General features: G+C 66.1%; 99 protein-coding genes, 1 tRNA gene and 1 pseudogene (1 of these 101 cut by a window edge). 58 read left to right on the plus strand and 43 right to left on the minus strand.

Features of this window, described 5'->3' with window-relative positions; genetic code table 11:
• Positions 1–850 carry the 3' portion of an LLM class flavin-dependent oxidoreductase gene (locus VHC04_RS15560; protein WP_325683072.1) on the plus strand. It extends 173 nt beyond the left edge of the window, so the window shows 850 of its 1,023 coding nt (coding positions 174–1,023); its start codon lies beyond the left edge, outside the window; it ends in the stop codon at positions 848–850.
• Positions 851–869: 19 nt separating this feature from the next.
• Here VHC04_RS15560 and ltnD read toward each other — a convergent pair whose 3' ends face one another.
• From ltnD to pip, 3 genes are all read right to left on the minus strand, one after another.
• Complete coding sequence (gene ltnD, locus VHC04_RS15565) at positions 870–1,808, minus strand: L-threonate dehydrogenase (RefSeq protein ID WP_325682873.1); 939 nt, start codon at positions 1,806–1,808, stop codon at positions 870–872.
• A 17-nt stretch (positions 1,809–1,825) separates the two neighbouring features.
• Positions 1,826–2,518: a Crp/Fnr family transcriptional regulator gene (locus VHC04_RS15570; RefSeq protein ID WP_325682875.1), complete on the minus strand. Its 693-nt coding sequence runs from the start codon at positions 2,516–2,518 to the stop codon at positions 1,826–1,828.
• A gap of 120 nt (positions 2,519–2,638) precedes the next feature.
• The gene (gene pip / locus VHC04_RS15575; protein WP_325683074.1) at positions 2,639–3,589 is read right to left on the minus strand and encodes a prolyl aminopeptidase; all 951 of its coding nucleotides are present in this window, start codon (positions 3,587–3,589) and stop codon (positions 2,639–2,641) included.
• Between the two features lie 105 nt (positions 3,590–3,694).
• On the opposite strand from pip, the gene VHC04_RS15580 reads away from it, so the two are divergent.
• From VHC04_RS15580 to VHC04_RS15600, 5 genes are all read left to right on the plus strand, one after another.
• Complete coding sequence (locus VHC04_RS15580) at positions 3,695–3,997, plus strand: DUF423 domain-containing protein (RefSeq protein ID WP_325682877.1); 303 nt, start codon at positions 3,695–3,697, stop codon at positions 3,995–3,997.
• Positions 3,988–4,896: an SAM-dependent methyltransferase gene (locus VHC04_RS15585; RefSeq protein ID WP_325683076.1), complete on the plus strand. Its 909-nt coding sequence runs from the start codon at positions 3,988–3,990 to the stop codon at positions 4,894–4,896. Before VHC04_RS15580 ends, VHC04_RS15585 begins: the two co-directional genes overlap by 10 nt.
• A 50-nt stretch (positions 4,897–4,946) precedes the next feature.
• The gene (locus VHC04_RS15590; protein ID WP_325682879.1) at positions 4,947–5,654 is read left to right on the plus strand and encodes a CoA transferase subunit A; all 708 of its coding nucleotides are present in this window, start codon (positions 4,947–4,949) and stop codon (positions 5,652–5,654) included.
• Positions 5,655–5,669: 15 nt separating this feature from the next.
• Complete coding sequence (locus VHC04_RS15595) at positions 5,670–6,332, plus strand: CoA transferase subunit B (protein ID WP_325682881.1); 663 nt, start codon at positions 5,670–5,672, stop codon at positions 6,330–6,332.
• A gap of 160 nt (positions 6,333–6,492) precedes the next feature.
• A complete protein-coding gene (locus VHC04_RS15600) occupies positions 6,493–8,175 on the plus strand; it encodes a tetratricopeptide repeat-containing glycosyltransferase family protein (RefSeq protein WP_325682883.1) in 1,683 nt (560 codons plus the stop codon).
• Here VHC04_RS15600 and VHC04_RS15605 read toward each other — a convergent pair.
• A tRNA-Leu gene (locus tag VHC04_RS15605) sits at positions 8,176–8,261 on the minus strand. It lies immediately after the preceding gene.
• A gap of 44 nt (positions 8,262–8,305) precedes the next feature.
• Here VHC04_RS15605 and lipB point away from each other — a divergent pair.
• The 5 genes from lipB to VHC04_RS15630 all read left to right on the plus strand — a co-directional run bounded on the left by lipB (position 8,306) and on the right by VHC04_RS15630 (position 15,308).
• Positions 8,306–9,013 carry a lipoyl(octanoyl) transferase LipB gene (lipB, locus tag VHC04_RS15610; RefSeq protein WP_408903823.1) on the plus strand — a complete coding sequence of 236 codons (708 nt, stop codon included), beginning with the start codon at positions 8,306–8,308 and terminating at the stop codon, positions 9,011–9,013.
• Between the two features lie 32 nt (positions 9,014–9,045).
• On the plus strand, positions 9,046–11,865 hold the full coding sequence (locus VHC04_RS15615; protein WP_325682887.1) for an ATP-dependent DNA helicase: 2,820 nt from the start codon (positions 9,046–9,048) through the stop codon (positions 11,863–11,865).
• Between the two features lie 105 nt (positions 11,866–11,970).
• A complete protein-coding gene (locus tag VHC04_RS15620) occupies positions 11,971–12,402 on the plus strand; it encodes a tellurite resistance TerB family protein (RefSeq protein ID WP_325682889.1) in 432 nt (143 codons plus the stop codon).
• 49 nt (positions 12,403–12,451) lie between these two features.
• A complete protein-coding gene (locus VHC04_RS15625) occupies positions 12,452–13,816 on the plus strand; it encodes an ATP-binding protein (RefSeq protein WP_325682891.1) in 1,365 nt (454 codons plus the stop codon).
• A gap of 16 nt (positions 13,817–13,832) precedes the next feature.
• Positions 13,833–15,308, plus strand: a complete 1,476-nt coding sequence (locus VHC04_RS15630; protein WP_325682893.1) for a hypothetical protein — start codon at positions 13,833–13,835, stop codon at positions 15,306–15,308.
• 21 nt (positions 15,309–15,329) lie between these two features.
• Here VHC04_RS15630 and VHC04_RS15635 read toward each other — a convergent pair whose 3' ends face one another.
• A complete protein-coding gene (locus VHC04_RS15635) occupies positions 15,330–17,627 on the minus strand; it encodes an NADP-dependent malic enzyme (RefSeq protein WP_325682895.1) in 2,298 nt (765 codons plus the stop codon).
• Positions 17,628–17,744: 117 nt separating this feature from the next.
• Here VHC04_RS15635 and mnmG point away from each other — a divergent pair, with 117 nt between their 5' ends.
• The 4 genes from mnmG (at position 17,745) to VHC04_RS15655 (ending at position 25,724) form a co-directional block, all read left to right on the plus strand.
• Positions 17,745–19,616 (plus strand): tRNA uridine-5-carboxymethylaminomethyl(34) synthesis enzyme MnmG, encoded by a 1,872-nt coding sequence (mnmG, locus tag VHC04_RS15640; protein ID WP_325682897.1) that lies wholly within the window; start codon positions 17,745–17,747, stop codon positions 19,614–19,616.
• Positions 19,617–19,620: 4 nt separating this feature from the next.
• Positions 19,621–22,266, plus strand: a complete 2,646-nt coding sequence (mutS, locus tag VHC04_RS15645; protein ID WP_325682899.1) for a DNA mismatch repair protein MutS — start codon at positions 19,621–19,623, stop codon at positions 22,264–22,266.
• Between the two features lie 60 nt (positions 22,267–22,326).
• Positions 22,327–25,095 carry a [protein-PII] uridylyltransferase gene (locus VHC04_RS15650; RefSeq protein WP_325682901.1) on the plus strand — a complete coding sequence of 923 codons (2,769 nt, stop codon included), beginning with the start codon at positions 22,327–22,329 and terminating at the stop codon, positions 25,093–25,095.
• A gap of 206 nt (positions 25,096–25,301) precedes the next feature.
• Positions 25,302–25,724, plus strand: coding sequence for a M23 family metallopeptidase (locus VHC04_RS15655; protein ID WP_325682903.1), 423 nt, complete (start codon positions 25,302–25,304; stop codon positions 25,722–25,724).
• A gap of 38 nt (positions 25,725–25,762) precedes the next feature.
• On the opposite strand, the gene VHC04_RS15660 is transcribed toward VHC04_RS15655, so the two are convergent.
• Positions 25,763–26,986, minus strand: a complete 1,224-nt coding sequence (locus VHC04_RS15660; RefSeq protein WP_325682905.1) for a nicotinate phosphoribosyltransferase — start codon at positions 26,984–26,986, stop codon at positions 25,763–25,765.
• A 14-nt stretch (positions 26,987–27,000) separates the two neighbouring features.
• Positions 27,001–28,431, minus strand: a complete 1,431-nt coding sequence (locus VHC04_RS15665; RefSeq protein WP_325682907.1) for a class II 3-deoxy-7-phosphoheptulonate synthase — start codon at positions 28,429–28,431, stop codon at positions 27,001–27,003.
• A gap of 383 nt (positions 28,432–28,814) precedes the next feature.
• Between VHC04_RS15665 and VHC04_RS15670 the strand changes: the two genes are divergently transcribed.
• The 8 genes from VHC04_RS15670 to VHC04_RS15705 all read left to right on the plus strand — a co-directional run bounded on the left by VHC04_RS15670 (position 28,815) and on the right by VHC04_RS15705 (position 36,690).
• A complete protein-coding gene (locus VHC04_RS15670; RefSeq protein WP_325682909.1) occupies positions 28,815–29,771 on the plus strand; it encodes a branched-chain amino acid ABC transporter permease in 957 nt (318 codons plus the stop codon).
• Positions 29,771–31,540, plus strand: coding sequence for a branched-chain amino acid ABC transporter ATP-binding protein/permease (locus VHC04_RS15675; RefSeq protein ID WP_325682911.1), 1,770 nt, complete (start codon positions 29,771–29,773; stop codon positions 31,538–31,540). The genes VHC04_RS15670 and VHC04_RS15675 overlap by 1 nt, the downstream gene beginning before the upstream one ends.
• A complete protein-coding gene (locus tag VHC04_RS15680) occupies positions 31,533–32,249 on the plus strand; it encodes an ABC transporter ATP-binding protein (RefSeq protein WP_325682913.1) in 717 nt (238 codons plus the stop codon). The genes VHC04_RS15675 and VHC04_RS15680 overlap by 8 nt, the downstream gene beginning before the upstream one ends.
• 221 nt (positions 32,250–32,470) lie before the next feature.
• Positions 32,471–33,694, plus strand: a complete 1,224-nt coding sequence (locus VHC04_RS15685) for an ABC transporter substrate-binding protein (RefSeq protein ID WP_325682915.1) — start codon at positions 32,471–32,473, stop codon at positions 33,692–33,694.
• A gap of 287 nt (positions 33,695–33,981) precedes the next feature.
• On the plus strand, positions 33,982–34,719 hold the full coding sequence (locus VHC04_RS15690; RefSeq protein ID WP_325682917.1) for an HAD family hydrolase: 738 nt from the start codon (positions 33,982–33,984) through the stop codon (positions 34,717–34,719).
• Positions 34,716–35,165, plus strand: coding sequence for a protoporphyrinogen oxidase HemJ (hemJ, locus tag VHC04_RS15695; protein WP_325682919.1), 450 nt, complete (start codon positions 34,716–34,718; stop codon positions 35,163–35,165). Before VHC04_RS15690 ends, hemJ begins: the two co-directional genes overlap by 4 nt.
• 131 nt (positions 35,166–35,296) lie before the next feature.
• Positions 35,297–35,863, plus strand: a complete 567-nt coding sequence (gene efp / locus VHC04_RS15700) for an elongation factor P (RefSeq protein ID WP_325682921.1) — start codon at positions 35,297–35,299, stop codon at positions 35,861–35,863.
• A complete protein-coding gene (locus VHC04_RS15705) occupies positions 35,863–36,690 on the plus strand; it encodes an inositol monophosphatase family protein (RefSeq protein ID WP_325682923.1) in 828 nt (275 codons plus the stop codon). Before efp ends, VHC04_RS15705 begins: the two co-directional genes overlap by 1 nt.
• Positions 36,691–36,712: 22 nt before the next feature.
• Here VHC04_RS15705 and VHC04_RS15710 read toward each other — a convergent pair whose 3' ends face one another.
• Both VHC04_RS15710 and VHC04_RS15715 read right to left on the minus strand, forming a co-directional pair.
• The gene (locus tag VHC04_RS15710) at positions 36,713–37,174 is read right to left on the minus strand and encodes a BLUF domain-containing protein (RefSeq protein ID WP_325682925.1); all 462 of its coding nucleotides are present in this window, start codon (positions 37,172–37,174) and stop codon (positions 36,713–36,715) included.
• Positions 37,171–38,934: a putative bifunctional diguanylate cyclase/phosphodiesterase gene (locus VHC04_RS15715; protein WP_325682927.1), complete on the minus strand. Its 1,764-nt coding sequence runs from the start codon at positions 38,932–38,934 to the stop codon at positions 37,171–37,173. The genes VHC04_RS15710 and VHC04_RS15715 overlap by 4 nt, the downstream gene beginning before the upstream one ends.
• 139 nt (positions 38,935–39,073) lie before the next feature.
• Here VHC04_RS15715 and argB point away from each other — a divergent pair, with 139 nt between their 5' ends.
• Positions 39,074–40,000, plus strand: a complete 927-nt coding sequence (gene argB, locus VHC04_RS15720; protein WP_325682929.1) for an acetylglutamate kinase — start codon at positions 39,074–39,076, stop codon at positions 39,998–40,000.
• 61 nt (positions 40,001–40,061) lie between these two features.
• On the opposite strand, the gene VHC04_RS15725 is transcribed toward argB, so the two are convergent.
• From VHC04_RS15725 to dut, 7 genes are all read right to left on the minus strand, one after another.
• Positions 40,062–41,120, minus strand: coding sequence for a branched-chain amino acid ABC transporter permease (locus VHC04_RS15725; RefSeq protein WP_325682931.1), 1,059 nt, complete (start codon positions 41,118–41,120; stop codon positions 40,062–40,064).
• Between the two features lie 4 nt (positions 41,121–41,124).
• Positions 41,125–41,994, minus strand: a complete 870-nt coding sequence (locus tag VHC04_RS15730; protein ID WP_325682933.1) for a branched-chain amino acid ABC transporter permease — start codon at positions 41,992–41,994, stop codon at positions 41,125–41,127.
• Between the two features lie 11 nt (positions 41,995–42,005).
• A complete protein-coding gene (locus VHC04_RS15735) occupies positions 42,006–42,830 on the minus strand; it encodes an ABC transporter ATP-binding protein (RefSeq protein WP_325682935.1) in 825 nt (274 codons plus the stop codon).
• 303 nt (positions 42,831–43,133) lie between these two features.
• The gene (locus tag VHC04_RS15740) at positions 43,134–44,015 is read right to left on the minus strand and encodes a protein-L-isoaspartate O-methyltransferase family protein (protein ID WP_325682937.1); all 882 of its coding nucleotides are present in this window, start codon (positions 44,013–44,015) and stop codon (positions 43,134–43,136) included.
• 104 nt (positions 44,016–44,119) lie between these two features.
• Positions 44,120–46,597 carry a hypothetical protein gene (locus VHC04_RS15745; protein WP_325682939.1) on the minus strand — a complete coding sequence of 826 codons (2,478 nt, stop codon included), beginning with the start codon at positions 46,595–46,597 and terminating at the stop codon, positions 44,120–44,122.
• Positions 46,594–47,487 carry an alpha/beta fold hydrolase gene (locus VHC04_RS15750; protein ID WP_325682941.1) on the minus strand — a complete coding sequence of 298 codons (894 nt, stop codon included), beginning with the start codon at positions 47,485–47,487 and terminating at the stop codon, positions 46,594–46,596. The genes VHC04_RS15745 and VHC04_RS15750 overlap by 4 nt, the downstream gene beginning before the upstream one ends.
• Before the next feature lie 74 nt (positions 47,488–47,561).
• On the minus strand, positions 47,562–48,011 hold the full coding sequence (gene dut, locus VHC04_RS15755) for a dUTP diphosphatase (RefSeq protein ID WP_325682943.1): 450 nt from the start codon (positions 48,009–48,011) through the stop codon (positions 47,562–47,564).
• 198 nt (positions 48,012–48,209) lie between these two features.
• Between dut and pstS the strand changes: the two genes are divergently transcribed.
• The 7 genes from pstS to VHC04_RS15790 all read left to right on the plus strand — a co-directional run bounded on the left by pstS (position 48,210) and on the right by VHC04_RS15790 (position 54,222).
• Positions 48,210–49,247, plus strand: coding sequence for a phosphate ABC transporter substrate-binding protein PstS (gene pstS / locus VHC04_RS15760; RefSeq protein ID WP_325682945.1), 1,038 nt, complete (start codon positions 48,210–48,212; stop codon positions 49,245–49,247).
• A gap of 120 nt (positions 49,248–49,367) precedes the next feature.
• On the plus strand, positions 49,368–50,330 hold the full coding sequence (gene pstC, locus VHC04_RS15765) for a phosphate ABC transporter permease subunit PstC (protein WP_325682947.1): 963 nt from the start codon (positions 49,368–49,370) through the stop codon (positions 50,328–50,330).
• 2 nt (positions 50,331–50,332) lie between these two features.
• On the plus strand, positions 50,333–51,229 hold the full coding sequence (gene pstA / locus VHC04_RS15770) for a phosphate ABC transporter permease PstA (protein WP_325682949.1): 897 nt from the start codon (positions 50,333–50,335) through the stop codon (positions 51,227–51,229).
• A gap of 40 nt (positions 51,230–51,269) precedes the next feature.
• Entirely contained in the window at positions 51,270–52,106 is an 837-nt protein-coding gene (pstB, locus tag VHC04_RS15775; RefSeq protein WP_325682951.1) for a phosphate ABC transporter ATP-binding protein PstB, read from the plus strand.
• A 31-nt stretch (positions 52,107–52,137) separates the two neighbouring features.
• Positions 52,138–52,860: a phosphate signaling complex protein PhoU gene (gene phoU, locus VHC04_RS15780; RefSeq protein ID WP_325682953.1), complete on the plus strand. Its 723-nt coding sequence runs from the start codon at positions 52,138–52,140 to the stop codon at positions 52,858–52,860.
• Positions 52,861–52,864: 4 nt separating this feature from the next.
• The gene (gene phoB / locus VHC04_RS15785) at positions 52,865–53,608 is read left to right on the plus strand and encodes a phosphate regulon transcriptional regulator PhoB (RefSeq protein WP_325682955.1); all 744 of its coding nucleotides are present in this window, start codon (positions 52,865–52,867) and stop codon (positions 53,606–53,608) included.
• Between the two features lie 110 nt (positions 53,609–53,718).
• A complete protein-coding gene (locus tag VHC04_RS15790; protein ID WP_325682957.1) occupies positions 53,719–54,222 on the plus strand; it encodes a flavin reductase family protein in 504 nt (167 codons plus the stop codon).
• On the opposite strand, the gene hpnK is transcribed toward VHC04_RS15790, so the two are convergent.
• The 5 genes from hpnK to VHC04_RS15815 are packed head-to-tail and all read right to left on the minus strand — an operon-like array spanning position 54,210 to position 60,668.
• The gene (gene hpnK, locus VHC04_RS15795) at positions 54,210–55,088 is read right to left on the minus strand and encodes a hopanoid biosynthesis-associated protein HpnK (protein WP_325682959.1); all 879 of its coding nucleotides are present in this window, start codon (positions 55,086–55,088) and stop codon (positions 54,210–54,212) included. The genes VHC04_RS15790 and hpnK overlap by 13 nt on opposite strands.
• The gene (gene hpnJ / locus VHC04_RS15800; protein WP_325682960.1) at positions 55,085–56,512 is read right to left on the minus strand and encodes a hopanoid biosynthesis associated radical SAM protein HpnJ; all 1,428 of its coding nucleotides are present in this window, start codon (positions 56,510–56,512) and stop codon (positions 55,085–55,087) included. The genes hpnK and hpnJ overlap by 4 nt, the downstream gene beginning before the upstream one ends.
• Before the next feature lie 24 nt (positions 56,513–56,536).
• Positions 56,537–57,760: a bacteriohopanetetrol glucosamine biosynthesis glycosyltransferase HpnI gene (gene hpnI / locus VHC04_RS15805; protein ID WP_325682961.1), complete on the minus strand. Its 1,224-nt coding sequence runs from the start codon at positions 57,758–57,760 to the stop codon at positions 56,537–56,539.
• Between the two features lie 52 nt (positions 57,761–57,812).
• Positions 57,813–59,789 (minus strand): 1-deoxy-D-xylulose-5-phosphate synthase, encoded by a 1,977-nt coding sequence (dxs, locus tag VHC04_RS15810; protein WP_325682963.1) that lies wholly within the window; start codon positions 59,787–59,789, stop codon positions 57,813–57,815.
• A gap of 12 nt (positions 59,790–59,801) precedes the next feature.
• Positions 59,802–60,668 carry a polyprenyl synthetase family protein gene (locus VHC04_RS15815; RefSeq protein ID WP_325683078.1) on the minus strand — a complete coding sequence of 289 codons (867 nt, stop codon included), beginning with the start codon at positions 60,666–60,668 and terminating at the stop codon, positions 59,802–59,804.
• 365 nt (positions 60,669–61,033) lie between these two features.
• Here VHC04_RS15815 and ispH point away from each other — a divergent pair, with 365 nt between their 5' ends.
• From ispH to VHC04_RS15830, 3 genes are all read left to right on the plus strand, one after another.
• Entirely contained in the window at positions 61,034–61,966 is a 933-nt protein-coding gene (gene ispH / locus VHC04_RS15820) for a 4-hydroxy-3-methylbut-2-enyl diphosphate reductase (protein WP_408903821.1), read from the plus strand.
• Between the two features lie 15 nt (positions 61,967–61,981).
• Positions 61,982–63,142 carry an adenosyl-hopene transferase HpnH gene (hpnH, locus tag VHC04_RS15825; protein WP_325682965.1) on the plus strand — a complete coding sequence of 387 codons (1,161 nt, stop codon included), beginning with the start codon at positions 61,982–61,984 and terminating at the stop codon, positions 63,140–63,142.
• A gap of 233 nt (positions 63,143–63,375) precedes the next feature.
• Positions 63,376–63,699 carry a hypothetical protein gene (locus VHC04_RS15830; RefSeq protein ID WP_325682967.1) on the plus strand — a complete coding sequence of 108 codons (324 nt, stop codon included), beginning with the start codon at positions 63,376–63,378 and terminating at the stop codon, positions 63,697–63,699.
• 220 nt (positions 63,700–63,919) lie between these two features.
• Here the strand turns inward: VHC04_RS15830 and VHC04_RS15835 are convergent.
• The 3 genes and pseudogenes from VHC04_RS15835 to VHC04_RS15845 form a co-directional block, all read right to left on the minus strand.
• Positions 63,920–64,195 (minus strand): annotated as a pseudogene (locus tag VHC04_RS15835) (BrnA antitoxin family protein); the annotation flags it as partial.
• A gap of 157 nt (positions 64,196–64,352) precedes the next feature.
• The gene (locus tag VHC04_RS15840; protein ID WP_325682971.1) at positions 64,353–65,894 is read right to left on the minus strand and encodes an acetolactate synthase large subunit; all 1,542 of its coding nucleotides are present in this window, start codon (positions 65,892–65,894) and stop codon (positions 64,353–64,355) included.
• Positions 65,895–66,095: 201 nt separating this feature from the next.
• Positions 66,096–66,509 (minus strand): nuclear transport factor 2 family protein, encoded by a 414-nt coding sequence (locus VHC04_RS15845; protein WP_325682973.1) that lies wholly within the window; start codon positions 66,507–66,509, stop codon positions 66,096–66,098.
• A gap of 189 nt (positions 66,510–66,698) precedes the next feature.
• Here VHC04_RS15845 and VHC04_RS15850 point away from each other — a divergent pair, with 189 nt between their 5' ends.
• The 5 genes from VHC04_RS15850 (at position 66,699) to VHC04_RS15870 (ending at position 71,071) form a co-directional block, all read left to right on the plus strand.
• Entirely contained in the window at positions 66,699–67,328 is a 630-nt protein-coding gene (locus VHC04_RS15850) for a pyridoxamine 5'-phosphate oxidase family protein (RefSeq protein WP_325682975.1), read from the plus strand.
• 9 nt (positions 67,329–67,337) lie between these two features.
• A complete protein-coding gene (locus VHC04_RS15855; RefSeq protein ID WP_325682977.1) occupies positions 67,338–68,309 on the plus strand; it encodes a 2-hydroxyacid dehydrogenase in 972 nt (323 codons plus the stop codon).
• A 2-nt stretch (positions 68,310–68,311) separates the two neighbouring features.
• Positions 68,312–69,274 carry a 2-hydroxyacid dehydrogenase gene (locus tag VHC04_RS15860; protein WP_413789121.1) on the plus strand — a complete coding sequence of 321 codons (963 nt, stop codon included), beginning with the start codon at positions 68,312–68,314 and terminating at the stop codon, positions 69,272–69,274.
• 2 nt (positions 69,275–69,276) lie between these two features.
• Positions 69,277–70,764: a M81 family metallopeptidase gene (locus VHC04_RS15865; protein ID WP_325682981.1), complete on the plus strand. Its 1,488-nt coding sequence runs from the start codon at positions 69,277–69,279 to the stop codon at positions 70,762–70,764.
• A gap of 118 nt (positions 70,765–70,882) precedes the next feature.
• Complete coding sequence (locus VHC04_RS15870; RefSeq protein ID WP_325682983.1) at positions 70,883–71,071, plus strand: hypothetical protein; 189 nt, start codon at positions 70,883–70,885, stop codon at positions 71,069–71,071.
• 123 nt (positions 71,072–71,194) lie between these two features.
• On the opposite strand, the gene VHC04_RS15875 is transcribed toward VHC04_RS15870, so the two are convergent.
• From VHC04_RS15875 to VHC04_RS15885, 3 genes are read right to left on the minus strand one after another with little or no spacing between them, the layout of a single operon-like run.
• Positions 71,195–72,502, minus strand: coding sequence for a heme biosynthesis HemY N-terminal domain-containing protein (locus tag VHC04_RS15875; protein WP_325682985.1), 1,308 nt, complete (start codon positions 72,500–72,502; stop codon positions 71,195–71,197).
• Positions 72,502–73,467 (minus strand): COG4223 family protein, encoded by a 966-nt coding sequence (locus VHC04_RS15880; RefSeq protein WP_325682987.1) that lies wholly within the window; start codon positions 73,465–73,467, stop codon positions 72,502–72,504. Before VHC04_RS15880 ends, VHC04_RS15875 begins: the two co-directional genes overlap by 1 nt.
• Positions 73,464–74,174, minus strand: coding sequence for a uroporphyrinogen-III synthase (locus VHC04_RS15885; protein ID WP_325682989.1), 711 nt, complete (start codon positions 74,172–74,174; stop codon positions 73,464–73,466). Before VHC04_RS15885 ends, VHC04_RS15880 begins: the two co-directional genes overlap by 4 nt.
• A gap of 117 nt (positions 74,175–74,291) precedes the next feature.
• Between VHC04_RS15885 and tsaD the strand changes: the two genes are divergently transcribed.
• From tsaD to trpS, 5 genes are read left to right on the plus strand one after another with little or no spacing between them, the layout of a single operon-like run.
• The gene (gene tsaD / locus VHC04_RS15890) at positions 74,292–75,371 is read left to right on the plus strand and encodes a tRNA (adenosine(37)-N6)-threonylcarbamoyltransferase complex transferase subunit TsaD (RefSeq protein WP_325682991.1); all 1,080 of its coding nucleotides are present in this window, start codon (positions 74,292–74,294) and stop codon (positions 75,369–75,371) included.
• On the plus strand, positions 75,368–76,189 hold the full coding sequence (locus tag VHC04_RS15895) for a 23S rRNA (adenine(2030)-N(6))-methyltransferase RlmJ (RefSeq protein WP_325682993.1): 822 nt from the start codon (positions 75,368–75,370) through the stop codon (positions 76,187–76,189). The genes tsaD and VHC04_RS15895 overlap by 4 nt, the downstream gene beginning before the upstream one ends.
• 23 nt (positions 76,190–76,212) lie before the next feature.
• On the plus strand, positions 76,213–77,208 hold the full coding sequence (locus VHC04_RS15900; RefSeq protein ID WP_325682995.1) for an NAD(P)H-dependent glycerol-3-phosphate dehydrogenase: 996 nt from the start codon (positions 76,213–76,215) through the stop codon (positions 77,206–77,208).
• A 6-nt stretch (positions 77,209–77,214) separates the two neighbouring features.
• A complete protein-coding gene (gene murJ / locus VHC04_RS15905; RefSeq protein ID WP_325682997.1) occupies positions 77,215–78,804 on the plus strand; it encodes a murein biosynthesis integral membrane protein MurJ in 1,590 nt (529 codons plus the stop codon).
• Positions 78,805–78,807: 3 nt separating this feature from the next.
• Positions 78,808–79,815: a tryptophan--tRNA ligase gene (gene trpS, locus VHC04_RS15910; protein ID WP_325682999.1), complete on the plus strand. Its 1,008-nt coding sequence runs from the start codon at positions 78,808–78,810 to the stop codon at positions 79,813–79,815.
• A 60-nt stretch (positions 79,816–79,875) separates the two neighbouring features.
• Here the strand turns inward: trpS and VHC04_RS15915 are convergent, their stop codons facing one another.
• Complete coding sequence (locus VHC04_RS15915) at positions 79,876–81,141, minus strand: penicillin-binding protein activator (RefSeq protein WP_325683001.1); 1,266 nt, start codon at positions 81,139–81,141, stop codon at positions 79,876–79,878.
• Between VHC04_RS15915 and rsmI the strand changes: the two genes are divergently transcribed.
• Positions 81,132–82,016, plus strand: coding sequence for a 16S rRNA (cytidine(1402)-2'-O)-methyltransferase (gene rsmI, locus VHC04_RS15920; protein WP_325683003.1), 885 nt, complete (start codon positions 81,132–81,134; stop codon positions 82,014–82,016). The two genes, VHC04_RS15915 and rsmI, sit on opposite strands and share 10 nt — an antisense overlap.
• A gap of 503 nt (positions 82,017–82,519) precedes the next feature.
• A complete protein-coding gene (locus VHC04_RS15925; protein ID WP_325683005.1) occupies positions 82,520–82,948 on the plus strand; it encodes a hypothetical protein in 429 nt (142 codons plus the stop codon).
• Positions 82,949–83,002: 54 nt separating this feature from the next.
• Here VHC04_RS15925 and VHC04_RS15930 read toward each other — a convergent pair whose 3' ends face one another.
• Both VHC04_RS15930 and VHC04_RS15935 read right to left on the minus strand, forming a co-directional pair.
• Positions 83,003–83,389 (minus strand): hypothetical protein, encoded by a 387-nt coding sequence (locus VHC04_RS15930; RefSeq protein ID WP_325683007.1) that lies wholly within the window; start codon positions 83,387–83,389, stop codon positions 83,003–83,005.
• 196 nt (positions 83,390–83,585) lie between these two features.
• Positions 83,586–84,806: an NADP-dependent isocitrate dehydrogenase gene (locus tag VHC04_RS15935; protein WP_325683008.1), complete on the minus strand. Its 1,221-nt coding sequence runs from the start codon at positions 84,804–84,806 to the stop codon at positions 83,586–83,588.
• A gap of 268 nt (positions 84,807–85,074) precedes the next feature.
• On the opposite strand from VHC04_RS15935, the gene VHC04_RS15940 reads away from it, so the two are divergent.
• The 5 genes from VHC04_RS15940 to VHC04_RS15960 all read left to right on the plus strand — a co-directional run bounded on the left by VHC04_RS15940 (position 85,075) and on the right by VHC04_RS15960 (position 93,760).
• On the plus strand, positions 85,075–88,230 hold the full coding sequence (locus VHC04_RS15940) for a PAS-domain containing protein (protein ID WP_325683010.1): 3,156 nt from the start codon (positions 85,075–85,077) through the stop codon (positions 88,228–88,230).
• A 377-nt stretch (positions 88,231–88,607) separates the two neighbouring features.
• A complete protein-coding gene (locus VHC04_RS15945) occupies positions 88,608–89,177 on the plus strand; it encodes an NUDIX hydrolase (protein WP_325683012.1) in 570 nt (189 codons plus the stop codon).
• 107 nt (positions 89,178–89,284) lie between these two features.
• Entirely contained in the window at positions 89,285–89,473 is a 189-nt protein-coding gene (locus tag VHC04_RS15950) for a hypothetical protein (protein ID WP_325683014.1), read from the plus strand.
• A 903-nt stretch (positions 89,474–90,376) separates the two neighbouring features.
• The gene (locus tag VHC04_RS15955) at positions 90,377–92,818 is read left to right on the plus strand and encodes an ATP-binding protein (protein WP_325683016.1); all 2,442 of its coding nucleotides are present in this window, start codon (positions 90,377–90,379) and stop codon (positions 92,816–92,818) included.
• Positions 92,819–92,908: 90 nt separating this feature from the next.
• Positions 92,909–93,760, plus strand: a complete 852-nt coding sequence (locus VHC04_RS15960; protein WP_325683018.1) for a universal stress protein — start codon at positions 92,909–92,911, stop codon at positions 93,758–93,760.
• 135 nt (positions 93,761–93,895) lie between these two features.
• On the opposite strand, the gene VHC04_RS15965 is transcribed toward VHC04_RS15960, so the two are convergent.
• From VHC04_RS15965 to VHC04_RS15975, 3 genes are all read right to left on the minus strand, one after another.
• Positions 93,896–94,762, minus strand: coding sequence for a TIGR01459 family HAD-type hydrolase (locus tag VHC04_RS15965; RefSeq protein ID WP_325683020.1), 867 nt, complete (start codon positions 94,760–94,762; stop codon positions 93,896–93,898).
• Positions 94,763–94,806: 44 nt separating this feature from the next.
• Positions 94,807–95,871, minus strand: a complete 1,065-nt coding sequence (locus tag VHC04_RS15970; RefSeq protein ID WP_325683022.1) for a quinone-dependent dihydroorotate dehydrogenase — start codon at positions 95,869–95,871, stop codon at positions 94,807–94,809.
• 176 nt (positions 95,872–96,047) lie between these two features.
• Positions 96,048–96,827: a hypothetical protein gene (locus VHC04_RS15975; protein ID WP_325683024.1), complete on the minus strand. Its 780-nt coding sequence runs from the start codon at positions 96,825–96,827 to the stop codon at positions 96,048–96,050.
• A 201-nt stretch (positions 96,828–97,028) separates the two neighbouring features.
• Here VHC04_RS15975 and VHC04_RS15980 point away from each other — a divergent pair, with 201 nt between their 5' ends.
• A complete protein-coding gene (locus tag VHC04_RS15980; protein WP_325683082.1) occupies positions 97,029–97,256 on the plus strand; it encodes a hypothetical protein in 228 nt (75 codons plus the stop codon).
• A gap of 208 nt (positions 97,257–97,464) precedes the next feature.
• Here the strand turns inward: VHC04_RS15980 and VHC04_RS15985 are convergent, their stop codons facing one another.
• Both VHC04_RS15985 and VHC04_RS15990 read right to left on the minus strand, forming a co-directional pair.
• Complete coding sequence (locus VHC04_RS15985) at positions 97,465–97,701, minus strand: hypothetical protein (protein WP_325683026.1); 237 nt, start codon at positions 97,699–97,701, stop codon at positions 97,465–97,467.
• Between the two features lie 160 nt (positions 97,702–97,861).
• Complete coding sequence (locus VHC04_RS15990) at positions 97,862–98,221, minus strand: hypothetical protein (protein ID WP_325683028.1); 360 nt, start codon at positions 98,219–98,221, stop codon at positions 97,862–97,864.
• A gap of 314 nt (positions 98,222–98,535) precedes the next feature.
• Between VHC04_RS15990 and VHC04_RS15995 the strand changes: the two genes are divergently transcribed.
• From VHC04_RS15995 to VHC04_RS16005, 3 genes are all read left to right on the plus strand, one after another.
• On the plus strand, positions 98,536–99,192 hold the full coding sequence (locus VHC04_RS15995) for a S24 family peptidase (protein ID WP_325683030.1): 657 nt from the start codon (positions 98,536–98,538) through the stop codon (positions 99,190–99,192).
• A 92-nt stretch (positions 99,193–99,284) separates the two neighbouring features.
• Positions 99,285–100,025 carry a DUF1194 domain-containing protein gene (locus VHC04_RS16000; protein WP_325683031.1) on the plus strand — a complete coding sequence of 247 codons (741 nt, stop codon included), beginning with the start codon at positions 99,285–99,287 and terminating at the stop codon, positions 100,023–100,025.
• Positions 100,026–100,169: 144 nt separating this feature from the next.
• Positions 100,170–101,093, plus strand: a complete 924-nt coding sequence (locus VHC04_RS16005; RefSeq protein ID WP_325683033.1) for a glutathione S-transferase family protein — start codon at positions 100,170–100,172, stop codon at positions 101,091–101,093.
• Between the two features lie 172 nt (positions 101,094–101,265).
• On the opposite strand, the gene VHC04_RS16010 is transcribed toward VHC04_RS16005, so the two are convergent.
• The 4 genes from VHC04_RS16010 to VHC04_RS16025 all read right to left on the minus strand — a co-directional run bounded on the left by VHC04_RS16010 (position 101,266) and on the right by VHC04_RS16025 (position 105,878).
• Complete coding sequence (locus VHC04_RS16010) at positions 101,266–102,459, minus strand: CaiB/BaiF CoA transferase family protein (protein WP_325683035.1); 1,194 nt, start codon at positions 102,457–102,459, stop codon at positions 101,266–101,268.
• 139 nt (positions 102,460–102,598) lie between these two features.
• Positions 102,599–103,924, minus strand: a complete 1,326-nt coding sequence (locus VHC04_RS16015) for an MFS transporter (RefSeq protein WP_325683037.1) — start codon at positions 103,922–103,924, stop codon at positions 102,599–102,601.
• Positions 103,925–103,980: 56 nt separating this feature from the next.
• A complete protein-coding gene (locus VHC04_RS16020) occupies positions 103,981–104,949 on the minus strand; it encodes a glycosyltransferase family 9 protein (RefSeq protein WP_325683039.1) in 969 nt (322 codons plus the stop codon).
• A gap of 23 nt (positions 104,950–104,972) precedes the next feature.
• Entirely contained in the window at positions 104,973–105,878 is a 906-nt protein-coding gene (locus VHC04_RS16025) for an allantoinase PuuE (RefSeq protein ID WP_325683041.1), read from the minus strand.
• A gap of 108 nt (positions 105,879–105,986) precedes the next feature.
• Here VHC04_RS16025 and VHC04_RS16030 point away from each other — a divergent pair, with 108 nt between their 5' ends.
• A complete protein-coding gene (locus tag VHC04_RS16030) occupies positions 105,987–106,937 on the plus strand; it encodes a mitochondrial fission ELM1 family protein (RefSeq protein ID WP_325683043.1) in 951 nt (316 codons plus the stop codon).
• Between the two features lie 12 nt (positions 106,938–106,949).
• Positions 106,950–108,821, plus strand: coding sequence for a hypothetical protein (locus VHC04_RS16035; RefSeq protein ID WP_325683045.1), 1,872 nt, complete (start codon positions 106,950–106,952; stop codon positions 108,819–108,821).
• Positions 108,822–108,979: 158 nt separating this feature from the next.
• Here VHC04_RS16035 and parC read toward each other — a convergent pair whose 3' ends face one another.
• Positions 108,980–111,202, minus strand: a complete 2,223-nt coding sequence (parC, locus tag VHC04_RS16040; protein ID WP_325683047.1) for a DNA topoisomerase IV subunit A — start codon at positions 111,200–111,202, stop codon at positions 108,980–108,982.
• Positions 111,195–111,956, minus strand: a complete 762-nt coding sequence (gene recO, locus VHC04_RS16045; protein ID WP_325683049.1) for a DNA repair protein RecO — start codon at positions 111,954–111,956, stop codon at positions 111,195–111,197. The genes parC and recO overlap by 8 nt, the downstream gene beginning before the upstream one ends.
• A gap of 194 nt (positions 111,957–112,150) precedes the next feature.
• Here recO and VHC04_RS16050 point away from each other — a divergent pair, with 194 nt between their 5' ends.
• Positions 112,151–113,242 (plus strand): potassium channel family protein, encoded by a 1,092-nt coding sequence (locus VHC04_RS16050; RefSeq protein WP_325683051.1) that lies wholly within the window; start codon positions 112,151–112,153, stop codon positions 113,240–113,242.
• Positions 113,243–113,389: 147 nt separating this feature from the next.
• Here VHC04_RS16050 and era read toward each other — a convergent pair whose 3' ends face one another.
• Positions 113,390–114,283 carry a GTPase Era gene (era, locus tag VHC04_RS16055; protein ID WP_325683053.1) on the minus strand — a complete coding sequence of 298 codons (894 nt, stop codon included), beginning with the start codon at positions 114,281–114,283 and terminating at the stop codon, positions 113,390–113,392.
• Positions 114,280–114,951, minus strand: a complete 672-nt coding sequence (rnc, locus tag VHC04_RS16060; protein WP_325683055.1) for a ribonuclease III — start codon at positions 114,949–114,951, stop codon at positions 114,280–114,282. Before rnc ends, era begins: the two co-directional genes overlap by 4 nt.
• Position 114,952: the final 1 nt, after the last annotated feature.

Consider the following 114,952-nt stretch of genomic DNA (forward strand, 5'->3'; position numbering starts at 1 on the left):
GGCGCTGGCGCATGCGGCGAACAGAACAGAAACAATTCGTATCGGCGCCGGCGGTGTCATGCTGCCTAATCACGCGCCATACCTTATAGCGGAGCAATTCGGCACTCTGGCGGCTCTTTATCCGGGCCGCGTCGATTTGGGTATCGGCCGAGCACCTGGATCAGATCAGGTCGCGGCCCGCGCGATGCGCCGGAACCTCGCAGGCGACGACAATTTTCCCCAGGATGTCGTCGAACTGATGTCGTATTTTCAGGAGCCAATCGCCGGTCAGCGCCTGCAGGCAGTTCCAGGTGCGGGGAACGAGGTTGAATTCTGGATCTTGGGATCGAGCACATACGGCGCACAACTCGCGGCGGCACTGGGTCTGCCTTACGCATTTGCCTCGCATTTCGCGCCGACCTACCTAGACGACGCTCTGGCCGTCTATCGATCCACATTCCGGGCGGTAAACAAATGGGAGAAGCCGCGGGTCATGATCGGCGTCAATGTCTATGCCGCCGAGACCGATCAGGACGCCCGGCTGCTATTTTCCTCGCATCAGCAGGCATTTCTCAATCTTCGCCGAGGACGTCCCGGTAAGCTTCCGCTACCGATCGCCGATCTAGATCATCACCTGGACCCGATGGCACGAGCCATGCTGGCGGATTCGCTCGCATTTGCCTGCGTCGGATCGCCCGCGACCGTCCGTCAGACGCTCGATGCCATCCTCAGGCGAACACAGGCCGATGAGGTCATTGTGACAGCCCAGATCCACGATCACGATGCGCGCAAGCGATCGTTCACGTTGTTGGCTGACATCGTTCGGGAGATGGGGGGTCTCAGGTCAGCAGCAGCGGCAAATGCCGGATGAGGAGCCAATCCACATCCTGTCAAGCAATCCCCAACGCCTTGCCACTCCCGTCCGATCCGTCGTCCTGTGATTTGCTCGGGAGATTGATGCCAGCCAGCGCCTGCCAGACCCGGATGACAAAGGCATCGTCTTTAAATCCTTGCCCGTTCGCGGCAGCCGCCAGGAATAACTGATGCGCCGCCGCCGCCATCGGCAACGGAAACGTCAATGCTCTGGCCTGATCCAGGACGATGCCCAGGTCCTTGACAAAGATATTGACGGCGGAATGCGGCGTATCGTCGCCCTCAAGGATGTGTGGAACGCGGTTTTGCCACATCCACGAACTGCCAGCGGATTCCGAAATCACCTTATAGAGTGTCTCCGGATCCGCACCCGCCCGGACCCCGAGCGCCAGTGCTTCCGCGGCGGTTGCGATATGAACACCGGCAAGCAGTTGGTTGACCATTTTGACGGTGCTCCCAACACCGATCTCGGTCCCCAGGCGCCAGACCTTGGTCGATATCGCCTCCAACACAGGGGCAGCCTTGGCGAAGGCCGTATCCGAACCGGACGCCATGACAGTCATCGTGCCGCCACGCGCACCGACGGACCCACCGGACACCGGAGAGTCGAGCATCAGGAACCCGCTCTCCTCGATCCGCTTCCCTAGTGATCTCGCGGCTTCCGGCGCCACTGTCGCGCAGCACAGGATTACGCCGCCCGGCCTGAGATGCCGCAGACAACCACGCTCCCCGAACAGCACGGCCTCGGTCTGGGCCGCGTTGATCACGAAGACGATCACTGCCTCGATATCCCCTGGCAGCTCGTCGGGGGCAGATACGACAGTGCCGCCTTCAGCCGCGAAAGCCTCCCGCGCTTCCGCCCGCACTTCACAGCCGGTAACGACATGCCCCTTCCTGAGAAGGTTCAGGGCAGTACCCATGCCCATGCTCCCCAGCCCGATAACGCCGACCTTCATGGCGCCCTATCCCCCGATCACATATGGACCAAGGCGCGCAACGCATCGACATCACGCACCGTCAACCGCGCCTGATCCGTGTCGTACACAACCATTCCAGCAGTACGCCACGCATTCAGAATGGTAATGATGCTGCGCGTCGTGGCGCCCAGCAGATCGGCAAGGTCGCCCTGCCGCAGCCGATGGCCCAGCCGATACCCCGCCTCCGTCTGACGCCCTTCTCGTTCTACCAGGTACAGAACCTGCCGCGCGAGCCTGACCTCCAGCGTCTCGAACGTCGCGTCCTGCAGAAGCTCAAAAGTCCGTCGAAGCCTTTGCGACAACCAGTTGGTCATCGCCGTGCCCAATTCCGGACTTTGGGCCATAGCGGAACGAAACGCAGCGGACCGTATCTTGTAGAGGCGCACCCGCCCTTCGGCGATGGCCGAGGCGGTTCTCGGACCGTTGTCGATGACCCCGATCTCACCAAAAATGTCGCCGACCCGGAACAGTTCGACCATCAGCGCCTTGCTGTTCCGGTCAACCGCCCCGATCCGCACATGGCCATCACCACCGATGACGGCGTAAACGGCATCAGCCGCCTCGCCTTGCTGGAACACCGCCGTACCATCCCGCGGCTCAATGACCATCCCGCCTGCTTGCAGCACCTCCAGGTGCGCCGGCGACATGCCCTGAAACATTGTGATGGCCGACAGCAGCACTTGGCTCACACCTCACCCCCGCGCATTCGCATACCATCCAGCCTGTCTGTCAATTGCCCGCGGCGGCTCCCACACTGGGAAAAGAGGTCGTTCAGTCGCGCCCCAACCAAGCTGCGCCGCCGCTCGGATTCAACGGACACCGCGGAAACGTTCGACGGCAGCGATCAGGGCACGCCGGATGCCCGGCTCCAAGGCCGAATGGCCTGCATCCGCAACCATTGTCAGCCGAGCATTCCGCCAGGCACAAGCCAGTTCGTAAGCGCTGGTCGCCGGACAGATCATGTCATAACGGCCCTGCACGATTTCGGCCGGTACCTGCGCGATGCGATCGACATGGCCCAGCAAGCCCTCGGATGGCAGGAACAACCCATTGGCAAAATAATGGGCTTCAATCCGGGCTAGACCCAGCGCCGTGCGGTCCTGGGAGAAGCCGGACACGGTCTCCGGACTGGGCAGCAAGGTGCTGCAGGTTCCCTCGAAGATCGACCACGCCCGCGCGGCTGCCAGATGAATGGCCGGGTCCGGATCGGTCAGGCGACGCAGATAGGCGCCCAGCAAGTCACCTCGTTCAGTCTCCGGCAAGAACCCGGCAAACGCGGCATGGGCTTCCGGGAACACCATGCGGATACCGTCCAGGAACCAGCCAACTTCCTGCTGCCGCCCTAGAAATACCCCACGCAACACGCAACCGGACACCCGATCGGGGTGAGCCTGGGCATAAGCGAGCGCCAGAGTGGATCCCCAGGAGCCGCCGAACAGCAGGAACTGGTCGACGGCGAGATGCCGGCGCAGTACCTCGATATCTCTGACCAGATCGGGGGTCGTGTTGTGCTCCAGACTGCCCAGAGGGCGTGAGCGACCGGCGCCGCGCTGATCGAAAATGACGATACGCCAATAGTGCGGATCGAAGAACCGCCGGTGCACCGCCCCTGCGCCGGCGCCCGGACCACCATGCAGGAACAGTACCGGCCGCCCGTTGGGATTGCCAGCTTGCTCCCAGTACATCACATGTCCGCCGGACAGCGGCAGGTAACCGGTCTCGTAGGGTCCGATCTCTGGGAACAGATCGCCGCGGGGCATGATCCGCGATGCTATATCCGCCGCCAGCGAGGGAAAACAGGGATTGCGCTCATGCAGCGAATTTGGATCGCGCTCGGCTGCCTGGCCGGGCTTGGCGCGGTAGCCATGGCCGCGGTCACGACCCATGCGCTCACGGATCCGGGCGCTCAGCATATCGCTTCCAACGGCGTGCAAATGCAAGGGTGGCACGCCCTGGCACTGGTCGGGCTAGGGCTGTGGTCGCCGCGGGGTGGCATGCTGACTCACGCGGCCGGCGTCGCATTCGCGGCCGGCATGGTGCTGTTCTGTGGCAGCGTCTACGCGCTGGCGATCGGCGGGATCAACCTGGGCCGCATTGCCCCCACCGGCGGTATCCTGCTCATGGCCGGTTGGGCGCTGTTTTGCGCTTCCGCGATTCGCTGCCGGTGATCCGCTCCGCCTATCTTGCGGCCGAAGGATTTGAAAAGCCCCTGGCGGAAGAGTTGTTCCGGCGGGGCGTCATCCCTGCGGGGTGGCACGGGCGTCTCGCCCTGTCATCCTCAGCGCCGATCGACGTCGCCTGGGCGGAGGATGTCTGGCTGGAGCCGAAAGACATTCCGGTCTCCTCGATCAAGACGGCGGCTGATGAGCTTCGCAGCATTCAGCGCAACTGGGGCGCCTATGCCGCTCGGCACCACCGGCGGATGGTACTGATCGCAGATCGGCTGCCGCCGATGCGGGCCCGTCCACTCGTGTTCCCGCAATCGCCGCCGGCCAGTCATCTCGGCGGCTGGACGCTGCTGGCGCCAGATCGGATGCTTGCCAGCGCCCGCAAATCATCGCCTTTCGTGAATGGCGCCTGTCAATTCGTCGAAGACCGCACCGGCCCGCCCAGCCGAGCATACCTGAAGCTATGGGAAGCATTGACCAGATTGGGAAAATGGCCCGTGCCCGGCCAGCGCTGCATCGACCTGGGCGCGTCCCCAGGTGGCTGGACCTGGGCACTCGCCTCGCTTGGCGCCGAAGTCACAGCTGTCGACAAGGCGCGGCTGGACCCACGAATTGCTGGCTTGCCCAACGTTCGGCAAAGGCCGGCCAGCGCCTTCGGCATCAAACCGGAGCCGGTCGACTGGCTTTGCAGTGACGTGATCGCCTACCCGAACCGCCTGTTCGACCTGGTCCGGCGCTGGATCGACGCCGGTGCCACGCGGCACATCATATGTACGGTGAAATTCCAGGGCGATACCGACCACGATGCCGCCGAGGCATTTGCAGCCATTCCCGGCGGGCGTGTGGTGCACCTGTTCCACAATAAGCACGAACTCACTTTTCTTTGGGCGGCTTGCTGACCGGCCTGCGCTTCGGCTAGATGCCTGTGCCTGCGGTTGGGGGTTTGTGGATGGCGGTCAACAAGATTTATGCGGATGCGAGGACAGCGCTTGCGGGGCTGTTGCACGACGGCATGACGATCATGTCCGGCGGCTTTGGCCTGTGCGGCATTCCGGACGCGCTGATCAATGCCATCCGCGATAGTGGTGTGAAGGATCTGACGATCATTTCCAACAACGCGGGTATCGACGATGCCGGCCTGGGCATCCTGCTGCAGACCAGGCAGGTAAAGAAGATGATCAGCTCGTATGTCGGAGAGAATGCCACCTTCGCCAAGCAATATCTCGCTGGGGAGTTGGAGATCGAATTCAACCCACAAGGCACGCTGGCGGAGCGTATCCGCGCGGGCGGCGCCGGCATCCCCGCCTTCTTCACCGCGACCGGAGCCGGGACGCAGATCGCCGACGGTAAGCCGCAACAAGTGTTCGATGGCCGCATGTATGTCATGGAGCGCGGATTACGCGCCGACCTGTCGGTCATCCATGCCTGGAAGGCGGACCATGAAGGCAATCTGGTCTACCGCAAGACGGCCCGGAACTTTAACCCCATCATGGCGACAGCCGGGGAACAGGTGGTGGTCCAGGTCGAGGAACTGGTGGAAAACGGGCAGATTGACCCGGATCACGTCATCACCCCAGGTATCTTCGTGAACCGGATCGTCAGGCTGGACCATGTCGAGAAGCGCATCGAACAGCGCACCGTGCGCAAACGCGCCTGAAGGAGGCTTCCTCTCATGCCCTGGACACGTGACCAGATGGCCGCTCGGGCGGCTCAGGAATTGAAGGACGGGTTCTATGTGAACCTCGGGATCGGCATCCCGACCCTCGTGGCCAATCACATCCCGGCTGGCATGTCGATCCAGCTTCAGTCCGAAAACGGCATGCTCGGCATGGGACCGTTCCCGTTCGAGGGTGAGGAAGACGCGGACCTGATCAACGCCGGCAAGCAGACCGTCACCGCCCTGCCGACGACCAGCTTCTTTGACAGCGCGGCGTCCTTCGCGATGGTCCGCGGCGGCCATATCGATATCTCCATCCTCGGCGCGATGCAGGTCGCCGAAAACGGGGATCTGGCCAACTGGATGATCCCCGGAAAAATGGTCAAGGGCATGGGCGGTGCCATGGATCTTGTTGCCGGGGTGAAGCGCGTCGTCGTGCTGATGGAGCATACGGCCGGCGGCAAGCCGAAACTGCTGCGGCGCTGCAACCTGCCGTTGACCGGCGCCGGCGTGGTCGACCTCGTGATCACCGATCTCGGCGTGTTCGAGATCACCTCGAAGGGGCACGACGACGGACTTGTGCTGATCGACCTCGCGCCCGATGTCACCCTGGCCGAGATCCACGAGAAGACCGAAGCCCCGTTCACGATCGCGAAGCACCTCAAGGCCGCGGCCTGACATCATTGATCGCCGCGGCCGCCGGACCGCAACCGCCCCGGGTCGCGTCCGGCAGTTCGTGACGACACCCCGTTTCGGCCATGGCGGATGGTGCCAGGCAGGTGTTGAATATACGGGTGCGGCAGGCGCATCCTGGCTGCTGCGATGACAAGTCGGCTTCATGGCACCCAACCGGTATAAGGTATCGCCCGAAACGACGCTCACTGCGGCTATGCAGTTGCATGAGCTTGGGCGACTGGCCGACGCGGAGCGTCTCTACCGGACGGTGTTGCAGCAGAACCCGCGCCATGCCGGCGCGCTTTACTTGCTGGGACTTGTTGCGATGGCCACGCAGCGGATGGAACGGGGCGCCGATCTGCTAGCCCGTTCGATCCGTCTGAACCCTGACTTCCCGCCGGCCCATTGCAATCTGGGGATCGCCCTCACCGCGCTGAACCGACCGCAAGAGGCGCTTGTCCGATACGATAAGGCCATCGCCATGCAACCCGAACTCGCGGATGCCTGGTATAATCGGGGGGTCCTCCTGAAGGATCTGGGCCGCGAGCAGGAGGCTCTGGAAAGCTTCGAAAGAACATTGGCGCTTCGTCCCGACGATATCGACGCACTCAATAATCGAGGACTGATCCTGACGGTGCAGCGCCGCTTTGATAAAGCGTTGATCGACTTCGAACGGATTCTCGCCATCCGGCCGTCTTTTGCTCCGGCCGAATGTAACCGGGGCATGGTGTTCACGCATCAACGCCGTCCGGAGCAGGCCTTGGCGGCGTTCGACCGCGCGATCGCCTTGCAACCGGATTTCGCTGCCGCATGGTGCAACCGCGGCGACGCATTACACGAGCTCGGCAGGATCGAAGACGCCATTGCCAGCTATAATCGCTCACTCGCTCTACAGCCGGATCTGGCCGAAGCGCATTTCGGCCTCTCGCTAAGCCTGCTCCTGAGCGGCCGCTATCCGGACGGATTTGCCGAGCAGGAGTGGCGACACCGGCGAGCAGGCGCACGCGCGCCTCGCTACGGAAAGGATAGGCTCTGGCTGGGTGGCTCGGCATTGGCCGGCCGCACCCTGCTGATCCACCCTGAACTCTATCTCGGCGACATGGTGCAGTTCAGCCGGTACGCGCTGCTGGCGGTGGAACAGGGTGCTAGGGTGTTGTTGGCGGCCCCAACACCGCTGTGCCCGCTGATGCGAACGCTGCACCCGGACATCAAGGTAATCGACGAGACGCAGGAAGTCCCCGAATTCGACCTGCATTGTCCGCTTCTGAGTCTGCCGCTTGCATTCGGCACGACCACGGCATCGGTCCCCGCCCCAATACCATACCTCCGGGCTGATCCCGGCCTTCAGGCAGAATGGAAGGCACGGCTGGGGCCAGATGGTGTGAAAATCGGAGTCTGCTGGCAGGGACATCCCGCGCGGGCCGAACTGGATCGTTCCTTCCCGGTAACCGCGTTTGCACTGCTTTCGGCCGTGCCCGGCATCCGGCTGATCAGCCTCCAAACTGGTGCCGGTTCGGAACAACTGAACGCCCTGCCACCGCCATTGACGATAGAGAACTTCGAGGACACGTCCGACAACGGCATGCGCCCCTTCACAACGCTGGCTGCGATGATCAGCAACCTGGACCTGGTTATCACCACTGATACGGTGGTCGCTCATGTGGCCGGCGCCATGGGCCGTCCCACATGGGTGGCCCTGAAGGCTGTGGCCGATTGGCGGTGGGGCCAGACAGCCGATACCACGCCGTGGTACCCAAGCACGCGGCTGTTTCGTCAGGATCGGCGCGGTGATTGGGAAGGCGTGTTCGCCCAAATCATGACTGCCCTATGGACCATCGGCGTATAGTGGTGCGGCCGAGAGGACTTGAACCTCCACGGGATTTCTCCCACAAGCACCTCAAGCTTGCGCGTCTACCATTCCGCCACGACCGCATCGGGCAGGCGCGGGGATATAGCGGATGAACGGCACCGGTTCAATGACCTCCATGACGGTCACCAGCAAACGCCAGGAGTGGCGGATCGAGGCCGGATTCCTCCCGTACCCCGATGCGATCAACCTGATGCGCACCCGCGTTGCCGCAATCCGGGACGGGACGGCGGATGAACTTGTCTGGCTGGTCCAGCATCCGCCAGTCTACACGGCCGGAACCTCCGCGCGCCCGGAGGAACTGGTCGATCCAGGTCGATTTCCGGTTTTCGACGCTGGCCGCGGCGGCCAATGGACCTATCACGGACCTGGCCAAAGGGTCGCCTATGTGATGCTGGACCTGAACCGGCCGCACGGGCGCGTTCCCGTCCACGATATCCGGTGCTACGTCAATGGCCTGGAAGAGTGGCTGATCCGGACCTTGCGCCACTTCAACGTACATGGGGAACGGCGTGAGGGCCGCGTCGGGATCTGGGTCGTGAACCCGGCGACGGGGCAGGATGAGAAGATCGCGGCGATCGGCGTCCGGGTAACCCGCTGGGTGAGCTGGCACGGCGTTGCCCTGAATGTTGATCCGAACCTGGCCCATTTCGGTGGCATCGTGCCATGCGGCCTTGGCCAATACGGGGTTACCAGCCTGACGGCTCTGGGGGTGTGTGCCTCGATGCAGGATGTCGACAACGTGCTACGCGCCGCTTGGCAGGATGTATTCGTCGATGAAGGACCAAGCTGCGCCGCGACTGGGTCAGGTCGCTGACTTCGGCGTCGATTCGCGCTAGTTGTGAGCGTGTGAACCCTTCGATCGCGCTGCCCGACGCTCCTTCGGTCGTCGCCGGCCACGGCAGAGCCGCCATCCTGACCCCGGATGGTGAGGTGCTGATCCTGCCAACCGACGAAGCCAGCGCTCGCCTGCGCCAGCTTCCTCCCCCCTTCGTCGTCCATGCGGCGGCGACGTTCCGCCGTCTGGGCATGCGGCCCGGGCCAGCATTCGATCTGCTTGAATTGTTCGCCTTCGCGTGTCCCGCCCGGACCGCAGCGCCTACCCCACGAGGGCTTGCATTGGCGCTTGATGACGCCCGGCCGCCGATCGGCCTGGAGGCCGAGGCGTCCTGCCTTCCCAATCTGGCGGAAATCCTTCTCTCGCGCCTGGCTCACGCACGGCACACGCTGCTGAACCGCGATGCCGCCGCGCTGGCGGTCCGCATGCAGAAGGCAGGGTGGGGCTGGGGCGGCTACGTCGCCCACGCGCTTGGCAACCCGGAAGCCGCCGGATCGAACGAACCCTTGAAGATCTGGAAGAATATCGCGGAATGGGAGGACACCGCGCCACGGCCGCCTGCCTCCAATCACGCGGTCTCGGAAACTGAGGCACGCGCGCGCCTGGCCTCGATGCTTGGCCATCACGCCGAACAGCGTCCGGGGCAGAGCGACTACGCCGGGGCGGCGACAGCCGCCTTCGCGCCCCGAGAGATCAGAGGCGACCCGCATATGGTGCTGGTTGAAGCCGGAACCGGGACGGGCAAGACCTTGGGTTATCTCGCACCTGCATCCGTCTGGGCCGAAAAGAATCATGGCTCGGTCTGGATCAGCACGTTCACCCGCCACCTCCAGCGCCAGATCGACAGTGAGTTGGAGCGTATCTTTCCGGACCCGACGCAACGGCGCCAGCGTGTCGTGGTCCGCAAGGGTCGGGAAAATTACCTGTGTCTGCTCAATCTGGAAGAAGCCATCGGCAACGCCACGAGCGGCTTCATGAATCAGCAGGTCGTGCCGTTGGGTCTGATCGCGCGTTGGGCAATGGTGACCGAAGATGGCGATCTGCAATCTGGCGACCTGCCGGGTTGGCTCCCCGAACTCCACGGTACCACGCTGGTGAATACCCTCGCTGACCGCCGCGGCGAATGCATTCACGGCGGATGCCCACACTGGCGCCGCTGCTTCGTGGAACACACCATCCGCCGCTCACGACATGCCGACCTTGTGGTGGCGAACCATGCGCTGGTCATGACACAAGCGGCCTGGGGCGGACTGGACGACGATTCAGTCCCCGGCCGTTATGTCTTTGATGAGGGTCATCACGTCTTCGACGCCGCGGACAGCGCCTTTTCCGCCGCTCTATCGGGCGTCGAAACCGCCGAATTGCGCCGCTGGCTCCGCGGATCGGAAGGCGGCCGGTCCCGGGCGCGCGGCTTGCGCAAGCGTGTCGAGGAACTGGTCGCCGACCGGCCATTGCTGATGGCTCCGCTGGATGCGGCACTGGCCGCCGCCGCGGCCCTGCCGGCCGCCGATTGGTCCAGCCGGCTTGGCAATGAGGATCCTGGCCTGGCAGGGATCGAGCCCGCCCGCCCCAATCCCACCGAGGTGTTCCTGCGTCTCATCCACCGGCAGATCCTGGCGCGAACCAGCGGCACTCCGACCCAGCCCGCCTCCAACGGGCTGGAGTGCGACGTCTTCCCGATCAATGCCGACCTGGCCGAAGCGGCCGATCGTCTGGCACGGGCCCTGGCCCGGATCACCGAACCGCTCGCCGTTCTTCGGGAACGCCTGCTGGCGAGACTGAGCGATGAAGCCGATGAATTGGATGAGGCAACTCGGAACCGGATCGAAGCCGTAGGTCGATCATTGCAGCGCAGGGCGCTTAATCCCCTGCAGGCCTGGCAGACCATGCTTTGGCACCTGACCGAGGGTCCTGGCGAAGTTGGCGAACGGCCAGGCCACGTCCTGTTTCTGCGGCTCGATCGCCGGGATGGCCTCCGTGATGTCGATGTCGGCCTGCATCGCCACTGGCTCGACCCGACCATACCGTTCGCAACCACGCTCGCCGCCCCGGCACAAGGCGTTCTTGTAACCTCCGCGACCCTGCGCGACGCCGGCGAACGGGATCACGAACTCGCATGGGAAGCAGCCGAAGCACGGGTCGGCGCACCCCACCTGCCTTCGCCGGCCTTGCGGGTCACGGTCGAATCGCCGTTCGACTACACGACCCAGACGCGCGCCTTCGTGGTCTCGGACGTGACCCCTGGCAATCTCGATCAACTCGCCGCCGCCTATCGGGAGCTGTTCCTTGCCGCCAGGGGTGGCGGCCTCGGCCTCTTCACCGCCATCAGCCGCTTGCGCGCCGTCCACCAAAGAATTGCGCCGCATCTCGCGCAGGCTGAGATCCCGCTTTATGCCCAGCATGTCGACGCAATGGGTAATACCACGCTCGTGGACATCTTCCGCACCGAGGAAGAAAGCTGCCTGCTCGGCACCGATGCCATGCGCGACGGTGTCGATGTCCCCGGCAATGCCCTTCGGCTGGTCGTGTTCGAACGAACGCCTTGGCCGCGGCCGGACATCCTTCACCGCGAACGCCGGATTCACCTGTCCGGTGGCGACCCCAGAGCCTATGACGACCGTATTGTCCGACTGCGCCTGCGCCAGGCTTTCGGACGCCTGATTCGCCGAACCTCCGATCGGGGCGTATTCGTTCTGCTGGATCCGAGAGTGCCCAGCCGGCTTCTATCGGCGTTTCCGACCGGCGTGTCCGTGCGCCGTCTCGGACTTGCCGACGCGGTCGCGGCAACGCGAGCATTCCTCCATCCTGATCCCTCGACAGGCAGCGCCTGAAGCTGTCATTGGGCGCTCGATCGGACGAATGCTATCTAGAACCTTCCACGCCCGCTTCCCTACGGCTGCGCTGCCGGTCGGGCGGCATATCCCTGGAGATATTCCATGAAGTCGCGCGACTCCTTGAATGCGCCTGAGGCCCTCGTTTTGACAATGGTACTGGTTTCCGCCGCCGACGGCGGCATCACGGACGGAGAGATCGGCGCCATGTCCGGCCAGGTCCAGACCTTGCCGGTTTTCCACGATTTCACGACGGCGCAGCTTCAGGACGTTACCGACGCAGCCGTCCAACTGCTTCGGGAAGCCGATGGCCTTGACCGGGCGGCTCGGCTCATTCGAGCGGCGCTGACCCCCAATCTTCGCGAAACGGCCTATGCACTCGCATGTGAGGTGATCGCAGGGGACCGCCGCACGAAAGACGAATCCCTGCGGATGCTCGATTTCGTGCGCGAAGAACTCGCGCTGGATCCGCTGATCGCCGCAGCAATCGAACGGGGCGTGCGGGCACGGCACCAGCAGGCCCCGACCCGCGCCTGACACTTGCGCGGGTAATGGAGGGCGTTCGGGGACAGGCGGATTTCAGGGCATGAGGCTTGTTGCTGTCATCGGATGCTTGACGGCTTTTCCGGTCATCGCGATGGCCGCACTATGGTTTGCGCAACTTCCCGATTGGGGAATTGCTCTGGCCGGAAGCGCGGCAGCCGTTTTGTCGACTGCCGCCCAAGCCAGTATTCTGCGTCGCGACCTCAGAGCCGTGGCGTCGGGAATCCGTCGCATCGGAAATGATGAGCATCCGCTTGAACCGCCGGAATCACGCCTGCTGGACCCTTTGCCGCACGAGATCGCCCGACTGTCCCGCCGGCTGGCGTCGCACACCGCCCTGATCGAACAGCAGCGACGCGCGGACACGCAGATCCTGGAGCGCCTGCCGGATCCCGTGATCCTACTGGCGCAGGATCGGGCGATCCGCCGCACGAACGCCGCCGCACGCGATGCATTCGCAACCGACACGGCATCGGTTCTGCGGCATCCGGAGGTCCGGACGGCCATCGACAAGGCGATGGCATCGGGGATGACCGGCACGGCCGATGTGACTTTGCCCGCCCCGGTGCAGCGGGATCTGCTCGTGACAGCCGTGCCCATCAATCCGCCGCTGGCGGATGGGGGCCAAATCCTGCTGGTCCTGTCGGACCGCACGCGAGAGCGACTTTTCGAACGCATGCGGGCTGATTTCGTCGCGAATGTCAGCCACGAGCTACGGACGCCCTTGGCTTCGCTGATCGGCTTCACCGAGACGCTGCGTGGCCCGGCAGCGGACGACAGACCGGCTCAGCAGCGTTTTCTCGCCATCATGGCGGAGCAAGGTGCCCGGATGAACCGGCTGATCGACGACCTGCTCAGCCTCTCCCGGATTGAACTCACCGAACATCAGCCACCTTCCGAGTCGATCGATCTCGGCGAGCTCGTGCGCCGGCTGGCCGCTGGTTTCGAGCCGCGTCTTGCCGGGCGCTCCGTCACATTGACGTTGCGGGTTGAGGAGCAACTGCCGAACGTGCCGGCGGACGGCGACCAGATCGCCCAAGTGCTGCAGAACCTGATGGACAACGCCCTGAAATATGGACGCGAGGGCGGACACATGATCGTGGACGTGCGACGGGCGCTCCCGGGTCCGCGCTGGCCCAGCCGCCCCGGCGTGCTGATCACGGTCAGCGACGATGGCGTCGGAATTCCCAGACAGCATCTGCCACGCCTGACCGAGCGGTTCTATCGCGTCGACGAAGGCCGTTCACGTGCCGTCGGGGGCACCGGGCTGGGCCTGGCCATCGTCAAGCACATCGTCAATCGGCACCGCGGGCAATTGGTGATTGACAGTGACGAGGGCCGAGGCACCACAGTCAATGTGTGGCTGCCAGCCACCCAGACTGCCGCCATACCCGCGGAAGCAATGTAGGGAACTGATAACGCCAATGAAATTGTCACGCTCAGCAGCCACCGCAGGCCTGCTGTTGGCATTGGGCGCATCGGCTGGACATGCCGAAGCGCCGGTAACCACGGAGGCGGCCACCTCCCAGCTATCCGCCGTGTTGTCGCTCCTCACTGCCGGTGCGTTGGGGACACGCGATAATCCGCCGCAGGTGACCCGCGATGGCGACATCTTCGTCGTGCAGGTACCTCTCCCCGCCCTCGATGGCCCCGCGCCGCGAACGCTCTCCGCGCGCGCCCAGCCGCTCGGCGGTGGAGTCTGGGAAATCTTGTCCGCTTCCATCCCGCCAACCGGAACCTTTACCTTGTCGACTCCAGGGGCGCCCCTCCCGAACAGCCAGGTCACCTATTCCATCGGGCACCAGACGATTACTGGCCGCATCGATCCGTCGCTGGCGCAGCCTTCTCCATTCAACATCGCGCTGAAGGATGTGACGATCACGACGCACACCAATAGCGATCAGGCGACGCAGACGATTGGGCAGCAGACCCTCAAGGGGGCTTTGACAGGCGAGCCAGACCACCGCGTGACCCTGCGCGCGCAGGGAACCGTGACGGACTGGCACGTGTCGTCACGAGACCATGCCGGCGGTACCAGCCTTACCCGGATTCAAAGCGCCGCCAGCAGCTTCGAGCTGGAGGGGCTGGACGACACGAAGGCAGAGAGGCTCCGCGCGGCCCTTCGCGCACTTGCCGAAACGGCCCACGCTGACAAAGGTGAAGCAGCAAAGCGGAAACAATGGACTGATCAGCAGCGCTCCTTGCTGAACGCCGCACTGGACGCACTTCAAGGCATGCTGAACCGCGTCAACATCCAGCAGACCGCCCAGGGTTTCCATCTTCAGGCAGCAAGCGGCACCGTCGGCGACATCGGTCTGGTGCGCTTCGGATTGAGCGGTGAAAGCCGAAACGATCGCCTGGGCGCCGAAGTCGATCTCGCACTTCACGACCTGACGTTGGACTCGATTCCGGCGGATCTCGCCGGCTACGTCCCCTCACTTCTTAAGGTTCGGCCCGTATTGGCGGGGGTGCGCACCAGCGCCCTGATCCGCCTTCTTCACCATGCCATCGAGGGCGCTGATCCGGCGTCTATGCAGGATGAGGCTCTGGCCATTCTGCGGGAGCCGGGGGTGCAGCTCGGATTTGAAGATGTTTCGATCATCGCAGGCCCTCTGCACATTCAGGGGACAGGCCATATGCTGCCTGCTCCCGCTGCCACGCCTGGGCTGGAAGCGCATCTGGAGGCGCAGGGCGTCGACGCGACACTCGCGCATATCCAGACAAATCCGGATACGCGGAAGGCACTCCCTCTGATCCTCCTGGCGAAAGGCATGGCAAGGACAGAGGGCGACCGGCTGGTCTGGGACGTTCGGTTTGAAAACGGAACAGTGACGGTCAACGACGTGCCGTTCGGACCCTCCGGTCCTCGTCCACCCGACGCGGGAAAGGCGCCGCGGTAGTCGCCTTTCCCGCACACAATTCTATACCGCGACCGTCGGTTGGGTGATCGCCTGGTAGGCTGCCAGGCAGGCGATATCGACGATCTGGCTGGACGAGGCATCCAGCGATACGATCTGGGCCGGCTTTTCCAGGCCCAGCAGCAACGGGCCGATCGTCGTGCCACCACCGAGATGGGCAATCAGGCGGGCAGCGATGTGCGCAGAATGAAGTCCCGGCACGATCAGGATATTGGCGTCCGCCGTCAGTCGGCAGAATGGGTACAACGCCCGGATCGACGGCTCTAGTGCCACATCCGGACTCATTTCTCCATCGTATTCGAAATCGACCTGCTTCTGGTCCAGGATCGCAATCGCATCCCGCATGGGAATTGCCCGCTCATGCGGCGGGTCGCCAAACGTGGAATGCGATAGCAGGGCAACACGAGGCTCGTGACCAAGATGTCTTGCCGCGCGCGCCGCGCCGATGGCGATGTCGGCGACCTCCTGCGCATTGGGGCGAAAATTCACCAGCGTATCCGCCAGGAAGATGGTCCGGCCGCGCATACCGACAAGCAATGTCAGGCCGAACGGTATGGCGCCCGGGGTCGGTCCGATCGCATGGCGGATGTCGTTCAGGCAGACAGCCGCCGATCGCGTGACACCGGTCACCATCGCATCTGCGTCGCCGGTCGCCACCATGCAGGCGGCAAAGACATTTCGATCCTGGTTGACCAGCCGCTGGATGTCGCGCTGGAGATGACCGCGTCGCTGCAGCCGCTGATACAGAAATTCGACATAGCGCTGGTTGTTGCCGGACAGACGCGCGTTGTGGATTTCGATACCATCCACATCGCCTAATCCAAGGCTGGATATGGTGGCCAGCACCCGATCCTCTCTCCCGATCAGGACAGGCCGGCCATAGCCGGCATTGCGAAATGCGATCGCGGCGCGCACGACCTTCTGCTCCTCACCTTCGGCGAAGACGACACGGCGAGGATTCTCCCGCACGCGATCCATTGTCGCTTCCAGCGCCCCGGCGGTGGGATCCAGGCGGCCCGACAGGCTGCGGGCATAGCGCCGCAGATCGTCCAACGGACGCTGCGCAACACCGGAATCGATGGCTGCCTTGGCCACGGCGGGCGGAACGCGCGCGATCAGGCGCGGATCGAAGGCGTTGGGAATGATGTAGTCGGGACCGAATGCCAGCCGGCGGCCGGCAGAGGCGGAATGAACTTCGTCCGGCACGTCTTCACGGGCAAGATTGGCCAATGCCTCCGCGGCCGCGATCTTCATCGTGTCATTGATCGAGCTGGCCCGTACATCGAGCGCACCGCGAAAGATATAAGGAAATCCCAGCACATTATTGACCTGGTTCGGATAGTCGCTGCGTCCGGTGGCGATGATCGCGCTGGGACTGACCTCACGCGCCTCCTCGGGGGTGATTTCCGGATCGGGATTCGCCATCGCGAAGATGATCGGCTTGTCCGCCATGGAACGAACCATGTCCCTGGTCAGTGCCCCCTTCACCGACAGGCCGAAGAACACATCAGTGCCTTCCATGGCTTCAGCCAGTGTCCGCGCCTTCGTTTGCGCCGCATGGGCGGACTTCCACTGGTTCATCCCCTCGGTTCGCCCCTGGTAGACAACACCTTTGGTGTCGCACAGGATGACGTGATCCGGCCGCATCCCCATCGCCTTCAACAGCTCGACGCAGGCGATCGCCGCCGCGCCGGCACCGTTCACCACCAATCTGGTCTCACGCAGATCGCGTCCGGTCAGGTGGCAGGCGTTGATCAGCCCCGCCGCCGCCACGATCGCCGTGCCGTGCTGATCGTCATGAAACACCGGGATGTCCATCAGTTCGCGCAGGCGCTGCTCGATGACGAAGCATTCCGGCGCCTTGATATCCTCCAGGTTGATGCCGCCGAAGCCGGGCCCGAGGAAACGCACGGCATTCACGAACTCATCGACATCCTCCGTCCCGACCTCGAGATCGATCCCATCGACGTCGGCAAAGCGCTTGAATAGCGCGACCTTTCCCTCCATCACCGGCTTCGAGGCAACGGCACCGAGATTGCCCAGCCCAAGGACCGCCGTGCCGTTGGAAATGACCGCCACCATATTTCCCTTGGTGGTGTAGTCGTAGGCCAGGGCCGGGTTGCGGGCGATGTGCAGGCAGGGTTCCGCGACGCCCGGTGAGTAGGCCAACGAGAGATCGCGGGCCGTGGTGATCGGCTTGCTGATGCGCGTTTCAAGTTTTCCGGGCCGGCCGGACGCATGCATCGCGAGCGCCTCCTCCGCGGAAATCCGAGCGGTGCGCGTGTCGCTTGCATCTGCCATGACGATTCCCCCAGCTTGTCGAGTTAACAATGATTACGCTGGTTTAGCGTGCCGCACAAAGTCGACCCGCAGCGGACACATGGCGACAGGCACCGATTCTGTGGCATGAGGTCGCGGATGACCACCCGATACGATGTGATAGTTGTCGGCGGCGGCCACGCCGGCTGCGAGGCAGCGGCGGCGGCCGCACGCATGGGGGCCCGAACTCTCTTGCTGACGCATGCGCTTGGCACGGTCGGAGAGATGTCGTGCAACCCGTCCATCGGCGGGATCGGCAAGGGCCATCTGGTGCGGGAGATCGACGCATTGGACGGCATCATGGGCCGAGCTGGCGATGCCGCGGGGATTCACTTCAAACTGCTGAACAGGAGCAAAGGACCAGCCGTACGGGGTCCGCGAGCCCAGGCCGACCGGGCATTGTACCGCCAAGCCATTCGCGACCTGCTGGCGGCCACGCCGAACCTGACACTGCAGGCAGGGTCGGTCGAGGATCTGGACATCGCCGCTGACGGCCGCGTCCGCGCGGTGGTAACCGCCGATGGTGTCCGCCATCCCTGTGGTGCCGTCGTGCTGACCACCGGGACTTTTCTGCGCGGCGTGATCCATGTCGGCGAGCACCAGACGCCAGCCGGTCGCGTCGGCGAGGCGCCGGCCATCGCCCTGGCGGAGACGCTGGGTCGGCTGGCCCTGCCTCTTGGTCGCCTGAAGACCGGCACGCCGCCGCGGCTGGACCGCCGCACGATCGATTGGGATGGCCTTCCCGCTGATCCGGGCGACACATGCCCGGAACCCTTCAGTACCCTGACCACCCGCCTGCCCAATCCGCGGATCGAATGCCGGTTGACCGCGACGACCGAAGCCACGCACGCGGTGATCCGGGAGAATATTCATCGGTCCGCCGTCTACTCCGGCCAGATTGCGGGCAAAGGGCCGCGCTATTGCCCCTCCATCGAGGACAAGGTGGTCCGCTTCGCATCGCGCGAGCGTCACAACATCTTCTTGGAACCGGAAGGCCTGGACGATCCAACCGTCTATCCCAACGGCATCTCCACCAGCCTGCCGGCCGATGTGCAGCAGGCGATCCTGCGCACCATTCCCGGCCTGGAACACGCACGAATCATTCGTCCAGGCTATGCCGTTGAATACGACTACGTGGATCCACGGGCTTTAACGCCCAGCCTTGAGTTGCGCGACGTGCCCGGCCTGTTCCTGGCCGGCCAGATCAACGGCACCACCGGCTATGAGGAAGCTGCCGCCCAGGGCCTGCTGGCCGGCATCAATGCAGCGCGGCTTGTCGCCGGCGCCGCGGCGGTCACGATAGGACGGACCGAAGCCTATCTGGGCGTTCTGGTCGACGACCTCACCACACAGGGCGTGAGCGAACCGTACCGGATGTTCACGTCGCGCGCCGAATTCCGGCTGACGCTGCGCGCCGACAACGCGGATCTGCGTCTTACGGAAAAGGGCATCGCCTGGGGCTGCGTCGGCGCTGCGCGGCAGACCGCCTTCAAGGCCCATCAGGCCGAAGTAGCCGGCGCGCTGGAACGCGCCCGGCAAGAGGGTATGCCAGCCGCTGCCGTCGCCGATCTGGGTGTCCGCCCCCCGGTCGACGGACGATGGCGCTCGGTGCTGGATCTTGCCGGCCACGATCTGGTGCAGTGGGACGCATTGTGCCGTGCTTTTCCCTGGCTGGCGGCGCTGTCTCCCAGGGCCGCCGACCAGCTTCGTACCGACGCGCGATACGCCGGCTACCTCCACCGCCAGCAAAGCGAACTGCGCCTGAGCCAGCGGGAGGACGGCGTCGTGATCAACGACATCCGATATGAGGATATCGGCGGACTCTCGAACGAAATCCGTGAAATCCTCAACCGGGCCAGGCCGCAATCCCTCGGCGCCGCATCACGCATCCAGGGCATGACGCCGGCGGCGCTCGCATCCATTGCCGCGCATATCCGCAAGCGTCAGCCTGTGATCCAGGCAGGTGCCTGACAGCATGACCGCCGGTCCGGCCCGCCTGGCGGCGCCTCCGTCTGCTGGCGCGACGCCCGCCATGGCGCAGTGGTTCGCCGCCAAGGCCGAGCATCAGGATGCGCTGCTGTTCTTCCGCATGGGCGACTTCTATGAGTTGTTCTTCGCAGACGCCGAGGCCGCGGCCGCCGCACTGGACATCGCGCTCAGCCACCGCGGCGAGCACAATGGTCATCCTATTCCAATGTGCGGGGTGCCGCATCACGCAGCGGAAATCTATCTGGCTCGCCTGATCCGCCGCGGCTTCCGTGTCGCCATCGTGGAGCAGATGGAGGATCCCAAGTCGCGCACCGGCAAGGCGCCGATCCGGCGCGAGGTGGTCAGGCTGATCACGCCGGGCACGGTTACCGAGGAAGCATTACTGGATGCCGGCCGCCCTAACCTTCTGCTGGCCCTGGCCCACGATTCCGGCGACTTGGGGGCGGCCTGGGTCGACGTGTCGACCGGCGTCTTCGAAACCACGGCGCTGGCGCCGAGCGAACTCGCAGCCCTGCTCGGACGCCTCGAGCCGGCGGAGATCCTGGCACCCGAGGATCTGGACCTCGGCGATTGGGCGGCCGCGTGCTCTCCCGCCCCGGTTGCTTCCCCGCCCCTGATTTCACGCCGTCGCCTCGCCGAAGCGTTTGGGGCCGTGTCCCTGGACGCATTCGGCACCTTCCGTGATGGAGAAGCCGTGGCGGCGGCAATGGTGCTCGATTATGTGCGCGCGACACAATCCGGCGCGCTTCCCAGGCTCGGCCGCCCCGAACCGCGCGGGGAAGCCGGCATCCTGCTGATGGATGCATCCACCCGCGCGAGCCTGGAGATCCAGCGGTCGCGTGACGGCGGCACCAAGCACACATTGCTGGCCGCGGTACAGCGTACCCAAACGGCCGCGGGTGCGCGGCTTTTGGCGACGTGGCTGTCCGCCCCGTTGACTGATCCCGAGGCGATTGGTGCGCGGCAGGACGCATGGTCCTGGTGCCTCGCCAACCCGGACCGGGTCACGCAGCTGCGGGGTATCCTGCGCACCGTCCCCGACGTCGCACGGGCCCTCGGGCGCCTTTCCATAAATCGTGGCAGTCCGCGCGACCTGGCGGCAATCCGGGACGGCCTGACGGCTGCGGCGGCCGCCGCCGCCGTTCTGGACGGGGCCATCCCACCAGCCCTGATCGACCTCCGAACCACCCTGGCTGCGGAAACCCCCTTGTCGGGCGAATTGGGCCGCGCCCTCGCCGACCCGGCACCCGCGCGCCTGGATGACGGCGGCGCGATCCGCGCGGGCTACGATGGCGAACTCGACGCCTACTGCACCCTCCGCGACGACAGCCGGCGCGTGCTGGCAACGCTGCAACTCGATTATGCTCAACGCTACGGCGTCGCCAGCCTGAAGATCCGGCACCACGCCCAGCTGGGTTATGTCATCGAGGTGCCGGCGGCAGCGGTCGAAGGCCTGCGGGCGTATCCTGAGCTATCGCTGCGGCAGGGAATGGCCAACGGTGCCCGCTTCACGGCGCCCGAACTCTCGGAGCTGGACCAGAAAATCCGGGAGGCCGGTGAGAAAGCCGCAGCGCGGGAGAAGAACGTCTTCGCACACCTGGTTCATCTTGTACTGCAACAGGCGGATGCGCTGGCGGCGCGTGCTGCGGCGCTGGCCTTCCTGGATATCGCCCAGTCCGCCGCCAGGCTGGCGGAAGGCGGCAACTGGACGCGGCCCGTGGTGACGCCGACCGACGCCTTCCAGATCAGGGGCGGACGGCACCCTGTCGTGGAAGCAGCGCTATCGGGCCAATCCGCCTTCGTGCCCAATGCCTGCGATCTGTCGCCAGATCGGCGTGTCATGTTGCTGACCGGCCCGAACATGGCCGGCAAGTCGACCTTCCTGCGCCAGAACGCGCTGTTCGTCGTGCTGGCCCAGTGCGGACTGCCCGTGCCGGCGGACCATGCCGAAATCGGGATCGTCGATCGCCTGTTCAGCCGGGTCGGCGCCGCCGATGATCTGGCGCGTGGCCGCTCCACCTTCATGGTGGAGATGACAGAGACGGCGACCATTCTGCACCAGGCCGGTCCGCGGTCGATGGTGGTCGTCGATGAGATCGGACGCGGCACATCGACCCTTGACGGGTTGGCGATTGCCTGGGCGGTGCTGGAAGCGCTGCATTCGGCGATCCGATGCCGCACGATTTTTGCCACACATTTCCACGAGCTTGCCGACCTTGCGGATCAATTGCCGCGGCTGCGGCCGCACACGATGCGGGTCAAGGAGTGGAAAGATACGGTGGTCTTTCTGCACGAAGTGGCCGAGGGGTCTGCCCGTCGGTCGTGGGGCGTACACGTTGCTGAGCTGGCCGGTGTCCCGTCACAAGTCGTACGCCGCGCCGCTGCGCTGATGGCGACGTTCGAGAAGCAGGGCGGGGCGATCGGCAAGTCGATGTCGACCCAGGCGTTGCCGCTGTTCGCCTCCGCCCCCGTCCCTGCCGCAGAGGAAGTCATTAACCAGCCAGAAGAAACCGACTTGTTGCGCAAGGCGCTGCAAGACACGGAGCCGGACAACCTCACCCCCAGGCAGGCGCTGGATCTGCTGTATCATCTGAAATCCCTCGGCGCGTCTTGCGCGCCGGAGACGAGGTAGTACGTTGGGCAAATGTTGACCCCCATCCCCCTTCCGCGGGCGCCCGAAGCCGCTGCCAGCATGTTGTCGGACGTCCTGAACGGCCTCGCCGAGGAAGGAGGCAATATCCCCCGTGATGCCGCGGTCGGCGCCTTTCGCCGGCACCTGGCTCGCATCCAGTCCTATGTTCAACACGCCTTCGAGCATGAGCAGATCACCGGCCTGCAGGCCGCGCGCCTGTTGGGCGCCCTGGTGGATGGTGTTGTTTCGGCGCTGTTCGAACATGCCTCCCGACAGACCGATCTCGGCCCGGCCGAGCATCTCAGCATTGCCGCAACCGGTGGTTATGGACGCGGCGTCCTGGCTCCCTTCAGCGACATAGACCTGCTGTTCCTCACCGGGAACCAGCCGACACCGGAAACCCTCCGCGTCGTCGAATACATGCTGTATTTTCTGTGGGACCTGGGACTGAAAGTCGGTCATGCGACCCGCTCGATCATGGATTGTCTGACCGAGGGCGCCAAGGACACCACCATTCGCACCGCCTTGCTGGATGCCCGCCATCTGACGGGGGACAAGGCGCTGTTCGGTGAATTTCATCACCGTTTTCGCACAGCCTGCAAGGAGGCTGGCGCCGCCGAATATATCGCTGCGAAGCAGGCCGAACGGGCCGTGCGTCACCGCCGCTATGGCGACAGCCCGTTCGTCGTCGAACCGAACGTCAAGGAAGGCCGCGGTGGCTTGCGGGATCTGCAGACGCTGTACTGGATCGCACGCTACGTGTTCGATACGCAGACGATGGGGGAACTGGCCGATCTAGGCGGCATCCTGACGCAGATGGAGGCCCGACACGGCCGTCGCGCGTGGGAGTTCCTCTGGACAGTACGCTTTCACCTTCACTACGTCGCCGGCAGAGCCGAGGAACGCCTGACATTCGACCTGCAACCCGTGGTGGGCGCCCGTATGGGCTATACGCGCCACGGCCGTCAGGACGGCGTCGAACGTTTCATGCGGCACTATTTCCTTACGGCCCGCGAGATCGCCCGCCTGACCCGCATCCTGGAGCCAGCGATCCTGCGTTCCGCGCTCGGACCGCCGGCACTGGAGGCCGAAACGGATGCGGCCCTGCTATCCGCGGGGTTCGTGCTCGCCGAAGGGAAGCTGATGCCGATCAGCGGCCGCGATTTCGACGTCGAGCCCATTCAGATGCTCCGCATCCTGCAGGTGGCCCGCGGCCGCAACCTCGAGCTTCACCCCCTCGCCCTACGATCGTTCATACAAAACGAGAGACGGGCCACCGTCCTGCGTGGCGACCCGAAAGCGGCGGCTTTGTTCATGGACCTGCTGTGCGGGAAGGAGCCCGATCACCACAAGGGGAGCCAGCATCCGGACGGGGCCAAGTGGCTCGCCATCCTGAACGAGACAGGGTTCGTCGGCCGCTACCTGCCCGACTGGGCTCGCATCGTCGGCAAGATGCAGTTCGACACCTACCACATCTTCACCGTGGACGAGCATACCATCGAAGCGATCAAGGTGCTCAACGCGCTGGAACGCGGTGAGTTGAGCGAGATCGCGCCAGTCGCCTCCGACCTGGTTGAACACGTGCAATCGCGCCGGTCGCTCTATCTGGCGATGCTGCTGCATGACATCGCCAAGGGCCGCGGCGGCGACCACTCCGTCATCGGTGCCGACATCGCCCTGCGCGTCGGTCCCACCCTCGGCCTGACGGATGAGGAGACCGAGACGGTATCCTGGCTCGTGCTGCACCACCTTCTGCTGAGCGCGACGGCCTTCAAGCGCGACATCGACGATCCCAAGACGATCCTGGACCTTGCCGACACCATCCAGTCGCCGGAACGGCTGCGGTTGCTGCTGGTGCTGACGGTCGCGGACATGCGGGCCGTCTCCAGCAAAGTGTGGAACGGCTGGAAAGCGACATTGCTACGGGAACTATACGGCCGCGTAGCGGAAGTGCTTGCCGGCGGCCTGGCCACGACAGAGCGCGATGTCCGGGTATCCCGTGCCAAACAGGCCGTCGCCGCGCTGCTGGACGACTGGACCGAGCAAGAGGTCGAGCATTTCACATCGCTGGGCTATGCCAGCTACTGGCTTGCTTTCGACCCAGAGACACATGCGCGACATGGCCGGCTGATCCGCGACGCCGAGGAACGCAAGGCGCCGCTGACCGTCGATACGCAGCCCCTGCCCGCCCGCGCGGTGACCGAGGTGACGGTCTACTGTGCCGACCACGCTGGCCTGTTCAGCAAGATTTCCGGGGCCTTGGCTATCGCTGGCGCCTCCATCGTGGATGCGCGCATCCACACCATGACCAACGGCATGGCGCTCGATACATTCTGGGTACAGGACGCCGCCGGAGGCGCTTTCGATGCACCGCACCGTCTCGCCCGCTTGTCCGTGCTCATCGATCAGGCCCTCACCGGCCGGCTGCCTCTGGCCAGCGAGATCCGGAGGGTTTCCAAGGTGCTGCTGGGCCGCCGGATGCAGGCCATCCATGCGCCGCCGCGCGTAGTAATCGACAACCATGCCTCCAACACGCACACGGTGCTGGAAGTGAACGGGCGCGATCGCCCCGGCCTGCTGCACGACCTGACCGCCGCCATCAGTGAGCAGGGATTGCAGATCGCATCCGCCCACGTCACCACCTATGGCGTGCGGGCTGTCGACGTCTTCTACGTAAAGGACATTTTTGGCCTGAAGATCGAGAATGAACGCAAGCTGGCGCAACTGCGAGAGGCCCTCATGCAGGCGCTGACCATGAATGATGAGCAGCCTCCCACGCACCAGGCGGTGCCGCGCAAGAGGCGCCGGCACCAGGCCGCCGTGGGATAACCATCCTGCCAGGTCCTCAGGTGCCGCTGGCCCCGCCGTTGCACTGCCGGGTACCGTGTCCATCCGCGACGGAGCCGCTGCACGCTGTGCCGTCGGCGCCTGGGATATCGAGACTGGCAGCCATCTTCACGATCCTCTGGCTGCTCGCGGTTTCGCCGGCGGTCAGTGCGTCGCCACCCCCCTCGGCGACGGGCGCAGATTTGGCATTGCAACTGCCGGTTTCGCCGACATGCGTTTCGTCCCCGTTCGGCACCCGCATCATGGCCGGTCGGCCGAAAGCCGGCACGTTCCATCCAGGCATCGACCTTTCCGCTCCGCTCGGGGCGCCCGTGCGCGCGGTCGCGCCGGGAACGATCATCCGCGTCCAACGCAAGGGACCTGGCGGAATGGAGATGCTGGTTCAACACCACGGTTTCATCGGGGTCTACAGCCATCTCGGCCTCATCGCCCCGGCCGTGCTCAACGGCAAGCGGACCGTCGCGACCGGTGATCAACTCGCTATCGTCGGGCGCAGCGGATTGACCTATGGCGCCCATCTCTACTTCGGTATGATCGTCAACGGACGCCCCGTCGATCCGGCAACATACTTGCGCGTCCAGCCATGCGGCCAAGCCGCGGCGCGGCGATAGATCGGGACGGCGGCGTCACCGACAGGTGTCAACGCCTCCTATCGGGGCGACATCGCATCCGCGGGCAGCCCCTGTGACGAAGCCGAAAGGCTCTCGATACCGCGCTTGCGCGCGCCATTCTTCCGCAGCAGGAACTCCCGTCCGATCTTTACCATCGGCACGCCGTCATATTCGACGATATCGGCGGTGGCATAGGTTTCGTGCCACTGATCCGGAATGAAACTGCCGGTCCCCACCACGTCGATAGGTGCCTTGGCATCGGCCATCACGCGGCATTTCTCGACACCAAAGCCGGAGGAGACGACGATCCGCACCTTCGGATAGCCGGCCTCGTTCAGCGCCTCGCGCATGTGCCAGATGGCGGCGACCGACACTCCAGTGCCAACCAAATAGCGCAATTCCGATTCACTGCGATAACGGCGAATGGCACCGGGTGCGTAGCGTTCCAGCACGGCGTAACTCTCGGCCGGATTCAGACCTTCCAGGAAGCGGCCGCCATGTGTATCCAGCCGGAACGAAAGCTGGCCCGCTGCCGCCAGATGGGGGAAGCGGTGGCATACCGCCAAGGCGTCCGACACCTCGCGGCCGAAGTAATCGACCAGCACGGTCATCGGCTCATCGGGAAAAGTCTCGCGGAACATCTCCGCCGCGCGCACCGTGGACCCGGCATAGCCGATCAGTGAGTGCGGCATCGTGCCGAAGCCCCGCTCCGCGCCGAACCAGTGCGCCGTCAGGTCGTTGGCACAGCCGATAAATCCCCTGGCTCCCTCGCGCCGCGCGGCCGCGCTGCCGACCGAGGCGGCATAGCCCATGATGTCCTGCATTTCGCCACCGGCGCAATGCCGAGCCTCCATGGCCAGGAAGGCTGCGTTCGGCAGCGCCATTGCCATCTGGTATGCATTGTGGGCGGCAACGCAGGCCGGCCCGATCTTCTGCAGCAGGATCGTTTCCAGGTCCGACAGGTGCATCATGCTGCCGGTCAGGTAGACGATGGGCTCACCGGCACCGACCCAGTCGCCTTCCTGATACATCAGGTCGACATCCACCGTGGTCCCGCGCTGCCGGGCCGCCTCCAAAAGCCAGTCCAGCATCAGCCGCGGCGCGCATACCACCGGCCGCCGCAGGAAAATGGCGTAGGTGACGAGCTTGTCACCGAACCGGGCAACGATGCGCTTGGTCCGGTTGAAGTAGCTGTCGGTCCGCGCCGCGATGTCGGTTTCGAGATTGGAGCCGGTTGAGCCGGCATCGTTTTTGTTCGCCACCTCCCTGACCCCGTTTACTGGGCGGCGAGCGGCGGTGCTGCCGCGGGTTCCCGCCGGGCCTTCAGTTCCTCGGCAACCAGGAACGCCAGTTCCAGCGACTGCTCCGCATTCAGGCGCGGGTCGCAGAACGTCTCATAGCGCTCCGTGAGGTCGGTTTCCGACAATTGGTGCGCGCCGCCGATGCACTCGGTGACATCGCTGCCGGTCATTTCCACATGCACCCCGCCCGCCCAGGTGCCTTCGGCCGCATGGACATCAAAGAAGCCGCGGACCTCGTTCAGGATCGCGTCGAAATTGCGGGTTTTCAGCTTGCTGCCGGTGGTAACGGTGTTGCCGTGCATCGGATCGCACAGCCACAGCACCTTGTGGCCGGCCCGCTCCACCGCACGCAGCAAAGGCGGCAGCCTGGCCCCCACCTTCTCGGCGCCCATGCGGCTGATCAGCGTGATGCGACCGGCCTCGTTCGCTGGATTCAGCAGGTCCAGAAGGCGCAGCAGGTCGTCCGGCTCCTGCGTCGGGCCGACCTTCATGCCCAGCGGATTCTTCAGGCCGCGCAGAAACTCCACATGCGCGCCATCCGCCTGCCGGGTGCGATCTCCGATCCAGAGGAAGTGGGCGGAGCAGCCGTACCAATCGCCGGTGGTGGAGTCCACACGGGCCAGCGCCTGCTCATAGGGCAGCAGCAGTGCCTCATGGCTGATGTAGAAATCGGTCTCCCGCAGGTCGCGGGTGGTGGCGCTGGTCATGCCGCAGGCAGCCATGAAGGCCAATGTCTCATCGATGCGCTGCGCCAGGATCTTGTACCGTTCCGACAGCGGGGAGCGTTCGACGAAGTCGAGGTTCCAGCGATGGACCTCATGCAGATCGGCATAGCCGCCCGAGGAGAAGGCACGCAGCAGATTCAACGTGCTGGCGGACTGGAAGTAGCCGAACTCCATCCGTTGAGGGTCGGGAATTCGCGCCTCTGCACTGAATTCCGGACCGTTGATGATGTCGCCGCGGTAGCTGGGCAGGGTGATCCCATCCACCGTTTCGGTGTCCGACGACCGGGGCTTGGCGAACTGGCCCGCCATGCGGCCCATCTTCACCACCGGCAGCGAGGCGCCGAAGGTCAGCACCACCGCCATCTGCAGCAGGACGCGGAAGGTGTCGCGGATGACGTTGGCGGTGAAGTCGGTGAAGCTTTCCGCACAGTCACCGCCCTGCAGGACGAAGGCCTTCCCTTCCGACGCCTGGGCCAGCGCCGCTTTCAGCCGCCGGGCCTCGCCGGCGAAGACCAACGGGGGAAACCGGCGCAGGCGCGCTTCCATGTCTTCCAGCTTCGTCAGGTCCGGATAGGCCGGCACCTGCCGGATCGGGCAGGCGCGCCAGGAATCGGGCGTCCAGGCGCGACTAGCCGGGGGACTGTGGGTCGCCGGGGGACTATGGGTCGTATGGGTCGGCATGACAGATCTCCTCGCGCGCCGTTATGTCGTGAAACTGTCCCATTGGCTACTGCCGCGCGCTTCTGGCAGCAGAGCGCTGGGCGCGGCGCCGCAGGCTGGCCGGACATGAACCCGACCTGTCCTGGAGATGAATTTCCATTGCCAACGCGGGCATCACCAACGCCGGCGCGCGGGCGATGAAGCGCCAAATATCGCATCTCGCACTGCAGCAACCTCATGACATGTGTCATTGTGTCGGCGAAGCCCGCGATCCGGTGCGTTTCGCCGATCGCAACGCGCTTGACCACCGGATCAATCCCGTGTCCAACGGTAACAATCGAGACGCCCCGGCCAGGCAACAACGCCACCGGGACAGGCGTCCAATCAAAGGAAGCGAACGCCAGGTGGATCTCGAAATCCTCATCGAGAACGTGCTGAACGCGCTGACCGCGGGCATCACGATCGGCTGCATCTACGGTTTGATGTGCATCGGCCTCGGGCTGATCTTCGGCGTCATGCGCGTGGTCAACTTCGCGCAGGGCGAACTGCTGATGCTGGGCATGTTCGCCAGCCTGTACCTGGTGACCGGCGGCGGTGTCCTGGCGTTCCTGGGCCCGAGCTACGGTCCTTTCATCGGCGCGATTCTGGCCGGGCCCGTTGTGTTCGTTGCCGGCACCCTGCTGCATCGCTTTCTGATCGCGCGGGTATCCGGCCTACGCACCGCAGGCACACTGGATGAAGGCCATTTCGGCCAGTTGGTCGTCACTCTGGGTATTTCACTGATTCTGCAAAACGGCGGGCTGATCGTATTCGGTTCCACACCCGTCACGGTGCGCACGCCGCTGGCCTCCAGCGCCTTCGACATCACCGGCTTCTATGGTGACGCCACCATCTTCCTCAACAAGGCCCGGCTGATCGCCTGCGTGGTGTCGATCGTCACCGCCATCGGCTTGTACCTGCTGCTGGAATATACGCGGCTAGGCAAGGCGCTACGCGCGGCGGCGGATAATCCGACGGCGGCGACCTATATGGGTATCGATGTCGAGCGGGCCTATCGCATCGCCTTCGGCCTGGGCAGTGGCATCACCGCGATCGCCGGCGGTCTGATGGCGACCTACCTGTCATTCGGTCCATTCATCGGCCTGGATTACGTCATCATCATGTATTCCGGCGTCGTGCTGGGCGGCATGGGCAGCATCCTCGGTGCCTTCTGGGGAGGGCTGACCGTCGGCTTCGTGCAGCAATGTTCCTCATTGATCCTGCCACCGCAATTGCAGAATGCGGCGATCTTCGTCGTCTTCCTGCTGATCGTCCTCCTGCGACCCCAAGGCCTGTTTGGTCGCTCGGCGGAGCGTGCGTGATGCGATACGGTGCAGCCCCCCGCCTGCGACGCGACCTGATCACGCTGGGAGTCATCTCGATCGCCTACCTTGCGATCGCCAGTGTCGTCACCAACAGCTATTATCAGCTGATCCTGACCCTGGTGCCGGTCTGGGCCGTGTTCGGCGTGTCGTGGAATATCCTGTCCGGCTACGGCGGTCAGCTTTCCTTCGGTCACGCGGCATTCTTCGGCATCGGCGCGTATACCGTCACCCTGGCGCTGGTCTATTGGAACCTGACACCCTGGCTCGGCATCCCGCTGGGCATGATCGTCGCTGGCATCGCCGCCGTATTGATCGGCATCCCGACCTTCCGTCTACGCGGCCATTATTTCGCGCTGTCGATGCTCGCCTATCCGCTGGCGATCCTGTACGTGCTGCAATACCTGGGCTTCCAGGAGATGTCGCTGCCGATGCATCGGGAAAACCCGGCGGCGTACCTCGAATTCACCGAACCGCGCCTCTATTCGGTGGTGGCGGTCGGGCTGCTGATCATCGGCCTGTTCGTCTGCATGGTGATCGAGAATTCGCGCTTCGGCCTGGCCCTGCTGGCGATCCGTCAGAATGAGCTTGCCGCCGAGGCCGCCGGCATCAACGCCCGGTTGTGGAAGATGCGGGCGCTGGTGGTGTCCGGCATGATCGCGGCGGCAGCCGGCGGTTTCTATGCGTGCGTGCTGCTGGTGGTCACGCCGGACTCGGTGTTCGGCATGCTGGTCTCCGCCCAGGCCGTCGTGGTGACATTGTTCGGGGGTGTGACCTCGGTGTGGGGGCCGGTGATCGGCGCCGCCATCCTGGTACCGCTGGCCTCGGGCCTGAACGCTCAGTTGGGCAATATCCTGCCTGGTATACAGGGCGTGGTGTATGGCGTGGCGATCATCGGCATCATGCTGCTGGCACCCGACGGGCTGTTCTGGACAGTGCGCGACCGCTTCTTCCGCCGCCCGGTTACACGCATGAACCTGCCGATCGGGTTCAAGGCCACAACCTCGCTGGTCAGGGAGCCCGCGGACGCGAGCGCGCCGCTGCTGAAGGTGGATGGCATCAGCCGCTCCTTCGGCGGGCTGCGCGCCGTCAGCCAAGTGAGTTTCGAGGTCAGGCCCGGCGAGATCCTGGGCATCATCGGTCCGAATGGCGCCGGCAAGACCACGCTGTTCAATCTGCTGAACGGCGTACTGACCTGCGATGAAGGCACCGCCACGATCGGCGGTGAGATGATGACCGGCCGGAAGGTGCACCAGGTCACCCGCCTGGGCGTCGGCCGTACCTTCCAGGTGGTACGCAGTTTCCCCCGCCTGCCGGTGCTGGACAACGTCATCGTCGGCGCCTACGGCGCCGGGCTGTCGGACACCGACGCCATCGCCTCGGCCGCCGAGGCGCTGCGCCGCGTCGGGCTCGCCGACCTGGCCGGCACCGCCGCCGGACAACTCACCAACAAACAGCTTCGCCTGATGGAGCTGGCCAGAGCACTTGCGGGCCATCCACGCCTGCTGCTGCTGGATGAGACGCTGGCCGGGCTGGGACGCGACGAATGCGACGATGTCCTGGACGTGCTGGAGCGGTTGCGCGAAGAGGGTATGACCATCGTGATCATCGAGCACACGATGCACGCGATGATGCGGATCGCCGACCGGTTCGTGGTGCTGGACCATGGCCGCGTGCTGGCCAGCGGCCTGCCCCGGCAGGTGGTGGAGGATCGCACCGTCATCGAGGCATATCTCGGCAAGAAATGGGCGGCGAAACAGGATGCTTGAGGTCACCAACCTGTCGGTCGCCTACGGCGGTCTGCGTGCCCTGACCGACGTCACGCTGTCGGTCGATGCCGGCCAGTTCGTTACCGTTGTCGGTCCGAACGGCGCCGGCAAGTCGACGCTGTTCAAGACCATCTCGGGCATCGTGCCGCCCGTCGCGGGGCGGATCACCTTCCAGGGGCAGGACCTGCTAACTCTGTCCCCGGCCCAACGCGCCCATCTCGGCATCGCCCACGTGCCGGAAGGCCGCCAGGTGTTCAAGACCCTGACAGTCCGGGAGAACCTGGAGATGGGGGCCTATCCGAAGGCGGGCCGGGCGGCGTGGAGCCATACGCTGGATCGCATCCACACGCTGTTCCCGATCCTGTACGAACGCGCCCAACAGCTGGCAGGCACCTTGTCGGGCGGTGAGCAACAGATGGTCGCCATCGGCCGCGGCCTGGCCTGCGCGCCGAAGCTGCTGATGCTGGACGAACCTTCCATGGGCCTGGCTCCCGCCGTGGCCGACACGATCTTCGAGCGTGTCTCGCAGATTCACCGCGAGGATGGGATGACCATCCTGCTGGTGGAACAACGCGTCGCCGAGGCTCTGGAACTCTCCGATCACGGCTATGTCCTGGAAACCGGCCACATGGTCCTGGATGGCCCCTACGAAACTCTGCTGCGCGACGACCGCGTGCGGCGATCGTATCTGGGGATCGCCGATGGTTGACGCTCGCCCGAGGGGCGCCGCTTCCCTGGAACCCCCACCAGGTGCGCAACGCCCTCGAAACCCAATCATTGGCGGAGGGAACCCCGCGGATCTCTCTCCATCCCATCGGTCGCTGCCTCTCACCAACTCCCCCGATGGATGGGGGTCCAAAGGGGCACTCGCCCTTTGCCGGGTCCAGGGGCAGCGCCGCTGGTCCACATTCAACCAACCGGAGAAACACCATGAAACTGACCCGTCGTGCAGCGCTCGCGGGCGCAGCGGCGTTGCCGGCCGTGCGCGCCGCGAGGGCGCAGGCGCCGCAGGAAGTGAAGATCGCAATGCTGGTGCCGCTGTCCGGCCCCTGGGCCCGTCAAGGCATCCTGGAGCAGATGGGCGCACGGCTGGCCGTGGACGATGTCAACGCGGCCGGCGGCATCAAGTCGATGGGCGGGGCCAAGCTGAAGCTGGTGGAGTATGACACCCAGGACAGCGCCGAGAAGGCCAAGGACGGTGCCCAGCGCATGCTGGCCGCGGAGCCGGACCTGGTCGGTGGTTTCGGCTGCTGGCTGTCCACCTTCACCCTGGCCGCGACGGAGGTGACCGAGCGGGCAGAACTGCCGTGGCTGACGCTGTCCTACTCGGACCTGATCACGGGTCGCGGCTTCAAGTATGTCTTCCAATCCTCCCCGACCGCCGACCGGCAGGCGACGGAGGAGCTGCCGATGATCATGGAGATCGCCGAGAAAGCCACCGGCAAGAAGCCGACCAAGATGGCCATCGTCGGGGACAATACCGCCTCCTCGGTCAGCTTCATGAAGCCGATCCGCGAGCATATTGCCAAGGATCTGGGCGTGACGATCGTGACGGACGAAGTCTACACTCCGCCCCTGGCCGACGCGACCACCATGGTCCAGCATGTCCGCTCCGCGCGGCCGGACTTCGTCATCTTCCAGTCTACCAACGTGCCGGATGACAAGTTGCTGGTCGACAAGTTCGCCGAGTTCAACCTGCGCAGCGACCGTCTGCCCAAGATCGGCGGCGGCGGACACTGGGCGGTGCCGGAGCTGTTGAAGAACGCCGGAGCGGAGAATCTGGAGGGCGTGATGGTCGGCCTGGCCAACTGGCCGGGCAAGGACCAGGCGGATCTTGAGAAACGCTTCATGGCGCGGACCGGCGAGCCGTGGTTCGGCCATGACTCGATCTTCGCTTACGTCCATGTGCTGATCCTGAAGGAAGCGCTGGAGCATGCCGGCGTCGCCGACCGCCGGAAGGTGGCCCAGGCGATTCGGGAGCTGGACATGACCACCGGCCCAGCCGACTTCTTTCCCGACAAGACCTTGAAATACGACGCCAACGGCCGCCGCGTCGGCGCCAAGCTATGCGTGGTGCAGTGGCGCGGCGGCAAGCCGGTGCCGGTCTATCCACCGTCCATCGCCACCAACGAGGTCATGTGGCCGAAGACCTGACCGGTTGACCAGATCGGATCGCGCTGCCATCGACAGCGCGATCCGGATGGTTGAACAGATAGGAACAATCAGACACGCTGGACCGTGATCGCCCGAGACCGACAGTCACGGATCGTGGATCGCGTTTTCGAATCAAGGAACTGGCGGCGTACTCCAAACACGGCACTGTCCAACTCTGCCGTTCGACAGTGCTTCCAGGTGACGACGCGGCAGGATGCGCGGATTGGCGAAAACCTTCGACCTTTCCTTGCCGCGCCGGCGTCCGCAGAATACGACACGGTGCGCTCTTGCACCGCACCACCGCATCCGCGGTCACCCGCCGCCTGAGCCCTGGAGCCATTTTGCCCTCCCTCGCCCTTGTCATCTTCGACTGCGATGGCGTGCTGATCGACAGCGAGCCGCTGGGGAACCGCGTCGTGGCTGAGGAACTCAGCCGGATCGGCTGGCCGATGGACGGCCCCACCTGTCAGGCCATGTTCCTGGGTCTCACTTACGCGGATGTCCAGCGGGTGACCGAACATCGTCTCGAGCGCACGCTGGGAGAAGACTGGGTGGATCGGGTCGTGGCGCGGGTCAGCGCCGTCATGGCGCGCGAGGCCACCGCCATTCCTGGCGCATTCGATGCAGTGAAGGCCGTTGCCGCCATGGGCCTGCCGATCCGCGTCGCCTCGAACTCTTCGCATGAGGAGATGGCGGCCAAATTCGCGTGCACGGGCCTCGACCGGCTGATACCGCGCCAGCGCATCCACAGCGCACACGATCTGATCGCGCGCGGTCGGCGGGGCAAACCGGATCCCGACCTCTTCCTGGAAGCCGCCGCCGCCGAGGGCGTCTCGCCCCTGGCCTGCCTTGTGGTGGAAGACTCGTTGGCCGGTGCCCGGGCCGCGGCGGCAGCGGGGATGTCCTGCCTCGGCTTCACGCCGGATCGCCACGGCCCTGATCTTGAATCGGCCGGCGCCCTGCCCTTTTCGGCGATGGCCGCTCTGCCCGACCTGATCCGCGCCCGCCTGGACCGTACCGCATGACGATCGCCGCACTCGCGCCGTTCTACCTATGGATCAAGGCCTTCCATGTCATCAGCGTGATCAGTTGGATGGCCGGCATCTTCTACCTGCCGCGGTTGTTCGTCTATCACACCGGCCTGGTCCGCGGCAGCGCCGAGAGCGAACGTTTCAAGGTGATGGAACGCCGCCTGCTGCTCGGAATCATGAGCCCGGCCATGCATGCGGTCTGGCTGTTCGGCATCCTGCTGGTGCTGACCCCTGGCATTGTCGACTGGTCGGCCGGATGGTGGCACGCGAAGCTGTCCTGCGTCCTGCTGATGACCGCGTTTCACATGACACTCGGCCGTTGGCGGCGCGATTTCCTGCATGACCGGAATCGGCATTCGGAAAAATTCTATCGTATTATCAATGAAATGCCGGCAATCCTGCTGGTGATCATCGTGATCGCGGTCATCGTCAAACCATAACGGCACCGCCTGGGTGGCCGTGGCTGCACCGTTGTAGGGAATAGCATCGGCCGGCCCAAAACCTTGCCCGAAGCCCCCCCATTGGTTAGAAGCCCGCACCTTTCAAGAACTTTTGTGAACGGACTTGCCCCATGAAACAGCAAGCGAACCTGATCCGTGCTGGTCAGGTGATCGAGCATGATGGCCGCCGCTGGACGGTGCTGAAGCAGCAGATCATCACCCCCGGCAAGGGCGGCGCCTTCATCCAGGTCGAGATGCGCGACCTGAAGAGCGGCAACAAGACCAATGAGCGCTGGCGTACTGCCGATACCGTGGAACGGCTGATGACCGAGGAAAAGGAGTACACCTATTCCTACTCCGAGGGCAGCAACCTGGTCCTGATGGACCCCGAAACCTTCGAACAGACACATATCGCGTCCGATCTGCTGGGCGATCTGGCGCCGTTCCTGCAGGACGACATGAACGTCACGGTCGACCTGGTGGAAGGCGAACCGGTGGCGATCCATCTGCCGGCCACCGTGGTGCTGGAAGTGGTCGAGGCCGATCCGGTGGTGAAGGGACAGACCGCGTCGTCGTCCTATAAGCCCGCGAAGCTGTCGAACGGCGTGAAGACACAGGTACCGCCTTTCATCGAGGCCGGTGAGCGCATCGTCGTCCGTACCGAGGATGCGAGCTACGTCGAACGCGCCAAAGGCTGATGGCCTTCCGTCTCTCCCCGCACCTGACGGTCATGGCGAACGCCGCGCAAAAGGCGTCGAAGCGTCTGCTGCGTGATTTCGCCGAGGTCGAACAGCTTCAGGTCAGCGTCAAGGGCCCCTCCGACTTCGTGTCGCAGGCGGATCTGCGTGCAGAGCAGACCCTGAAGGAGGAACTTAACCGCGCTCGGCCGGGCTACGCGTTCCTGATGGAGGAAAGCGGCGCGTCGGGTTCCGACAACTGGGCCTGGCGTTGGGTGGTCGATCCACTGGACGGCACCACCAACTTCCTGCACGGCATTCCCCACTGGGCGATCAGCATTGCGCTGGAGCGCCGCCTGCCGGATGGCGGATCGGAGGTGCAGGCCGGGCTGATCTACGCCCCCGCCTCCGACGAAATGTACTGGGCCGAGAAAGGTACCGGCGCCTTCGTCAATGAGCGTCGCATGCGGGTCTCCGCCAGGCGGGAGATGTCCGAGGCGTTGTTCGCCACAGGCGTGCCATTCGGCGCTGTCTCTGCGCCCCGCCGCCAGGCGTTCAGCCGGACGCTTGCCGCCTTGATGCCGCAGATCGCCGGTATCCGGCGCTTCGGCGCCGCGGCTCTGGACCTGGCCTGGGTGGCACAAGGTCGCTACGAGGGCTACTGGGAGCTGGGGATCAAGCCATGGGACATCGCCGCCGGGATGCTGATCGTCCGTGAGGCCGGTGGCTATGCCACCGATGTCGGAGACGGGGATCCGCGGGAAACCAGCAATATCGTCGCAGCCAATCCGCATATACATGCCAAGCTGCGGACCGCGGTGGCAGAAGGGATGCAGCCGCCACGCTGACCGGTGGCACCGCCGGATTTTGTCAGGCCGGCGGCGCCTCCGCCGCCCGTACCAGACGGACGAGCTGGCGCAATACATCGGTGCCGGTGATCGCCCGCTGGTCGCCGCGCCGCGTGTCCTCAAGCAGACCCGTCAGTGGATCCTCCCCGCCGGCCGCGATGTGGCCGCAAAATGCCAGCGGCGAGTCCGGGAACAGCCGCCGGGACGTCGGGGTCAGGGTCAACATGGATACCTCTGTGTGCCGCGGATCGACGCTGATGCGCTGAAACCGCCGTTCCACCGCGTCGCGCGGCCCCTCCAGCACTTGCGCGAAGCCGGATGGGGAGGCAAGCAGCGCTCCGGTCAACTGGTCGGCTTCATTGCGCCAGCGCGCAGTGGCAAGCAGCGCACGAAGCGCACGGTCCGCGTCCGCGCCGGCCGCCAGGGTGCTTCGACTGCAATAGATGAGGCGGTAGAGCGGGCCGAGCGTCACATCGCGCTTCATGGCGCCGCCGATCCGCGCAGAAGGTCCGATACCCCGGCCGCATCCAGCGCATCGCCAGACAGCGCTCCCTGCAGCGTGCGGCAGCCCAGCTCCATCGCCCGATACGCCAGGTCTGCGGTATCCGCCCCCTCGGCCAGCGATCCGATACCAAGATCCGACGCCAGACCGATTGCCGCACGCACCATCGCCGTGGTTTCCGGGTCCGAAGCCAGGGCAGCCACCAGGGCTGACTCGACCGTGACCCGGTCGAACGGGTGCGCGCGCAGATGACGCATCGTACCCCATCCCGCCGCAAGGCCGGTCAGCGACACCCGTGCCCCCAACCCGCGCAGATGGCGCAACGCTTCGGCAACCTGACCTTCACGTCCGAGGATCGCGTTCGCGGAAACAGCCAGTTCGAGCCGGTCAGGCGTCAGCCCGCTCGCCGTCAATGCCTCCGACACCTTGGCTTTCAGCCGATCCGGATCGTCGAGCTGTTCCGCCGCCAAACGCAGTGATATACTGCGATCACAGGGCCATCGGGCCGCGTCGGTGCAGGCGGCCGTCAGCGCCCATTCGTGCAATGCACCGATGCAACCACTATCCTGCGCCATCACCAGAAACGTGTCCGCGGGTATTGGCCCGCGTGCCGCATGGGTCCAGCGGATTTGAACGCCAAATCCGGTCAGCGCTCTGGTTGCCGCATCCCGCTGCGGTTCGTAGGCCAGCCAGATCTCGCCCAGCGACAGGGCGACCCGCAAATCGGCCTCCAGCGTTCGCCGAGCGATCGCCTGACTGGCGGCGCCGGCATCATACATCCGCCAGGTCTGTCGCCCCGCGGCCTTTGCCGCGTAGAGCGCAACATCAGCATGCTGCAGGAGCGCGTCCGCACTGCCGCCGTGGGCCGGATATACGGCGATGCCAACGCTGGCGGACAGGCGGATCAGCGTGTCCTCCACCATGAACGGACTGCCGAACAGGCCGAGAATCCGGGTGGCAAGGGCGCCGGCATGCTCGCCATTGGCGATCAGCAAACCGAACGAATCACCGCCCAGGCGCGCGGCTATCGTATCCTCCCGTATTTCGCGATTGAGCCGCTGGGCGACCAGCGCCAGCACCGCGTCGCCGACCGCCATTCCGTGGGCGTTATTCACTGCCCGGAATCGGTCCAGGTCGACCAGCAGAACCGCGGGATGCGTGCCGGGCTCACACTCCGCGAGCAGGTCCGCGAGCGTCTCGGCGAAGTGGCGACGGTTGCCCAGCCCGGTCAGCGGATCGACCATGGCATCGTGCCGGTCCGCACCGGCGATGCCGAGCGGAGCCTGCTCCTCGAACCCCAGGACCCAACGGTCCTGGCCCATCGGGTGCAACTTGACGTGGATACTGTGTTGGCGGCCAAGCGCCAGTCGTAGCCAGGATGGGCCGCCCTGTCCTTCTCCCTCGATACCTGCGTCACACAGGGTCAGGACACGGGCCACCTGCCGTGGCCTCAGCCTGCCACCGTCCCGCAGGGCATGAGCCAATGGCGGCATGTCGTCCCGCATTGACAATGGCAGGTTCAGCAGTGTTGCCGCCTGCACGTTCCAGTAGTGCAAATTCAAGCCACGATCGATCACGGCGACAGCTATCGGCAGGTGCTCCAATGCCTTGCCGGCCAGCCGGATTCTGGCCTGCTGACCGGTCCCTGCGCGCGGCCGCGCCTGCGTCGACCGCGTCGCCTGCAGCGCGGGGGAGCCAAGGCCCCACCCGTCGGGCCCTGGCAGCATCCTGGGTTGCGGCACGCGATCCTCCTGCTGTTTGCCGAAGCACCGGAGAAGTATCGGCGGAATGATTTACGAAACCGTTAAACCCGCACATGGGCGTAGGCAGCTCGCCGCGGGCGACTTGACCGCTGTCGGCTTGCGGCCATACACGCCGAGCATGAGCACGTCAGAGCCTGGCGCCGAAGCCAATCAAGCCATCGACCTTGCCGCCGCGACCCAGCAAGCGCGGGTGCTGGCACAAGCCCTGCCCTATCTACGACGTTACGCTGGCGCGACAGTGGTGGTGAAATACGGCGGTCACGCGATGGGCGAGGAAGCCCTGGCGGAGCAGTTCGGCCGCGACATAGCGCTGCTGAAGCAGGTCGGCATCAATCCGGTGGTCGTGCATGGCGGCGGACCACAGATCAACACGATGCTGAAGCGGCTGGCGGTGCAATCCACATTCATCGACGGGCTGCGGGTGACCGATGCGCCGACGATGGAGGTGGTGGAGATGGTGCTGGCCGGCACCGTCAACAAGTACGTCGCCAATCTCATTACGCAGGCCGGCGCGCTGGCGGTGGGCATCTGTGGCAAGGACGGCGCGATGATCCGCGCGCAGAAGGTCCAGCGCAGCCGGATCGATCCCGAGACGAAGCGGGCAACGCCGGTCGACTATGGCTTTGTCGGCGAACCTGCTGGCGTGGATGCCCGGGTCATCCACGCGCTGACGGGCGGCGGCCTCGTACCGGTGATCGCGCCCGTTGGCGTCGGGCCGGACGGACAAAGCTATAACATCAATGCCGATACGGTGGCCGCTGCCGTGGCTGGCGCGCTGAATGCGACGCGGCTGCTGATGCTGACCGATGTGCCAGGCGTGCTGGACAAGGAAAAGGCACTGATACCCAGCCTGACCCTGCAACACGTGCAGGAGCGGATCGCCGACGGCACCATTACCGGGGGGATGATCCCGAAGGTGGAATGCTGTGTCGAGGCCGTGCGCCAGGGCGTGAAGGGCGCGGTGATCCTTGACGGCCGCGTGCCACACGCCTGTCTGCTGGAATTGTTCACCGAGGCAGGCCCAGGCACGCTGATCCAGCGATAGCGCGACCTCGTCACCCCTCAGATCGGCATCACCTGATCTGACGCTCAGGCGTGGCTTGCACTCAGAACTGCTTCTCCCTGTCCAGGTCTGCCTCGGCCGGTGACACGGTGAACAGTTCATGGTGCTCGTGCGGCAGCCCCTGCGGTCCTTCCAGTGCCGCGTCGATCTTCAGTTCGCGGCGGCGGGTCAATCTGCGCCATAGGGCGGCGATGGCTCCGCCGGCACCAGCCGGCAGCAGGAACATGGTGGCGATCAGCAGCACGCCATACACGGCGCCCGGCGCTGCCTTGGACACGGAATCGGCCAGGTTTGGAATGAACTCGACAAAGGCGGCGCCGATCAGCGTGCCGCCGATCGAGGCGGCGCCGCCGACGACGAGGCCGACGAACAGGAAGATCGACACGAACACCCCGAAACTATCCGGGGCGACGAATTGCACGGCGATCGCCCCCAGCGAGCCGGCCAGACCGGTGTACATGGCGCTGACCGCGAAAGTGCGGGTCTTCAGCATCGCCAGGTTGACGCCCATCGTCTCGGCCGCCAGCGAATGGTCACGAATCGCCATCATTGCGCGGCCGATACGCCCCCGGGTCAGGTTCCATGCAACCAGATACAGGACGACGGCAACTGCCAGCGTGAACAGGTACAGCCACTGGTCAGGCGACAAGGCAAGGCCGAATGGCGCCTCCGGCTTGTCGATGACGAGCCCCTGGACACCGCCGGTCCATTGGTCGACCAGTTTGTATTTCAGGATCTGCGGCACCGCGACCGCCAGTGCGAAGGTGGTCAAGGCCAGGTACAACCCGCCCAGGCGCAGTGCGGGCAGGCCAACCAGAAAACCGACCAGGGCGCAGACAGCCGCGGAAAACGGCAACGTCGCCCAGTACGGTAGGTTCCAGCTCGTCATCAGGATCGCCGTGGTATAAGCGCCGATTGCATAGAATGCGCCGTGACCCAGCGAAATCTGGCCGTTGAAGCCGATCAGCAATGCCAGTCCCAGAATGGCGATGCCGTAAACGGCCGCCATGGTCAATTGAAACAGGTGGTAATCGCTGAACATCGCGGTGGGCCAGATCGCCACGACGACCACAAGAACAGGGATCAGCCAGGACAGCTTCATGGCGCTACACCCTGCTGTAGACACGCCGGCCCATCAGGCCGGACGGCTTGACGGTCAGTACCGCCACGATGATGACCAATGCCAGAGTCAGTTTCAGCTCTGTACCGACCAGGTAGGCGCCTCCCAGATTCTCCAGCACACCCACCAGGAACCCTCCCAGCACGGCGCCCAGCGGATTGTCGATCCCGCCCAGCAGTGCGCCGGCGAACGCATAGAGAAGGATGCCGGCCATCATGTTCGGGTCCAGGAAGACGATCGGCGCAACCATGCAGCCGGCCACCGCCCCGATCGCTGCCGCCAGACCCCAACCAAGCGCCAGCATCCAGCCGACCCGAACGCCCACCAGCCGCGCGGAGGTCGGGTTGAAAGCCGCCGCCCGCATCGCCAGACCCAGCCGGGTGAAGCGGAAAAAGAGCCAGATGCTGACCAGGACGATCAGCGTCACCACGGTCGACCCCAGCTCATGGCCGGAGATGTAACCGCCCAGTATTGGCGTCGTCGGGAACGGCGAGGGAAACTGCTTGATCGTGTAGTCGAAAATCCAGCCACTGAGGCTGTTGACGACCAAAAGCAGCCCGACGAACACGCCAACCGAGGCCAGCACTGGGGCATTCGCCATCGGCCGCATCAGGACCCGCTCGATCACGACGCCGATGACAAACGATATGACCACGGCGCAGATGAACGCGAGCCAGTACGGTAGACCGAAATTGATGAAAGTCAGCGCGATATAGGTGGAGAATGTCGCCATTTCCCCCTGCGCGAAGTTCACGTGATGGGTCGCCTGGTAGATCATCACCAGGGCCAGCGCGACACTGGCGTAGATGCCGCCGGTCGCGATCCCTGAAACGACCTGATGGATGACGCCTTCCATGCTGGTCCCTCTCAGTAGCCGAGATACGAACGGCGGACGCCTTCGTCCTTGCCGATCTCCGCCGCCGGACCGGACATCACGATGCGGCCGGTTTCCAGCAGATAGGCATCCTCGGCGAATTCCAGGGCGATACTGGCATTCTGTTCGACCAGCAGCATCCCGACGCCCTCGTTGTCGCGGATGCGGCGCAGGATGCGGAAGATCTCCTGCACGATCAGCGGGGCAAGACCGAAAGAAGGTTCATCCAGCAACAGCAAACGCGGACGCATCAATAACGCTCGGGCGATAGCCAGCATCTGCTGCTCGCCACCTGACAGGGTACCGGCCTGCTGCTTGAAGCGCTCGCGCAGGCGGGGAAAATAGCCAAAGATATTCTCGAAATCGGCAGTGGCCTGCCGTCCCGGCCGGGTGTAGGCGCCGAGTTTCATGTTCTCCTCAACGGTGAGCTCCATGAAGGTGCCACGACCGTCGGGAACATGGGCAACGCCCATCCGAACGATATCCTCGGTGGGCTTGCCGCCAATGGACACCCCGTTCAGGGTGACCTCCCCCTCAGTGCGGACCAGTCCGCAAATCGCCCTGAGCGTTGTCGTCTTCCCGGCGCCATTGGCGCCGAGCAGCGCCGTGACGCCGCCCTGGCGGACGGCAAAATCGATCCCGTGCAGGACCCGGGATTCCCCATAGGCGGCGTGGAGGCCCTTGGCCTGAAGCAGAACGCTCACGCGCGAACCCCGTGGGCCGGGACGGGTCCGAAAATCGACGTACTGCCCCGCATAGGCTCGCGTTTCCCTCTGTTTTGCTTGCCCGCCGGATGATCCGCGGGAGTTCCCAGACATCAGCGAAACTGGCGAAGCGGCTGCGGCAAGTCAATCGGGTCCGCGCAGTATGAAGCGGATAGTCAGCGGGACATTGTCACCCGATTGTCGGCAGGCAATCAGGCTGTCACCGCGGCCGCGCTCCAGATCAGAAACGGGCACGGACGACCGGCAAGTCATCCCGTGGACTCCCCGGGCGCCGGGAATCTGCGGGTGGGTGTGATCAGCCGCGCGAGCGCGCATTCAAGAGAGTTTTCGCCATCGCTCGCCCATCATTGGCCGGAGTACGGAATTGGGGTGACTCCGGACCCAGCCGCAGCCGACCTACCGGGTAGCCGGCTTGCCCGAGTCGGGCTGGGTGGAGCCGGGCATCGGCGGGTCCGACTTCGGCTCTATGGCCTGCGGCTTCGCCGTCATGTCCGCCTCACCAGAATCGGCAGTTGGACGCTTATCAGAGACGGTCTCGGCCTTCGCAGGATGGCTGCGCTCGATTGCGCCGGTCATCGGGATGAAGAACACGCCGATGTCACGCCTCGAGTGGATCTTGCCCTCGGCATCCTTGGTATAGGTGTACAGCACCTGCCCGCGCTTGAAGGGCTGGCCGATGGGAATGACCATCCGCCCGCCGGGCTTGAGTTGGTTGAAAAGGTCGGGCGGCGCGAAGGTCGCAGCACAGGTCACGATGATGATGTCAAAGCCACCCGGCACATCGGGCCAGCCATAGTAGCCATCACCCACTTTAGTGTGCACATTGGTATAGCCCAGCGGGGCGAAGATCTTCGAAACGGCCTTGCCCAAGGGCTCTATGATCTCGATCGAGTAGGATGTCTTGACGATCCGCGACAGAAGGCTGCTCTGGAAGCCGCTGCCAGTGCCGATTTCCAGCGTCACCTCGCCCGGCTTGGGCTTGCAGACCTGGGTCATGTAGGCTTGGCCCAGATAATCCGACAGCGCGGATCCATAGCCGATCGCCCAGGGCTTCGGCGTGTCTTCATACGCCTCTCCTGGCAGGGCCCGATGGCCGGGGTAGTCGTAATGATAATATTCACGGGGCACCGCGTTGAATGCGGCCATCACTGAGGGATCGGCGGTACCCAGCCGTTCCTTCAGGTACTCCTCGATCCGCTTCATCGCGGCAGGCTTGCGCTTCTGGATGGCATCGAACTGGGCATCCGTCAGGCTGACAGGACGGCCGGACTCCTGCATGGCCTTCTCATAGGCGGCTCTGGTCCATTCCGGCGCGGCGGTTGCCGCCGACGCAGCCCGGCCAATGATGGCAGGCGCAAGACCCGTGACAGCAGCGCCCGCAATCAGTCGACGGCGCGAGAGTGGGACGCGCGAGGATGGGTGGGTGATGGAGGAGCGGAAGTCGGTTGCCAAGCGGTGCGTGTCCTCAGTCTGGGAAATGTAACGGCAGCGACGGCATATATGATGGCAGCCAGCAAGAGAACCCAATTAAATCCAGCTTGCCGCGCGATGACATTGGCGAGGGGCGTGGCCACCACTGAAAATGCGCCGTTCAACCCCCAGGCCCATGGCAGGAACCCGCCCGTTCCGGTCCGGCTCAGGCCCAGGGGAAACGGCATGCCCAGCGCCAGCGATACGGGCGCCGTGATCAGCAACAGCAAGCCGACTCTGGCGGAATAGGTCCAATCCAGTGTCGCCAGGATCATCCGCTGCTCGAACAGCGCGGCCAGAACGCACCATGCGACGACCACGCCGACCGCCAGCGCGATCCCGCGCCGCGGCGCATCGTGGAAGCGCGGGGTCAGCACACTGCCCAGGCCTGAGAAGATCAGCATACCGGTCAGGACCAGGGCAAAGCCGCTGGTTCGGTCGCTCAGCCAGAAGCTGGCCTTTTCGATCAGATAGATCTCGATGAACAGAAAGCCCAGCGCCAGCATCGGGAAGTAGATCACCGCCCGCAGCAAGCCGGTCTGCGGCGCCCGCACCCGACCGGGTGCCGCCAGCGGCACCAGCAGCACCAGCACCGCGATCACGATCGCCTGCCCCAGCACGGCGAGGTTCACCAGGGCACCGACCTCGGCCTGCGGCAGGATTTCCAGGCGTTTCAGGATCGTGCCGATCCGATCCAACCGTAGAACGTTGTAATAGAATGGCTGGTCCAATGTGATCGGTGACAGATTGAACTGCTCCGCCGACGGCGAGGGCCGGCCGCCCAATACCGCTTCAGCCTCGTCGGCAATGGCATCGTCCGGACCGCCGGTCTCCACCTCGCCCCTGTCGAAGGAGACCGCGGGCAGGTCGTTATAGATGTTCGCCTTGGATGCGGCGACGTCCATGCCAGGGTACCACACCATGTCGAACGAACGGTCATCGGCGAATTTCCGGATGACGGCCAGACGGTCAGCCGGCCAGCCGTCGGGCGCGACCAAAATCCGCACGCTCCATGCCGATCGATAGGCCACTACATGAGCCACCGGGTTTTCGATCCCCGCCGACAACAGGGCCGCCCGCACGGTCGTCAGCACACGCAGCGCATAGACCGGAAAATCGCGGATGGAGACCGGGATGGACACCATGCCACCAGGTGCCAGGCTGCGCAGGTAACCGGCAATCGCCTCCTTGCTGAAGGCGGTGGCATTCACTTCGGCCGCATCGACGAAATCGGCGGACAGATCGACGATGTCCCAATGGCGCCGGGCATCCGCCAGGCTGGCGACCGGGCCAGCCGGATCGACGGCGACCCCGTTCGACACATCGGCCGGCGGGGAAGGACCCAGGCCATGCTTCAACGCGTCGAACAGGACCGGTTCGGGTTCCTGCACGCGGATTTCGGCGGCGCCCAGGCGGTGGATCTCGGCGATGCGGAACCCGCCGGAGCCGCCCGCCAGCAGCACCTTCGGATGCTTGATCAGCAAATAGGGGAGCGCATCCAGCGCGGCATCGCCGTAAGTGGTGTCCAGCTTGCCGGGCATCGGCAGCGCCGCGATGCGGTTGCCGTCCCGATACAGGCCGAAGGCGCGCGGCGGCCCTTCCACACCCAGCATGCCGGCATTGTTGGAAATATCGGTGTCGACCCGCTCCGTGAAGTCGTCCAGCAGGTCGTAATCGCCGCGCGGCGACGTTATCGTGGCAACGGTCTTCGCGCCCGGCGTATGAAGCGGCGCATATATTGCCTTGAAATCATTGAATGTCGCCTGATTGTTCCACAATAGGACACTGCCCGATGCCAATAGCGCCGCTGCAGCCGCCAACACCGCCTTGGGCCGGTGGACGTCACCGGAGAACACGGCACTGAGCGCCAGCGGCACCAGCAACAGCGGCACCAGGAAGAACGCATGGACAAAATACATCGCGGCGAGGATCAGAGCCGCGCCGGCGCCGGCGCCGGTCAGATCGAAGGCATACACGAGGCCGATCCGGTCGGCATAGCGGACGAAGCTCAGGCTGATGAACAGGCCGGCCAGGAAGAAGAACGGCAGTAGCGCCAGATAATAGCCGGCGATATTCCAGATCTGTGGCTGCCACGTCGCCGGGTTCTGCAACTGCAGCGGGTTGAATGGGTTCGTGGTGGTGAAATAATAGCCAGCCGCGGCACTGATGACCAACAACGTCGGCAGCGCCGCCATCAGCCCACTCGCCCGGCTGGCAAGAGCATCCCGCCACAGCGCCAGCACGACGCCTGACAGAGCGAACCCGACCATTACGATCGAGATCACCCAGTAGCCATACTCCGACCATTTGGCGACGGCGAAATAACGCGTCAGGGCCGTCTCATAGCCGACCGTGGCCATCGAAATGAGGAACAGCGCGATGTAGTTCACGGCCAGACGCGCCGGCGGAGGAAGCTGTCGACGTCGCGGTCGAAACGGGCGGCATCGTCGATGAACAAGGCGTGACCGGCGTCGGTGAACACATCCAACTCCGTATTCGGGCGATTGCGCAGCAAATTCTCCCCTTGGGCGACCCAACGGGGACGCACCGCGTACAGCACCGGGGCGTTGGTGGCGTAGATCGCCTCCCGCCAATAGCTCCGCGGCACCGGATAGGACAGCAACAGCCGCGCCGCATAATCGGGCGTGCGCAAACAGGCTTCGGTCAGCCGGTCGATGAAGAAATCGGGTTGCTTCTGCAGGAACATTCCCTTCACGAATTGCCGCATCACCACCTCCCGCGATGGCGGCGGACCTCGCCGACGGGGCGGTTGGCGGACGAACCGCGGCGTGGGCGGCGGTTCTTCCCCGACCGAGTTATCCACCAGTACCAGGCCGGCGACACTGCGATCGCCGGCAACATGGATCGCGGCCAGCGTATCCAGCACCCCCAGCGACCAGGCGACGATCACGACCGGCGGCCCGTTCAGGGCCAACAGCAGTTCCGCGATATCCTGACCCCGGCGGATCGGCTCATACCCGGTCGCAGGAACGCCGGAGTCGCCTTGTCCTCGCGGATCGAACGCAATGACGTGGTAGAAGTTCGAGAAGGATTGGATCTGCGCCACCCAGATCCAGGCTGGCATGGTCCAACCGGGGATGAAGACCAGGGTGTGGGCGTTGCGGGGCCCTGCTTCCAGGTAATGCAACCGCACCCCGTCGCTGGAGGTAAAGAACCGGTCCTGGCTCTGCGCCCGAGCCGGATCGGCCAGAGCCCGATCGGCAAGAGCCGGCATCAGGCTCAGCAACAGGCTTGCGGCGGCAAGGACCAGCAGGCGCATAGGGGGAGAAAACCTGCTTCGGCGGCGCGGTCAACGATTCGATGCGCGCGCCTGCCCGGTTTTCGCATGCCCAGTCACCGCGATCCTGTGCTGCCGAAGCCGCCGCTGCCCCGGGCGGTGTCGTCCAGGGCTTCCACCTCGAACCACGCGGCTCGGACCACCGGCGCCAGGACGGCCTGCGCGATGCGGGTCCCCCGCTCCACCACGAACGGCTCGGTGCCGGCGTTCAACACGATGACCTGGATCTCGCCACGATAATCCTCATCGATCGTGCCGGGCGTGTTGGGCAGGGTGATGCCGTGCCGCAGCGCCAGCCCGGACCGCGGGCGGATCTGCATCTCGTAGCCGGCCGGCAAGGCGACGGTCAGCCCGGTCGGAATCAGCGCACGGGCCCCCGGCTCGATCCGCACCGGGTCGGTGACAGCCGCCAGCAGGTCCATGCCGGCCGCGCCGGCGGTCGCATAGGTAGGCAGCGGCAGCCCCTCGGCGTGGGGCAAGCGGCGAAGCTGAACGGGTACCGGCATGAACCCATGATCGGGGACACGGCGCGGGTGGGCAAGCCAACTTTGGAATCTCGCCAATCGCGGACGACTGCGTCAGTCATCCTCGGGCACTGTCATCGAACCTTCATAAAAGTGCAATCTGGGCGCCACCGACCCTGCCTAGGGTGCGCCGCGCTCGTCGAGCGTGTCGTATCCCGAGGAGGATATCCTTTTATGTTCATGTCCCGCACGGCCCTGGCCCTCGGCCTGGCCGGAGTCGTCGTCGCCCTGTCACCGGCTTTGCCTTCCGCTGCCTGGGCACAGACCGAGATCACCGGCGCGGGGTCCAGCTTCGCCGCCCCCATCTATGGCAAGTGGGCCGAGGCATCATCGCCGACGACCGGCATCAAGCTGAACTACCAGGCGATCGGCTCCGGCGGCGGCATCAATCAGATCAATAACCGCACCGTCGATTTCGGTGCCTCCGACATGCCGTTGACGGCCGACAAGCTGTCGGCCAACAAGCTGATGCAGTTTCCCACGGTGATTGGCGGCGTCGATATCATCGTCAATCTACCCGACATCAAGCCGAACGAGCTGAAGCTGACCGGCCCGATGCTGGCCCAGATCTACATGGGCAAGATCACCAAATGGAATGACCCGGCGATCGCCGCGGTGAACCCCGGCCTGAAGCTGCCCGGCACGGCAATCGCGCCGGTGCACCGCGCCGACGGCTCTGGCACGACCTTCGTGTTCACCGACTATCTGAGCCAGGTCAGCTCGGACTGGAAGAGCCAGATCGGCGCCGCGACCAGCGTGAACTGGCCGGGTGGCGCGGGCGCGAAGGGCAGCGATGGCGTGGCCGCGTCGGTGCGGCAGATCCGTGGCGCGATCGGCTACGTGGAATCCGCGTATGCGGAGCAGAACAAGCTGACCACCACGATGCTGCAGAACCAGGCCGGCAAGTTCGTCGCCCCGACGATGGACACGTTCCAGGCGGCAGCGAAGAACGCCGACTGGTCCAAGGTGCAGAACTTCGCCATCGACCTGAACGACCAGCCGGGCGCGGATAGCTGGCCGATCGTCTCGGCCACGTTCGTTCTCGTCCCGACCGATCCAAAGGATGAGAAGCGCAGCGCGGCGGTGCTGACCTTCTTCGACTGGGGCTTCACGCATGGCGACGACATCGCCAAGCAGCTGCTGTACGTGCCGCTGCCGGCGAAGGTGCATGATGCCGTACGGGTGGAGTGGAAGAAGAGCGTTCCCGGCGCGAAGTGATCGGGACGGCGCGGGCGGCTGAGCCGTCCGCACCATCACATTCCTGTCGAATGGGTTCTGGTCGAATGGATCGAGCGGATGGTCCGCTGACGGTCGGTGGAAACGGATAGGACGTAACGGGTGCAGCAGGCAGTTCCAGCAGCAACGCTCTCTAGCTCCCGACGGCGTGGCAATGTCGGCGATGCGATTTTCGCCGGGCTCGCGGTCGCTTCGGGTGTGTTCGTGCTGCTGCTGCTGGGCAGCCTGATCCTGTCGCTGTTCATCGGCGGCCTGCCCGCCTTCTCGGCCTTCGGATTCGGCTTCCTGTGGTCCTCGACCTGGGATCCGGTGAAGCAGGTCTTCGGTGCCGCGGTCTCCGTCTACGGCACCGTCATCACCTCGGTGCTGGCATTGATCCTGGCGGTGCCACTGGCGTTCGGTATCGCGTTCTTCCTGACCGAACTGGCGCCGAACTGGATGCGCCGGCCGATCGGCACGGCGATCGAGCTCCTGGCCGCCATTCCGTCGATCATCTACGGCATGTGGGGCTTTTTCGTCATCGTGCCGCTGATGTCGCAATATATTCAGCCGCCCTTGATCGACGCGTTCGACGGCATCCCGCTGCTGCAGGATCTGTTTTCGGGGCCGCCGTTCGGCACTGGCATCTTTACCGCCGCGCTGATCCTGGCGGTGATGGTAATCCCGTTCATCGCCGCGACGATGCGTGACGTCTTCGAAACGGTACCGCCTGTTTACAAGGAATCCGCCTATGGCGTCGGCTGCACGACATGGGAGGTGATGCGCTCCATCGTGCTGCCCTATACACGGGTTTCGGTGGTCGGCGGCATCATGCTGGGCCTGGGGCGCGCGCTGGGTGAAACCATGGCCGTCACCTTCGTGATCGGCAACGCCAACCACATTTCCCCCAACCTGTTCGCCGCCGGCAACACCATTGCCTCGCTGGTGGCGCTGGAGTTTCCGGAAAGCCCGGCCGGCAGCCTGAAGCTGGCGTCGCTGCTGGCGCTGGGCTTCATCCTGTTCGTCATCTCATTCATCGTCCTGGCGGTGTCCCGTGCCCTGCTGCGGCCGAAGCTGAAGGTTTGAGCATGAGCACCACGGCCACGCTTCCCCAGGTCATCCCCGGTCCGGCGAAGGACCCGGCCATCGCGCGCTCCCTGGGGCGGCGGCGGAGCCACGCCAACACCATCGTCAAGTGCCTGTGCATCCTCGCCACGGTGATCGGCCTGCTGTTGCTGGCATCGATCCTGGCGACGCTGCTGTGGCGCGGCGCGGCGGGGTTGTCGGCGTCGGTGTTCACACAGGTGACGAAACCGCCCGGATCGAATGGCGGCCTGCTGAACCCGATCGTCGGCACGATCATCCAGACCGTGCTGGGCACCATGATCGGCACGCCGATCGGGCTGCTCGTCGGCACCTATCTGGCCGAGTACGGCCGCGATTCGGCGCTGTCAAACGCCGTGCGCTTCGTGTCGGATGTGCTGCTATCAGCGCCGTCGATCCTGATCGGTCTGTTCATCTATGAGTTGCTGGTACAGCCGTTCGGCGGCTTCTCGGGCTTTGCCGGCTGCGTCGCGCTGGCGGTGATCGTGATCCCGATCGTCGTGCGCACCACCGAGGACATGCTGCGGCTGATTCCGGCCGGCCTGCGGGAGGCAGCGATCGGCCTGGGCGCGCCTAAATGGAAGGTGATCGTGATGATCTGCTACCGCGCGGCGCTGGACGGCATTGCCACCGGCGTGCTGCTGGCGGTCGCACGTATCGCCGGTGAGACCGCGCCCCTGCTGTTCACCAGCCTGGGCAACCTGAACTGGTCGATCAGCCTTGCCCGGCCGATGGCCAGCCTGCCTGTCACCATCTATCAGTACGCCGGTTCGGCCTTCGACGACTGGGTGCAGCTCGCCTGGGTGGCCGCGCTGCTGATCACCCTGGGCGTGCTGGCCATCAACATCGTCGCCCGCGTCGCGTTGCGACGGAAAGCCTGACGTCGAAAAGCGGCCCAACGGGGACACAATCGAGGTAGACATGAGCGCAGCGGCAACCAGTCAGACCCAGACGGACAGCGCCGGCTTCGGCGGCGTACAAGCGCGCTCGACCGCGGAGATCCGGGAGGCCCGGATCGCGGTTCGCGAGCTGGACTTCTTCTACGGTGATAACCGGGCACTGAAGGGTATCAACCTGGATTTCCCCGACCGCCAGGTCACCGGCATGATCGGCCCGTCGGGCTGCGGCAAGTCGACGCTGCTGCGGGTGCTGAACCGGATGTACGACCTGTATCCCGGCCAGCGTGCCAGCGGCCGGGTGATGATGGATGGGCAGAACATCATCGATCCGGGAATCGATCTGAACGCCTTGCGCGCACGTATCGGCATGGTCTTCCAGAAACCGACGCCGTTCCCGATGACGATCTACGACAACATCGCATTCGGCGTGAAGTTGCATGAGAAGCTATCCAAGTCCGCGATGGATGAGCGGGTGGAGTGGTCGCTTGGCCGCGCGGCCCTGTGGGCCGAAGTGAAGGATCGGTTGCATAGCTCCGCGATGGGCCTTTCCGGTGGCCAGCAGCAACGCCTGTGCATCGCCCGCACCATCGCGGTACGGCCCGAGGTGATCCTGTTCGATGAGCCGACCAGCGCGCTGGATCCGATCAGCACGCTGAAGATCGAAGAGCTGATCGATGAGCTGAAGCACGATTTCACCATCGCGATCGTGACGCATAACATGCAGCAGGCCGCCCGCTGCGCCGACCAGGTGGCGTTCTTCTACCTGGGCGAAATGGTCGAATGCGCGCCGGCGGTGGAGATCTTCACCAATCCGAAACAGAGGCGTACTCAGGAATACGTGACCGGCCGCTTTGGCTGATCGATCTTTATACGTTACGAAAGGACCGGCGATGCCCAATACGGAACCGGAGCATCTTGTCAAGAAATATGACAACGAGCTGAACCAGCTGCGCGACATGCTGACCGAGATGGGCGGGATCGTCGAGAACCAGGTTGCGCTCGCCTCAGACGCCATCATGAAGCGCGACGGCGCCGCCGCGTCCCGCGCGGTGGAGGAGGATCCGAAGGTCGACAAGCTGGAACACGATATCGAGCAGTTCGTGATCCGGATGCTGGCGCTGCGACAGCCCATGGCCAGCGACCTGCGCCGCATCGTCGGCGGGCTGAAGATCACCGGCGATCTGGAACGCATCGGCGACTACGCCGCCAACGTCGCCAAGCGCAGCATCGTGCTGAGCCAATTCACCCTCCCCTATTCGCTCGCCGGTCTCGGCCATATGACCGAGATGGTGCAGGACCAGCTGAAGTCGATCATCGACGCACTGGGCGAGTCCGACGCCGACAAGGCCATGGAGGTCTGGCGCTCCGACCAGGTGGTGGATGATATCTACAACGCGCTGTTCCGCGAGTTGATCACCTACATGATGGAGGACGCGCGCAACATCACGCCCTGCACGCATCTGCTGTTCATCGCCAAGAACCTGGAACGGATCGGCGATCACGCGACAAACATCGCGGAGACATTGTACTACGCCATCACCGGCGCGGTCATCACCGATGCTCGGCCGAAGGGTGACACCTCGGCCTACGCCGTCGTTCGTCCGAAGGAATGAGAACATGAGCGTCACCGTCCGTGACAGCGCTGGCGCGGAGGCGTTCTCCAGCCTGCCGAAGCCGCTGGTGCTGATCGTCGAGGATGAAGCCCCACTGGCGACGATGCTGCGCTACAATCTGGAAAAGCAGGGATTTCGCGTCGATGAGGCCGCCGACGGACCGGAGGCGCTGACCAAGATCGCCGAAATTCAACCCGATCTCGTGCTGTTGGACTGGATGCTGCCGGTCATGTCCGGCATCGAAGTCTGCCGGCAGATCCGCCGCCGAGCCACGACGCGGGATCTGCCTGTCATCATGGTCACTGCCAGGACCGAGGATCAGGACGCGGTGCGGGCGCTCAACACCGGCGCCGACGACTACATCACCAAGCCCTTCAATCTGGACGCGCTGCTCGCCCGGATGCGCGCGCTGTTGCGCCGGTCGAACGCCATGCCCGTCAAGGGGTCGTTGTCGTTCCACGACATCGAGATGGACCTGGCCTCCCACCGCGTCACCCGCAATGAGCGGCGGGTGCATCTGGGACCGACCGAGTTCCGCCTGCTGGAGTTCTTCATGCAGCACCCGAGGCGCGTCTTCTCCCGCGAGGAGCTGCTGGATGCGGTCTGGGGCAAGGACATCCATGTCGAGCCGCGAACGGTCGACGTTCATATCCGCCGGCTGCGCAAGTCGATCAATGGCCCGGACGAACTGGATGTCGTGCGCACGGTGCGGACGGCGGGCTATGCACTTGATACAGAATCGATCTGACATCGCCCGCGCGCCCGGCTCGACCGTCCGCTTCAATCCGTCCGCTCCCGTGCCTGGGCAATCCGGCAAGCGCGGTCTAAGGTTCCGGCTATCGGATTTCGGAGGAACCCATGGACGCTGATGCCAAGAAGACTGCGCTTCGCATGATCCCTTATGGGATCTACGTGCTGACTGCCGATGACCACAAGGGCAATGTCGGCGCCGCCACCGTGAACTGGGTGACCCAGGCTTCCTTCGCCCCACCGCTGGTGGTGGTTGGCGTGAAGGCGGATTCCGGCGCGCATACCGTGGTGAAGGGTACCGGCAAATTCTCACTGAATATGCTGGGCAAAGACCAGAAGGGCATCGCGTTCGGCTTCTTCAAACCGGCAAAGGTCGAGGATGGCAAGCTCTCCGGGCAAGCTTTCCATGCCGGTGCGAACGGCACGCCGATCCTCGACGACGCCATTGCCGCGGTGGAATGCACGGTGAAGCAGGTGGTGGAGATGGGCGACCACAGCATCGTCATCGGCGAGGTAACCGATGCTTACGTGATGAAACCGCCCGCCGGCCGGCCGGATGCCGCCATCCTGGAGATGAAGGACCTGGGCGATACCGTCTACTACGGCGGCTGAGAGTCAGGTGGCTGCGGCACTTCTTCGTTCCGCCAGTGCCGCACCGCTTCACCGACCGCGGGATCCAGCAGGGTCGCGAGTTCGGCCTCGTGCTCATAGTCCGGCATCAGCCGCTCGATCGTCGGATCGCGCCGCGCGGCCGGATGAAAATAGATCTCGTTTTGGCCGGCCGGTAGAAGCCGCAGCAGCCGCTCGACCCGACCGGCCGTCATGTGCCCACTCCAGCCCAGACCGAAACAGGCATCGTTGGTCGCCACGCCCGCTCGGCGCGCCTGTCGCCGCAGCAAACCCGTCCAGCGGTAGAGCAATCTGTCGCCCAGTCGTACCTGGGTGCCGCAGGCAGCCATGACGGCTGGCGGTTCGGCGGGAACGCGGATGTGGCGCAGACCGAACTCGCGACCGATCCGCAGCATCATCGCACCCACGGTCGGATGCAGGTGCATGTGCTTATGCGCGTTGGCATGATCCAACGGCAGGCCCGTCGCGGCAAAGGCGTCGAATTGGGCCCGGATCTCCGCCGCCAGTTGCCGCCGCACCCGCGGGCGAAAGAAATAGGCGACGCCGAGGCCAAGCTGGTGCGACGGAAACTGTCCGGCAGCATCGACGAGATCGGGAATCTCAGCCGGCGGCAGCACTGCGGGTCCCTCGATCACCACCAGATGCAGACCGACAAGCAAGCCTGGATTGGCGCGAGCGATCCGCACCGCGTCCGCTGCCGCCGGCGCGGCGACCATCAGGCTCGCCGCCTGCAGCACACCGTCGCGAAAGGCGCGCTCGATCCCCTCGTTCACCGCTTCGGACAGTCCGAAATCATCGGCGGAGATCGTCAGGGAGCGCCGCCCGACGCCCCCGTCCACCCGCTTCACGCGGCCTTGTGACGCTCACGCAGGAACTGGAAGAACTCCACACCCTCCCGCAACCGGCGCTTCATCATCTGCGGACTGCGCACCATCTCATTGACAATCGAGGCGATCTTGGGCGCACGGAAATAGAAGCGCTTGTAGAATGTCTCGACATTGTCGAAGATTTCGGTGTGGGACAGGTGCGGATAGTGCAGCGGGGCGATCTGCACGCCGCTGTCATCCACCAGTTCGGCATGCTCCGCATCCAGCCAGCCGTTTTCGACCGCCTGGTTGTACAGAAAGGTGCCCGGATATGGCGCAGCCAGGGACACCTGGATCGTATGCGGATTGATCTCGGTGGCGAAGCGGATCGTTTCCTCGATCGTCTCCTTCGTTTCACCGGGCAGACCCAGGATGAAGGTGCCGTGGATCTTGATCCCCAGCTCGTGGCAGTCCTGGGTAAAGCGGCGCGCCCATTCGACCCGCATGCCTTTCTTGATGTTGTGCAGGATCTTCTGGTTGCCGCTCTCGTAGCCGACCAGCAGCAGCCGCAGCCCGTTGTCGCGCAGGACCTTCAGCGTCTCCCGCGGCACATTCGCCTTGGCGTTGCAGGACCAGGTCACACCCATCTTGCCCAGCTCCCTGGCGATCGCCTCGGCCCGCGGAGCGTTGTCGGTGAACGTATCGTCGTCGAAGAAGAATTCACGCACCTGCGGGAACATCGCCTTGGCCTGGCGGATTTCCTCTGCAACGTGCCCCGGTGAGCGGACGCGGTAGCGGTGCCCGCCAACCGTCTGCGGCCACAGGCAGAAAGTGCAGTGCGACTTGCAGCCTCGGCCCGTGTACAGCGACACGTACGGATGCATCAGATAGCCGATGAAATAATCCTCGATCCGCAGGTCCCGCTTGTAGACGGGCGTCACGAACGGCAGTTGGTCCATATCCTCCAGCGTCGCCCGTTCCTGGTTGTGAACGATGACGCCGGCCTTGTTGCGGTAGGAGATGCCGTCGATATCGGCCCAGTCCCGGCCTTCGGCGATCTCCTTGATGGTGAAGTCGAACTCGTTGCGGGCGACGAAATCGAGGACGCTACCCTGCGCCAGGCTTTCGGCCGGCTGTACCGCGACCTTGGCGCCGACGAAGCCGATCTTCAGCGACGGGTTGGCGGCCTTCATCGCCTCGGCGACCTTCAGATCGGAGGCAAAGGAGGGGGTGGAGGTATGCATCACGCACAGCTCATAGTCCTTGGCCTGACGGGTCACCGTCTCCAACCCGATGCGCGCAGGCGGGGCATCGATCAGCTTGCTGCCGGGCACCAGCGCCGCGGGCTGGGCGAGCCAGGTCGGGAACCAGAACGACTTGATTTCGCGTTTCGCCTGGTAGCGGGAGCCGGCGCCGCCGTCGAAGCCGTCAAAGGACGGCGGGTGCAGGAACAGGGTCTTCATCATGATGTGGCTTCCCTCGGGCGGGCGCTAGGTTTTGTCGAGACGGACAGATGGCGGCGGGGTGTCCGCTATCAAGTCGTGGCCGCGCCAGTCAACCTTCCGGCTGACAAAACTGCCCAGCAGCACCACGACCGACAACAGGTCCCGCAGCGGCAACAACCAGACCGGCGAGGCGACCGCATAGGTCAGCGCCGGGCCGCCGGCTTCGCCCTCTCGGCGCAGCCGGCGTTCAATGCCACCGTCCAGTGCCACCGCGATCATCATCCGGACCGCCCAGGCGACGCCGAAGACGGCGATGGACCAGAGGGTGAAACCGGTCAGGAGCAGCGGAAACAGCGCCCAGAACAACGAAAACTGCAGGATCGACGCGCCGAAACCGGCCGCCTCCAGTGCTCGGATCGTGCGGGCCCAGCGCAGTTCGTGCCGGAACAGCGCACCCCAGGTTGTTTCTGGCACCGTCGTCAGCACCAGCGTGTCCGCCAGCACGACGTCCAGGCCCAGCGCGCGGATTTTGCGGCCCAGTACCGCGTCGTCCGCCAGATGGGCTACCAGACCCTGCAATCCACCGATCCGATCCAACTCTGCCCGGCGCAGCGCCATCGTCGCGCCCAGGCAGTCCTGCCGTCCCATGCGCCGAGCCAGCAGCGCCCCGGGAAGGAACGTGTGGGTGATCTGCATGGCGCCGAACCGACACGGCATGGCGGGAAAGGCAGGCAGCCCGGCATACAGGACCGTGGCCAGCCCTGCCCTCGGACGCGCCAGCGCCTCCGCCAGCCGGTTCAACAGGTCGGGCGCCGCATGCACGTCGGAATCGGCAATCACCAGCACATCATGCTTGGCATAGGGCAGCATATTGATCAGATTGCCGACCTTGCGGTTGGGCCCGTGCAGGGTCGGGTCCACCACCACATCGATATCGACGTGAGGAAATTGCCGCCGCAGCGCCTGGGCGACCGGCACCGCCGCGTCCGTTTCGCTGCCCACCCCGAACAGCACCTGGACAGCCGGATAGGCCTGGCGGCAAACGGATGCCAGAGCCTCCGCGAGCAGCGGCTCATCCCCGTAAAGCGGCTTCAGGATCGTCATCGGTGGCTGGGCAGGCGGCTCCGTGCGCGGGGCGGCCAGAAACCGGTCGGCCAGCCACCAGCCGATGATCGACTGCACGAGCCCCAGGGCGGCAAGCACGGAGGCGGCGATCGCCACCACGACACTGATCGTGACGGCATCGCCGCTGAACGGATCGCCGCTCATGCGCTCGCGCCGCGTGGCGCGTGACCATCGGACAAGAAGCAGGCCTGCACCGTCAGGCCTGCGCTGGCACCGTCAGTACAGGGGCGGTGCCGATCGCCGCCAGGGCGGTGGCGACGATGTCCTTGACCGCCAATCCGGCCTCGGCGAGTTGCTTCGCCTGCGAGTCATGGTCGATGAACCGGTCCGGCAACACCATCGGCCGCAGCTTCAGCCCGTTGTCCAGCAGACCTTTCCAGGCCAGATGCTGCATCACCTGGGCACTGAAGCCGCCGATCGAACCCTCCTCGATGGTGATCAGCACCTCATGATGCCGGGCAAGCTGTTCCACCAGCGCGGTGTCGATCGGCTTGGCAAACCGGGCATCGGCCACGGTCGTCGGAAAGCCGCGGACGGCGAGTTCATCGGCCGCCTTGAGCGCATCAGCCAGCCTGGTGCCCAGGGAGAGGATGGCAACATTCTTCCCCTCCCGCAGCAGGCGCCCCTTGCCCAGGGTCATGACCTCGCCCTGGGTCGGCAACACCACGCCTGTCCCCTCCCCACGAGGGTAGCGGAAGGCGCTGGGACGGTCATCGATGGCAACGGCGGTGGCGACGGAGTGGACGAGTTCCGCTTCATCGGCCGGCGCCATGATGACCATGTTCGGCAGGCAGCCCAGATACGTGATGTCGAACGACCCCGCATGGGTCGCGCCATCCGCGCCGACCAGCCCGGCGCGATCCATCGCCAGCCGCACCGGCAGCGACTGCAGCGCCACGTCATGCACGATCTGGTCGTAGGCCCTCTGCAGGAAGGTCGAATAGATGGCGCAGAATGGCTTCATGCCTTCGGTCGCCATGCCGGCTGCGAAGGTGACGGCGTGCTGCTCCGCGATGCCCACGTCGAAGGTACGGTCCGGAAACGCCTTGGCGAACCTGTCCAGGCCTGTGCCCGATGGCATGGCGGCGGTCACGGCGACGATGGCCGGGTCCTGGCGAGCCTCCTCGATCAGGGCATCGGCGAAGATCCGGGTGTAGGTCGGGGGGCCCGGAGGCGCCTTGGCCTGCTCGCCGGTCACGATGTTGAACTTCGAGACACCGTGATATTTGTCGGCGGACTGCTCCGCCGGTGCATAGCCCTTGCCCTTCTGCGTGATCACATGCAGCAGGATCGCGCCGGCCTCGTCCGCCTCGCGCACGTTGCGCAGGACCGGCAGCAGGTGTTCCAGGTTGTGCCCGTCGATCGGGCCCACATAGTAGAAGCCCAGCTCCTCGAATAATGTGCCGCCGGTCAGGATGCCGCGGGCATATTCCTCGGCGCGACGGGCAGTGCGCTCGATTCCCTTGGGGAAGCGCTTCACCATCTTCACCGCCAGGTCGCGCAGGGAGATGAAGCTGCGCGACGACATCAGCCGGGACAGATAGGCGCTCATGGCGCCGACCGGCGGGGCGATCGACATGTCGTTGTCGTTCAGGATGACAATCAGCCGGGACTTGATGCTGCCGGCGTTGTTCATCGCCTCATAGGCCATGCCGGCGCTCATGGCGCCATCGCCGATGACGGCGACGACATTGCGGTCATCCGGCGCCAGCCCCGCCGCCACGCGCTCCGCTTCCGACGCCGCCTGATATCGCGCGTTCTTCAGATCGCGTGCCACCGCCATGCCGAGGCCGGCGGAGATCGAGGTCGAGGAGTGCGCGGCCCCGAACGGGTCATATTCGCTCTCGGAGCGCTTGGTGAAACCGGACAGGCCGCCACCCTGCCGCAAGGTCCGGATTCGGTCGCGCCGGCCGGTCAGGATCTTGTGTGGATAGGTCTGGTGGCCGACGTCCCAGATCAGCCGATCGAAAGGCGTATCGAACACGGCGTGCAAGGCCACCGTGAGTTCCACCACCCCCAGGGAGGCGCCCAGATGCCCCCCGGTGATGGACACGGTGTCGATCGTCTCCGCCCGGAGCTCATCAGCCAGTTGCTTCAGTTGCTCGATCGAAAAATTGCGCAGATCGGCGGGATGGGCAACGCGGTCGAGCAGCGGTGTGGGTAATGCGTTCATCGGAACTCCTGCTCAACTTCGCCTGGCGACGACGAATGCCGCCAGCGCGCGCAATGTGTCCGCCCGGTCGCCGAAATCCCGCAAGTGATCGGCGGCCTGGCGGGCCAGCATCTCGGCATGGGCCTTGGCCATCTCGGCGCCCAGCACGGCGACCATGGTCGCCTTCCCGGCGGCCTGGTCCTTGCCGGCGGTCTTGCCGATCTCCGCCACGCTGCCCTCTATGTCCAGGATGTCATCGGCAATCTGGAAGGCCGCACCGAGGTCACGGCCATAGGCGGCCAGCAGATGCCTCTGCTGACTGCTGGCTCGACCCAGGATGGCACCGGCTTCGGCGCTGTACTGGATCAAACGGCCGGTCTTCAGCGCCTGCAGCCGGGTGACGGCGGTGGCGGACAGCTCCTGCCCCTCGCTGACCATGTCGATCATCTGGCCACCGGCCATACCCTTCGCCCCGGCGGCCGCGCCCAGCGCCGCCACCAGCTCACACCGCGCCTGCGGGTCGGAATGAGTGTCCGATTCGGCCAGGATCTCGAAGGCCCGCGTCTGCAGTGCATCGCCCGCCAGAATCGCGGTCGCTTCATCGAACGCCTTGTGCGTGGATGGCTTGCCGCGCCGCAGATCGTCGTCATCCATCGCCGGCAGATCATCGTGCACCAGCGAATAGGCGTGCAGCATTTCGACCGAGGCGGCAACCCGAGCTGCCGAGGTTTCGGCGACGCCGAACAAGGCCGCGCTTTCCATCACCAGGAAGGCGCGCATCCTCTTGCCGCCGCCCAGGGTGGCATAGCGCATGGCTTCGCCCAGACGCCCTTCCATGCCCTCGGTATCCGGCAACAGTACGTCCAGCGCCTGCTCCACCACCTCCGCGGCGCGGGTCATGGCCTGCGCCAGGCTGGCGTCCTTCGTCCGGTCGATGCTTGTCGGCGCCACTCTCTGCCTCACGAACCTGACACTCTCCAGATGGAGAGCGAATCGATTTTCGATACCACGCTGCCCGTCATGACGCAGTGTCACGCTCGCGCGATACGTGCAAATGTGGCAAATCTGCCACGAACCGCCGCCGCGAAGGGCGGCTTCCCGCTCGGCGGTGGCCAGGATCGGGCAACGCACCATCTGCCAGATGCATGCGGCGTTGCAGCCTCTGGCCCGACCTGCCATATGCCCCGGGAGATATCCGACTCACGCGGTCCGGAATGCGCTTGACCGGCAGTGAACAGGCCGGTTGCAGCTTGGAGAAAGGCTGAATGATTACCGTCGTCCTCGCCCAACCACGAGGATTCTGCGCCGGCGTCGAACGCGCGATCGAGATCGTGGAGCGGGCACTGCGGAAATATGGACCTCCGATTTATGTCCGGCATGAGATTGTGCACAATCGGCACGTGGTGGAAGATCTGCGCAAACGCGGCGCCATCTTCGTGGATGAGCTGGATGAAATTCCCAGGGGTGCGATCACCGTGTTCTCGGCGCATGGCGTGGCGAAGCGCGTGGAAGAAGCCGCCGCGGAACGGGGCCTGCCGGTGATCAACGCCACCTGCCCGCTGGTTGCCAAGGTACACAACGAAGGCCGCCGCTACGCGGCGCAGAACCGGGAGATCGTGCTGGTCGGCCACGCCGGCCACGCCGAGGTGGAAGGCACGATCGGCCAGGTGCCCGCCAAGGTGCATCTGGTGCAGACGGTGGAGGACGTGGCGACGCTGGAGGTCGCCGACCCCGACAAGCTGGCCTACATCACCCAGACGACCCTGTCGGTGGATGACACGCGCGGGATCATCCAGGCGCTGAAGGACCGCTTCCCGAACATCGTCGGCCCGGACGTGCGCGACATCTGCTACGCGACGCAGAACCGCCAGCAGGCGGTGCGCGACCTGGCGCACACGGTCGACCTGCTGCTGGTGGTGGGATCAAGGAACTCCTCCAACTCCAACCGGCTGCGGGAGATCGGACAGGAACTGGGCAAGCCGTCCTATCTGATCGATGACGCCCATGCGCTGGAAGCCGCGTGGTTCGAGGGCATCCGGACGGTGGGACTCACGGCTGGCGCCTCGGCCCCAGAGACGCTGGTGCAGGGCGTCTTGGACGGGTTGCGACGGATCGATACGATCGAGGTCACCGCCCAGGACGGCGTGGCCGAGGATGTGCGGTTCCGCTTCCCCGCGGAACTCGCGGACGTCGAATAGAGGATACCAGACAGCATGGCCGTTCCGCTGAACCAGGCACTGCGTGTCGGCGCCTATGTCGTCAAGCAGCACCTGATGGGCAACAAGCGCTACCCCCTGGTGCTGATGCTCGAACCGCTGTTCCGCTGCAATCTGGCTTGTGCCGGCTGCGGCAAGATCGACTACCCGGCGGAAATCCTGAATCAGCGCCTGTCGGTTGCCGAATGCATGGAGGCGATCGAGGAATGTGGCGCCCCGGTGGTGGTGATCGCCGGCGGCGAGCCGCTGCTGCACCGGGAAATCGATCAGATCGTCGAGGGCGCGATCGCGCGCAAGAAGTTCGTCATCGTCTGCACCAATGCGCTGCTGCTGGAAAAGAAGATGGACCTCTTCAAGCCCAGCAAATGGTTCTCCTGGTCGGTGCATCTGGATGGCAGCCGGGCGGAGCACGACATCTCGGTCTGCCAGGCCGGGGTTTACGACAAGGCGGTCAAGGCGATCGCCGAGTCGAAGCGGCGCGGCTTCCGGACCATCATCAACTGCACGCTGTTCAACACCGCGGAGCCCGAAAAGGTCGCCGCCTTCTTCGATGATGTGATGGCGATGGGGATCGATGGCATATCGGTCTCCCCCGGCTATGCCTATGAACGTGCCCCGGACCAGCAGCACTTCCTGAACCGGACGAAGACCAAGGAGCTGTTCCGCGGGATTTTCCGCCGGCAGGGAAAAGGCAGCTGGAAAGGCAAGTGGGCGTTCAACCAATCATCCATGTTCCTGGACTTCCTGGCCGGGAACCAGACTTTTCGTTGCACCCCATGGGGCAACCCCTGCCGCACCTATTTCGGTTGGCAACGACCCTGTTACCTGCTGGGGGAGGGTTATGCGAAAACCTACAAGGAGTTGATGGAAACCACCGAGTGGGATCGCTATGGCGTCGGCAACTACGAAAAATGCGCCGACTGCATGGTCCATTGCGGTTTCGAGGCGACAGCAGTGCGCGAAACGATCCAGCGCCCGTGGCGGGCGGCGGCGCAGGCAGTTCGCGGCATCCGCACAGAGGGCCCCATGGCGGCCGACATTCCGTTGGATAACCAGCGGCCCGCCGAATACGTGTTCAGCCGCCATGTCGAGCAGGCGCTGACACGCATCCGGGCTGGCAAGAAGCCGCGGGACGAGATTGCCGACGCGGCCGACTGAGGCGCCGGAGGTTTGGCCTGGCGTTCCTTTGTCGCCTCCGAGCCACACGACACCGACCAATGTATTCAAGTGTCTCGCGAGGTTAACGATTTGTTAACCTTTGAAGGATATGGTTCGCCCCAGGCGTCCTCATAGGCAGGTAACACATAGCTCCCATTTGATTTCAGGCCTTTTTATTCCCGACCCTGTGCGCTCCTTCCGCCACGACTCTTCAGACCGTGCATTTCAGCGACATGTTTCAGAACGACCCCGATGAGGACGCCGCCTTCCTGGATGACGATGCGCTGGTGGCCGCCTATCTGCGGCCCTACACCACGCAGGATACGGGCGCTGAAGCCATGCGGCGCCTTCCCGACTGGCCCCCGCTGACCCGGCGTGAGCCCGGCATCACGATCGATCCGGATGTTCTGGCGTGGTTCAAACGCCATCACGCCGATTGGCGGCGGGAAATCCGGCTGGTGCTGAAGGGATGGGTCGCTGCCCAATGCCGGCCTGGACCCGAGTCGCCTGCCGTCTCGCGGCGGCTGCCGGCGCCGGGCAAACCGCATTCGCATTGACCCGATCGGGTCAGCCTCCGGCGTCATGCCGGCAAATGCCGGCCTGCCATGGCGAGCATGTCTGCCGACGCGCGTGTTCAAGAGATCGTGACCGCTCCAGCACCTGGAGCGGTCTTGTCAGCCCAGAAACGAATCAGCGCGCGCGCTTGCCATTCGTCGCGGCTCTCGATGTCTTGGCGCTGACGACATGCGGGCTGAGTTCCATCCCCTCCCGCGCATGCATGAACGCTTTCAGCACTTCGTTGATGCGAGTCTGGTAACCGGCGCCGAAGGCGCGGAAGAATCGCAGCACGTCAGCGTCGAGGCGCAGGCTTACGGCGAGCTTCGGTTCCCGCACATCGAAAACGAGATCGGTCGCCCAGTCGGGGCGCCCGTTCGCCAAAGCACCTTGTGGACCGGCCTTGGCCCCCATCGGGCGTCCACGGCCCCGTGCTGCAGCGCCGTTCGCTGGTCGAGCCTTTACGCCCGAACGTGTGCTACGTTCCGTCTTTGCCATCGTCATATCCTCCCTATTCAAGGCGGCCGGTTGGTTCCGGATTCAATCAACCAAGCGTCGCGATGACTTGACAACTACTCAGTCCACAGCGCGACGATCAGGGATGTACGCACGGATGTCGCTACAGTCAAGCACCGCATCACGCCGGTCCTGCCGGTCATATCAGCAATTCGATCAGGAACGGCCCTGACTGCTTGAGCGATTGCCGCAGCAGATCGGCAAACCCTTCGGCATTGTCGGTGCGCGCGGCTTCGACCCCCATCGATCCGGCCAGGCGCGGCCAGTCGATATCGGGATTCCCCAGATCCATCATGTCGAGCGCGGTACGGCCTGGATTGGCACCGACATTGGCGAGTTCGCCCAGCAGAATCTGATACTTCCTGTTCGACAGCAGCACCGTCGTGACGTCCAACTTCTCGCGCGCCTGCGTCCACAGCGACTGCACCGTGTACATCGCCGAACCGTCAGCCTGCAGGTTGATCACGCGGCGACCGGGCGCACCGATCGCCGCTCCCGTGGCCATCGGCATGCCGCCGCCGATCGCGCCGCCTGTCACGTTCAGCCAGTCATGCTGCGCGGCCGCCTTGGTATTGGCGAAGAAGCCCCGCCCGAAGCTGACCGATTCGTCGGCAATCACGGTGCCGTCGGGCATCAAGGCACCAACCGTCGCGGCCACGGCTTCCGGCGTCAGCGCCCCGCGGCCGATCTCCGGCCGGCTGCCGTTGTCCGGTGCGGCGACTTTCGGGCAGCCCAGCATGTCCGCCAGGCGTTCCAGCGCCTCGGTACTATCCTGCTCCGGCCGTGCGAGGACATGGATCTCCGCATCGTCCGGGATCGAGGATTGCGGCTTGTTGGGATAGGCAAAGAACGTCACCGGCTTGCGCGCGCCGGCCAGGATCAGCTGCTTCGTGCCGGCCATTGCCTTGACCGCGACATCCACCACGTAGGGCACGCGCTCCACCGCCAGACGTCCCTGCCCTCGCGCCATGCGGGCGTTGGAACCTTGGGCGATCACCCGGCATCCCGTCGCCGACTGGATGCGGTGTGCCAGCGCCAGGCCTTTCTCATGCAGCGCCACGCCACCCAGCAGCAGCACGATACCATCTCCGCCGCGGCGCAAAATGGCGGCGGCTTCCTCGATCTGGGCTGGCGCGGCCGTCGGCGTTGGCAGGCGCGGCAGAGCCTCGGCGACGATGCCTCCGTCGTTCCAGGACGTGTCGGACGGCAGGATCAAGGTCGCCACCTGGCCGGGTGCGATCATTGCGGCCTGCACTGCAGCGGCGGCGTCGGCACCCACCGTCTTCACATCCGTCGCCGTACGCACCCAGCCACCGACACCACGCGCCCAGCCTTCGGTGTCGGCGGTCAGCGGCGCATCCAGCGGACGATGATAGGTCGCCTGGTCGCCGACGATATTGACGACCGGCGTGGCGGCGCGGCGGGCGTTGTGCAGGTTCGCCAACCCGTTCGCGAGGCCGGGACCGCAATGCAGCAAAGTTGCCGCCGGCTTGCCGGCCATACGCGCGTATCCATCCGCGGCGCCGGTCACCACGCCTTCGAACAGGCCGAGCACGCAATGAATGCCGGGGATGCGATCCAGCGCGGCGACGAAATGCATTTCCGACGTGCCCGGATTGGTGAAGCAGGTCGTCACGCCGCTTTTCAGCAGCGAGTGTACAAGGCTTTCGGCGCCGTTCATTCAGACATTTCCCCCTTTTGGCCATTCACCCGGCCCGCCCGTCGTACATCCGATCACCGTACATCCGATTATCCGGACGACCGACGCCCCTGACCCGGTGATTCCGCCATCACGCAACAGCCTAGCCGCGCGCGTGGCCGCTGTCACGGCGCCAGATAGCCCCATATCCCGCCATCCCGTGACGCCCGGCGTCCAAGCCCGCTACTTCACATAGCGGTCGATCCGCCGGTGACGGAACAACCAGCGTCCGTCCTGGCGCACCACCGTGTCGTGATACGCGCCGCCCGAACCGATCACCGGGCCATCGGAGCTGTTGGCGGGACTATTCTGAAACAACAACCAGTTCGACCGCACCATGGCGGTATCGCCATGCAGGTCGATCACGATGTTGGTCGTCTGATGCACCCTCCGCGGCCGCTCCCCCTGGGCGATGGCGCGGGCCTGCGCGGCAATGCCGGCCCGGCCTGTGCCCGTGCCGAACGCTGTTTCCCACACGCCGTCCGGCGTGAACAGCGCCGCCATCGCCTCGAACTCATCGTTGTCGAGGTGGAAGCAATACGTCGCGAGCAGCTCGCGGATGGCATCCTTGTCGGCAAGGGTCTCAACGCTGGTCATGTCCGTCCCTCCGGCGGTTTGTCCATTGTCATCCCGGCCATCATGCCGTGATCCCGCTGCCCGACAAGCGCCGCGGTCGTCCTGTCTCATTCAGGCAACGCGGCAGAGGCCGCCTTGCGGCCGACGGCATTTGCGGGCGACACTGCGGCGCGGCAACATCCACCGTCGTTGGGGAGCTGGAGACGGAGCATGGACGCAATCGTCAACGACCACACCATCCGGGATGTCGAGACGCTGGAAGCCCTCTACGGCACGCCCGTCGGCGCGGCGATCGCCAAGGAGGTCGACTACATCCATCCGCACTACCGGAAGATGATCGAGGCCTCGCCGTTCATGGCAATCGCCAGTGCCGGTCCCGAGGGGCTGGATGTGACGCCGCGCGGCGATCCGCCCGGCTTCGTGCATGTGCTGGATGAACGAACGCTGGCTATCCCCGACAGGCGTGGCAACAATCGACTGGACACATTGCGCAACATTCTGCGCGACGACCGTGTGGCCCTGCTGTTCCTGATCCCGGGCATCGGAGAGACCTTGCGGGTCAACGGCCGTGCGCGGATTTCCATCGACCCGGACCTGATCGCACGATTTCCATTCCGCAACACGTTGCCAAGGTCGGTGATCGTGGTGCGGACGGAAGCGGTCTATTTTCAATGCCCGAAGGCCTTGATTCGATCGGAGCTGTGGAACCCCGACAAGCATATCGACCGCAGGTCGCTGCCCAGCACCGGGACGATCCTCGCCGATATCACACGCGGCATGATGGATGGCGAAGCGTACGACAAGGCTTATCCGGAGCGGCTGAAGCAGACGATCTACTAGGGCCGGATGATGAAGCATCGGCTGGTCCTGGCATGCCTGATGCCAACCGACGTGATTGCGCGGGCGCGCGCCGAGTTCGACGCGGTGGTGGTGGAGGGACCGGGCGACATGACGGTCGCCGAGGTGACCCGCGCGGCGGCGGATCATGGCGCCGAGGCGATCATGTTCACCAACACGCTGCCCTTGACGGCGGACGCGATCGCCGGCCTGCCGGATACGGTCCGCGTCGGCGCCACCAGCAGCGTTGGTTTCGACCATATCGATGTCCCGGCGGCCAGGGCGCGCGGCATCATGGTGACCAATACCCCCGGCGTGCTGGCCGAATGCACCGCCGACCACGCCATGATGCTGATGCTCACCGCGGCTCGACGCGGCTACGAGTACGACCGGATCATGCGGCAAGGATGGCGCCATCGCATCGGCCAGGGCGACCTGCTGGGCGTGCGCGTCACCGGCAAACGGTTGGGCATCCTGGGCATGGGCAGCATCGGCCGCGCCCTGGCGCAGCGGGCACGCGGCTTCGACATGCAGGTGCTGTACTCGAACCGCCGCCGTCTGCCGCCGCACCTGGAAGGCGGCGCGACTTATTTCGCATCGTTTCACGACATGCTGCCGCACTGCGATTTCCTGTCGCTGAACGCGCCAGGCGGCCCGGCCACCGACCGCATTCTGGATCGCCGCGCCTTGTCCCTGCTGCCGGATGGCGCGGTGCTGGTGAATGTCTCTCGCGGCAGCCTGATCGATGAGGACGCACTGCATGAGGCGCTGACCTCTGGCAAGCTGTTCGCCGCCGGTCTCGACGTGTTCAGGTCGGAGCCTGATTTCGATCTGCGCTTCGCCAGGCTGGACAATGTCTTCCTGTCGCCGCATGTCGGCAGCGCGTCCCGCGAGACGCGCAACGCCATGGGGTTCAAGGCATTGGACAATATTGCGGCGGTGCTGGCCGGGCGGCCGGCCATCGATCCGCTGTGGAGGGAATGACCGTGGCGAAGTCCGTTCTGCTGGCGACGAGACGCCTGCCGCCGGCCATCGAAGCCGAAGCGGCACGGGACTTCGATGCAAGGCTGACGCCATCCGAGACGGTGATGCCGGACCTGCTGGCCCAGGTCCAGGACGCTCAGGCGGATGCGATCCTGTGCTGCCCCGGCGATGTGCTGAACGCGTCGGTGATCGCCGCCTTGCCGGCGTCCGTGAAAGTGATCGGCACATTCAGCGTCGGCTACGATCATGTCGACGTCGCGGCCGCGCAGGCACGCGGCATCAAGCTGTGCAACACGCCGGACGTGCTGAGCGTCGCCACCGCGGAATGCGCCATGCTGCTGTTGATGATGGCCGCCCGTCGCGCCGGCGAGGGCGAACGCCTGGTGCGGTCCGGACGATGGCGCGGCTGGGCGCCCACGCAGTTGCTGGGCACGCAGGTATCCGGGCGGAGGCTGGGGATTTTCGGAATGGGCCGCATCGGGCGTGAGCTGGCGCGAATGGCACGCGGCTTCGGGATGGAAATCCATTACCGGGACATGGCGCGCCTGCCGCCGGACCTGGAACAGGGCGCGGTATTCCACGACGATGACGACAGTTTCCTGCCGATCTGTCAGACCCTGTCGCTGAATGCACCGGGCGGCGACGGCACCCGGCACTGGCTGAACCCCGCGCGGATCGCCCGGCTGCCGCGAGGCACGGTGATCGTGAACGCGGCGCGCGGCTCACTGGTGGACGACGCGGCCCTGATCGCCGCGCTGCGCAGCGGCCATGTCGCGGCCGCCGGCCTGGATGTCTACAACAACGAGCCGAATCTCGATCCGGCCTATCTGACGCTGGAAAACGTGGTGCTGCTGCCGCACCTGGGCAGCGCCACGGTTGAGACCCGGGATGCGATGGGCCGGGTGGTGTTGTCCGGCATCGCCGCCCTGCTCGCGGGGCGGACCCCTGCCAATATGGTGACCTGAGCATGCGTATCGCTGTCGGTGGCTTCCTGCACGAAAGCCACTCCTTCGCCCCGCGGCCCACGACCTATGCGGATTTCCTCAGCCCCGGCGGCCTGCCGCCGTTCACCGCCGGCGACGAACTGATCGGCGCGATCCGGCCTCGATCGGTACCGCTGGCGGGTGCGATCGGGGTCGCCGAGGCAGCCGGGGCGACGCTGGTCCCGTTGGCCTGGGGCTTCGCCAACCCGGCCGGGCCGGTGGAGGACGAGGCGTTCGAGCGGCTCGCCGCGCGTATCTGCGCACCGCTGTCCGCGGCGCTGGATGAGGGCAGGCTGGACGGCGTCTACCTGGATCTGCACGGCGCGGCGGTGGTGGAAAGTTTCCCGGATGCCGAGGCGGAGCTGCTGCGGCGCGTGCGGGCGATCGTGGGCGAGGCGACGCCACTGACGATCAGCCTGGACCCGCACGCCAACCTGACGGCGGCGATGGTGCGGTTTGCCGACGCGGTCGTGCCGTTCCGCACCTATCCACATGTCGATATGAAATTCGCCGGGGCACAGGCGATGCGGCTGCTGCTGCAGCGGATCGAGCGCAAGACACCCTGGGCAAAGGCGTTTCGCACCCTGGATTTCTGGATCCCGCTGGGCAGCCAGTGCACGCTGATGCCGCCGATGCAGCCGGTCATGACCGAGCGCGCCGGATTGCAGGATCGGCTCGGCGCGGTCGAACTGGCCTTCTGCTTTGGCTTTCCCTACGCCGATTTCGACGGTTGCGGCGCCGCCATCGCCGCCTTCGCCGACACCCAGCCGCAGGCCGATGCCGCGGCAGACGCTTTCCTCGCCTTCGTCGCCGCGCAAGAAGCCAGTTTCGTGCAGGATACCCTGCCGTCGGCCGCCGCGGTGGCGGAAGCGAAACGGATCGCCGCCGGAGCCAAACGGCCGGTGGTGCTGGCCGATACGCAGGACAATCCGGGCGGTGGCGGCCACGGCGACACCACGGAACTGCTGAGTGAACTGGTGAAGCAGGGCGCCAAGGGCGCCGTCGTCTGCCTGATCAATGACGCCGAGAGCGCCGCCGCCTGCCATGCCGCCAGAGTTGGCGCAACGGTCGACCTCGCGCTGGGCGGCAAGTCGGACGGCATGCCGTTCCGCTGCAAGGCTCGGGTCGACAAGGTGACGGACGGTGTGTTCACGCTGACCGGCCCGATGGGCGCCGGCAATCCGGGCAATGTCGGCGACAGCGCGCTGATCGACATCGACGGCGTGCGGGTCATGGTCACGTCGCGGAAGATGCAGGCGCTGGACCAGGCGATCCTGCGTCATGTCGGTATCGAACCGGCCGAATGCCCGATCATCGCACTGAAGTCCTCGGTGCATTTCAGGGCGGATTTCGCTCCCATCGCGGAACAGGTGATCGTTGCAATCGCGCCTGGCCCGGTCGTGGCCGACCCGGCGGTGCTGAACTTCCGTCATGTCCGCGCGGACGTCAGACGCCGGCCACGCACGCGGTGAACAGCATTGAGGCCGACCTTCCGGGAGGCAGCGTTCTGGCAGGCAGCCTTCTGGGAAGGAAGCAGCCTTCTGGGAGGCCAGCCTTCTGGTCGCCGCCGGCATTTTCTCGGCCGGCCCGTTGGGACCGTACCTGCACCGGCTGCTGCCCACCGCCCATCTGATCGCCCGTCTGATCAAGGAATCGCCTGATGTCATCAAGCCGGCCGCCGGCATGCTGTCATCGGTGCTGGCTTCGCTGGTGCCGGGGCTGCTGATCGCCGCGGCGAACCGGCGGCGGAAGACCATGCCGTCGGGCTCGCGCTGCTGAACATGGTGCAGGCGGCGACCAGGAATACGCGGAAGAAACGAGTGCCGGATCGTCCATCGATCCGGGGAACGGCAACGGCCGTGACCCTGTCGCCAGGCCGCGGCACCGCGTACGCCGCGCCAGTCAGACCGACGGCACCGCCGCCGCATCGCCGGCAACGACACCCGGCAAGGTCAACACGGGGGAATCCGCCCGCCAGGTCAGCGTTCCGGCGGAGCCGCAGGACGGACAACGCGGCGTCCACGCCAGGGACACCGCACGGCAGTTGGCGCAATGCCATGCCGGGTCGGGGTCCGCGATGGCGGCGTGCCGCAACGCATCACGCTGAGCCGCCTGCCCCTCCTCAGTGCCGCCTTTCTCGATCTCGGCCAGTTCGGCGATCAGCAGCCACAGGCGGCGCTGGTTCATCCCCTCGGTCCTGGCCGCGTCGATCGCCTGGTGGGCTTCCGTCAGCTTTCCGGCCTCGATGGCGGTCCGCGCCACCAGCAACCGGCTCTCCGGATGGGTCGGGTTCGGCACCACCAATCGCTTCGCGGCTTCATACCGCGCCAACGGGTTCGGGGCCTTCGCCAGAGCCATCTCCGCGAGAGCGGGATTCGGCGCCTTCCGCCAGGCCTCGGCCAAGGCGCCAAGAGCCCGTCTTTCCTTGCCCGCTCGGCGCAGGCGCCGCGCGTAAGCCAGGACTGCCGGCGTGAATCCCGGATCGATCCGCCAGGCCAGCTTGGCGTGCGACAGCGCCTTGGAAGAATCGCTCTCCCCCTCGGCCGCGGCGACCAGATAGACGGCCCGCTGCCTGGGCTGATCGCACAGCTCCGCGGCTTCGGCCCAGGCATCGTTGTGCACCGCCAATTCCGCCCGTTGCTGCCGCAGCCAGGCGGTGCCGGGCAGCGCCGCCTCGGCCTCCCGGGCAAAGGCACTGGCGCTGGTCCAATCACGCCGTTCAATCGCCTGCCGCAGCAATCCGCGAAATCCCAGGAACTTCCCGTCGGGCCGCTTCGTCAACGCGCGATAGGCGGCTTCCGCCTCATCCTCCCGATTGCCCATCCGACCGGCCTCGGCCGCCAGCAGCAGAGTCTGTGGCGAGTCACCCAGCAAGTCCCGAACCCGCCTGGCTTCCCGGCGCGCCACCCGATCCTCGCCCGCGGCCAGGGCGACCAGCACCTGGGTGATCGCCCGCTCCCCATTGCGGACCTGCATGCGCCGGCGCCACGCCGAACCTGACCACGGCAGCGTGAACAGCCAGACCAGAATGCGCAGCACGATCACGCCGAGGATGAACGCGACGATCAGCGCCAGCACGGCGACCGACGCCGAGGTTTCGACCCGGAACGCCCCGATCGACGCACTGACATGCCCCGAGAGGTTTGCCAGTCCCCAGGCGATGGCGACGACGATGACACCGACGACCACCAGGCCGATGACGCGGCGCATCAGGCGTGCGCCGCCATGTCTGTCAGCGCCGCCCTGGCATCCAGCAGGGATTTCACCTGCGCCACCCAGTCCGCGCTCGCCTTCTGGGCATTGGCATCCATCTGGCTCATCGCCTTCAGCGCGGCGGGAAAGTCACCGGCCTGAACCGCCGCATCCGCCTGCGCCAGGGCGGCGGCCGTCGAGTGGCCGACTAGCACGTCATTGCCGCGACGCAGCGTCATCAGATCCTCCACCCGACCCAGGGCGCGGTCCAGCAACGGCTTGTCGCTCATGTCCACCCGGCTGGCCGCAAGCGCGGCCCGCTGGACCGCCGGGAAGGACAGCCGAAGCTGCGCTTCGGTCGGTGGCGGCTTGTCGGCAAATCGCGCCAGCGCGGGCGGGGCGTCGGCGAGGACGCCGAGGGGACGGCCATTGGAGAGGGCGATGGACGCGGCCTGGATCTTGATGAGCCGGTCGACGCGCGCCGCGGCGGTCGCCACCGTGGTGGTCGCCGCCTGCAAGGACGCGATCTTCGCATTGGCCGCGTCGAGCTGCTGCTTCAGCCCGTCAATGGCGGACTGGGTCCGCGCCGACAGCGCTTCGATGCGTCCGGCAGTCTGGTCCAGGCGCCCGGAGAGCTGGACCTGGTCGCCGATTCGACCATCCAGCGCGTCTATCCGTGCATTCACCTTGCCGATATCGGCCGCCGAGGGCGGCGCCGGCATCTGCTCTATCCGGCTCACGCGGGCATCGACCGCCTGAAGATGCTGGTCCACCGCCCGGATATGGTCGGCGCTGATGGCGACCTGGGCGGGGGTTATCGGAAACTGCCAGACATAAAACAGGGCCACAGCCAGCAGCAGGAAGCCGATGCCGGCCAGCCACCGCAGCGGGATGTCGGAGGCATTTATCCTCTGGGGCTGCAGCGAGACCGTTGGGGCCGCGGTCGGCGCCGATGGCGGGAGGTTCGCGGGACGATCACTCATGACAGCAGTGCCAGCATCGCATCCTGGTTGGGCTTCGCGGCGACGCTGATACGCCGCCAAGGCAGTGCGCTTAATGGCACGATTGCCCGGCCGCTGATAGCCACCGCCTCGACGCGCTTGACGGCGTCGCCGAGGCCGGCCTTGCGGACGAGCGTCACGAAATGGCGGGCGCTATCGGCGGAAAAGAACAGGGCGGCGCCGACATCCCCATCGGCCAGATGCCGCCGCGCCGCTTCCGGCAGCGCATCGGGCAGTTTCGCCCGATAGACCACGCGCCGGATCACCCGAAAGCCGCGGGCACGCAGGTCGCGCGCAAGCGCCTGGCCCTGGCCCTGGCCGGCGGGCAGAAAAAGCGGACCGGCCCGCGGATCCAGCATGGCGGCTACCAGCTCCGCCAGCGCCACGGCGTCGGCGCCCGCGCTATGGACATCCATGAACCCCGTCCCACGGGCCTGCATGGCGGTCGTATCGCCCACGGCGAAGGCCGGGCGTCCGTGGCAACACACCGGGCAAGAGCCGACCGCGTTGCGGCTGGTCAGCAACGTGCCCGCGATATGATCCAGCCGGCTGGGCGGCATGTCGACGGCCGCTATCTCCAGGACCGGCGCCACGATGGGCATCATACCCATCGCCTTCAGGCGCGCCGCGGTTTCCGAGGCGCCCGGTTCCGGCCGGGTGATCAGGATGCCGCGCACGGGATGGTGCAAGCAGGCGCCGCGACGGGACGGATGGCTGGCACCGGGCGCGCATCCGGGCTATCGCGACGCCGCCGGCCTGCCCGCACGCCGGCATCGGACGAGTCCGCGACCCCATATGAAGCCATCATGTTCGTAAACACACCGATGAAGCCGGTCCTCGGCATCGAAACCTCCTGCGATGAGACCGCCGTCGCCGTCCTGGATGGCACGGGCCGTGTGCTGGCTGAAGAGGTGCTGACGCAACGAGCCGAACATCAGGCTTTCGGCGGGGTGGTACCGGAAATCGCCGCCCGTGCCCATCTGCACTACCTGCCCCGCATGGTCCAGGATGTGCTGCGGCAGGCCGGGATCGGCATCGCCGATCTGGGCGCGGTTGCGGCCACGGCCGGGCCGGGACTGATCGGCGGCCTGATCGTCGGCACCCAGCTTGCCAAGGGCATCGCCCTGGCGGGCGGCCTGCCCTACCTGGCGATCAATCATCTGGAAGCCCACGCGCTGACGGCGCGGCTTCCCGACCTGGTGCCGGACGGCGCGCGATTCCCCTATCTGTTGTTCCTGCTCTCGGGCGGCCACTCGCAGTGCATCGCGGTGACCGGCGTCGGCCAGTATCACCGTCTGGGCGGCACGATCGACGACGCAGCCGGAGAGGCGTTCGACAAGGTGGCCAAGCAACTGGGCCTGGGCTGGCCCGGCGGCCCGGCACTGGAAAGGCTGGCGCTGGAAGGCGACCGCGCCACCCACATGTTTCCCCGCCCGATGCTGCGGCGGGAGGGATGCGATCTGAGCTTCTCCGGCCTGAAGACCGCGGTCATTCAGACCATCGCGCGCACCGCCGACGCCTCCCTGACACGTCGACAGGCCGCGGACATCGCCGCCGGTTTCCAGCAGGCCGTCGCCGACGTGCTGGCGGACCGCGCCGCCCACGCGATGAGCATGATGCGCCAACGCTGGCCGGCCGCGCGATTGCTGGTGATCGCCGGCGGCGTCGCCGCCAACCTGGCGATTCGCGATGCACTGACAGAAGCGGCGGACCAGGCTGGATACAGCCTGGTCGCTCCGCCGCTGCGGCTGTGTTCCGACAACGCCGTCATGGTCGCCTGGGCAGCCATCGAGCGCCTGCGGTTGGGCCTGACCGACCCGATGTCGATCGACGCCCGCCCGCGCTGGCCCCTGGAGACGTTGGCAGCCCGTCAGGCGCCGCCATGAACTATCGGCACGCCTTTCACGCCGGAAATTTCGCCGACTGCTTCAAGCACGCCCTCCTGGTCGCGCTGATCGAGGCTCTGCGCCAGAAGCCGGCACCGTTCAGCGTGTTGGATACCCATGCGGGCCTTGGCCAGTACGACCTGGAAGACGCCGCCGCACGCCGCACTGGTGAGGCGCGGCAGGGCATCCTGCGGCTGATGGACGCTCCCGCCACCGGACCACTGGCCGGGTATCTCAGCCTGGTGCGGCGGCTTGGATTGTATCCTGGTTCACCCCGCCTGGCCGAAGCCCTGCTGCGGCCGCAAGACAGGCTGGTTTGCTGCGATACACTGCCCGAGGCGGTGCACGCGCTGCGCCATCTGTTTCGCGCCGACCCGCGCGTCAGCGTGCACCACCGATCCGGCTGGGAAGCGCTGGGCTCATTGCTGCCGCCCCGAGAGAAACGCGGCCTGGTGCTGATCGATCCGCCCTATGAGGCGGCGGATGAGTTCGCCACCGTGGCCGAAGGCCTGGCGCGAGGCCACCGCCGCTTCGGCCACGGCATCTTCGCGGCCTGGTATCCGATCAAACATCTCGCATCCGTCCGCGGCTTCCTGGATATCGTGCGGGACCTTTCGATTCGGGACATCATGGCCGTGCATCTGTATCTGCGTGATCCCACCGACCCGGGACGGATGAACGGCTGCGGCCTGCTGGTCATCAACCCGCCGTACCGCTTCCCCGCGCAGGCCGGCCTTATCGCCGACGCCGTGTTGCGCGCGCTCGGCACCGCCGAACCGGGCGCCAGGACCGACCTGATCCGGCTGGCCGATGAGTAGGACCGCCATTGAGTAGGACCGCCATGACCAAAATCGCCGTGCTGGGCGCCGGTGCCTGGGGCACCGCCCTGGCGCTGCAGGCCTGCCGCGCGGGTCAGGCGGTCACCCTGGTCGCCCGCGATGCCGCCAAGGCCGGCCAGATGCGGCGCGACCGGCTCAACCCCAGGCTGCCCGGTGCTCTCCTGCCCGAATCGCTGCGGATTGCCGACGTGGCGCCGGTGGATGCCGAGTTGGTATTCGTGGCCGTCCCGACACAGCATATCCGAGCGAACATGGGGCGGATCGGCGGCACGGTGCCGCTTGTCGCGTGCGCCAAGGGCGTGGAGATCGGCAGCCACAAGCTGCCGTTGGAAATCCTGGCGGACGCCGCGCCGGACCATCCTCTCGCGGTCCTGACCGGCCCCAATTTCGCGCATGAAGTCGCCGCCGGCCTGCCGGCCGCCTCTGTCGTCGCCAGCACCGATGCGGCGCTGCGGGAAGCGGTCCGGCTGGCCGTCGGGACACCGACCTTTCGCCTCTACGGCAACGACGACCCGATCGGCGCTCAGCTTGGTGGTGCGGCGAAGAATGTCATCGCCATTGCCGCCGGCGCGGTCACCGGCGCCGGCCTGGGTGAGAACGCCCGCGCCGCGCTGATCACGCGGGGGCTCAGCGAGCTGTCCCGCCTGACCCTGGCGCTGGGCGGCAAGGCCGAAACCGTCATGGGCCTGTCCGGCCTGGGCGACCTGCTGCTGACCTGCACCGGCGCTGCGAGCCGCAATTTCAGCCTTGGGGTGAAGCTGGGCGAAGGCCACGACCTGTCGACCATCCTGGCCGCCCGAACGGGCGTGACCGAGGGCGTCACGACCGCGGCCGCGCTGGTCGCCAGGGCGGAAGCGGTCGATGCGGGAATGGTGCCCGCCAATGCCGGAAAGATCGACATGCCGATCTGCGAGGCGGTCGCCGCCTTGCTCGCGGGTACGCTGACCCTGCCCGACGCCATGCGGCAGCTTCTGTCGCGCCCGCAGCGCGACGAATAGCCGGTCATGCTGAAAGGGATTCTCACCGTCGGGTTCTGGACCCTCGGCAGCCGGATTCTGGGCTTCGGCCGTGACATGCTGATCGCGGCCCTGGCCGGCACCGGACCGATCGCCGACGCCTTTTTCGTGGCGTTGAAATTGCCCAACCTGTTCCGCCGTCTGTTCGGCGAAGGCGCATTCAACGCCGCCTTCGTTCCCGCCTTCTCGGGCCTGCTGCAATCGGAGGGGCGCGAATCGGCCCGCCGCTTTGCCGAGGAAGCCTTCGCGGTCATGACCTTCTGGCTGGGCGTCATGACGATCCTGGGCGAGATCTTCATGCCGCAGCTGATGCTCGTTCTCGCGCCCGGCTTCGCGGCGAATCCGGAAAAATTCACCCTCGCCGTCGACCTGTCGCGGATCACCTTTCCCTATCTGATCCTGATCTGCCTGGCCGCGCTGGTGTCCGGCATATTGAACGGGCTGGACCGCTTTACCGCCGCCTCGGCCTCCTACGTCCTGTTCAACATCATCTCGATCGCCTGCATGCTGTGGATGACGCCCTTCGTTCCCACCGTCGGGCATGCCCTGTCCTGGGGTGTCACCATTTCGGGCATCGTTCAACTCGGGCTGCTGATGATTGCCGTCCGGCGCGCCGGCATGCCGCTATCACTGCCGCGGCCCCGCATGACGCCGCAGATGCGCGTGCTGATGCGCAAGATGGCACCCGGGCTGGTGGGTGCCGGGGTCACGCAGCTGAACCTCGCGATCGACGTCATCATCGCCAGCCTGCTGCCCGCCGGCACCGTCTCGGTGCTGTATTTCGCCGATCGGGTGCAGCAATTGCCGCTGGGCGTGATCGGCACCGCGGTCGGCACGGCGCTGCTGCCGCTGCTGTCGCGCCAGGTCAGATCCGGTGAGGCCGAGGCGGCTGGGCGGACCCTGAACCGCGCGATCGAATATGCCCTGTTCCTGACGCTGCCGGCCGCCTTGGCGTTGATCGTCTGCGCCTATCCCATCATCTCGGTGCTGTTCGCCCGGGGGGAGTTTACCGCCGAAAGCGCGCTGTTCTCCTCGCAGTGCCTGGAAGCGTATGCGATCGGGCTGCCGGCCTTCGTCCTCGTGAAAGTGCTGGCACCAGGGTTTTTCGCCCGTGGCGACACCGCGACGCCGGTCAAGGTCGGCGTCGCCTGCGTGGTTCTGAACCTCGGCATGAACCTGGCCTTCATGGTGCCGCTCGCGCATGTCGGCCCGGCGCTGGCGACCAGCCTGGCGGCGATCTGCAACTGCGCCGGCCTGGGCTTCATGCTGCACCGCCGGGGCCATTTCCAGCCGGACCGGATGCTGCTGCGCCGGGCCGCCGGCATGGTCGCCGCGTCGATCACCATGGCGGCGGCGCTGGTCGCCGCGGAACTATGGCTTTTCGCGTCGCCGCATCGGGGCCTGGTACGGTTCGCGGCGCTCGGCGCCCTGATCACCGCCGGGTTGCTGTCCTATGCCATCGCGGCGCAGATTTTCGGGGCCTATGATCTGCGCGAGATCGGCCGCGTCATGTCGCGCCGCCGCTTGCGCGCGACCGAGGGATCGGCCATCAGTCCCGCTTCATCAATCGAGACCTAGGGTATGCAACGCGTCTTTTCCGGCATCCAGCCGTCCGGCATTCCCACGCTGGGCAATTATCTTGGCGCGATCCGCAACTGGATCGGCATGCAGCGCGACCATGAATGCATCTGGTGCGTCGTCGATCTGCACGCGATCACGGGCTGGCAGGATCCGGCCGCGCTGCGCCGGCAGACGCTGGAAATGGCGGCGACCTTGCTGGCCTGCGGCGTCGACCCCGAGAAGCATATCCTGTTCCTGCAGTCGAGTGTCCGGGCGCACGCGCAACTGGCGTGGATCTTCAATTGTGTCGCCCGTATCGGCTGGCTGAACCGGATGACGCAGTTCAAGGAAAAGGCCGGCAAGGACCGGGAGAATGCGTCGGCCGGCCTGTATGTCTACCCGAACCTGATGGCAGCCGACATCCACGCCTACCATGCCACCCGCGTGCCGGTCGGCGACGACCAGCGCCAGCACCTGGAACTGGCGAACGACATCGCCAAGAAGTTCAACTTCGACTACGGTGTCGATTTCTTCCCGAACATCGAGCCGATGATCCTGGGCCCGGCCGCCCGTGTCATGAGCCTGCGCGACGGCACGAAGAAGATGTCGAAGACGGATCCGTCGGATCAGAGCCGGATCAACATGAATGACGACGCCGAGACGATCGCCCTGAAGATCCGCCGCGCGAAGACCGATCCCGAACCGCTGCCCTGCGAGGTGGCCGGCCTGGAGGGACGCCCGGAAGCCCGCAACCTGGTCGGCATCTTCGCCGCCCTGGCGGAGACCGAGCACACGGCGGTGCTGCGGGATTTCGGGGGCAAGGGGTTCGGCGTGTTCAAGGAGGCTCTGGCGGAGCTGATGGTCAGCAGGCTGGGCCCGATCAACGACGAAACCCGCCGCTGGCTGGATGATGAAAGTGCCATCCTGCGCATTCTGCGGGATGGCGCGGACCGCGCCGCCGCCATCGCCGATCCGATCGTCGCCGAGGCGGAGCGTCTGGTCGGCTTCATCGGCCTGCGTCCCGCGTGAACCGCGCGGCATAGACGGGCGCGGACCGCGCGATCTGGCGCGGATCGCGCTCCCGTCCGGTCAGGATCCCGGCGTGGACGGCGCCTGTGGCGCGGGCTCGATCAACACGCTCGACCCGCCAGTGATCTTGTAGACCGCCAACCCGCGACGTACGTGCCCATCCGCCGAGAACGCGATCCAGCCATCCGCTCCGACGAAACCGGCCGGCTGCGTCAGCACGCCGGTATCGGCGCCGTTCCCGTGCAGCATCAGGCGGGCGATGGACGCGGCATCAAACGCCAGATCCGCCAGTGGTGGTGCCGGCACGCCATATTTCGCCGAGAAACCCTGCTCCAGCGCGCTTCGCGACGAGGCATCCGGCGCTGCGTACCAGGCGCCGGAGACCGCGGCCGATCCGCTGGCGGGCGACGACCAGATGGCCGGCCCGATGATCTGCACGGCGGAACGATCGACGTCGTAGTACGGCAGGACCGAGGCAATCTCGGACAGCGCCTCACCCGTATCGGCCAGCAGCAGCACATTGAAGCTGGGCGGGGGAATCGAGGACCTGCCCAGCTCCCGCGCTTCCTTGCGTCCCTCGGCGGTCCCGGCTTCGCGTGCCTGGCGAATCCGCGCGTCGATCGGGCCGCGGCGGCTTGCATAGCCGGACAGGTCACGCGTTGCCGTGGAGATGGCCTGCATGCCGGCCCCATGCATCCGGATGACCGGCGGCGGCAGGCCGGCGGTCTGCACCGCCTGGCTCAGCGCCGTGCCCATCGCATGGCCGAAGTCGGACTCGGGCAACAGCGCCGCGAACGATGTCTTCCCCTGCCCCTGGGCGGCGGCGACCAGGCGCCGCACCTGCTGTCCCGGGGTCACCCCAAGCGGCCACACGCCCGGCTGGGACTGGGCGGGGTCGTTGGTGAACGCCAGAACCGGCACGCCGGCCTGCTTCGCGATCGGCGCCACGGCGGCCGTCTCGGACGATGTCAGGGGACCGATGATGACGCGGCTGCCATGGGCGATCGCCGCCTGGGCCGCGCTCGCCGCGCCGGACGCGGTGCCGCCGGTGTCGATCACGTCCAGATTGCTCTCGGGCAGCACCAGCAGGGCGGCCTGCTTCAGGACCTGCCCCAGATCGGCGCGCGGGCCCGTCATCGGCGCCAGCAGGGCGACCCGTTGTCCGCCTTCCAGCGGGCCGGGCATCCCCCCGGGCGCCGCCATGCTCACGGGTCCGCCAGCCCGGGACGCGGCACCGGAGGTCTGGTAGCCATATTGCGGCGCGCCGGCGGTACAACCGCCCAGGACCAGCACAAAGACCAGGAGTGAGTAGGCCCGTGACCGCATCCGCTGAACCTCCCGTCGATCCGCAAGGCGCACGACCCGCCCCGCTTTCCGGCCTTGTGCTTGTTTCCACCCCGATCGGCAACCTCGGAGATACGACGTCGCGGGGGCGGCAGGCGCTGGAAACATCCGACCTGATCCTGTGCGAGGACACGCGCCGAACCGGTGCCCTGCTATCCGCGCTGGGCATACGGGCACGCACGGAGACGCTGCACGATCATAACGAGGACTCGAAAATCCCGGCCGTTCTGGCCCGTCTGCGCGATGGCCAGACGGTCAGCGTGGTGTCCGATGCCGGCACGCCGCTGGTGTCCGACCCCGGCTACCGGCTGGTCCGCTCGGCGATCGCCGAGGGACTGCCCGTGACCGCGACTCCCGGTCCGAACGCCGCGGTGATGGCGCTCACATTGTCGGGATTGCCGCCGCTGCCGTTTCTGTTTCTGGGCTTTCCGCCGCAGAAGGCAGCCGCGCGCCGGACGGCGTTCAGCGCCCTGCGCGCGGCCGAGCGGGCCGGCCTCCGCACCACGATGATCTGGCATGAGGCACCGCACCGCCTGCGTGAGACACTGGCCGATCTGCGGGCTGTCTTCGGCAACCGCCAGGCTGCCGTCGCCAGGGAGCTGACCAAGCGGTTCGAAACGGTCGAGCGCGGTCTCCTCGACACCCTGTGCGGGCACTACGCGCGGGAAGAACCGCGCGGTGAAATCACCGTCCTGATCGGTCCGGCCGGAGACGAGGATGTCGAGGACCTCGATTCCCGGCTGCGCGACGCCCTGGCGTCACAATCCGTCAAGGACGCCGCCACGATCGTGGCGCAGGTGACGGGGCTGCCGCGCAAGATCGTCTACGCCAGGGCCCTGGAACTGTCGAAAGCGTAGCGGCCGGCGGAATACCGGCCCGGCGACACTCGCCGTTCGCCGGCTTCCGCCCGCCATCGTCCGCCCCTCATCCTCCGGCCGTCATCTTCCGCTGGAACACCGGCCTGGGCTCATTACGACCGGTCAGGTCATCCGATGGGTAACGACGTGCCCCCTCGCTACGCGGTGCTGTTCAAATGCCACGCCTGGCAGGATTTCGAACGGCGGCAGTTGCGGCGGCTGCGGCAGAGCGCGCCGTCCGGCGACATCTTGACCTGGTCGGGGAGCCGATCCGGACACCGCCGGCGCAATGGCCGTGGCACGAATCCTGCCGGGGCTGGTACGGTCCGAAGGATATCCACCACTGGCTCAGTTGCCCGGCGATCTTTTCCAACCGGGCGGCCCACAGGCTCTATAAGCGCCGCGTTAAAACCTCGACACGGCTCCGCCGCGGCGAGGCTGCGTCGTTGCCGATGTGCGAGGCGGTCATTCCGACCGAGCTTCATCTGGCGGGATACCGTCTTATGACACTCGGGACGCTCGCCCGCGGCAAGCCGGCCTGGCAAAGCTCCCTCAGCCGCTGGTCGTTGCGGTCGGACGAGGCGAGCGGGCCGCTGACCGGCCCGGTTTCGGGCGAGTTCAGCTTCCATACGGCGCGGGAAGCGCGCCCATGGTGGATGGTCGATCTGCGGCAGACGCCAGCAGTCGGCAGCGTGCTCGTATTTAACCGCATGGACCTGCCGATCAGAGCCAACGGTCTGGAGACATATGTCTCGCGCGACGGACGCCGATGGGAGCTGGCCGGTCGCCACGCGGTATCCGCGCCGTTCGGCGGCAGCGACGGCAACCCGCTGGAGATCGCCGTCAACGGGACCGTGCGGTTCGTGCGCGTCGAGCTGCCGCATACCGGGATTCTTCACCTGGATCAGATCCAGGTATTGCGACCGGCGTAACGGCGGGCCGCGCCTTCGGGACCTGGGATGGCGTCGTCCGTACGCGGACCGATCTTACGAGGCGATCCGCCAGCGATCGTCCACCTTGCAGGCATTCAGGACAAAGCTGCGCTCACGCCCCTGCTTGAAGTGGACCGAAGCACGCACTGCCCGGCAATCATGCCCGTTCTGCTGAAACAGGCGTTCCACTGTAAAGCTGCCGCCATTGCCGGATGTCGGTCCCTGCCAGGTCTCTGACGCACCGACCTCCGGCGAGGGCTGAGCCAGCAACCGCTCCGCCGCCTCACGCCCGGCGGCCCGGTCCGCCTGGCTCAGGACCGGCCCGCGACAGCTTCGAAACGGGTTGATCTGCGCCTGGGCGGCCCCGGGCGCCAGAAGCCACGCGGCCGCAAGCAGCGCGCAGGCGGCGAGGGCACCGGTGGAACGGGTCAGGCACGGCATGGGCTTCCTCCGTATCGCAATAGTGCTCGACTCGAGCCGGTCATCGGCCGGCGCTTGCTGGCCCCGGTCCGCGACCCGGATTGGGCCGCGGGCTGGGGTGTTCACCGGATCATTGAAGGCTCGCGGGCTTCCCGGTCCGGACGGAACGGGAAACCCGCATCCTGTGGCAGCCTGAAACGCCGAACCGCGGGGCCGGTTACTGCTTCATCGCCTTCTGGAGATTCTCATCCAGCTTGGCGAGGAAGGCCTGCGTGTTCAGCCACGGCTGGTCCGGCCCGATCAACACGGCCAGGTCGCGGGTCATGTAGCCGGCCTCCACCGTCTCGATGCAGACCTTCTCCAGCGTCTCGGCGAACGCGGTGACATCCGGCGTGCCATCGAACTTGCCGCGATAGATCAGCCCGCGGGTCCAGGCGAAGATCGAGGCGATCGGATTGGTCGATGTCTCCTTGCCCTGCTGATGCTGCCGATAGTGGCGGGTCACCGTGCCATGCGCCGCCTCGGCCTCCACCTTGGTGCCGTCCGGGCTGAGCAGCACCGACGTCATCAGGCCCAGCGAACCGAAACCTTGCGCCACCGTGTCGGACTGCACATCGCCATCGTAGTTCTTGCACGCCCAGACATAGGCGCCATTCCATTTCAGCGCGCAGGCGACCATGTCGTCGATCAGCCGATGCTCATAAGTCAGGCCGCGCTTGTCGAACTCGGCCTTGAACTCGTTCTGGTAGATGGTCGCGAAGATATCCATGAAGAAGCCGTCATAGGTCTTCAGGATGGTGTTCTTGGTCGAGAAATACAGCGGCCAGCCGCGCATCAGCGCGTAATTGAAGCTGGCGCGGGCGAAGCCCTCGATCGACTTCCGGGTGTTGTGCATCGCCATGGCGACCCCGCCGCCCTCGCCGAAATCATGCACATCCAGCGTCTGAGCCGGGCCGCCGCCGGCGGGCTGGTAGGAGAGCGTAACCTTGCCCGGCCCGGGCAGCTTCATTTCCGTGGCGCGATAGACATCGCCATAGGCGTGGCGGCCGATCACGATGGGCTGTGTCCAGTGCGGTACCAGGCGGGGAACGTTCTTGCAGATGATCGGCTCGCGGAAGATCGTACCGTCCAGGATATTGCGCAACGTGCCGTTCGGGCTGCGATACATCCGCTTCAGGCCGAACTCCTTCACCCGCGCCTCATCGGGGGTGATGGTCGCGCATTTTACGCCGACGCCGTACTGGGCGATCGCGTGCGCCGCGTCGACCGTCACCTGATCGTCCGTCTTGTCACGATATTCCATGCCCAGGTCGTAGTATTTCAAGTCGATATCGAGATAGGGCAGGATCAGCTTGTCCTTGATAAAGCCCCAGATGATACGGGTCATCTCATCCCCGTCGAGCTCGACGACCGGGGTCTTCACCTTAATCTTTGCCATGACGTCCTCTTCGCCGCGGAATACCGGCACCCGGTGTCCGGGCCGGCGCGAGGGCGGACAATCGCACCGGGCGTGGCCCAGGGCAAGCCAGGCTCCAAGCCACTGTCAGGGACAGGGCCAAGAGTAAAGCCAGCTCGGCGGAGCGAAAGCAAGCCGGCGACCTCCGCCGTCAGGCAGCGGATCGCGGTTCGCAAGCGGTCCTCGCCCCAGCCGAAAACGGTGTTGTTGGCGAGCGGTGGCGTTTGCGGCTAGGAGATTCTTGCCGGGTATGTCCGGAACCATCCCAGCGGAGCTGGCGCACGGGACTATGAAGACAGGCAGGCTCCTCTTCGGTATCGGCGCCATCGCCGCGCTCTCCGCCGTGCTGATTGCGCTAACCTGGTTCATCACGCTGCGAAGCGTTCACACGGAGCAGGCCGAAAGTCTCAGCCAGACCCAGGCGACTCTCTCCGGCGAGGCCCTGGCCGCCCGCACCCAGATCGAACGCCAGATCGTCGCGATCGATCAGATGCTCAGCCAGATGACGGCCGCCTGGCAGTCATCACCCGCGACCTTCGATGTTTCGGCCTGGCGTCGCCAGGCATTGACCGTGGACGACGTGGCCCGCGACGTCTTTGTCGCCGACGACACCGGCACTATTCGCCAGGCCACCCTGCCGGACGCGATCGGCCAGGGGGTCGGGAACCAGGACTTCTTCATCGTCCTGTCCGCCCGGCCCAGGAGCGACAGCCGGCTGTTCCTTGGCGCCCCGACGATCACCCCCCTGCTGCGCCAGTGGCACATCAATGCAGCGCGGGCATTGCGGCACCCGGACGGCACATTCGCCGGCACGATCAATACCGACTACCGCATCGACGCGATTACCGCCGTCCTTGGACAGCCTGCACTCGGCAGCAACGGCATGGCGCTCGTCGTCAGCCTGAAAGACGGCAAGCTGCGCGGCATGGTGGGCGGCGCGCCGACCGATCCCGACGTGTCGATCGCCGACACCCCCCTGTTCGCCGCCTTGCAGGCCGCTGATTCAGGTGTCTGGACCGGCCGCTCCCCCACCGACGCCGTCACCCGAATCCTGGCCTTCAGCCGAATCCCGGACCGCGACCTCGCGGTGGCGGTCGGCATGGACGAACAGCAGGCCCTTGCGCAGGCCCTGGCCTGGCGCAAGCAGGCCATCATCTATGCCACCATCGTCACGCTACTGATCCTGGCGACCGCCTGGCTGCTGGCCCGCCGCGTCCGACTGGCCGCTCACACCGCACGCGCGACGCGAGAACTGTCCGAGGCACTGGCCTTTGCCAAGGCGCAGGCCGATGTCCTCAGGGCGGCGGAGGAACGCAAGAGCGGGCAGCTCGACGCGACGCTGGCAGGCGCCGGCGAGGGTATCGCGATCATCGATTCCCATCTTTGCCTGGCGGAATGGAACGATCGCTTTTGCGATCTGGCGGGCGTCCCGGCATCCCAGCTCCGCGCCGGCATGCCGATGGAGGAAGTCGTCCGCGGCCAGATCGCGGCAGGCAGTTTCGGACCGGTCGACGATCCGGACGCCGAACTCGCCCAGCAGATCGCACGGCTGCGGGCCCATACCGCCGTCTCGGTCCGCCGCCAGCATCCGGACGGGCGGACATTGGAAATCCACCGCCGGCCGCTGCCCGAGGGCGGATTCGTCCTTTATTACAGCGACATCACGGAGCAGAGCCGCAGCGAGGAGCGCCTGCGCCGCGTGCATGCGGTGACGGAGGCGGCAGCCGCCGCGCATATGCGCTTCGCATCGGCCGTCGTCACCGAATTGCGCGCGCGGACCGAGGAGCTTGCCGCGGCCGTCAACGGGCTGGCGGCGACGAACACCGCGGAAGACCCGTCCGCGCCGTCGATCGGGACCCCTGCAGGCGGGGACGGAGCGGGACCGCACACCCCCCACGGCGCGGCCATGACGGAAGTCCCGCGCGGCACGGCCATGACGGAAGTCCCGCGCGGCGCGGCCATGACGGAAGTCCCGCGCGGCGCGGCCGCGACTGCGGCGCTGCGCGACCTGGCCGCGACCGTGGACGACATCGAGGAGATGGCGCACCTGGCGACCGCGCATATCGCGCCCCAGCCGAGGCTGTTCGATCTGCGCGCCTTCCTCGATGATGTTGCGAAATCGCTCCGAACGTCCGGCGCGGAGACCGGCGCCGCGTTTCAGTGGCATGTATCATCGACGCTGCCGCCGACGGTCTATGCCGATGCCGCGTGGCTGAACCGGTTGATCAGCGCCCTGGCCGGCTTCGCGCTATCCGTGACCGACCCCGGTTCGGTCACGATGGATGTGGGACGAGGCCATAACGCGGCGGAGGGCGTCATCTTCTACTTCCGGCTGCACGCGTCCCGCTTCCCGGCCGATACGATGGCGTCGATGCTGGCGGATCAGCCACTGCCGGACAATCGGGGGCGGACGCATATGTTCCGCCTGGCCCTCTGCAGGCGCATCGCCGGCGTCCTGGGCGCGACCCTCGGCTACGACCCGCCATCCTATCCCGGTGACGAACACGGTATCTCGTTGGTTCTGCCGCCGCGGGTGCTGCCGATCCGTCCCGTCGTCGACGACAGGCTCACCGAGGCCGCGGCGGCAGAGCCGGCATTGGTGTCGCGGGCGCACCGCCTGCCGCGGACGCGCATTCTGCTGGTCGAGGATATTCCGGCCAACCAGATCGTCACGGCCACGCTGCTCCGACGGGAAGGTCATCTGGTCGATATCGCCTCCAGCGGCGACGAGGCCATCGCGCTGGTGCGTCGGGTTCCGTACGACCTGATCTTCATGGACGTCCTGATGCCTGGGATGGACGGTCCCGCCGCAAGCGAGGCGATCCGAGCCCTACCTGCGCCGGCATGCGAGGTCCCGATCATCGCGCTGACCGCCGATGAGCCCGACGATCCGGCGATCGATCCCGGAATGGCGGTGTTCGACGCCATCCTGGGGAAGCCGGTCGTCCTGACGGACTTGCTGACGACACTGGAAAACCGGGTCTGGTACCGGTTCCCGCATGCGGAGCAGGCGCGCGAATCGCTATCCACGCAGGATGACGCCCAGGCCGTCAGCCAGGTCCTGTCGGCGGAGCGGCTGCTGGAACTGCGTGGCAACCTGTCCGCGGAAACCTTCGTATCGCTGATCGAGGAATGTCTGACCGACCTGGAGGCCCAGGTCCCTGCCCTGCGTCAGGCGGTGGCCAGCGGCCAGCCCGGCCCGGTCGTTGCTCATGCCCACGCGATGGTGGGCATGGCCGCAGGCTACGGCATGGCAGAACTTGAGAACACACTGCGCATCATCCTCAACGCGGCACGCGCGGGTGACCTGGCGGTGCTCGATCAGGACATCATGGCGCGGGTCGACGCCAGCCTGGCTGCCACGGCCAAGGCACTGCGCGAAATGATGCAGGATGTCGTCAGCTGACATCCGTCGTTAACCGGACGTTTACCGCCGCGTCCTATGCTGTGGACATGCTCTCGCCTGCTACCCTTGCCGGCCTCGCTTCCGGCATTGCGCGCCAGACATCCGTCGCGATCCAGCGGACCAGCCTGGCGCCGGTCGGCCAGAGCGTATTGCCGGCGGTTCCCCCGCGCTCCGTATCGCCGGCGCCCACCGCTACCCCGGCATCGCCGGCGTCCCCGACCACGACCGGGGTACCCCCGCGCGGTTTGCCGCGTGGCACCTTGCTGGACATCTCGGTATAGCGATTCGGTCACAGGCTGCCTAAAATCCGCGCAACCACCCGACTCGGTCGCGCCGAACGGCTTGAACGCTACGCACCGCAGCGCAAGTGTTGACGCATGACCTCGTTCAGCCGCCTGATCCCAGAAGGCGATAATCGAGAGCGAGCGGTCTGTGACGACTGCGGCTTCGTCGCCTATGAGAATCCCAAGATCGTCGCCGGCGCCGTCGTGGCGTCCGGGGATCGTGTCTTGATGTGCCGTCGAGCCATCGAGCCACGTCGAGGCTTTTGGACATTGCCGGCCGGCTATATGGAACTAGGCGAGACGGTGGAAGAGGCCGCTCGGCGGGAAGCGTTCGAGGAAGCCGAGGCGACGATCGCACTCGATGGCATCCTCGGCGTGTTCAGCGTCGCACGGATCGGGCAGGTGCAGGTGATTTTTCGGGCATCGTTTGCCGACCCATCCTCGCCCCATCTCGCCGCGGGGCCGGAGACGTTGGAGGTCGCTCTGTTCCGGTGGGAGGAGATTCCATGGGCGGACATCGCCTTTCCGACCGTCGTCTGGGCCTTGAATGCATGGAAGGCGGCCGGCGACCGCCCGCTGGGTGCCCCGGCGGGCAATCCCGCCATGGATCCGCGCGGCGTGCATGGACTGGCGACCTTACCTCGTTCGCAGGGAGACGGCTGATGCGTTGGATCGCTTTATTTTTCCTTTTGGCTGGCGGCCCTGCCTTGGCGGACACGTTGCCAACGCCACCAGCGCCGCCCGCCGGGGTCCCTGATGTGTCCGCGCCGGTGCCCGACCGCGACATCAGCCCGGGTGCGGCCGACGCCATCCAGCGCGTGAGTGTCGGGGTGAAGGTGTTCCACGCACCGACCGATGATTCCGGCTTGGCCTTCGCGCCTGGCTCACGCTTCCACACACCGGAAGAACGGAAGCCGATCCAGACCCCCGGCCTGAGCGTGACCGTCCCGATCCAGTGAGGCCGATCCAATCGGAACAGCCCCCGGCTTCCGAAGGCTCGATGACGGGGCGGTGCTGAATATTATTGCGTGATCAATGTATCACGCATTTGTCTTAAGGTGACACTTTAACCTTTGGTTTACCTTGTCGTCCTAAAATGGGGTGGCGCGGAGATCGTTCGCGCGCCGCAAAGGAGACGACACATGGGGAAAGTGCGAAAAGCGCCACCAGCCAGACCGGGCCGCAGGCCTGGGGCCAGACCACCCGATCCGGAGCCCGATCCCGAATGGGACGACGCCGCCCCGGGCCGGATTCACGGCGCCACCATCACCTCCTGGAACGGACCGCCCACCGTCGATCTGGCGGAACTGTTCGCACGCGCACCGGCGGGCGTCTCGGTTGGCGGCAGCAGCCGGTCCAGCCCGCCCGCCCCATCCGACACGGCGGCCCCGCGGCAAACCGTCTGCCTCTCCGATGGAACCGAAATCACGTTTGTCGCAACCGACCGGTTCTCAGTCACCGAAACCGCCTGACTGCCAGACCCACGATCGCCCGTAACGAATCGCGGGCCGGAGCCTGCCTCGCAGCTTCCCAAAATCGTGAAGGTCCCTGAGAGCAAAACGCTCTCGCTTCCCTCCTCGCATTCGTGATTGTTTGCTGACCCGTCGTTCGCGCCTGCCAAGACGCACGCGGTTGGGATCGGGAACTCTGCGGGTCTGCCAACATGATGCAAGCAACAGGCTGGCACGGCCGCCATATGGCCGGACGATGCCTCTGACCATCCGATTTGCAGGCGGATACCGGACCTGTCCGAGTGCCAGATCGGCTGCAGCCGGCATCGCCTTTCAAATTCCGCAACGACCGGCCCCGCGGCCACCCCCGTATCCCCTTCGGCGTCCTCCACGGCAATCAAGGCCGCCGCGATGAAGCTGTCGACACGCCTGTTCGTTGTCGCGTTCGTGTGCCTGATCCCGGTCGTGGCCGCGCTGACCTATCTGCAATCCTCGCTGCGCGCGCACCGCGAGGAAACCCTGGGCAACGTCGTTCTGAACCAGACCATGGTCGCCGCCGGGGCGACATCAGCCGTTATCCGCAGCGTTGGCGACCTGGCGGTGTCCATCGCGCCGCTGGCTGATCCGGCGGCAAGCCCGGAAGCCTGCCGGGATCAATTGGCCGGGCTCACCGACAGGTTGGGACGATACCGCTTCCTCGCGCTGTACACGCCGGATGGCAAGCTCGTCTGCGGCTCCGACAGCGCCCCCGGTCGATGGCGCGCGGACGATCTGGCGTGGTTCCACCAGATCGCGGCGGCCAGCAGCACCGAGACCGGCGTCACCGAGACCGGCGTCCTGGGACGCGACACTGCCGGCCAACCCGTCCTGCCGGTCGGCGCGCCGGTTGGTCCATCGCAGCCTGGCCGCCAGCCGCTCATCCTGGTCGCGGGCCTTGATCCCGCCTGGCTTGCCGAGCACCTGAAGGAGGTCCGCCAGTCACTGCCGGGCAGTACCGGGCTGCCGGAGATCCTGGTCGCCGACCGCGCCGGCTCCGTCGTCGCAAGCCTGCCCGGCGCAAGCCTGCCCGGCGCAAACCCGTCCAGCGCAAACCCGTCCGGCGGCCAGGCATCCCGGACCACCGCCCTGCCAGCATGGCTGCGGCCGCTGCTGTCCAGGCGAACGGCCGCGGCCGAGGCGCAGACAGCGCCCGACGGCGCGGCTGTGATGGTCGCCTATATCCCGACGGGACCGGCCGATGCCGGCGGCCTGCCCGTGTTCGGAACGGTGCCGGTGGCCACCGACCTCGCGGCGTCCGCGCAGGCCAGTTGGCCGGAATCGATCGTCCGTGCCGTCGCCATCATCGCGGCACTGCTGCTCGCCTGGCTGGCGGGAAACCGTCTGATCCGCAAGCCCGTCCTGGGCCTGTTGCAGGCCGATCGGCGCTGGCGGCAAGGCGACCTGAGCGCTCGGGTCAAGCCGGCGCGGGGGACATCGGAATTCGCCACGCTCGCCCACGCCTTCAACACCATGGCCGATGCGCTGCAGGTGCGGGACGCGGAAAGCCAGCGTCAGGCGACCGCCCTGGAAGCGCGGGTGGAGGAGCGGACCAGGGCCTTGTCCGAGTCCAACAACCGCCTGCAGGTTGAAATCGCGGGGCGCGAGAAGGCCGCCGCCGCCTTGCATCAGGCGCAGAAGCTCCAGGCCGTCGGCCAGCTGGCCGGCGGGATCGCGCATGACTTCAACAATGTTCTCGCGACCGTGCTGGGCAATCTGGAGCTGATCGAACGCCGGCTGAACCAGGTCGACAAACCGTGGGTGGATGCCGACCGAGAGCGGGTCAGCCGGCTGGTGGATCGAGCCTCCAGCGCGGTGCATCGTGGCAGCCGCCTCACGTCCCGCCTGCTGGCGTTCTCCCGGCGGCAGCAGATCTCTCCCACCCCGACCGACATCAACGCGCTGCTGCGCGATGCCGTCACCCTGGCCGGCAGCGCACTCGGCAGCCGCATCAAAGTGGTATCGGAGATGGATGAATCGCTCTGGCCGGCGCTGGTCGACCCGAGCCAGGTCGAGGCCGCCATCCTGAATCTGTGCTTCAATGCTCGGGATGCCCTGCCCGGCGGCGGCACCGTCACGATCCGAACCACCAACACAACGATACGGCAGGACGAGGACCTGCAGGCGCCGGCAGGCGACTATGTCGCCATCAGCGTCTCCGATACCGGCAGCGGCATGACCGCCGATGTGAAGGCGCGGGCGTTCGAACCCTTCTTTACGACGAAGGGCCTGGTCGGCACCGGGCTTGGGCTCAGCCAGGTCTACGGCATGGCACGCCAGGCCGGCGGCGACGTGACGATCCGCAGCCAGCCCGACGAGGGGACGACGGTCACCCTCTATCTGCCGCGATCCCAGGCGGCGCACAACGACAATGACGGCGCCATCGCCGACGCGGAAGTCAGCGTGGCCGAGCGCGGCGAGTACGCCCTGGTGGTGGATGACGACCGCGACGTGCGGCAGGTCACGGTCGAGATGCTGCGTGACCTGGGCTTCGACGTCACCGAGGCGCCGGGCGCGCTGCAGGCACTGGAACTGATCGGCAGCCTGCCGAGGCAGCCCGACCTCATCCTGGTGGATTACGCCATGCCCGGGATGAACGGTCTGCGTCTCGCGGAGGAAATGCGGCAGCGCGGCGTAACCGCGCCGATCGGACTGGTGACCGGATATGCGGAGTTGTCGGGCGCCGACCTGACCGCGGCGCGGTTCTTCGGCGTGCTGCAAAAGCCGTTCACGATCGAGGGCCTGCAGGGGTTGGTCGCACAGCGGCGGCGTGCGATGGATGCCGTGCAGGTCGACGCGGTGTCGCACCTCATCTGAGGTTCACCTCCGGCGGTCGGGCGTGATCCAGATCAAGGCGCTCCGCAAGGCCGGGAACCAAACAGCACCGACATCAGCGGGGAGATAGCCATGTCCTTGAAAGATATTCTCATTCACCTCGACGCCGATCCACGCAGTGCCGTCCGGCTGGAAGCGGCCGCTGGCCTTGCCGCCCGGCACGGCGCCTTTCTGACCGGGGTTTTCGTCATCGATATCCCGAGCACCGATTATTTCTACGGCGCCGGTTTCCCGATGGCCGGCCTGGGGCCCGATCAATTGATCGACACGCTGACCGCAGAAGCCCGTGCCGCGGCCGAACCGGTGGAAGCGCAATTCCGGGAGGTCCTGCGGAAGGCCAACCTGCAAGGTGAATGGCGGCTCGTCGAAGGGCATACACACGCCGTTCTGAGCACGGAGGCGCGCTACGCCGATGTCGTCGTGGTCGGGCAGCCGGACGATCCGCGCCGCTCGGATACGCGAGGCCGGCTGATCGTGGAGACGGTGCTGATGACTTCGGGCCGGCCGGTGCTGGTGGTGCCGTTCGCCGGCAAGGTCGAGCCGGTGACCGACCATGTCCTGGTCGCCTGGAATGCGAGCCGCGAAGCGACCAGGGCGGTGCATGACGCGATGCCGCTGCTGCGGACGGCGAAGCAGATCACCATCCTGTCCATCAATCCCCGCGCCCCGATCGATGAGGACGAAGCGCCGCACACTGACCTGGCGACGCATCTGGGCAGGCACGGCGTCCGGTCCGATACAAGCCACACGGTGGCCGAGGACATCCCGGATGGGGAAGCTCTGCTGTCCTATGCCTCGGATATCGGCGCGACGATGATCGTCGCCGGCGGCTACGGCCATTCGCGGGCGCGCGAACTCGTGTTCGGCGGCGTTACCCGTACCCTGCTGGCCGAGATGACGGTACCGGTGTTCTTCTCGCACTGACGCAGATAGGGTCAGATTAACCCTGTCGTGCTTCGTCAACTATTTGATTCAACAGCGATTCACACCTTCCGACCGGCGGCTCCAGGCGATCGCGTTCTCACCGCGGCGAAGCGGCGGCATTGTTTGTCGCCGCCCCTACCAGACCAGGCGCGGCACCGTTGCGACCGGCGATAGTCCCGCGTCCGCCGCTGCCTGCTCCACCCGCACCCTGTCGAAGCCGCCGGAGCCGTCCGACAGGGCGCTGCCGTGGATACCGTCCAACACCCAGCAGGCATCGAGGCCCACGCCGGTGGCGCCGGCAATATCCGTATGCAGCGAATCGCCGACCGCCAGTACCCGCTCCGGCGGCAGATCCAGCTGCTGCAGCACGGGCTGATAGATGGCAGGATCGGGTTTCCCCAAGGATCGCACGTCTCCGCCCAGCGCCTGGTATCGTGCCGCCAGCGATCCGGCGCACAACACCCGGACGCCACCACGGATCACCACGAGGTCGGGGTTCGCACAGATCATCTTGAGGCGGGAGCGGAAACAATCCTGCAGCACATCCTCGAACTCGGCCATGTCGCTGGGGTTACGATGGTCGTCCGGGCCCGTGTTCAGCACGAAATCCGCCTCGGCCGGCGACGTGGCGTCGATCAGCGGCAACCCCGTCAGCACCGGCCGGTCCCGCTCCGGCCCCAGCAGGAACACGCGCTGTCCCAGCTCTGCCCACCACAGATCGGGCGGCGACCGCAATGCCCGGCGCACCGCCTCGCCGCTGGTCAGCATGTCGGTATACAGCGCATCCTCGATCCCCATGCGCTGCATCATGTGCTGAACCGCCTTGTTCGGGCGCGGAGCGTTGGACAGCAGGATGGTCTTCTTTCCAGCCGCGCGCAGGTGGCGCAGCGTCTCGACGGCATGCGGAAACGCCTTCACCCCGTCATGGATGACCCCCCACAGGTCCAGCACGAAGCCATCATATCGCTCCGCCAGCGCCGCGAAGCGCGTCAGATGCTGCATCCCCGACTCCCTCGATGCGATCTCGATCCCCGGGCCCCGACCCGTCAGATCGCGGCCGCCAATTCCCCTGCCCGCACACCCACGGCGTCACCCACGCTGGCGAACCCCTCCTGCCGCAGCGCGGACAGAAGCTCTGCCTTCAGGCGCGGCAGCAGCGCCGGCCCGTGATAGGCGAACGCCGTGTAAAGCTGGACCAGTGACGCGCCAGCCTGGATTTTGCGAAGCACATCCTGGCCGCTGAATATGCCGCCTGTGCCGATCAGCACCAGCCGGCCGGCCGCCAGCCGCGATGCGCGCGCCAGCACCGCCGTGGACAGCGCCATCAGTGGCACCCCCGACAAGCCGCCGGCTTCCCCGGCATGCCGCGACACCAGCGTGGGTGGCCGGGATATCGTGGTATTGCCGACGATCAGGCCCCGTACCCCATGGGCGACACAGGTCTCCACCACCGCCGCCAGGCCGTCCATGGACAGGTCCGGCGCCACCTTGACCAGGATGGGGGGCCGATCGGCGATCGTGGCCACCGCGCCAAGGATGCGCCCCAGTTGTTCCTCGCCCTGCAGGTCACGCAGGCCGGGCGTGTTGGGGGAGGAGACATTGATGACGACATAATCGGCCAGCGGCCCGACAGCGGCGATCAACGCCGGATAGTCGCGGACCGGGTCTGCCCCCTCCTTGTTGATGCCGACATTGCCACCCAGAGGCACGGACCGCCGGGCCAGCTTGGCCAGGTTGGCCCGGTAGACCTCCAGCCCTCGGTTGTTGAAGCCCATGCGATTAATGACCGCGCGATCCTCCGCCAGGCGAAACAGCCGCGGCCGGGGATTGCCCGCCTGCGGACGCGGCGTCACGGTGCCGGTTTCGACAAAGCCGAAGCCCAAGCGCATCAGGGCGCCGGCCGCCTCGGCATTCTTGTCGAAACCGGCGGCCAGGCCGATCGGATTGCGGAATTGCCGGCCCAGCACCGTCACCGCCAGCGCCGGGTCGTCGGTCGGCGGCACGCGCCCGGCCAGCCCGGCGCGCAGCGCCCGCAGCCCGAGATCATGAGCGGTTTCGGGATCGAGGCGCCGCAGCCAGGGCATGGCGGCCGAGACGAGACAGGACAGCATGAAGCGGGCTTATGCCCCGACGCCCCGCTGCCTGGAAGAGGCGCGCCGACGGACGCCCGGAGGGGCTGCGGAGGCCCATGCAGCGGATGTCAGCGCCACGGTGCCGGCAGCCTCGGGTGCCGGTGGTCGCGGGTGCCGGTGGTCGCGGGTGCCGGTGCCTGAAAATATCGGAAGTATCAGCGGCCGACGGGGCGGGATGGCGGCCGGTCGTCGCACGGCGGGCCGCTGCGCAGGGAGAGCACCGTGGCGATCTGCCCGGCCACGCCGTGGGCAAATGTCATGAGGCGGCGGAGCGCCTCCCCTTTCGGCGGGGCGTCGCCACGATCCCAGAACAGGAACACCGCACCGACCACCCGGCCCTGGATGTCCGGCGACGGACAGACCAGCACGCTGCTTGCCCCCACGGCGTCGAACTGCGCCCGCAAGGATACCGAGCGCAGCTCGGCCACCTGCGCCATCACGCACTGGTCGGCGAGGATTTCCTGCAGGAAATCGGCCCAATCCGCCAAGGGCTGGTTGCGCAGCGGATCGCCGGTAGCGCGGCCGGGCGCGGCCATGCTGTTGGTGATGTCGTATCGCAGCAGGCCAGTTCCGGTCAGGCCCATCACGCCGTTATGGATGACCGCGAGCCGGACCCGCGCCGCATCCGACTTCGCCAGGATCGTCTGCAGATGCTGGTCGATCAGCTTGTTGGCGGCGACGAACTGGCGTAGCTCGCCCTGCAGCGTGTCGACCATGCTCGCGCGGTGACGCGCCTCCCGCGCCGCATCGCTTTCCCAGAACGCCGCGGCCAGGCCGCCGCTGATGCTTCCCTCGGCACCGATATGGACCACGGCATAGGCGACCGTCAGCAGCAGGGATGTCAGTATCGGTTGAACCAGATGGCGCTTGCACGTCGCCATCGCTCTGATCGTCAGATCCAGAAGAAGTCCGGCCGCGGCCAGTAGTGTCAGCATTCCTTACTACGTCGAAAACGCGATGGGCCGGCCGGCGCCTGGCCGGACCGTCGATCGCGCGATGAAGCGAACGATGAAGCGGCGCCCGCCGGAGCGCCTGCTGGGGTTGCCGCCGGGGTGCCGGTACGCGCGCCGGAGGGCGGAACCGGGGAGCGTTCCGCCCGCTTGCGGCCACTCTTTCCGGCCGGCAGAGTGATCCTGGTGTGGAGCGAACCCTACCTGGAAACCTGCTGCCGGGCCGCGTTGCATCGGCTGTATCTCAGCGGCCCGGACGGACGGACGGACGCCGGGCTCGACGGGCCGTGCCTGCGGCGGCTGGAGTGTCTGGGGCTGTGCCGGCGGGACGGCGAACGGTTCCGGCTTCTGGAAGCCGGACGCCGCCGCCATGCCACGGAGATTCTGAAATCACCGGCCACGCCCGAGGCATAGCCGAGGGCATGGCCCCGACCGTCCGTCTTCCCCGGCCTTGGCTAAAGCATGAGAGGGTCGGGTTGAGACCATCCAGCTTTATCCGATTCACGCCTTCTCACCATCGGCTTCAGGCGATCGCGCTGTGACACGCCGGCCTGCATCGCGGTTGCCCTCGACGTCGGCCGACGCCACCGGCCGAGGCCCCCACGGACCAGCAGTCCCGGGCTCAGGATAAAGGCGCGGTGATCGCGGTTTCCACATCCGCCAGCGTGACGCAGACGATCCGGGCACCGTCGGACGCGGTCACCATGACAAGGTCTCCGGCGGTCAGCATGTCGGACGCATCGGCCATGTAATTGGCGGCGGCCACCGTCTCCAGCGAGTCCTTGCCGGTCTTGTAGTGCCATAGCGTGAACCCGTTCGCATAGGCCAGGACGGAGAGATTGCGAATTGCAAAGGCCATAATACCGGTCCTTGAAAACAAAAAAGGGCCGCTGTCGAAACAGCGGCCCGTCAGGGGCGAGGAAAATTCAACCGGGCGCACCTCGCCCGTTGACGGCGCCATTCTATGAGAAGACCATTGTCCATGTCAACGATATTTTTCCTATAGCCTGCCAAGCTCGTCATGCCACGATCCCTTTGGCTCGCAGCACCCATTCCAGCCGGACCATCGCCTCCAGCCAAAGGATGCGATCCTGGCTGTCGCGTCCGACGCGGCCGTCGGGGCCATCAATCGAGTCCGCCCGTGGGCTGCTCTCCGGCCCGCTCCGCCACCCTCCCTCACGGCGACCCTCGGGAGGCAGCTGCCGTTCACCCCAGATCCGCAGGACACGTGCGTGGGAGGGCCCGATGCGCCGCTGTCGGTATAGCTGGTCGACGCACCGCACCACGTCATCGGGTTCGCACGGCCGGCGGACAGTGCCCTTGCCGGCGCCGTACCGGGCGCCGTCGCGGCGGGCGATCAGCGCGGCCATGGTCCACATCCACGCCTCCTCGGCCGATGCGAATGCCGCCGCCGCGCCCGGCGGGATATCAGGGCGCCGGGTAGCGGAGCGCCGCGGTGGCAGATCGGGCATGCTAGGTCCATTTGATCGGGGTAGGCCGAGATCATCTAAAAAGCGATTAAATCTCTGGTATAGTAACCTTAGGTTGCATTGATATGCAAGAATATTCGGGCGGTTTTCCTATTTCTTTTGGCGTCAATTCCTAGGATAATCCACCTTGCGATTCGACCGCCACAGCGACCGGCCCATGACCGAATCGCACCGGCCGGTGAACCAGGAGCGGAGGTGGAACATTGAAACACGAAGATGTCTGGCGGGCGCTCGATACGCTTGCGGCGGAATATGGATTGTCGGCCTCCGGCCTCGCCAAGCGCGCCGGCCTGGACGCCACGACGTTCAACCCATCCAAGCGGCGGATGCCGGACGGGCGGGCCCGCTGGCCCAGCACCGAAAGCCTGGCCAAGGTTCTGGATGCCACCGGCGCGTCACTGGACGCCTTCACCGCCCTGGTGAACGGCGCCCGCGCGATCAGCAGCAACGGCAGCGCCGCCGCTCGAACCGTCGCTCGGCGCGTGCCGCTGATCGGCCTGGCCCAGGCTGGCGGCGAGGGCTATTTCGACGATGGTGGCTACCCGGTGGGCGGCGGCTGGGATGAGGTCAGCATGCCGGAAATCGCCGATCCCAACGCCTATGCGCTGGAAATCAGCGGCGATTCGATGGAGCCGGTGTACCGCGACGGCGACCTCGTGATCGTCTCGCCCTCGGCGCCGATCCGGCGTGGCGACCGCGTGGTGGTGCGCACGACCGGCGGCGAGGTGATGGCCAAGCAACTCGCCCGTCGTTCCGCCCGGCGGGTGGAGCTGAAAAGCCTGAACCCGGAACATCCGGACTACAGCTTCGATCTGACCGAGGTGAACTGGATCCACCGCATCGTCTGGGCCAGCCAATAGCGCGGGATTTCTCCGCCGCTCTCCGCACGCCATCGATTTTCTTTGACGAACCGCTATGCGACGGCATCAGATGACGGGCAGGAGGGCTGGAGATGCGCCGGCTTGCCTCGATCCTCGCACTGTTCCTGGTCCTGGCCCTTGCTCCGCGATTTGCCTGGGCCGAGGAAGTGGATGTCGCCCTGGTGCTGGTGACCGACGTGTCCCGCAGCATCGACGACGCGGAGTTCGCGCTGGAAAAGGAAGGTTACGAGACCGCCTTCAACAACCAGAAGGTGCTGGCCGCGATCCGCAACGGGCCGCTGGGCAAGATCGCCGTCGCCTATGTCGAATTCGCCAGCAACTATGAGACTCGGACCGTCATCGACTGGACGATCATCAGCGACGCCGCCTCGGCCAAGGCGTTCACGGACCAGCTGAAGGCCGCCGCCCGCTCCTTCTGGGGGCGCACATCGATCAGCGCCGGGATAGACCAGGCGATGCAGCTCTTCGCCGAGGCCGGCATCCAGGCAACCCGCCGCGTGATCGACGTCTGCGGGGACGGCACCAACAATGCCGGGCGCGACGCGGGGGACGCGCGCGATGATGCGGTGAAGGCCGGCGTCACCATCAACGGGCTGACCATCATCAACGACCACCCGGTGTCCTGGACCTTCTCCCATGTCCAGCCGCCGGGCGGGCTGCCGAATTATTATCGCGAGAACGTTATTGGCGGCCCCGCCAGTTTTGTATTGGAAGTCCACGACTTCTCGACATTTGGCGAGGCCATGACCCGCAAGCTGGTGAGCGAGATCGCGGGCCTGCCGGGGTTGACCCGCCTGGCAACCAGTCCCTGAGTCCCACCCGCGCCACCAGGATTCGGAGAGTATGCGATGGGGTTGTTGGTGAATGGTGTCTGGCACGCTCAGGGACATCCTCAAGGACACGCCCAAGGGCATGCCCCGGACCCGCGGACGGCCGAGGACGGCCGCTTCGAGCGCATGCCCAGCGCGTTCCGCAACTGGGTAACACCGGACGGGCGTCCCGGCCCCACCGGCATGGACGGGTTCTCCGCCTCGCCTGGCCGCTATCATCTCTATGTGTCGCTTGCCTGTCCCTGGGCACACCGCACGCTGATCATGCGGACCCTGAAGGGGCTGGAGGAGATCATCCCGATCTCGGTCACCCACTGGCTGATGGGCGACCAAGGCTGGACGTTCGAGCCCGGCGAAGGCGTGATCCCGGACCCGTTGCACAGCACGCAGGCGATCCATCAGCTGTATACGCGCGCGGACTCGACATACTCCGGCAAGGCCACCGTCCCGGTGCTGTGGGATCAGCACACCCAGACGATCGTCAACAACGAGTCCTCGGACATCATCCGCATGTTCAACAGCGCCTTCGACGGCGTGGGTGCCAAGCCGGGTGACTTCTATCCCTCGGCTTTGCGGGAGACGATCAACACCATCAACCAGCGCGTCTATGACACCCTGAACAACGGCGTCTACCGATGCGGCTTTGCCACGACGCAGGCGGCGTATGATGAAGCGATCGGGCCGCTGTTCGAGACGCTGGACTGGCTGGAGGACCGGCTGGGCCAGTCACGCTTCCTGTGCGGCGAGGCGCTGACCGAGGCGGATATCCGGCTGTTCACCACGCTGGTCCGGTTCGATGCGGTCTACCACGGCCATTTCAAGTGCAACATCAGGCGCATCGTCGACTATCCCCGGCTATGGGCCTATGCGCGCGACATCTATCAGTGGCCGGGCGTGGCGGCGACGGTCGATTTCGGTCATATCAAGCGGCACTATTACATGAGCCACCGGCACATCAACCCGACGGGCATCGTGCCCGCCGGGCCGGCGCTGGACTTCACCCTGCCGGCCGATCGGGCCCCCGCCGTGGACAAGCTGATCGTATTCTGACCGGCGCCCGACGCCGAGGCATCCGATACGAAGCGACGTCGCTTCCGACCGCCGCGCGATCCTGTCCGGTCATGGCGGGCGCGGACCCGCGCCCAGCAGGACGCCGCAACAGTTCCGGAGGGCCAGTCCCGGCGGGCCAGCCCCGGCGCGCCAGCCCGGGCGGCGGCCGGAATCAGATCACCCTGGCCTGTTTCAGCGCGTCGACGCCCGCCTCACCCAGGCCAAGCCACTCACCATAGACTTCGCGGTTATGCTGGCCCAGGGCCGGGCTGGGCAGCGTGGCCACCCGGTCCGCGCCATGCAGCCGCAGCGGCGAGTTGGGCACCACGATCGGCCCGAGCGCCGGATGGTCGATCCGCTCCAGCATGCCGCGTTCGTGCATGTGCGCATCATTCATCACCTCGACCGGCGTCCGCACCGGCGCCACCGGGATCTTGAAGCGTTTTGCCGCGGCCACGACCTCGGCCTTGGTCAGGCCGAGCGTCCAGGCCGTGACGAGCGCTTCGGTGGCTTCCATGTTCTCGGTGCGAGCGGGGTTGGTGCTGAATCGGGGGTCTTCCAGCAGGTCGGGCCGCCCCATCGCGCGCAGCAGGTTCTGCCAGTGGGTTTCGGTGACGACGTGCACGGCGACCCAGCCGTCCCGGGTGCGGAACGCGTTGTAAGGTGCGCTGGCCAACCCGGCCTGCCGGTTACCGGCGCGCGGCGGTTCCTTGCCGGTGCGGAAGAAGTAATCGTAGCTGGACGCCAGAGAGGGATACACCGTCTCCTGCATCGCCACCTCGACCAACTGGCCGGCGCCGGTCACCGTCCGGTGCAGCAGCGCCGTCATCACCGCGGCGTAGAGATGGATGCCGCCCATGAAATCCACCAGGGTCGGGCCCGCCTTCATCGGCGGCCCGTCGGGTGAGCCGGTGACACTCATGATCCCCGACGCCGCCTGGATGGTGAAGTCCATCGCCAGATTGTCGCGATCCGGCCCGCTGATCCCGAAGCCGGTGCCGGTGGCGTAGACGAGCCGCGGGTTGACCTGTTTCAGCACATCGTAGCCGACGCCCAGGCCATCCATCGTGCCGGGCGAGAAATTCTCCAGCAGCACGTCCGCCTTGGCGACCATCCGCTTCAGCAGGTCCTTGCCCTGCTCCGACTTCAGGTTCAGCGTCACCGCCCGCTTGTTGGCGTTCAGCATCGCCATCGGCAGGGTCGTCTCACCGCCGGTGGCGATTATCCGCCGCCGCAGGGGCTCGCCGCCGGGCGGCTCGATCTTGATGACATCGGCGCCGCCCTTCGCCATCAGGAAGGTCGCGTATGGCCCCTGAAAGATCTGACCGAAATCGAGCACGGTGATACCGGCCAGCGGCGTGGACATGGCGACCCTTTCCCGACGGCTTCCTATTCGACAGCGCGGTCGCCCGAGGCGCAAAGCCGAGGGGCGAAATAGGCTCTCGAATCGAGGCATTGCAGCAGCGCGACTATGGCGCGGATTGCCTCGGCGCGGCAATCCGGCGTCAGTTCGCCGCCAGCCGGCTGCTGCTGATGCAGGCGGCCACCGCGGCGGCACCGGCGGCGATGAACAGGGCTGCGACAGGTCCCTCCGTCGGAAAGGCGGTGAATACCAGAGCCACCATGGCGGCGCCGGTCGATTGCCCCAACAACCGGGCCGTCGCCTGCATGCCGCTCGCGCCGCCCGTGCGCATCGGCGGCGCCGAGGTGATCATCGCCCGGTTGTTCGGCGTGTTGAAGAAGCCGAAGCCCAGGCCGCACAGGCACATCCGCCAGACGATATCGAACGTCCCGGGGTGCGCCGGCAGCATCGCCATCGCGAACAGCCCGGACGCCATCACCGCCATGCCGATGCCGCCCAGCAGGCCGGCCGGGTAGCGATCGGCCAGGCGGCCGGTGAACGGCGCGATCACCGCCACGATCAGCGGCCAGGGCGTCATCAGGAAGCCGGTCATCACCTGGTCCAGACCGAACCGGTGCTGGAACAGGAACGGCATCGACACCTGTCCCATCGCCTGGGCAATGAAGGAGGAGATCGAGCTGGCGACCGACAGCGCGAACAGCGGAATTCGCAGCAGGTCGACCGGCAGCATCGGGGCCGTCCGGCTCATTTGCCGGGTGACCAGCAGGAAGCCGCACACCGCTGCGGCCCCCAGTTCCAGCACCACGCGGGCCCAGGAATCGCCATGTCCCAGCTCCGACACGCCGAACAGCAGCGCGCCGAAGGTGACCGCCTGCAGCCCGGCGCTCACCAGGTCGAAACGGGCGCCCGATCGCGGCGTTTCGGGCAGCGCCCGCATGGCGATCGCCGCGCCCAGCACGCCCAGGGGCACGTTCACCGCGAACAGCCAGGGCCAGGGCGCGACGGACAGGATGCCGGAGGCAACCGTCGGCCCCAGCGCCGAGGCGATGGAGCCGACAGTGGCGTTCAGCCCTACCCCACGGCCCAGCCATCGGCGCGGATAGATGAAGCGGACCAGCGCGCTGTTCACGCTCATGAGGCCGGCGGCGCCGAAGCCTTGCAGCATCCGCCCGATGATCAGCGTCGGCAGCGAGGTCGAGATCGCCGAGGCCAGGGAGGCGAGGGTGAACAGCACCAGCCCGCCCATGTAGACACGCTTGTAGCCGTAGATCTCTCCCAGCGAGGACAGCGGCAGCAGCGATACGGTGACCGCGAGCTGGTAGGCGTTCACCACCCAGATCGAATTGGCCGGCGAGGTATGCACGTCCCGCGCGATGGTCGGCAGCGCGACATTGGCAATGCCGCCGTCCAGCACGGCCAGGGTCAGGCCCAGGCCGATGGTCAGGATCGCCCAAAGCCGCTTGGGCATGGGCACACCATCCGGCTGCTCTGTCTGCGCCGCAGACGAAACGCTGATGACGGCCATCAGGCAGAGACGTGTTCAGGCAAGGTGGCGAGGACCTCTTCAATGGGCAGATCGGTCAGCACCGGGCGGCGCAGCACCCTGGTCCAGGGGCCGCGCGGGGCGCACAGGGCGGGATCGGAATCGGCGGAAAACAGGGTGATGGCCGGGCAGCCGGCGGTGGCGATCAGATGCATCGGCCCGGTGTCGTTGCCGACCGCGAACCGCGCGGCGCGGGCCAGATCGCACAGATCCCCGAAGCTGGTCTGGCCGGTCAGGTCGATGGCGTTCGGGATCTCCGCCGCCAGTGCCTGTTCCTGCGCGGTGCCCAGCACCACCGGCGTCACGCCACGGCCGGCGATGGCAGCCGCCAAGGCGGCGAAACGATCGATCGGCCACCGCTTGGCAAGCCGGTTGGGCGAACTGCCCGGCACCAGCAGCGCGATGTCGCGCGGCAGGTCGAAGCGGCCGATATCGCCGCGGCACCAGCTCAGATCGGCGGGAGGAAAGACGGTCAACCCGGCCTGCCGCAACTGCTCCTGCTGCCGGTCCACATCATGCAGCCGGTTGCGCTTTGGATTGCGGTCCGGCAACGAGCAGCCGAAGGCAATGCCCGACCAGTCCGGACGCCGCTTCGGCGGGAACAGGTGGAAATAGCGGGAGGATCGGGTGGAGGTCTGCAAGTCGTAGACCCGGGTGAAATGCCGCTCCGTCAGCCGCCGCCGCAGCAGCGCGAGACCCGGGAAATCCAGCCAGGCCGGGCGCCGGTCCACCAGGACATCATCGAAATACGGGAAGGTTCGCAGCCAGTCGGCATAGGGCGGCGTGGTCAGTACGGTGATTCGCGCGTGTGGGTGGTGCCGGCGGATCGCCGCGAAGGCCGCCAGGGACAGGACGACGTTGCCGAACGCACCCAGTTTCACCACGAGGATGTTCGGCCGCGCGGCCGATGCCGGGTGCGCCGCGTGGTCCTGCCCGCCTGTTGTCGCCATGCCCCTGCGTATCAACGCGGCGGTCACTCGGCAACCGGCGCCGGAAACCGAGCCGCCCAGTGACGAGCGATGTCCAGCCGGCGGGTGATCCAGACACCCTCGAACCGGGTCATGTGGTCCAGCAACCGCTGCAACCCGGCCGCCCTGGCCGGATGGCCGATGATGCGCATGTGCAGGCCGATCGACAGCATCTTCGGCTGCGTCCGGCCTTCGTGGTACAGCATGTCGAAGGCATCGCGGCAGTAGTGGAAGAAGTCGCTGCCGGTCGCGAAGGTGCCGCGGCCGAACTTGGAATCATTGGTCGAAAGACTGTACGGGACGACCAGGTGCGGTTTGTCGCCAACTTTCGTCCAATATGGCAGCTCGTCATCATAAGCGTCTGAATCGTATAAAAAGCCACCTTCCTCGACAAGCAACCGCCTGGTGTTCACTCCCGGGCCGCTGCGGCAATACCATCCCAGCGGCCGGTCCCCCATCGTCTGCCGGATCGAGGCCACGGCGCGCGCGATCCGCTCCCGCTCCACCGCCTCGGGAAGAAGGAAATGCTTCTCCCAGCGCCAGCCATGGCAGCAGACGTCATAACCGGCCTGGCGGATCGCGGCGACGGCCGGGGGGTTGCGTTCCAGCGCCAGGGCGCAGCCGAAGATCGTCATCGGCAGCCCGCGCTCTTGAAACAGGCGCAGGACGCGCCAGAAGCCGACGCGGCTGCCATAGGCGAACATCCCCTCGGCGGCGAGGTCGCGGCCTGGCACACCGGGACTCGCGGCACCGTATTCCGTCAGACCCCATTCCGATTCCGGGTCGCCATCGGGGACCGACGGCTCCGAACCTTCCTCAAAATTCAGGACGAAGTTCACCGCCAGGCGCGCCTGGCCGGGCCAGTCCGGATTGGGCGGGTTGGCGCCATAGCCGATCAGATCGCGTTCCATCCCGCCCTTTTCCTGTCATGCGGCTTTCAGGTTACAGCGTTCCGATCGCCCCTGCGAAGCGCCGGCGGCGTATTGACGTTGCATGACAGCATACCCAAAACCGGCGTCATGTCGTCCGTCGTCGCGCCCTGGATCGTCAGCGAAAACCTCGCTGGTCTGCAATCGCAGGCAATCGGGCTCGCCGAGGCGGCCGGCCTGCCCACGGAACTGCGCGTCCTGAAGCCGGCCGCTCCGTGGAAATGGATCACCGCCAAGCTGTGGCCGAACCCGCTGGCGGCCGTGGCCGACAGCATCAGGACGCCGCGGCCCGATCTGGTGATCGGCTGTGGCGGCATGGCGGGCGCGGTGCTCGCGGCCTTGCGCCGCCAATCGGGCCACCGGTCGGTGCGCGTGGTGCAGGTGCAGAATCCGCGCATGGACATCCGCAACTACGACGTGATCGTCGCCAACCGCCATGATGAGCTGACCGGGCCCAACGTCGTCGTGACCCGCACCGCCTTGCACCGCGTGACGCCGGAGCGGCTGGCCCAGGAGTCCGACCGCTGGTGGCCGCATTTCGCGCGCTTCAAGCGTCCGCTGGTGGCGGTGCTGCTGGGTGGCAGCAATGGCCGGTACCGCCTGGACAAGGACGTCGGCGCTCGGCTCGCGGCCGATCTGATATCGATGATCCGCCACGATGATGTCGGTGTCGTCGTCACCCCGTCCCGCCGCACGGACCCCGCGGTGACGGCATTGTTGAGAGACGCTCTCACGCCGCTGGGCGGGTGGGTCTGGGACTTTTCCGGGGATAACCCATATTTCGGCATGTTGGCCCTGGCCGACATGATCGTGGTGACCCAGGACAGCGTGTCGATGATATCCGAAGCCGCCGCGACCTCGGTCCCGGTGATGGTGGCCCCGCTGCCGGGATTCTCCCGTCGTCAGGGCCTGTTCCTCAAGACGATGAAGGATGAGGGCCGGGTGCGCCCGTTCGAGGGACGTTTCGCCGCATGGCCGGTCACCGCCCTGAACGACACGCCGCTGGCCGCGGCCGAAACGAAACGCCGCCTGGGCCTGTAGAGCGCTAGGAACATGTTGCAGATACAGACGTTTGACGCTCGCGCCGGTGGGAATGTCATCTACAAGGCGCTCGCCCATCCCCTGGCGGCCGAGGCGATCAGGCGGCTCTACGCCGCGATGCCGGGCCCGGTCGCGATCTATGATCCGGACGGCCTGGCGGATGCGCTGATGGCAATGTATCCGACCGAGGTGTCGGAGGTGTTCGTGCACGACGTCACGCTGGTCGGCACGCCACGCGCCGGACGCCCTGCCTCGCCCCTCACCGGCCTCCCGTCCTCGTCCGCGCGCACCATCCTGATCGCCGCCTTTGACGCCGGGCGCATCGCCGCGCGCATCGCCCACATGGTGCCGCGGCATGCGCGGATCGTGACGCTGGATGAGGCGCGGCTGCCGGAAACGATGCTGAGCAACCGCGGCCGCTACCTGGACAAGGTCAACTTCGCGACGAATTTTGCCTTTTTCCGCGATGCGGATGGCATGTCGAGCCGGCTGGTCTCCGCCAACTACTGGGCGAATTACGGAGCTACCACCGTGCGGCTGTGGCTCCGCCTGTTCGCCGGGGACGGGTCGGAACTGGCGACGTGGGAAGCGGAGCTGCCCGAAGGTCCGGGCGGTTTCTCGATCGACAGCCGAGCGGTCCGGGAACGCTTCGGGCTGGCGCCATTCACCGGACAGTTGTTCGTCCATGCCATCGGCGTGGCCGGGCACGACGTGGTGAAATACGCGCTGGACACCTACGCATCGGACAATGGCGCCTCGCTGTCCTGCACGCATGATGCGAATGCCTGGCCGTCGGACCGTTTCGCCGGCCTGCCCGCCCCGCGACCGGATGAGACCGTGGTGCTGTGGCTGCAGAACAGCCACGCCGTGCCGATCCCGGCCGGCGCCGTGTCCCTGGATCGGATGGGGTCCGAGCGGCCGGTGGCGCTGCAGCGCGAGGTCGGGCCGTTCGCCACGGTCGCGCTGGACGTGGCGGATTTCCTGCCCGGCCTGCAATGGCCGGAGCAGATCGAACTGCGCGCCGGGCGTCACGTCGTCCGCCCGCGCTACGAGGTGACGCGCCAGTCCCGGGTGCGCATTGCGCACATGAATGTCGAGCGCGATAACCTGAAGCCCGATCCAGGCATTCCGGCGCTGCCCGCCGCGATGGGTCGTGGCTACATCCTGCCCTTCCCGATCCTGCCCAAATCGCGGTTCCGCAGCATCGTGCAGCCGACGCCGATGGCCACCACCCAGCGTGAGCTGCCGATCCGGATGGACGTCTTCGACAGCAACGGCACCAAGCAGGCCGAATCCTTCCTGGGTCGCCTGCCGCGCGACCGGTCGATCGCGCTCGACCTGGATGCCTACGACGTCGAGGAAGGCCATGCCGAGCTGGTCTACGATTTCCGGGAGGGCGGTGAGGCGGATGGCTGGCTGCATGCGCTGTTCCGGTATGAGGACCGCCAGTCCGGCCACGTCGCGGAGTCCAGTTTCGGGGCGCATATCTTCAATACCGCCATGACCTACCGCGATGAGCCGCAATCCTATTCCGGCCCGCCGCCCGGCCTGTCCACCCGCCTGTTCCTGAAACTGGGCGACGGCAGGCGGCACAGCTTCGCAACGCTGATCTACCCGGCCTCGGGCCCCTGGCACCCGGTCTCCAGCACGTCACTGCTGCTGCACGACGGCACCGGCCGGGTCATCGCCGAGGCGCCGGTGGCGATCGCCTGCTCCGGCTCCGCTACGGTCTGGCCGCACCGGTCATTTGCCGCCGAGGCGCTGCAAGCCGCCGGTCCGGGCGGCTATGTGTTGATTCGCGACGCCACCTGCCGGCTGTTCGGCTATCACGGCCTGATGGATGAGGCGGGCGGGTTCTCGCTGGACCATATGTTCGGATTCTGACCGCGGCGGCGCGGCGGCGATCCCCCCGCCACCCGTCCTGGCGGACGCGCCGCACCAGGAAGGCTCGGCCTTGCGGGGCAAGGCGCGCATTCTTGTGGATGTTCTTTCGTGGATGTTCTTTCGGGGCCCCGCCCGGTACCGGTATCAGCCGCGATGCGTCAGCCGCCGAATTTCAGCGACTTTGGAAACCCGTTCGGCGGCGGTGAGCGGCCGGCGGCCCCTCGCGCGCCTTCCCATGGCTCCAACTCCGTCTCGGTCCGCACACGGTCGCCCAGCCGCCAGGTCAGGCCTTCGCTGCGGATGAACACCTTGGCATCGGACAGGCCGCCGTCCTTATAGCGCTGCAAGGTCACGCCGGAACCGCGCGCCATTTCCGGCACCTGCTCCAACGGGAACACCAGCATGCGGCGGTTCTGGCCGACGATCGCCACGTGATCGCCGTCCGCCGGGACACACAGCGCCGCTTCCTCGCCCGGCTTCAGGTTCAGTACCTGCTTGCCGGTGCGTTTCTCGGCCAGCAACTCCTTGCCGGCGACCAGGAAGCCGCGCCCGCTATCGGACACGACCAGGTATCTCACGCCGTCGGCGGCGACGAACAGCGCCGTCACGTCATCCTCGTTCGACAGGTCTGCCATCAGCCGAACCGGCTGGCCGTCGCCCCGCCCGCGCGGCACGTCCGCCGCTTTCAGCGTGAACGCCTTGCCGTTGGTGGCGAACAGGGTCAGCCGGTCGGTGGTCAGGCACGGCAGCAGCAGGCGCAGCCGGTCGCCCTCCTTGAATTTCAGGTCGTTCGGCTCCGCCACCGATCCCTTCACCGCCCTGATCCAGCCCTTGTCGGAGAGGATGACGGTGATCGCCTCCCGCTCCACGAAGGCGTCGGTGGAGATATCCATCGGCTCCGGCGGCGCACCCAGCATGGTGCGGCGGTCGCCCAGCGGGCCGGAGCCGAATTTCTGGCGGATTTCCTCCAGCTCCTGGGTAATCCGGCCCCATTGCTTCCTCTCGTCGCCCAGCAGTGCCTGGAGGTCCTTGCGCTCCCGCGACAGCGCCTTGTGCTCCTTGCGGATCTCCATCTCTTCCAGCTTGCGCAGGCTGCGCAGGCGCATGTTCAGGACCGCCTCGGCCTGGGTGTCGGTGAGCGTGAAGCGCTCCATCAGCCTGGGCTTCGGATGTTCTTCCTCGCGGATGATGCGGATCACCTCGTCCAGGTTTAGATAGACGGTCAGGTAGCCGTCCAGGATCTCGATCCGGCGGTCGATCGCCGCCAGCCGGTGCCTCGAGCGGCGGAGCAGCACGACCTGTCGGTGGTCCAGCCAGGCCCGCAGCACCTCGGTCAGAGGCATCACGCGTGGCGTGCGGGTGGCGTCCAGGACGTTCATGTTCAGCGGAAACCGCACTTCCAGCTGGGTTGCCTTGAACACCGTCTCCATCAGCTTCTCGGGCTCGACGAGGCGGGTTCGCGGCTCCAGCACCAGGCGGATGACGTCGCTGCTTTCGTCGCGGACATCGCCCAGCAGCGGCAGCTTCTTTTCCTCGAGAAGCTGCGCCACCTGCTCGATCAGCTTGGACTTCTGCACCTGGTAGGGGATTTCGGTGACCACGATCTGCCAGGTGCCGTGCTTGCCGGTCTCCTTCTCCCATTTTGCGCGCAGGCGAAAGCCGCCGCGGCCGGTCTCGTACGCGGCCAGGATCGCGGCCGGATCCTCCACCAGCACGCCGCCGGTCGGGAAATCCGGGCCGGGCATGAAGCGCAGCAGGTCGGCGGCGGTGGCGTTCGGGTTCTCGATCAGGTGGATCGCCGCGGCACAGACCTCCCCGGCGTTGTGCGGCGGGATGGAGGTCGCCATGCCGACCGCGATGCCGGCCGCGCCATTCGCCAGCAGGTTCGGGAAGGCGCCGGGCAGGACGACCGGTTCCGCTTCCTCACCGTCGTAGGTCGGGCGGAAATCGACCGTATCCTCATCGATCCCGGCCAGCATGGCCTGGGCGATCGCCGTCAGCCGCGCTTCCGTGTAGCGCATCGCCGCCGGGTTATCGCCGTCGATGTTGCCGAAATTCCCCTGCCCCTCCACCAGCGGATAGCGCGCGGCGAAGTCCTGCGCCATGCGCACCATCGCGTCGTAGATCGAGGCATCGCCGTGCGGATGGTATTTGCCCATCACATCGCCGACCACGCGGGCGCATTTCTTGAAGCCGGCGGTCGGGTCCAGCTTCAACTGGTGCATGGCGTAGATCAGCCGCCGGTGCACCGGCTTCAGCCCGTCGCGCACATCCGGCAAGGAGCGCGACATGATGGTGGACAGCGCATAGGCCAGGTAGCGCTCCGACAGCGCGTCCTTCAGGTGCGTGTCCTGGATCGTGCCGATCAGGTCGTCAGGCATCGTCGGTCCGGTCGTCCTTTTCCTGCGAGTCGGCCAGATCGGCCACCCGGTCTTCGAGTCTTCGCCTAGCATAAGGCAGCGGCCGGTGCCGATGCCCGAATACGTCCCGTGCCAGGAAGTGGCCGGTCAGCCGCAGCCCGTCGCGCCAGTCCGCCGGCCCCGCGGCGATGGCCTCATCCAGCAGAAAGCCGGGCAGCGGCAGCAGACGGCTGGCCCAGATCCCGGCCGCTTCCGCCGTCACCGCGCGTCCGGTCCGCGGTGAGACGAACACCAGCCCATCGCGGCGACCGGTGACGGCACAGGCGGAGAAATCCAGTCCGAAGCCAAGCTCCGCCAGCAGCAGCACCTCCCACCGCACCAGCGCGCCAAGCTGCCGCTCGCCCAGGACCAGGGACGGGATCAGGGTCAGAAGGCCCGAGAACACGCCCGGATGTGGCATCCGCTCCGGCAGCGCGTCCTCCGCGACCGCGCAGCAGGAGGACAGCATGGCCAGCGCCAGGGGATCGTCCAGCACCTGCGCCGCGCCGGCATGGATCAGCTCACCGGTCAGGCCGCCGAGCTGATCGGCCAGGCGGGCGGCCCAGCGCGCCTGCACCATGTTCCCGGCGAGCCAGAGCGATGCCTGCGCGCGCGAGCCGCCGCCACGCACCAGGCCGCGATGCAGCCCGTGCGCCTGCGTCATCACGGTGGCGACCACGTCGCCCTCGCCGTACGGACGGATGTCCAGCACGATTGCCGGCGCTTCCCATTCCATCGCTGTTCCGCTCTCTGCGGCCCCTGCCGCGGACTCCCGACTATACAGGCATGCGCACGCCGCGCATGCCCGCCCCGGCCTGCCCTGGCTTTCCGCCGCGTCTTGTGAAGTATCCCCGCCTGGCCGTATCAGGCGCTTTCCCCGGGAACGGCAACGGGATTCCCGCCATTCATTTCTTCCGCAGACCCGCACAGATGGACTCGTCCAGCGGCGTGATGCACGCGGCGACCGACTGGCTGCAACATTCGCCCGTGCGCAACCTGATCCTGGGCGTCATCTACATGCTGGTCGTGATGGCGCTCGCGACCGCTTGCTATGTCGCCGCCGGCTGGCACCTGGCCGATGCGTTCTACATGGTCATCATCACCGTCTACACGGTGGGCTATGGCGAGACGATCCCGGTCAACACGCCCTTGCTGCGCGGCATCACCATCGGCACCATCATCCTCGGCTGCACCGGGATGCTGTACCTGACCGGTGCCCTGATCCAGTTCATCACATTGAACGAAATCAACACGGTCCTGGGATCGCGCCGCATGAGCAAGCAGATCGACCACCTGCGCAACCATGTCATCATCTGCGGCTTCGGGCGCCTGGGCGTGATGCTGGCCCGCGAGCTGCACGCCGCGTCCACGCCTTTCGTCATCATCGAACAGGCCGAGGCCAGGATCGAGGAAGCGCGCGACCTCGGTTATCTGTATCTGCAGGCGGATGCGACCGAGGAAACCATCCTGCTCGCCGCCGGGGTCCGGCGGGCGGCGACCCTGGCGACGGTGCTGCCGCAGGATGCCGCCAATGTCTACATCACACTGAGCGCGCACAGCCTGAACCCTCAGCTGGAAATCATCGCCCGCGGCGAATTGCCCAGCACTGAAAGCAAGCTGCTGCAGGCCGGCGCCAGCAAGGTCGTGCTGCCGGCGCATATCGGCGCCGAGCGGATCGCCGAGATGATCCTGTTCCGCAAGACGCCCGGCTTTCTGCCCGGGACCGACCAGGCGGAAGATGTCGAGCGGATGCTGCGCCAACTGGGGCTGGACGCCGACACCATCATTGCCGCGCCGGACAGCCCGATGGTCGGCAAGACGGTCGCGGCGGTGGAGGCACAGGCGGGGGGCGCGTTCTTCATCGTGCAGATCACGCGCCGGACCGGCCAGGTTCTGCTGCGGCCGGACGCGATGACAGAGGTCGAGCCGGGCGATGGCCTTTTCCTGGTCGGGCGCGGCCCGATGGTGAGGGCGGCCATCGATGTATTCGAGGGCCCGGTGACGGCGGCACCGGCGAGCTGATCCGCCGGACCGGCTGCTCAGGCCGGCCGCGCCAGGCTGGCGTCCGCCAGGTTTCGCTTGGGCGGTCCAGGTCCGCAGCAAGGTGGCCACGCCGCCGGCGCGTCAGGCTCCCGTCCGCCAGGTCTCCCTTGGGGCCGCCGGACGCGGCTACCCGGGATCGTCCAGGCCGATCGCGCGCAGGCGGGCCCGTTCCTCGTCCCAGCCGGCGCGTTGCTTGACGTTCAGGAACAGATGCACCGGACGGTCCAGCAGACCGGACAGCTCATGCCGGGAACGGGCGCCGATGGATTTGATGCGCGCGCCCTTGTCGCCGATCAGGATCGCCTTGTGGCCGGGCCGGGAGACATAGATCGTGACGTCGATCCGCACCGATCCGTCCTTGCGTTCCTTGAAACTCTCGGTTTCCGCCGTCGCGGCGTAGGGCACTTCCTCATGCGTCTGCAGAAAGATCTGCTCCCGGACGATCTCGGCCGCCAGCAGCCGGTCCGGCAGGTCCGTCAGGTCGTCATCGGGATACAGGTGCGGGCCTTCCGGCATCGCCGCGGCCAGCGCGTCGATCAGCGCCTCCACGCCATCACCGGTCGTGGCACTGACCATGAAGGTGCGCTCGAACGCCGCCAGCTTTGACAGCGTCTCGGTCAACGGCAGCAGGGATGGCGGCGCCACCAGGTCCACCTTGTTCAGCGCCAGCCAGCAGCGCCGGCCCGATTCGCCCAGCCGAGCAGCGATCTCCCGCACCTTGTCGGTGGCGCCGGAGCGCGCATCCACCAGCAGCAGCACGAGGTCGGCATCCGCCGCGCCGGTCCAGGCCGCCGCGACCATCGCGCGATCCAGCCGGCGCTTCGGCTGAAAAATGCCCGGCGTGTCGACCAGCAGCACCTGCGACTCGCCCCGCATCAGGATGCCCAGCACCCGGAACCGGGTCGTCTGCGCCTTCGGTGAGACGATGGACAGTTTCGCACCCGTCATCCGGTTCATCAGCGTCGACTTGCCGGCATTCGGCGCGCCGACGATCGCCACGAAGCCGCAGCGTCCGGTCATGCGGGCAGCTGCGTGATCAAGGCCTCGGCGGCGAGCTGTTCCGCCGCGCGCTTGGAGGCTCCCGTCCCGGTTCCGGCCTTGTCGTCCACCGTGACGGTGACGGTGAATTCCGGCGCGTGCGGCGGTCCGGAGCGTGCCGTGACGGCATAGACGGGCAGGTCCAGGCCGCGCTTCTGCGCCCATTCCTGCAGCGCCGTCTTCGCGTCCTTCGGCGGTGCCGCCTGCTGCGTCATCGACTCTTCCCAGGCTCGGCGCACGAAGCCGCGCGCCTCGTCCAGCCCGCCATCCAGGTACAGCGCGCCCAGGATCGCCTCCAGCGCATCGGCCAGCACGGTGGCCCGCTTCTTCACGCCCGCCTTCGCCTCGCCTGGTGATACCGCCAGCGCGTCGGCCAGGCCGACCGCCTCGGCCACGCCCGCCAGAACCGGCTGCGACACCAGATAGGCCAGGCGGCGGCCGAGATCCCCCTCCTGCTCCCGCGGGAAGCGTTCCGCCAGCCACTCGGCCATGACCAGGCCCAGGACGCGGTCGCCGATGAATTCCAGGCGCTCGTTCGATCCGGTCGGATGCCTGTGCCCCTGCAGCGCGGACCGATGGGTCAACGCCTCCCGCAGGAGGTCCGGCCGCTTGAAGCTGTAGCCCAGCAGAGCCTCAGCCTGACCCGTCATT

The organism is Rhodopila sp. (assembly GCF_035548095.1).
Classification (GTDB): domain Bacteria; phylum Pseudomonadota; class Alphaproteobacteria; order Acetobacterales; family Acetobacteraceae; genus Rhodopila.

Bases quoted from the DNA above. Each gene is read 5' to 3' on its own strand.
- dut (WP_325682943.1), bottom strand. From the start codon at position 48,011: ATGCCGGTACCCGTTCAGCTTCGCCGCTTGCCCCACGCCGAGGGGCTG.
- pstS (WP_325682945.1), top strand. From the start codon at position 48,210: ATGTCCCGCACGGCCCTGGCCCTCGGCCTGGCCGGAGTCGTCGTCGCC.
- VHC04_RS15865 (WP_325682981.1), top strand. From the start codon at position 69,277: ATGCGTATCGCTGTCGGTGGCTTCCTGCACGAAAGCCACTCCTTCGCC.
- VHC04_RS15895 (WP_325682993.1), top strand. From the start codon at position 75,368: ATGAACTATCGGCACGCCTTTCACGCCGGAAATTTCGCCGACTGCTTC.
- VHC04_RS16035 (WP_325683045.1), top strand. From the start codon at position 106,950: ATGTTGCAGATACAGACGTTTGACGCTCGCGCCGGTGGGAATGTCATC.
- era (WP_325683053.1), bottom strand. From the start codon at position 114,283: ATGACCGGACGCTGCGGCTTCGTGGCGATCGTCGGCGCGCCGAATGCC.
- VHC04_RS15845 (WP_325682973.1), bottom strand. From the start codon at position 66,509: ATGACCAGCGTTGAGACCCTTGCCGACAAGGATGCCATCCGCGAGCTG.
- VHC04_RS15600 (WP_325682883.1), top strand. From the start codon at position 6,493: ATGGCACCCAACCGGTATAAGGTATCGCCCGAAACGACGCTCACTGCG.
- VHC04_RS15935 (WP_325683008.1), bottom strand. From the start codon at position 84,806: ATGGCAAAGATTAAGGTGAAGACCCCGGTCGTCGAGCTCGACGGGGAT.
- tsaD (WP_325682991.1), top strand. From the start codon at position 74,292: ATGTTCGTAAACACACCGATGAAGCCGGTCCTCGGCATCGAAACCTCC.
- VHC04_RS15740 (WP_325682937.1), bottom strand. From the start codon at position 44,015: ATGCAGGAGTCCGGCCGTCCTGTCAGCCTGACGGATGCCCAGTTCGAT.
- VHC04_RS15635 (WP_325682895.1), bottom strand. From the start codon at position 17,627: ATGGCAGATGCAAGCGACACGCGCACCGCTCGGATTTCCGCGGAGGAG.
- VHC04_RS15985 (WP_325683026.1), bottom strand. From the start codon at position 97,701: ATGGCCTTTGCAATTCGCAATCTCTCCGTCCTGGCCTATGCGAACGGG.
- hpnJ (WP_325682960.1), bottom strand. From the start codon at position 56,512: ATGATGAAGACCCTGTTCCTGCACCCGCCGTCCTTTGACGGCTTCGAC.
- recO (WP_325683049.1), bottom strand. From the start codon at position 111,956: ATGGAATGGGAAGCGCCGGCAATCGTGCTGGACATCCGTCCGTACGGC.
- VHC04_RS15665 (WP_325682907.1), bottom strand. From the start codon at position 28,431: ATGCCGACCCATACGACCCATAGTCCCCCGGCGACCCACAGTCCCCCG.
- mnmG (WP_325682897.1), top strand. From the start codon at position 17,745: ATGACCACCCGATACGATGTGATAGTTGTCGGCGGCGGCCACGCCGGC.
- VHC04_RS15595 (WP_325682881.1), top strand. From the start codon at position 5,670: ATGCCCTGGACACGTGACCAGATGGCCGCTCGGGCGGCTCAGGAATTG.
- VHC04_RS15925 (WP_325683005.1), top strand. From the start codon at position 82,520: ATGACACTCGGGACGCTCGCCCGCGGCAAGCCGGCCTGGCAAAGCTCC.
- VHC04_RS15705 (WP_325682923.1), top strand. From the start codon at position 35,863: ATGGCCTTCCGTCTCTCCCCGCACCTGACGGTCATGGCGAACGCCGCG.
- VHC04_RS15960 (WP_325683018.1), top strand. From the start codon at position 92,909: ATGTCCTTGAAAGATATTCTCATTCACCTCGACGCCGATCCACGCAGT.
- VHC04_RS15990 (WP_325683028.1), bottom strand. From the start codon at position 98,221: ATGTGGACCATGGCCGCGCTGATCGCCCGCCGCGACGGCGCCCGGTAC.
- VHC04_RS15625 (WP_325682891.1), top strand. From the start codon at position 12,452: ATGAGGCTTGTTGCTGTCATCGGATGCTTGACGGCTTTTCCGGTCATC.
- VHC04_RS16015 (WP_325683037.1), bottom strand. From the start codon at position 103,924: ATGCCCAAGCGGCTTTGGGCGATCCTGACCATCGGCCTGGGCCTGACC.
- VHC04_RS15930 (WP_325683007.1), bottom strand. From the start codon at position 83,389: ATGCCGTGCCTGACCCGTTCCACCGGTGCCCTCGCCGCCTGCGCGCTG.
- pstB (WP_325682951.1), top strand. From the start codon at position 51,270: ATGAGCGCAGCGGCAACCAGTCAGACCCAGACGGACAGCGCCGGCTTC.
- VHC04_RS15725 (WP_325682931.1), bottom strand. From the start codon at position 41,120: ATGAAGCTGTCCTGGCTGATCCCTGTTCTTGTGGTCGTCGTGGCGATC.
- hpnH (WP_325682965.1), top strand. From the start codon at position 61,982: ATGGCCGTTCCGCTGAACCAGGCACTGCGTGTCGGCGCCTATGTCGTC.
- VHC04_RS15940 (WP_325683010.1), top strand. From the start codon at position 85,075: ATGTCCGGAACCATCCCAGCGGAGCTGGCGCACGGGACTATGAAGACA.
- mutS (WP_325682899.1), top strand. From the start codon at position 19,621: ATGACCGCCGGTCCGGCCCGCCTGGCGGCGCCTCCGTCTGCTGGCGCG.
- dxs (WP_325682963.1), bottom strand. From the start codon at position 59,789: ATGAACGCATTACCCACACCGCTGCTCGACCGCGTTGCCCATCCCGCC.
- pstA (WP_325682949.1), top strand. From the start codon at position 50,333: ATGAGCACCACGGCCACGCTTCCCCAGGTCATCCCCGGTCCGGCGAAG.
- lipB (WP_408903823.1), top strand. From the start codon at position 8,306: ATGACCTCCATGACGGTCACCAGCAAACGCCAGGAGTGGCGGATCGAG.
- VHC04_RS15915 (WP_325683001.1), bottom strand. From the start codon at position 81,141: ATGCGGTCACGGGCCTACTCACTCCTGGTCTTTGTGCTGGTCCTGGGC.
- VHC04_RS15735 (WP_325682935.1), bottom strand. From the start codon at position 42,830: ATGTCTGGGAACTCCCGCGGATCATCCGGCGGGCAAGCAAAACAGAGG.
- VHC04_RS16050 (WP_325683051.1), top strand. From the start codon at position 112,151: ATGGACTCGTCCAGCGGCGTGATGCACGCGGCGACCGACTGGCTGCAA.
- VHC04_RS15790 (WP_325682957.1), top strand. From the start codon at position 53,719: ATGGACGCTGATGCCAAGAAGACTGCGCTTCGCATGATCCCTTATGGG.
- VHC04_RS15620 (WP_325682889.1), top strand. From the start codon at position 11,971: ATGAAGTCGCGCGACTCCTTGAATGCGCCTGAGGCCCTCGTTTTGACA.
- trpS (WP_325682999.1), top strand. From the start codon at position 78,808: ATGCAACGCGTCTTTTCCGGCATCCAGCCGTCCGGCATTCCCACGCTG.
- VHC04_RS15880 (WP_325682987.1), bottom strand. From the start codon at position 73,467: ATGAGTGATCGTCCCGCGAACCTCCCGCCATCGGCGCCGACCGCGGCC.
- VHC04_RS15815 (WP_325683078.1), bottom strand. From the start codon at position 60,668: ATGACCCGCGCCGCGGAGGTGGTGGAGCAGGCGCTGGACGTACTGTTG.
- VHC04_RS15580 (WP_325682877.1), top strand. From the start codon at position 3,695: ATGGCCGCGGTCACGACCCATGCGCTCACGGATCCGGGCGCTCAGCAT.
- efp (WP_325682921.1), top strand. From the start codon at position 35,297: ATGAAACAGCAAGCGAACCTGATCCGTGCTGGTCAGGTGATCGAGCAT.
- VHC04_RS15970 (WP_325683022.1), bottom strand. From the start codon at position 95,871: ATGCTGTCCTGTCTCGTCTCGGCCGCCATGCCCTGGCTGCGGCGCCTC.
- VHC04_RS15730 (WP_325682933.1), bottom strand. From the start codon at position 41,994: ATGGAAGGCGTCATCCATCAGGTCGTTTCAGGGATCGCGACCGGCGGC.
- pip (WP_325683074.1), bottom strand. From the start codon at position 3,589: ATGCCCCGCGGCGATCTGTTCCCAGAGATCGGACCCTACGAGACCGGT.
- VHC04_RS15750 (WP_325682941.1), bottom strand. From the start codon at position 47,487: ATGCGCCTGCTGGTCCTTGCCGCCGCAAGCCTGTTGCTGAGCCTGATG.
- VHC04_RS15650 (WP_325682901.1), top strand. From the start codon at position 22,327: ATGTTGTCGGACGTCCTGAACGGCCTCGCCGAGGAAGGAGGCAATATC.
- VHC04_RS15955 (WP_325683016.1), top strand. From the start codon at position 90,377: ATGAAGCTGTCGACACGCCTGTTCGTTGTCGCGTTCGTGTGCCTGATC.
- VHC04_RS15850 (WP_325682975.1), top strand. From the start codon at position 66,699: ATGGACGCAATCGTCAACGACCACACCATCCGGGATGTCGAGACGCTG.
- VHC04_RS15900 (WP_325682995.1), top strand. From the start codon at position 76,213: ATGACCAAAATCGCCGTGCTGGGCGCCGGTGCCTGGGGCACCGCCCTG.
- hpnI (WP_325682961.1), bottom strand. From the start codon at position 57,760: ATGAGCGGCGATCCGTTCAGCGGCGATGCCGTCACGATCAGTGTCGTG.
- VHC04_RS15875 (WP_325682985.1), bottom strand. From the start codon at position 72,502: ATGCGCCGCGTCATCGGCCTGGTGGTCGTCGGTGTCATCGTCGTCGCC.
- VHC04_RS16030 (WP_325683043.1), top strand. From the start codon at position 105,987: ATGTCGTCCGTCGTCGCGCCCTGGATCGTCAGCGAAAACCTCGCTGGT.
- phoU (WP_325682953.1), top strand. From the start codon at position 52,138: ATGCCCAATACGGAACCGGAGCATCTTGTCAAGAAATATGACAACGAG.
- VHC04_RS16025 (WP_325683041.1), bottom strand. From the start codon at position 105,878: ATGGAACGCGATCTGATCGGCTATGGCGCCAACCCGCCCAATCCGGAC.
- murJ (WP_325682997.1), top strand. From the start codon at position 77,215: ATGCTGAAAGGGATTCTCACCGTCGGGTTCTGGACCCTCGGCAGCCGG.
- phoB (WP_325682955.1), top strand. From the start codon at position 52,865: ATGAGCGTCACCGTCCGTGACAGCGCTGGCGCGGAGGCGTTCTCCAGC.
- VHC04_RS16010 (WP_325683035.1), bottom strand. From the start codon at position 102,459: ATGTCCACGCCGCTGGCCGGTATCACCGTGCTCGATTTCGGTCAGATC.
- VHC04_RS15945 (WP_325683012.1), top strand. From the start codon at position 88,608: ATGACCTCGTTCAGCCGCCTGATCCCAGAAGGCGATAATCGAGAGCGA.
- ltnD (WP_325682873.1), bottom strand. From the start codon at position 1,808: ATGAAGGTCGGCGTTATCGGGCTGGGGAGCATGGGCATGGGTACTGCC.
- VHC04_RS16020 (WP_325683039.1), bottom strand. From the start codon at position 104,949: ATGGCGACAACAGGCGGGCAGGACCACGCGGCGCACCCGGCATCGGCC.
- VHC04_RS15830 (WP_325682967.1), top strand. From the start codon at position 63,376: ATGTTTCAGAACGACCCCGATGAGGACGCCGCCTTCCTGGATGACGAT.
- VHC04_RS15855 (WP_325682977.1), top strand. From the start codon at position 67,338: ATGAAGCATCGGCTGGTCCTGGCATGCCTGATGCCAACCGACGTGATT.
- VHC04_RS16005 (WP_325683033.1), top strand. From the start codon at position 100,170: ATGCCCAGCGCGTTCCGCAACTGGGTAACACCGGACGGGCGTCCCGGC.
- ispH (WP_408903821.1), top strand. From the start codon at position 61,034: ATGATTACCGTCGTCCTCGCCCAACCACGAGGATTCTGCGCCGGCGTC.
- VHC04_RS15965 (WP_325683020.1), bottom strand. From the start codon at position 94,762: ATGCAGCATCTGACGCGCTTCGCGGCGCTGGCGGAGCGATATGATGGC.
- VHC04_RS15590 (WP_325682879.1), top strand. From the start codon at position 4,947: ATGGCGGTCAACAAGATTTATGCGGATGCGAGGACAGCGCTTGCGGGG.
- VHC04_RS16000 (WP_325683031.1), top strand. From the start codon at position 99,285: ATGCGCCGGCTTGCCTCGATCCTCGCACTGTTCCTGGTCCTGGCCCTT.
- VHC04_RS15685 (WP_325682915.1), top strand. From the start codon at position 32,471: ATGAAACTGACCCGTCGTGCAGCGCTCGCGGGCGCAGCGGCGTTGCCG.
- VHC04_RS15675 (WP_325682911.1), top strand. From the start codon at position 29,771: ATGCGATACGGTGCAGCCCCCCGCCTGCGACGCGACCTGATCACGCTG.
- VHC04_RS15680 (WP_325682913.1), top strand. From the start codon at position 31,533: ATGCTTGAGGTCACCAACCTGTCGGTCGCCTACGGCGGTCTGCGTGCC.
- VHC04_RS15710 (WP_325682925.1), bottom strand. From the start codon at position 37,174: ATGAAGCGCGATGTGACGCTCGGCCCGCTCTACCGCCTCATCTATTGC.
- argB (WP_325682929.1), top strand. From the start codon at position 39,074: ATGAGCACGTCAGAGCCTGGCGCCGAAGCCAATCAAGCCATCGACCTT.
- parC (WP_325683047.1), bottom strand. From the start codon at position 111,202: ATGCCTGACGACCTGATCGGCACGATCCAGGACACGCACCTGAAGGAC.
- VHC04_RS15975 (WP_325683024.1), bottom strand. From the start codon at position 96,827: ATGCTGACACTACTGGCCGCGGCCGGACTTCTTCTGGATCTGACGATC.
- VHC04_RS15630 (WP_325682893.1), top strand. From the start codon at position 13,833: ATGAAATTGTCACGCTCAGCAGCCACCGCAGGCCTGCTGTTGGCATTG.
- hemJ (WP_325682919.1), top strand. From the start codon at position 34,716: ATGACGATCGCCGCACTCGCGCCGTTCTACCTATGGATCAAGGCCTTC.
- rnc (WP_325683055.1), bottom strand. From the start codon at position 114,951: ATGACGGGTCAGGCTGAGGCTCTGCTGGGCTACAGCTTCAAGCGGCCG.
- VHC04_RS15840 (WP_325682971.1), bottom strand. From the start codon at position 65,894: ATGAACGGCGCCGAAAGCCTTGTACACTCGCTGCTGAAAAGCGGCGTG.